99 protein-coding genes and 2 pseudogenes are annotated in these 107,119 nt (G+C 72.3%); 58 read left to right on the forward strand and 43 right to left on the reverse strand.

Features of this window, described 5'->3' with window-relative positions; genetic code table 11:
* The coding region (locus HUN59_RS19305; protein ID WP_217483604.1) for a hypothetical protein at positions 1–444 on the reverse strand (444 nt) is incomplete at its 3' end.
* A 159-nt stretch (positions 445–603) separates the two neighbouring features.
* Between HUN59_RS19305 and HUN59_RS19310 the strand changes: the two genes are divergently transcribed.
* On the forward strand, positions 604–879 hold the full coding sequence (locus HUN59_RS19310; protein WP_217483605.1) for a hypothetical protein: 276 nt from the start codon (positions 604–606) through the stop codon (positions 877–879).
* A 22-nt stretch (positions 880–901) separates the two neighbouring features.
* On the opposite strand, the gene HUN59_RS02035 is transcribed toward HUN59_RS19310, so the two are convergent.
* Together HUN59_RS02035 and HUN59_RS02040 are read right to left on the reverse strand one after the other, a co-directional pair.
* Positions 902–1,735 (reverse strand): ABC transporter permease, encoded by an 834-nt coding sequence (locus tag HUN59_RS02035; RefSeq protein ID WP_058743221.1) that lies wholly within the window; start codon positions 1,733–1,735, stop codon positions 902–904.
* Positions 1,732–2,733: an ATP-binding cassette domain-containing protein gene (locus tag HUN59_RS02040; protein WP_174777348.1), complete on the reverse strand. Its 1,002-nt coding sequence runs from the start codon at positions 2,731–2,733 to the stop codon at positions 1,732–1,734. The genes HUN59_RS02035 and HUN59_RS02040 overlap by 4 nt, the downstream gene beginning before the upstream one ends.
* Positions 2,734–2,899: 166 nt before the next feature.
* On the opposite strand from HUN59_RS02040, the gene HUN59_RS02045 reads away from it, so the two are divergent.
* The 6 genes from HUN59_RS02045 to glmM all read left to right on the forward strand — a co-directional run bounded on the left by HUN59_RS02045 (position 2,900) and on the right by glmM (position 10,494).
* Positions 2,900–3,817, forward strand: coding sequence for a tRNA pseudouridine synthase A (locus HUN59_RS02045; RefSeq protein WP_254629966.1), 918 nt, complete (start codon positions 2,900–2,902; stop codon positions 3,815–3,817).
* Entirely contained in the window at positions 3,814–4,560 is a 747-nt protein-coding gene (locus HUN59_RS02050) for an MBL fold metallo-hydrolase (protein WP_058743224.1), read from the forward strand. Before HUN59_RS02045 ends, HUN59_RS02050 begins: the two co-directional genes overlap by 4 nt.
* A gap of 118 nt (positions 4,561–4,678) precedes the next feature.
* Positions 4,679–7,780 (forward strand): ExeM/NucH family extracellular endonuclease, encoded by a 3,102-nt coding sequence (locus HUN59_RS02055; RefSeq protein WP_217483603.1) that lies wholly within the window; start codon positions 4,679–4,681, stop codon positions 7,778–7,780.
* A gap of 349 nt (positions 7,781–8,129) precedes the next feature.
* The gene (gene rplM / locus HUN59_RS02060) at positions 8,130–8,576 is read left to right on the forward strand and encodes a 50S ribosomal protein L13 (protein ID WP_058743226.1); all 447 of its coding nucleotides are present in this window, start codon (positions 8,130–8,132) and stop codon (positions 8,574–8,576) included.
* Between the two features lie 36 nt (positions 8,577–8,612).
* Positions 8,613–9,098, forward strand: coding sequence for a 30S ribosomal protein S9 (rpsI, locus tag HUN59_RS02065; RefSeq protein WP_058743227.1), 486 nt, complete (start codon positions 8,613–8,615; stop codon positions 9,096–9,098).
* A gap of 22 nt (positions 9,099–9,120) precedes the next feature.
* Complete coding sequence (gene glmM / locus HUN59_RS02070; RefSeq protein WP_174777349.1) at positions 9,121–10,494, forward strand: phosphoglucosamine mutase; 1,374 nt, start codon at positions 9,121–9,123, stop codon at positions 10,492–10,494.
* A 116-nt stretch (positions 10,495–10,610) separates the two neighbouring features.
* On the opposite strand, the gene coaA is transcribed toward glmM, so the two are convergent.
* Entirely contained in the window at positions 10,611–11,555 is a 945-nt protein-coding gene (gene coaA, locus HUN59_RS02075) for a type I pantothenate kinase (protein WP_174777351.1), read from the reverse strand.
* 125 nt (positions 11,556–11,680) lie between these two features.
* Positions 11,681–12,166, reverse strand: a complete 486-nt coding sequence (locus HUN59_RS02080; RefSeq protein WP_058743048.1) for a glutathione peroxidase — start codon at positions 12,164–12,166, stop codon at positions 11,681–11,683.
* 70 nt (positions 12,167–12,236) lie between these two features.
* Between HUN59_RS02080 and glmS the strand changes: the two genes are divergently transcribed.
* The 5 genes from glmS to tsaE are packed head-to-tail and all read left to right on the forward strand — an operon-like array spanning position 12,237 to position 17,292.
* A complete protein-coding gene (gene glmS / locus HUN59_RS02085; protein ID WP_174777352.1) occupies positions 12,237–14,084 on the forward strand; it encodes a glutamine--fructose-6-phosphate transaminase (isomerizing) in 1,848 nt (615 codons plus the stop codon).
* A 7-nt stretch (positions 14,085–14,091) separates the two neighbouring features.
* On the forward strand, positions 14,092–14,472 hold the full coding sequence (locus tag HUN59_RS02090) for a holo-ACP synthase (protein WP_058743050.1): 381 nt from the start codon (positions 14,092–14,094) through the stop codon (positions 14,470–14,472).
* On the forward strand, positions 14,469–15,572 hold the full coding sequence (alr, locus tag HUN59_RS02095; protein ID WP_174777353.1) for an alanine racemase: 1,104 nt from the start codon (positions 14,469–14,471) through the stop codon (positions 15,570–15,572). Before HUN59_RS02090 ends, alr (HUN59_RS02095) begins: the two co-directional genes overlap by 4 nt.
* Positions 15,569–16,768, forward strand: a complete 1,200-nt coding sequence (gene alr, locus HUN59_RS02100; RefSeq protein ID WP_174777354.1) for an alanine racemase — start codon at positions 15,569–15,571, stop codon at positions 16,766–16,768. The genes alr (HUN59_RS02095) and alr (HUN59_RS02100) overlap by 4 nt, the downstream gene beginning before the upstream one ends.
* Entirely contained in the window at positions 16,765–17,292 is a 528-nt protein-coding gene (gene tsaE, locus HUN59_RS02105) for a tRNA (adenosine(37)-N6)-threonylcarbamoyltransferase complex ATPase subunit type 1 TsaE (protein WP_254629967.1), read from the forward strand. The genes alr (HUN59_RS02100) and tsaE overlap by 4 nt, the downstream gene beginning before the upstream one ends.
* Before the next feature lie 263 nt (positions 17,293–17,555).
* Here tsaE and HUN59_RS02110 read toward each other — a convergent pair whose 3' ends face one another.
* Positions 17,556–18,305: a glycoside hydrolase family 16 protein gene (locus tag HUN59_RS02110; RefSeq protein ID WP_174777355.1), complete on the reverse strand. Its 750-nt coding sequence runs from the start codon at positions 18,303–18,305 to the stop codon at positions 17,556–17,558.
* A gap of 186 nt (positions 18,306–18,491) precedes the next feature.
* Here HUN59_RS02110 and tsaB point away from each other — a divergent pair, with 186 nt between their 5' ends.
* The 4 genes from tsaB to HUN59_RS02130 all read left to right on the forward strand — a co-directional run bounded on the left by tsaB (position 18,492) and on the right by HUN59_RS02130 (position 21,556).
* Positions 18,492–19,118, forward strand: coding sequence for a tRNA (adenosine(37)-N6)-threonylcarbamoyltransferase complex dimerization subunit type 1 TsaB (gene tsaB / locus HUN59_RS02115; RefSeq protein WP_174777356.1), 627 nt, complete (start codon positions 18,492–18,494; stop codon positions 19,116–19,118).
* On the forward strand, positions 19,115–19,663 hold the full coding sequence (rimI, locus tag HUN59_RS02120) for a ribosomal protein S18-alanine N-acetyltransferase (RefSeq protein ID WP_254629968.1): 549 nt from the start codon (positions 19,115–19,117) through the stop codon (positions 19,661–19,663). Before tsaB ends, rimI begins: the two co-directional genes overlap by 4 nt.
* A gap of 16 nt (positions 19,664–19,679) precedes the next feature.
* Positions 19,680–20,768, forward strand: a complete 1,089-nt coding sequence (gene tsaD, locus HUN59_RS02125) for a tRNA (adenosine(37)-N6)-threonylcarbamoyltransferase complex transferase subunit TsaD (RefSeq protein WP_441307034.1) — start codon at positions 19,680–19,682, stop codon at positions 20,766–20,768.
* Between the two features lie 116 nt (positions 20,769–20,884).
* Positions 20,885–21,556: a DUF4190 domain-containing protein gene (locus tag HUN59_RS02130; protein WP_174777357.1), complete on the forward strand. Its 672-nt coding sequence runs from the start codon at positions 20,885–20,887 to the stop codon at positions 21,554–21,556.
* Between the two features lie 68 nt (positions 21,557–21,624).
* On the opposite strand, the gene HUN59_RS02135 is transcribed toward HUN59_RS02130, so the two are convergent.
* Positions 21,625–22,827, reverse strand: a complete 1,203-nt coding sequence (locus HUN59_RS02135) for a class I SAM-dependent methyltransferase (RefSeq protein WP_141863119.1) — start codon at positions 22,825–22,827, stop codon at positions 21,625–21,627.
* A gap of 158 nt (positions 22,828–22,985) precedes the next feature.
* Here HUN59_RS02135 and groES point away from each other — a divergent pair, with 158 nt between their 5' ends.
* Positions 22,986–23,282 (forward strand): co-chaperone GroES, encoded by a 297-nt coding sequence (gene groES / locus HUN59_RS02140; protein ID WP_058743061.1) that lies wholly within the window; start codon positions 22,986–22,988, stop codon positions 23,280–23,282.
* Positions 23,283–23,452: 170 nt separating this feature from the next.
* Positions 23,453–24,415 carry an EamA family transporter RarD gene (gene rarD, locus HUN59_RS02145; protein WP_174777358.1) on the forward strand — a complete coding sequence of 321 codons (963 nt, stop codon included), beginning with the start codon at positions 23,453–23,455 and terminating at the stop codon, positions 24,413–24,415.
* A gap of 110 nt (positions 24,416–24,525) precedes the next feature.
* Here the strand turns inward: rarD and HUN59_RS02150 are convergent, their stop codons facing one another.
* The 3 genes from HUN59_RS02150 to guaB form a co-directional block, all read right to left on the reverse strand.
* On the reverse strand, positions 24,526–25,860 hold the full coding sequence (locus tag HUN59_RS02150) for an ABC transporter substrate-binding protein (protein ID WP_141863117.1): 1,335 nt from the start codon (positions 25,858–25,860) through the stop codon (positions 24,526–24,528).
* Positions 25,861–26,231: 371 nt separating this feature from the next.
* A complete protein-coding gene (locus HUN59_RS02155; protein WP_174777359.1) occupies positions 26,232–27,128 on the reverse strand; it encodes a hypothetical protein in 897 nt (298 codons plus the stop codon).
* Between the two features lie 216 nt (positions 27,129–27,344).
* Positions 27,345–28,847: an IMP dehydrogenase gene (gene guaB, locus HUN59_RS02160; protein ID WP_174777360.1), complete on the reverse strand. Its 1,503-nt coding sequence runs from the start codon at positions 28,845–28,847 to the stop codon at positions 27,345–27,347.
* A 330-nt stretch (positions 28,848–29,177) separates the two neighbouring features.
* Here guaB and HUN59_RS02165 point away from each other — a divergent pair, with 330 nt between their 5' ends.
* The 7 genes from HUN59_RS02165 (at position 29,178) to HUN59_RS02195 (ending at position 36,902) form a co-directional block, all read left to right on the forward strand.
* Positions 29,178–30,653: a branched-chain amino acid ABC transporter permease gene (locus HUN59_RS02165; RefSeq protein WP_254629969.1), complete on the forward strand. Its 1,476-nt coding sequence runs from the start codon at positions 29,178–29,180 to the stop codon at positions 30,651–30,653.
* Positions 30,654–30,665: 12 nt separating this feature from the next.
* Positions 30,666–31,652 (forward strand): branched-chain amino acid ABC transporter permease, encoded by a 987-nt coding sequence (locus HUN59_RS02170; RefSeq protein ID WP_058741288.1) that lies wholly within the window; start codon positions 30,666–30,668, stop codon positions 31,650–31,652.
* Between the two features lie 34 nt (positions 31,653–31,686).
* Positions 31,687–32,532, forward strand: a complete 846-nt coding sequence (locus tag HUN59_RS02175; RefSeq protein WP_254630034.1) for an ABC transporter ATP-binding protein — start codon at positions 31,687–31,689, stop codon at positions 32,530–32,532.
* Complete coding sequence (locus HUN59_RS02180) at positions 32,529–33,335, forward strand: ABC transporter ATP-binding protein (RefSeq protein ID WP_058741286.1); 807 nt, start codon at positions 32,529–32,531, stop codon at positions 33,333–33,335. Before HUN59_RS02175 ends, HUN59_RS02180 begins: the two co-directional genes overlap by 4 nt.
* Positions 33,336–33,525: 190 nt before the next feature.
* Positions 33,526–33,732 (forward strand): hypothetical protein, encoded by a 207-nt coding sequence (locus HUN59_RS02185; protein ID WP_174777362.1) that lies wholly within the window; start codon positions 33,526–33,528, stop codon positions 33,730–33,732.
* 9 nt (positions 33,733–33,741) lie between these two features.
* Positions 33,742–34,863 (forward strand): GuaB3 family IMP dehydrogenase-related protein, encoded by a 1,122-nt coding sequence (locus HUN59_RS02190; protein WP_058741284.1) that lies wholly within the window; start codon positions 33,742–33,744, stop codon positions 34,861–34,863.
* Positions 34,864–34,979: 116 nt separating this feature from the next.
* On the forward strand, positions 34,980–36,902 hold the full coding sequence (locus HUN59_RS02195; protein WP_217483606.1) for a glycerol-3-phosphate dehydrogenase/oxidase: 1,923 nt from the start codon (positions 34,980–34,982) through the stop codon (positions 36,900–36,902).
* Between the two features lie 55 nt (positions 36,903–36,957).
* Here HUN59_RS02195 and HUN59_RS02200 read toward each other — a convergent pair whose 3' ends face one another.
* Positions 36,958–37,464, reverse strand: a complete 507-nt coding sequence (locus tag HUN59_RS02200; protein ID WP_141863113.1) for a hypothetical protein — start codon at positions 37,462–37,464, stop codon at positions 36,958–36,960.
* Between the two features lie 73 nt (positions 37,465–37,537).
* Between HUN59_RS02200 and HUN59_RS02205 the strand changes: the two genes are divergently transcribed.
* Genes HUN59_RS02205 through guaA form a run of 5 tightly spaced genes read left to right on the forward strand, consistent with a single transcriptional unit; the run spans position 37,538 to position 42,387 of the window.
* A complete protein-coding gene (locus tag HUN59_RS02205; RefSeq protein WP_174777363.1) occupies positions 37,538–38,068 on the forward strand; it encodes a cation:proton antiporter regulatory subunit in 531 nt (176 codons plus the stop codon).
* A gap of 3 nt (positions 38,069–38,071) precedes the next feature.
* The gene (locus tag HUN59_RS02210; RefSeq protein ID WP_174777364.1) at positions 38,072–39,571 is read left to right on the forward strand and encodes a cation:proton antiporter; all 1,500 of its coding nucleotides are present in this window, start codon (positions 38,072–38,074) and stop codon (positions 39,569–39,571) included.
* 5 nt (positions 39,572–39,576) lie between these two features.
* Positions 39,577–40,353 carry an SURF1 family cytochrome oxidase biogenesis protein gene (locus HUN59_RS02215; RefSeq protein WP_058741279.1) on the forward strand — a complete coding sequence of 259 codons (777 nt, stop codon included), beginning with the start codon at positions 39,577–39,579 and terminating at the stop codon, positions 40,351–40,353.
* Between the two features lie 10 nt (positions 40,354–40,363).
* Positions 40,364–40,810 carry a DUF3817 domain-containing protein gene (locus HUN59_RS02220; RefSeq protein WP_022906980.1) on the forward strand — a complete coding sequence of 149 codons (447 nt, stop codon included), beginning with the start codon at positions 40,364–40,366 and terminating at the stop codon, positions 40,808–40,810.
* Positions 40,807–42,387, forward strand: a complete 1,581-nt coding sequence (gene guaA, locus HUN59_RS02225) for a glutamine-hydrolyzing GMP synthase (protein ID WP_174777365.1) — start codon at positions 40,807–40,809, stop codon at positions 42,385–42,387. Before HUN59_RS02220 ends, guaA begins: the two co-directional genes overlap by 4 nt.
* 265 nt (positions 42,388–42,652) lie before the next feature.
* On the opposite strand, the gene HUN59_RS02230 is transcribed toward guaA, so the two are convergent.
* Positions 42,653–43,528, reverse strand: coding sequence for a Bax inhibitor-1/YccA family protein (locus HUN59_RS02230; RefSeq protein ID WP_174777366.1), 876 nt, complete (start codon positions 43,526–43,528; stop codon positions 42,653–42,655).
* A 238-nt stretch (positions 43,529–43,766) separates the two neighbouring features.
* Between HUN59_RS02230 and HUN59_RS02235 the strand changes: the two genes are divergently transcribed.
* Entirely contained in the window at positions 43,767–44,780 is a 1,014-nt protein-coding gene (locus tag HUN59_RS02235) for a glycerophosphodiester phosphodiesterase family protein (protein WP_174777367.1), read from the forward strand.
* Here HUN59_RS02235 and HUN59_RS02240 read toward each other — a convergent pair.
* Positions 44,754–45,053 (reverse strand): hypothetical protein, encoded by a 300-nt coding sequence (locus tag HUN59_RS02240; RefSeq protein ID WP_174777368.1) that lies wholly within the window; start codon positions 45,051–45,053, stop codon positions 44,754–44,756. The genes HUN59_RS02235 and HUN59_RS02240 overlap by 27 nt on opposite strands.
* A gap of 163 nt (positions 45,054–45,216) precedes the next feature.
* Between HUN59_RS02240 and HUN59_RS02245 the strand changes: the two genes are divergently transcribed.
* Entirely contained in the window at positions 45,217–47,673 is a 2,457-nt protein-coding gene (locus HUN59_RS02245) for an ATP-dependent helicase (protein WP_114849386.1), read from the forward strand.
* An 81-nt stretch (positions 47,674–47,754) separates the two neighbouring features.
* Here the strand turns inward: HUN59_RS02245 and HUN59_RS02250 are convergent, their stop codons facing one another.
* The 12 genes from HUN59_RS02250 to HUN59_RS02305 all read right to left on the reverse strand — a co-directional run bounded on the left by HUN59_RS02250 (position 47,755) and on the right by HUN59_RS02305 (position 56,976).
* Positions 47,755–48,249: a GNAT family N-acetyltransferase gene (locus HUN59_RS02250; RefSeq protein ID WP_174777369.1), complete on the reverse strand. Its 495-nt coding sequence runs from the start codon at positions 48,247–48,249 to the stop codon at positions 47,755–47,757.
* A gap of 168 nt (positions 48,250–48,417) precedes the next feature.
* Positions 48,418–49,053, reverse strand: coding sequence for a pyridoxal 5'-phosphate synthase (locus HUN59_RS02255; protein ID WP_174777370.1), 636 nt, complete (start codon positions 49,051–49,053; stop codon positions 48,418–48,420).
* Between the two features lie 18 nt (positions 49,054–49,071).
* Complete coding sequence (locus HUN59_RS02260) at positions 49,072–49,725, reverse strand: NUDIX domain-containing protein (protein ID WP_174777371.1); 654 nt, start codon at positions 49,723–49,725, stop codon at positions 49,072–49,074.
* A complete protein-coding gene (locus tag HUN59_RS02265) occupies positions 49,722–51,323 on the reverse strand; it encodes a nicotinate phosphoribosyltransferase (protein WP_254629970.1) in 1,602 nt (533 codons plus the stop codon). The genes HUN59_RS02260 and HUN59_RS02265 overlap by 4 nt, the downstream gene beginning before the upstream one ends.
* The gene (locus tag HUN59_RS02270; protein WP_144803934.1) at positions 51,320–52,156 is read right to left on the reverse strand and encodes a phosphoribosyltransferase family protein; all 837 of its coding nucleotides are present in this window, start codon (positions 52,154–52,156) and stop codon (positions 51,320–51,322) included. The genes HUN59_RS02265 and HUN59_RS02270 overlap by 4 nt, the downstream gene beginning before the upstream one ends.
* Before the next feature lie 27 nt (positions 52,157–52,183).
* Entirely contained in the window at positions 52,184–53,080 is an 897-nt protein-coding gene (locus HUN59_RS02275; protein WP_174777372.1) for a YrhB domain-containing protein, read from the reverse strand.
* Positions 53,077–53,814, reverse strand: a complete 738-nt coding sequence (locus HUN59_RS02280; protein WP_174777373.1) for a hypothetical protein — start codon at positions 53,812–53,814, stop codon at positions 53,077–53,079. The genes HUN59_RS02275 and HUN59_RS02280 overlap by 4 nt, the downstream gene beginning before the upstream one ends.
* On the reverse strand, positions 53,811–54,215 hold the full coding sequence (locus tag HUN59_RS02285; RefSeq protein WP_174777374.1) for a hypothetical protein: 405 nt from the start codon (positions 54,213–54,215) through the stop codon (positions 53,811–53,813). The genes HUN59_RS02280 and HUN59_RS02285 overlap by 4 nt, the downstream gene beginning before the upstream one ends.
* Positions 54,208–54,738 (reverse strand): hypothetical protein, encoded by a 531-nt coding sequence (locus tag HUN59_RS02290; RefSeq protein ID WP_174777375.1) that lies wholly within the window; start codon positions 54,736–54,738, stop codon positions 54,208–54,210. Before HUN59_RS02290 ends, HUN59_RS02285 begins: the two co-directional genes overlap by 8 nt.
* Entirely contained in the window at positions 54,735–56,261 is a 1,527-nt protein-coding gene (locus HUN59_RS02295; protein ID WP_368076197.1) for a scabin-related ADP-ribosyltransferase, read from the reverse strand. Before HUN59_RS02295 ends, HUN59_RS02290 begins: the two co-directional genes overlap by 4 nt.
* A gap of 2 nt (positions 56,262–56,263) precedes the next feature.
* The gene (locus HUN59_RS02300; protein WP_174777377.1) at positions 56,264–56,593 is read right to left on the reverse strand and encodes a DUF6507 family protein; all 330 of its coding nucleotides are present in this window, start codon (positions 56,591–56,593) and stop codon (positions 56,264–56,266) included.
* A gap of 86 nt (positions 56,594–56,679) precedes the next feature.
* The gene (locus HUN59_RS02305) at positions 56,680–56,976 is read right to left on the reverse strand and encodes a WXG100 family type VII secretion target (RefSeq protein ID WP_174777378.1); all 297 of its coding nucleotides are present in this window, start codon (positions 56,974–56,976) and stop codon (positions 56,680–56,682) included.
* A gap of 107 nt (positions 56,977–57,083) precedes the next feature.
* Between HUN59_RS02305 and HUN59_RS02310 the strand changes: the two genes are divergently transcribed.
* Positions 57,084–61,499, forward strand: a complete 4,416-nt coding sequence (locus HUN59_RS02310) for an FtsK/SpoIIIE domain-containing protein (RefSeq protein WP_174777379.1) — start codon at positions 57,084–57,086, stop codon at positions 61,497–61,499.
* 44 nt (positions 61,500–61,543) lie between these two features.
* Here HUN59_RS02310 and HUN59_RS02315 read toward each other — a convergent pair whose 3' ends face one another.
* From HUN59_RS02315 to HUN59_RS02345, 7 genes are all read right to left on the reverse strand, one after another.
* Positions 61,544–62,089, reverse strand: coding sequence for an RNA 2'-phosphotransferase (locus HUN59_RS02315; RefSeq protein WP_217483607.1), 546 nt, complete (start codon positions 62,087–62,089; stop codon positions 61,544–61,546).
* Between the two features lie 46 nt (positions 62,090–62,135).
* On the reverse strand, positions 62,136–62,741 hold the full coding sequence (locus HUN59_RS02320) for an FHA domain-containing protein (protein ID WP_174777380.1): 606 nt from the start codon (positions 62,739–62,741) through the stop codon (positions 62,136–62,138).
* Positions 62,741–63,370, reverse strand: a complete 630-nt coding sequence (locus tag HUN59_RS02325) for a hypothetical protein (protein WP_174777381.1) — start codon at positions 63,368–63,370, stop codon at positions 62,741–62,743. The genes HUN59_RS02320 and HUN59_RS02325 overlap by 1 nt, the downstream gene beginning before the upstream one ends.
* Before the next feature lie 5 nt (positions 63,371–63,375).
* On the reverse strand, positions 63,376–64,215 hold the full coding sequence (locus tag HUN59_RS02330; protein ID WP_174777382.1) for an oxygenase MpaB family protein: 840 nt from the start codon (positions 64,213–64,215) through the stop codon (positions 63,376–63,378).
* Positions 64,212–64,604: a hypothetical protein gene (locus tag HUN59_RS02335; RefSeq protein WP_174777383.1), complete on the reverse strand. Its 393-nt coding sequence runs from the start codon at positions 64,602–64,604 to the stop codon at positions 64,212–64,214. Before HUN59_RS02335 ends, HUN59_RS02330 begins: the two co-directional genes overlap by 4 nt.
* Positions 64,605–64,648: 44 nt before the next feature.
* Positions 64,649–64,942, reverse strand: coding sequence for a hypothetical protein (locus HUN59_RS02340; RefSeq protein ID WP_058741266.1), 294 nt, complete (start codon positions 64,940–64,942; stop codon positions 64,649–64,651).
* A 236-nt stretch (positions 64,943–65,178) separates the two neighbouring features.
* Positions 65,179–66,810, reverse strand: coding sequence for a RecQ family ATP-dependent DNA helicase (locus HUN59_RS02345; RefSeq protein WP_174777384.1), 1,632 nt, complete (start codon positions 66,808–66,810; stop codon positions 65,179–65,181).
* Positions 66,811–67,009: 199 nt separating this feature from the next.
* On the opposite strand from HUN59_RS02345, the gene sucC reads away from it, so the two are divergent.
* The 8 genes from sucC to HUN59_RS02385 all read left to right on the forward strand — a co-directional run bounded on the left by sucC (position 67,010) and on the right by HUN59_RS02385 (position 78,433).
* Positions 67,010–68,179 carry an ADP-forming succinate--CoA ligase subunit beta gene (sucC, locus tag HUN59_RS02350; protein WP_174777385.1) on the forward strand — a complete coding sequence of 390 codons (1,170 nt, stop codon included), beginning with the start codon at positions 67,010–67,012 and terminating at the stop codon, positions 68,177–68,179.
* 14 nt (positions 68,180–68,193) lie between these two features.
* Positions 68,194–69,081 carry a succinate--CoA ligase subunit alpha gene (gene sucD / locus HUN59_RS02355; RefSeq protein ID WP_174777386.1) on the forward strand — a complete coding sequence of 296 codons (888 nt, stop codon included), beginning with the start codon at positions 68,194–68,196 and terminating at the stop codon, positions 69,079–69,081.
* Between the two features lie 205 nt (positions 69,082–69,286).
* Positions 69,287–71,305, forward strand: a complete 2,019-nt coding sequence (locus tag HUN59_RS02360; protein WP_174777387.1) for a cell division protein PerM — start codon at positions 69,287–69,289, stop codon at positions 71,303–71,305.
* A gap of 31 nt (positions 71,306–71,336) precedes the next feature.
* Positions 71,337–71,930 (forward strand): phosphoribosylglycinamide formyltransferase, encoded by a 594-nt coding sequence (purN, locus tag HUN59_RS02365; RefSeq protein ID WP_174777388.1) that lies wholly within the window; start codon positions 71,337–71,339, stop codon positions 71,928–71,930.
* Complete coding sequence (purH, locus tag HUN59_RS02370; protein WP_174777389.1) at positions 71,927–73,561, forward strand: bifunctional phosphoribosylaminoimidazolecarboxamide formyltransferase/IMP cyclohydrolase; 1,635 nt, start codon at positions 71,927–71,929, stop codon at positions 73,559–73,561. Before purN ends, purH begins: the two co-directional genes overlap by 4 nt.
* 648 nt (positions 73,562–74,209) lie before the next feature.
* A complete protein-coding gene (locus tag HUN59_RS02375; RefSeq protein WP_174777390.1) occupies positions 74,210–76,033 on the forward strand; it encodes an ABC transporter ATP-binding protein in 1,824 nt (607 codons plus the stop codon).
* Between the two features lie 131 nt (positions 76,034–76,164).
* Entirely contained in the window at positions 76,165–77,973 is a 1,809-nt protein-coding gene (locus tag HUN59_RS02380; protein ID WP_231050814.1) for an ABC transporter ATP-binding protein, read from the forward strand.
* A 37-nt stretch (positions 77,974–78,010) separates the two neighbouring features.
* Complete coding sequence (locus HUN59_RS02385; protein ID WP_174777392.1) at positions 78,011–78,433, forward strand: DUF805 domain-containing protein; 423 nt, start codon at positions 78,011–78,013, stop codon at positions 78,431–78,433.
* Between the two features lie 25 nt (positions 78,434–78,458).
* Here HUN59_RS02385 and HUN59_RS02390 read toward each other — a convergent pair whose 3' ends face one another.
* Together HUN59_RS02390 and HUN59_RS02395 are read right to left on the reverse strand one after the other, a co-directional pair.
* Positions 78,459–78,785 carry an MGMT family protein gene (locus tag HUN59_RS02390; RefSeq protein ID WP_174777393.1) on the reverse strand — a complete coding sequence of 109 codons (327 nt, stop codon included), beginning with the start codon at positions 78,783–78,785 and terminating at the stop codon, positions 78,459–78,461.
* Between the two features lie 22 nt (positions 78,786–78,807).
* A complete protein-coding gene (locus tag HUN59_RS02395; protein WP_058741256.1) occupies positions 78,808–79,263 on the reverse strand; it encodes a GNAT family N-acetyltransferase in 456 nt (151 codons plus the stop codon).
* 101 nt (positions 79,264–79,364) lie between these two features.
* Here HUN59_RS02395 and HUN59_RS19590 point away from each other — a divergent pair.
* Positions 79,365–79,505 (forward strand): annotated as a pseudogene (locus HUN59_RS19590) (ROK family transcriptional regulator); the annotation flags it as partial.
* A gap of 272 nt (positions 79,506–79,777) precedes the next feature.
* Positions 79,778–80,590, forward strand: a complete 813-nt coding sequence (locus HUN59_RS02400) for an ROK family protein (RefSeq protein WP_441307026.1) — start codon at positions 79,778–79,780, stop codon at positions 80,588–80,590.
* A 127-nt stretch (positions 80,591–80,717) separates the two neighbouring features.
* On the opposite strand, the gene HUN59_RS02405 is transcribed toward HUN59_RS02400, so the two are convergent.
* Positions 80,718–81,146: a hypothetical protein gene (locus HUN59_RS02405; RefSeq protein ID WP_058741254.1), complete on the reverse strand. Its 429-nt coding sequence runs from the start codon at positions 81,144–81,146 to the stop codon at positions 80,718–80,720.
* Positions 81,147–81,327: 181 nt separating this feature from the next.
* Between HUN59_RS02405 and HUN59_RS02410 the strand changes: the two genes are divergently transcribed.
* From HUN59_RS02410 to HUN59_RS02450, 9 genes are all read left to right on the forward strand, one after another.
* Positions 81,328–83,745 carry a lamin tail domain-containing protein gene (locus HUN59_RS02410; RefSeq protein ID WP_174777394.1) on the forward strand — a complete coding sequence of 806 codons (2,418 nt, stop codon included), beginning with the start codon at positions 81,328–81,330 and terminating at the stop codon, positions 83,743–83,745.
* An 84-nt stretch (positions 83,746–83,829) separates the two neighbouring features.
* Positions 83,830–84,672, forward strand: a complete 843-nt coding sequence (locus HUN59_RS02415) for a PhzF family phenazine biosynthesis protein (protein WP_174777395.1) — start codon at positions 83,830–83,832, stop codon at positions 84,670–84,672.
* A 287-nt stretch (positions 84,673–84,959) separates the two neighbouring features.
* The gene (locus HUN59_RS02420; RefSeq protein WP_058741251.1) at positions 84,960–86,321 is read left to right on the forward strand and encodes an extracellular solute-binding protein; all 1,362 of its coding nucleotides are present in this window, start codon (positions 84,960–84,962) and stop codon (positions 86,319–86,321) included.
* Positions 86,322–86,430: 109 nt separating this feature from the next.
* Positions 86,431–87,381, forward strand: coding sequence for a carbohydrate ABC transporter permease (locus HUN59_RS02425; protein WP_083519854.1), 951 nt, complete (start codon positions 86,431–86,433; stop codon positions 87,379–87,381).
* Between the two features lie 71 nt (positions 87,382–87,452).
* The gene (locus HUN59_RS02430) at positions 87,453–88,283 is read left to right on the forward strand and encodes a carbohydrate ABC transporter permease (RefSeq protein ID WP_373286859.1); all 831 of its coding nucleotides are present in this window, start codon (positions 87,453–87,455) and stop codon (positions 88,281–88,283) included.
* Positions 88,284–88,334: 51 nt separating this feature from the next.
* Positions 88,335–91,466 carry an alpha-mannosidase gene (locus HUN59_RS02435; RefSeq protein WP_174777397.1) on the forward strand — a complete coding sequence of 1,044 codons (3,132 nt, stop codon included), beginning with the start codon at positions 88,335–88,337 and terminating at the stop codon, positions 91,464–91,466.
* 332 nt (positions 91,467–91,798) lie between these two features.
* Positions 91,799–92,761 (forward strand): hypothetical protein, encoded by a 963-nt coding sequence (locus HUN59_RS02440; RefSeq protein ID WP_174777398.1) that lies wholly within the window; start codon positions 91,799–91,801, stop codon positions 92,759–92,761.
* A 70-nt stretch (positions 92,762–92,831) separates the two neighbouring features.
* The gene (locus HUN59_RS02445) at positions 92,832–93,572 is read left to right on the forward strand and encodes a histidine phosphatase family protein (RefSeq protein ID WP_174777399.1); all 741 of its coding nucleotides are present in this window, start codon (positions 92,832–92,834) and stop codon (positions 93,570–93,572) included.
* Positions 93,562–94,425: an NAD(P)H-hydrate dehydratase gene (locus tag HUN59_RS02450; protein ID WP_174777400.1), complete on the forward strand. Its 864-nt coding sequence runs from the start codon at positions 93,562–93,564 to the stop codon at positions 94,423–94,425. The genes HUN59_RS02445 and HUN59_RS02450 overlap by 11 nt, the downstream gene beginning before the upstream one ends.
* Before the next feature lie 172 nt (positions 94,426–94,597).
* On the opposite strand, the gene HUN59_RS02455 is transcribed toward HUN59_RS02450, so the two are convergent.
* Positions 94,598–95,035 carry a YdeI/OmpD-associated family protein gene (locus HUN59_RS02455; RefSeq protein WP_174777401.1) on the reverse strand — a complete coding sequence of 146 codons (438 nt, stop codon included), beginning with the start codon at positions 95,033–95,035 and terminating at the stop codon, positions 94,598–94,600.
* A gap of 236 nt (positions 95,036–95,271) precedes the next feature.
* On the opposite strand from HUN59_RS02455, the gene HUN59_RS02460 reads away from it, so the two are divergent.
* The 4 genes from HUN59_RS02460 to HUN59_RS02475 all read left to right on the forward strand — a co-directional run bounded on the left by HUN59_RS02460 (position 95,272) and on the right by HUN59_RS02475 (position 99,380).
* On the forward strand, positions 95,272–96,414 hold the full coding sequence (locus HUN59_RS02460; protein WP_174777402.1) for an ABC transporter substrate-binding protein: 1,143 nt from the start codon (positions 95,272–95,274) through the stop codon (positions 96,412–96,414).
* Positions 96,415–96,481: 67 nt separating this feature from the next.
* On the forward strand, positions 96,482–97,441 hold the full coding sequence (locus HUN59_RS02465) for an ABC transporter permease (RefSeq protein WP_174779341.1): 960 nt from the start codon (positions 96,482–96,484) through the stop codon (positions 97,439–97,441).
* Between the two features lie 32 nt (positions 97,442–97,473).
* Positions 97,474–98,313 carry an ABC transporter permease gene (locus HUN59_RS02470; RefSeq protein WP_254629971.1) on the forward strand — a complete coding sequence of 280 codons (840 nt, stop codon included), beginning with the start codon at positions 97,474–97,476 and terminating at the stop codon, positions 98,311–98,313.
* Positions 98,310–99,380 carry an ABC transporter ATP-binding protein gene (locus HUN59_RS02475; RefSeq protein WP_174777404.1) on the forward strand — a complete coding sequence of 357 codons (1,071 nt, stop codon included), beginning with the start codon at positions 98,310–98,312 and terminating at the stop codon, positions 99,378–99,380. Before HUN59_RS02470 ends, HUN59_RS02475 begins: the two co-directional genes overlap by 4 nt.
* Before the next feature lie 77 nt (positions 99,381–99,457).
* Here HUN59_RS02475 and HUN59_RS02480 read toward each other — a convergent pair whose 3' ends face one another.
* On the reverse strand, positions 99,458–99,937 hold the full coding sequence (locus HUN59_RS02480; protein WP_114849416.1) for an NUDIX hydrolase: 480 nt from the start codon (positions 99,935–99,937) through the stop codon (positions 99,458–99,460).
* Positions 99,938–99,995: 58 nt separating this feature from the next.
* On the opposite strand from HUN59_RS02480, the gene nagB reads away from it, so the two are divergent.
* Positions 99,996–100,781, forward strand: coding sequence for a glucosamine-6-phosphate deaminase (gene nagB, locus HUN59_RS02485; RefSeq protein WP_144803979.1), 786 nt, complete (start codon positions 99,996–99,998; stop codon positions 100,779–100,781).
* 120 nt (positions 100,782–100,901) lie between these two features.
* On the opposite strand, the gene HUN59_RS02490 is transcribed toward nagB, so the two are convergent.
* Complete coding sequence (locus HUN59_RS02490; RefSeq protein WP_174777405.1) at positions 100,902–102,071, reverse strand: MalY/PatB family protein; 1,170 nt, start codon at positions 102,069–102,071, stop codon at positions 100,902–100,904.
* Positions 102,072–102,099: 28 nt separating this feature from the next.
* On the reverse strand, positions 102,100–103,038 hold the full coding sequence (locus tag HUN59_RS02495) for an SDR family oxidoreductase (protein WP_174777406.1): 939 nt from the start codon (positions 103,036–103,038) through the stop codon (positions 102,100–102,102).
* Positions 103,039–103,162: 124 nt separating this feature from the next.
* On the opposite strand from HUN59_RS02495, the gene HUN59_RS02500 reads away from it, so the two are divergent.
* Entirely contained in the window at positions 103,163–103,993 is an 831-nt protein-coding gene (locus HUN59_RS02500) for a helix-turn-helix transcriptional regulator (RefSeq protein WP_174777407.1), read from the forward strand.
* A gap of 46 nt (positions 103,994–104,039) precedes the next feature.
* Here the strand turns inward: HUN59_RS02500 and nagA are convergent, their stop codons facing one another.
* The 4 genes and pseudogenes from nagA to HUN59_RS02520 form a co-directional block, all read right to left on the reverse strand.
* Positions 104,040–105,179, reverse strand: coding sequence for an N-acetylglucosamine-6-phosphate deacetylase (gene nagA / locus HUN59_RS02505; protein ID WP_174779342.1), 1,140 nt, complete (start codon positions 105,177–105,179; stop codon positions 104,040–104,042).
* 50 nt (positions 105,180–105,229) lie between these two features.
* On the reverse strand, positions 105,230–105,646 hold the full coding sequence (locus HUN59_RS02510) for a YrdB family protein (protein WP_144803986.1): 417 nt from the start codon (positions 105,644–105,646) through the stop codon (positions 105,230–105,232).
* Positions 105,647–105,652: 6 nt separating this feature from the next.
* A complete protein-coding gene (purU, locus tag HUN59_RS02515; RefSeq protein WP_174777408.1) occupies positions 105,653–106,543 on the reverse strand; it encodes a formyltetrahydrofolate deformylase in 891 nt (296 codons plus the stop codon).
* Between the two features lie 129 nt (positions 106,544–106,672).
* Positions 106,673–107,119: pseudogene (locus tag HUN59_RS02520) on the reverse strand (hypothetical protein); the annotation flags it as partial.

Below are 107,119 nucleotides of genomic sequence, written 5' to 3' on the forward strand. Positions count from 1 at the left end.
GTACGCGAAGACCCAGCTGATCGCCCACGCGACCACGATCACGAGCAGGGCGGTCCCGACGACCGGCATGTCGAGCCACGCGGACCGCAGGCGCAGCTGGACGAGGGCCCCGGTCCGCAGACGGCGTGCGACGTCGCGTTCGCCGGCCGGGAGGCGCGTGCCGGCCCCGTCGGACCGGCTCGCGTCCGCGGCGCGGTCGGGTCCACTTCCGCGGTCGCGTTCGGGTTCGTGCTCGCGTTCGCGTTCGCGCTCGCGCCCGCGTACACGTGCTCGTTCGCGTTCGTCGACGGCGGCGATGCGGGCCGCGCCGGCCATCAACCGCCAGTGCACCGCGCGCGTGCGGGGGTCCCGCAGCAGGTCCCACGCCGCGGTGTACGCCGCGGCCGCGCGGTCCGGGTCGCCCGCCCACCGCGCACACTCGGCGTCGATCGCGAGCGCGAGCACGAACCCGAACGCGACCGCGGAAGTGGACCCGACCGCGCCGCGGACGCGAGCCGGTCCGACGGGGCCGGCACGCGCCTCCCGGCCGGCGAACGCGACGTCGCACGCCGTCTGCGGACCGGGGCCCTCGTCCAGCTGCGCCTGCGGTCCGCGTGGCTCGACATGCCGGTCGTCGGGACCGCCCTGCTCGGCCTGGCGATCGCGCTGCTGCGGGACGGCCGCACGGCGGACGCGGCCCGCTGCTGGGCGGTCGCCACGCGGGTCGGCACCCGGCAGGACTACGCCGTCCTCGCGCACGCACGGGTCCGACCGCTCCTGGTGGCCGGTGTCGGCGAGCAGGCACTGGCGGACGCGGAGACGACCTCGTCCGGTTGGGGGCCGGACGAGGTCGTCGTGCGGACGCGGGCGCTCCTCGAGGAGCTCCGCGTCGAGCGGTGAGGCGCACCGCGCAGCGGGTGCGTCAGGCCTTCCGCATGTAGGCGCGGACCGTCAGCGGCGCGAACACCGCGACGATGACCGCGGCGCCGAGCAGGCTGAGCCACAGGTCGCCGCTGACGGTGCCGTGGTTCACCAGGTCGCGGACCGCCGTGATGAGGTGCGAGACCGGGTTGACCTCGGTGAACCACCGGAGCCACGCGGGCAGCGTGTTCGTCGGGACGAACGCGTTCGACAGGAACGTCAGCGGGAAGAGCACGAGGTTCGCGATGCCGGACACGCTCGACGCGGTGCGGGCGATGACGCCGAAGTACGCGAAGACCCAGCTGATCGCCCACGCGACCACGATCACGAGCAGGGCGGCGAGCAGCACCGCACCGAGGCCGCCGGCCGGGCGCAGGCCCATCACGATGCCGACCACGAAGGTGATCGTCGTGGCGATCGCGTACCGGACGGTGTCGGCGAGCAGGGCGCCGGCCAACGGGGCGATGCGGGCGATCGGCAGCGATCGGAAGCGGTCGAAGACGCCCTTGTCCATGTCCTCGCGGAGCTGGACACCGGTGACGACCGACGACGTGATCGCCGTCTGCACGAGGATGCCGGGGATGATCACGGGCAGGTAGCTGCCGACGTCGCCGGAGATCGCGCCGCCGAAGATGTACGTGAACATCACGGTGAAGACGATCGGCATGAGCGTCACGTCGAACAGCTGCTCGGGCGTCCGACGGATCTTGACGAGGCCGCGGTACGCCATCGTGAACGACTGGCGGACCGTGGCCGCGAGGCCGGAGCCGCCGACGCCCGGACGCGGGGTGACCCGGGGCGCGGCGGTGGTGGTGGGTTCGAGGACGGTGGTCATGCGAGGCTCCCTTCGAGCGCGCGCTCGGTCTCGGCCTGGTCGTCCGGGGACGACGGCGAACCGGTGATGGTGAGGAACACCTCGTCGAGCGTCGGCTTCTGCACGCTCATCTCGGCGAGGGAGACACCCGCGTCGCGGAACGACACGAGCAGGTCGGTGACGCGGTCGGGCGCCGTCATCGGTGCGGTCAGGCGCGCGCCCTCCGGGCTGACCACGGCTGGCGTGCCGAGCACTCGCTCGACGAGCGCGGCCGCCGTCGCGAGGGACCCCGGATCGGCGTCCGCCAGGCGCAGCTGCAGCGAGGCCGTGCCGACCGAGGACTTCAGGTCGTCGGCGGTGCCCTCGGCGACGACGCGGCCGTGGTCGATCACGGCGATGCGGTCGGCGAGCTGGTCGGCCTCGTCGAGGTACTGCGTCGTGAGCAGCACGGTCGACCCGGTCGCGACGAGCTCCCGGATCGTGTCCCACATCTGCGCGCGGGTCCGCGGGTCGAGCCCCGTGGTCGGCTCGTCGAGGAAGATCAGCGGCGGCTGCGCGATCAGGCTCGCCGCCAGGTCGAGGCGCCGACGCATGCCGCCGGAGAACGCCTTGAGGGGTCGGGAGGCCGCCTCGGTCAGGCCGAACCGCTCGAGCATCTCGGTCGCCTTGCGCTTCGCGTCGCCGCGGGACAGGCCGAGCAGCCGCGCGAAGATGACGAGGTTCTCGGTGGCGCTGAGGGTCTCGTCGACGCTCGCGTACTGCCCCGTCACGCCGATCAGGGAGCGGACGGCCTGCGGCTCGCGGCGGACGTCGTGGCCGAAGACGCGGGCCTCGCCGCCGTCCGGCTTCAGCAGGGTCGCGAGCATCGAGATGGTGGTCGTCTTGCCGGCGCCGTTCGGCCCGAGCACGCCGTAGACGGTCCCGGCCTCCACACGGAGGTCGACGCCGTCCACGGCGCGGTTCGACCCGAAGGTCTTGACGAGGCCGGTTGCCTCGACCGCGAGGGGGGTGGTGGTCATCGGGATGGTCCTTTCGTCGATGTCGAGGTCGATGGTGCCGAGGGGCGCTCACGCGCCACTGACGTGGCACTGACACGGGCTGACACGCGCTGACACCGGCTCGCGGTCGCGCGGCACGGCGACCGCCGGACGGGAGGCGCGCCTCGCCCCCGGTACGCTCGCTCGCGTGGACGAGACGGTCGGTTCGGCAGCGGTGCGGGTGCGCCTGGACGTCGCGTACGACGGAGCCGCGTTCTCGGGGTGGGCCCGGCAGCCGGGCCTGCGGACCGTGCAGGGGGCGCTCGAGGACGCACTCGCGACGGTGTTCACCCGGTGGGGCGCGCCGCCGCTCCTGACCGTCGCGGGACGCACCGACGCGGGGGTGCACGCGACCGGACAGGTCGCGCACCTGGACCTGTCGGCGGAACAGTGGGGGGCGCTGACCCGACCCCGCCGGTCGGCGCCGGACGGGCCGCCGCGGACGTCGCTCGACGGGCTCGTCAAGCGGCTGAACGGGCTCGCCGGGCGCACCGGGGACGTCGTGGTGACGCGGGCGTCGGTCGCGCCGGACGGGTTCGACGCCCGGTTCTCCCCGCTCTGGCGGCGCTACGAGTACCGGGTCGCGGACGCCGAGGTCGGTCGCGATCCGCGTCGTCGGGGGCACACGCTCTGGCACCCGACGCGGCTGGACCCGGTGGCGATGGAGCGCGGTGCGCTGACGCTGCTCGGCCTGCACGACTTCGCGACCTTCTGCAAGCCGCGCGAGGGCGCGACCACGATCCGGACGCTGCAGGAGTTCCGCTGGGACCGCGAGCCGGACGGCGTGCTGGTGGCGCGCCTCCAGGCCGACGCCTTCTGTCACTCCATGGTGCGCGCGATGGTCGGCGCGACCATCGCCGTGGGGGAGGGCCGCTTCGGCCCGGACCGGCTCGAGGAACTCCGGGTCGCCGAGCAGCGGACCAGCGCCTTCGCGGTCGCGCCCGCCGTCGGACTCACCCTGACCGAGGTCGGGTACCCGGCCGACGACGAACTCGCGGCCCGCGCGTCGCAGACGCGTGCGCGGCGGACGGACGACGAGCCGGACGCCGGTACCGTCGGGGCATGAGCTCCCGCGAACCCCGGTCCGTCGTCTCCGTCGCCCCCGGGGTCGTCTTCGTCGAGGGGCCGGTCTCGAACTGGGTCGTGCTCGCGGAGGAGGACGGCGTCGCCCTCATCGACGCGGGCTACCCGGCGGACAGCGACCTCGTGCTCGAGACCGTGCGCTGGGCCGGGCACGACCTCGCCGACCTGCGGCGTGTGTACGTCACCCACGGGCACGTCGACCACGTCGGTGGGATCCCGGGCATCCTCGAGCGGCACCCGCACGTGCAGGTCCTCGCGCACGCCGACGAGCTCGACAACGTCCGCGGACCCGAGCGGCAGCAGGTGACCCCGGCCGAGATCGGGGGACGGCTCGCCGCACCCCGGACGCTCCGCTGGCTCGCCCGCGCCCTGCGCTCCGACGCCCTCCGCCCCACGACCGTGCCGTCCGTCCGCGCCTTCACCGGGGCCGACTTCGCCGGGCGGGCGATCACGCCGCTGCCGGCCGACGGGCACACCGACGGGTCGACGGCCTACCTGCTGCCGGCGGCGGACGCGATCGTCACGGGCGACGCCGTCGTGTCGCACCACGACACGCAGCCCGCGTCGTGGTCGCCCCGGCCGCGGATGATCACGCCGTTCTTCACCGCCGACCAGGAGCGTGCGCTCGAGTCGGCGCGGGCGCTGCCGATGCCGGGCGTGCTGCTGCCGGGGCACGGGCCCGCGGTGCACCGGGTCGGGCGGGAGTGGGTGCCGGTCGCGCACTGACCGCGCGGCGGGGTGGCCCCCGGCGAGGGGTGGACCGGATCGTTCACCTGCCGGAAACCTGAGCGACCCGACAGGTGGCTAGCGTGCTGGGGTCCCCCTCCTCCTCCCGAAGGTCAGCATGCCCAAGACCCTGCGGCGCACCGTGTTGTGCGCCACCGTGGCGGCGACGCTCGTCGCCGCTCCCCTCGTGTCCGTCTCGACCGCACTGGCGAACCCCGCCGGCACCGGGCTGGTGATCGGCGAGGCGTACCTGAAGGGCGGCAGCGCGAACCAGCCCTTCACGAACAAGTTCGTCGAGCTCGAGAACCCCACCGACGCGGCCGTCAGCGTCGACGGCTGGTCGCTGCAGTACCGCTCCGCGACGAGCACAGCGGCACCGTCGGCGACGAACGTCGGCAAGCTGTCCGGCTCCGTCCCGGCGCACGGCTCGTACCTCGTGCAGATGGGGTCGAACGGCACCGTCGGCCAGGCGCTGCCGACCGCGGACGCCGTGACCGGCCTCAACCCGTCGGGCTCCTCCGGCACGCTCGTGCTCTCGGACGGCCAGACGCCGCTCGCGCTCCCCGCCGGCACGGTCGCCGCGGGGACGGCCGGCGTCGTCGACGTGCTCGGCTACGGCACCTCGAACACGTTCGAGACGGCTGCCGCGACCACGGGCACGGGCAACACCGTCCCCGACGCGCTGACCCGGACGGACGCCGCGGACACCGACGCGAACGCCCTGGACTTCTCGCTCACCGCGACGATCACCCCCCGGAACGCCGGCGGCCAGGGCGGCGGCACGACCCCGACCGACCCGGGCACCCCGACCGACCCCGGGACGCCGACGACACCGGCCGAGCAGGTCACCATCGCGCAGCTGCAGGGCACCGGCGCGTCCTCGCCCTTCGTCGGCAAGAGCGTCACCACCGACGGCGTCGTCACCGCCGTCTACGCGACCGGTGGTCTGAACGGCTACACGGTGCAGACCGCGGGGACCGGCGGTGCGCTGGACCTCGCCACCCACACCGCGTCGGACGCCGTCTTCGTGTTCTCCGCGTCGACCGTCGGCAGCGTCGCGATCGGTGACGCCGTGCGCCTCACCGGCACGGTCGCCGAGTACAACGGCCTCACCGAGCTCGAGGTGCCCTCGACCGCCGGCCTCACGAAGCTCCCCGCAGCCGGTGTCGTGCAGCCGATCCCGGCCACGCTGACGTTCCCCCGCACCGACGCGCAGCGCGAGTCGCTCGAGAGCATGCTCGTCGCACCGCAGGGTGACTACACCGTCGCCGACAACTACACGACGAACCAGTACGGCGAGGTCACGCTCGCCACCGGGACGAAGCGGCTCGTCCAGCCGACCGAGGTCGCCCGTCCGGGCAGTGCCGAGGCCGCCGCGGTCGCCGCCGACAACGCCGCCCGCAAGGTGGTCCTCGACGACGGCGCGAGCACGAACTTCCTCAGCGCCGCGAACCAGTCGGTGCCGGTGTCGTGGCTCACCCAGGGTCCGGTGACGGTCGGTGCCGCGACGACCTTCACGAAGCCGGTGGTGCTCGACTACCGGAACGACGCGTGGAAGTTCCAGCCGACCACGCCGATCACGGGCGCCACCCCCGCGGCGGACCTGCCGGCGACGTTCTCGAACGTCCGCACCGCGGCACCCGAGCAGGTCGGCGGCGACCTCAAGCTCGCCGGCTTCAACGTGCTCAACTACTTCCCGACGACCGGCGACCAGCTCACCGGGTGCACGTACTACACCGACCGTGACGGCGACCCCGTGACCGTCCGCGGCGGCTGCGACGCCCGTGGCGCTGCGAACGCCGACGACCTCGCCCGCCAGCAGGTCAAGATCGTCAAGGCGATCAACGGCCTGGGCGCCGACGTGGTGTCGCTCGAGGAGATCGAGAACTCGGCCCGCTTCGGGCAGGATCGCGACGCGGCCGTGGCGACGCTCGTCGCCGCGCTGAACGCCGCGACCGGTCAGGACACCTGGGCGTACGTGAAGTCGCCCGCGAAGGTGCCCGCGAGCGAGGACGTCATCCGTCTCGCGCTCATCTACAAGCAGGACCGCGTCGCGCCCGTCGGCGAGTCGACGATCCTGGACGACCCGGCCTTCGTCAACGCCCGCCAGCCCGTCGCCGACGCGTTCCGCCCGGTCGGCGGCACCGCGGACGACGACTTCCTGGTGATCGCGAACCACTTCAAGTCGAAGGGCTCCGGCACCGGGGCCGACGCCGACCAGGGCGACGGGCAGGGCGCGTCGAACCAGTCGCGCGTCCGGCAGGCCACGGCGCTCGCCGCGTTCTCGACCGCGGAGCAGGCGAAGTACGGCACGGACCGCGTGTTCATGCTCGGTGACTTCAACGCCTACAGCGAGGAGGACCCGATGGTCGTCCTGCGGGACGCCGGCTACACCGACCTCGGCCCGGCCGCGGACGCGTCGGAGTACTCCTACGTGTTCAGCGGCCTGAGCGGCTCGCTCGACCACGTGCTCGCGTCGCCCGCCGCGCTCGAGGACGTCACGGGCGTGGACATCTGGAACATCAACTCGGTCGAGTCGGTGGGCCTCGAGTACAGCCGCTACGACTACAACGTCACGGACCTGTACCGCGACGACGTGTACCGCGCGAGCGACCACGACCCGATCCTGGTCGGGTTCGACGTGGCCTCCGGCGACACCACCGAGCCCGGTGACGGGGACGGTGACGGCGGCACCCCCGGCAACGGGAACGGCGGCACCCCCGGCAACGGCAACGGCAACGGCAACGGGAACGGCGGCGGCAACGGCACCGGCAGCGGCGGCGGGATCGGCACCGGAACGCCCGTCGCCCCGGACGCCGACTCGCTGACGGACGGCAACCGCGGCGGCGTCACGGGCCCGGCCTCGGCCCGCGCCGGCGAGACCATCACGGTCGGCGTCGGGACCGCCCGCGCCGGTGAGCGCATCTCGGTCTGGCTGTACTCCGAACCCGTGCTCCTCGGCACCCCCGTGGTCGCCGCCGACGGCACCGTCCGGGTCACCGTGCCGGCCGGCACCACGACCGGGGCGCACCGCCTCGCCGTGACCGCCGCGGACGGTTCACTGGTCGGTTGGACGCCGATCCGCATCGACCCCGCCACGGGCGCACTCGCCTTCACCGGCACGGAGCTCTCCGGCGGGATCGCGGCAGCGCTGCTCCTGCTCGCCGCCGGCACCGGCGTGCTCGTCGCTCGCCGTCGTCGGACGGCACGCGCCGCCTGACACGTCGCGCTCGAGCCCCACAGGGACGTCCCCGCTGTCGACCGACAGCGGGGACGTCGTCCGTCGCGGGGGCGCGCACGGGTCCGCCCCGGATGCGGTGGGCAGCGCGGGTCACGACGCGACCGAGCGGCAGACGGGAGGCGCGTGGCGGGCCCGCCCCGTGCCTCCAGGCCGGCGCGTGGTTGCCGTGGTGAGCCGCGTCGGGTAGGCTCTCTCCTTGGTCTGTGCGCCCCGTGCGCCGGACAGTCAGATGAGCCCTCCACCGGGCAGTTCCGCGTGCATCGCACGAGGAACACCCACCGGAGCGGGATTCACGGACTCCTCACCTCGACACGAAAGCAGCACTCCTGTGACTCGTACGTTCTCCCCGAAGCCGGCAGACGTCCAGCACGACTGGATCGTCATCGACGCGACCGACGTCGTCCTCGGCCGCCTCGCCACCCACGCCGCGGCGCTCCTGCGCGGCAAGCACAAGGCCACCTTCGCCCAGCACATGGACATGGGTGACCACGTCATCATCATCAACGCGGACAAGGTCGCCCTCACCGGCTCCAAGCTCGCGAAGAAGGTCTACTACCGTCACTCGGGCTACCCGGGCGGCCTCACCGCGACCTCCTACCCGGAGATGCTCGAGAAGCACCCGACCCGCGCCGTCGAGAAGGCGATCCGCGGCATGCTGCCGAAGAACACCCTCGGCCGTGAGCAGCTCAAGAAGCTGAAGGTCTACGCCGGCCCGGAGCACCCGCACGCCGCGCAGCAGCCCAAGGCGTACACCTTCGACCAGGTCGCACAGTAGTTCCGGCCACGACGACTTCAAGGACTGATTCAACTCATGGCACAGATCGCTGACTCCCTCGACCAGACCCCGGAGAGCTTCACGACCGAGAGCGCGCCCGTCGCGTCCGAGGCCGCTCCCCGCCAGATCCTCAACGTCTCGGGCGGTGCCGTCGGGCGCCGCAAGGAGGCCATCGCACGCGTCCGCCTCGTCCCCGGTGGCGGCACCTTCACGGTGAACGGCCGCACGCTCGAGGACTACTTCCCGAACAAGCTGCACCAGCAGCTCATCAACGACCCGTTCAAGGTGCTCGAGCTCCTCGGCGCCTACGACGTCACCGCCCGCATCACCGGTGGTGGCCCCTCGGGCCAGGCCGGTGCGCTCCGCCTCGCCATCGCGCGTGCGCTGAACGAGATCGACCGCGAGAACAACCGCGCCACCCTCAAGAAGGCCGGCTTCCTCACCCGTGACGCCCGCGTCATCGAGCGCAAGAAGGCCGGTCTCAAGAAGGCCCGCAAGGCGTCGCAGTTCTCGAAGCGCTAGTCGCCTGGCGAACCCGATCGCAATGCCGCGTCTGTTCGGTACCGACGGTGTTCGTGGTCTCGCCAACGGCGAGCTGACGGCCGCGCTGGCTCTGGGTCTCGCCCAGGCCAGCGCGGCCGTGCTCACGCACGGACACCATGCGGACGCCCGCCGGGCGTCCGGTCGACCGCGCCCGCGCGCGGTCCTGGCGCGCGACCCGCGCGTCTCCGGCGAGTTCCTCGGTGCCGCGGTCGCGGCCGGGCTCGCCTCCGCCGGCGTCGACGTGCTCGACGCCGGGGTCATCCCCACCCCCGCGGCGGCCTTCCTGGTCGCCGACATCGACGCCGACTTCGGCGTGATGATCTCCGCGTCGCACAACCCGGCGCCGGACAACGGGATCAAGTTCTTCGCCACGGGCGGCCGGAAGCTCCCGGACGAGGTCGAGGACCGCATCGAGGCGGCCATGCACGACCAGTCCGCACCGACCCCGACCGGCGGCGACGTCGGCCGGATCACGCGCTTCGCCGACGCCGAGGACCGCTACGTCGTGCACCTGCTCGGCACGCTTCCGCACCGGCTCGACGGCATCCACGTCGTGCTCGACTGCGCGAACGGTGCCGCAGCCGGCGTCTCGCCCGAGGTGTTCGTCAACGCCGGTGCCCGGGTGACGCTCATCGGCGCCGACCCGGACGGCATGAACATCAACGACGGCGTGGGCTCGACGCACATCGACAACCTCGCCGCCGCGGTGCTCGAGGCCGGAGCGGACGTCGGCATCGCGCATGACGGCGACGCCGACCGGTGCCTCGCGGTCGACGCCGCCGGCAACGCGATCGACGGCGACCAGATCATGGCGATCCTCGCGCTGTCCCTGCAGGAGCGGGGGCTGCTGGCCTCCGACACGCTCGTGGCCACCGTCATGTCGAACCTCGGGCTCAAGCGGGCCATGGCGGACGCGGGCATCACGGTGCTCGAGACCGGCGTGGGTGACCGCTACGTGCTCGAGAAGATGACCGAGGGCGGGTTCTCGCTCGGCGGCGAGCAGTCCGGGCACATCATCTTCAGCGACCACGCGACCACCGGGGACGGCGTCCTGACGGGGCTGCACCTCGTCGCGGAGATGGCGCGCACGGGCAAGACCCTGCAGGAGCTCGCGTCGTGCATGACCGTGTTCCCGCAGGTGCTGCTCAACGTCCGCGGGGTCGACCGCCACGGGCTCGACGACCAGGGCGTGCAGGACGCGGTGACCGCCGCCTCTGCCGCGCTCGGGGACGCCGGACGCGTGTTGCTCCGTCCGTCGGGCACCGAGCCCGTCGTGCGCGTGATGGTCGAGGCCGCCTCGCAGGACGAGGCCCAGCGCGTCGCCGAGGAACTGGCGGCCGTCGTGTCCGACCGATTGGCGCTCGACGCCGCGTAGGGCGGGTCGAGCCACCTCCGTAGCTCCCGCGAAACGCAACGAGGGCGGTTCCTCGCAGCGGTACTCCGCTGCGAGGAACCGCCCTCGTTGCGTCTTGCGAGCGGGCGCCCGGCGGTTCAGATCTTGCGGAGCAACACCGACGACACCTCGTGGTTCGCGCCCTTGCGGAGCACCAGGGTCGCCCGGGAGCGGGTCGGCAGCACGTTCTCGAGCAGGTTCGGCTCGTTGATCGCCCGCCAGACGTCGGTCGCGGTGCGCACGGCGTCCTCGCGGGACAGCGAGGCGAACCGGTGGAAGAACGAGTCCGGGCTCGAGAACGCCTGCTCCTGCAGGGCCAGGAACCGGTCGACGTACCAGGACTCGATGTCCCGGGTCTTCGCGTCGACGTAGATCGTGAAGTCGAACAGGTCGGACAGGGCGAGCCGCCCGTGCACCGGCGGCGCGAGCACGTTCAGCCCCTCGACGATGAGGACGTCCGGCTGCCGCACCACGATCTCGGCGTCGGGCACGATGTCGTAGACCAGGTGCGAGTAGTACGGCGCCCGCACCTCGGCCGCGCCGCTCTTCACCTGGCTCACGAAGCGCAGCAGCGCCCGCCGGTCGTACGACTCCGGGAAGCCCTTGCGGTCCATGATCCCGCGGCGCTCGAGCTCGGCGTTCGGGTACAGGAACCCGTCCGTCGTCACGAGCTCGACGCGCGGGGTGTCCGGCCAGCGCTTCGTCAGCTCGCGCAGCAGGCGGGCGACGGTGGACTTGCCGACCGCGACGGACCCCGCGACCCCGATCACGAAGGGCGTGCGTCCGGCGCGTTCCCCCAGGAACCGGCTGGTCTCGGCGTGCAGGTTCCGTGCGCCGGCCGCGTAGAGCGTGAGCAGCCGGGACAGCGGCAGGTAGACCTCCTGCACCTCGCGGATGTCGAGCCGGTCCCCGAGGCCGCGCAGCTGCACGATCTCGGTCTCGGTGAGCGAGAGGTGCTCCTTCGGCGCGAGCTGCGACCACTCGTCGCGCGGGATCTCCACGAACGGGGTCGGGTGCGCGACGGTGGCTTCCGGGATCGGCATGGGCACGAGCGTACCGACGGGAGGCGCGGATCACGTCAGCCGACCGGCCCGCGTGATCCGTGCCTCCCGTCCGGTGTGGCGGTGCGCGTCCGGCGGTCGCGCGCCGGTCGGGCGGTCCGAGCCGGTCAGGCGGGCAGGGCCGCCTCGATGGCGGCGACGACCTCGGGGGCGTCCGGCTTCGTCGTGGGACGGAAGCGGGTGACCGTGCCGTCCGGCGCGACCAGGAACTTCTCGAAGTTCCAGCTGACCCGGCCGGCCTTGCCGGACGCGTCGGGGGTCTCCTTGAGCGCCTGGTAGAGCGGGTGTGCGCCCTTGCCGTTCACCTTGACCTTCTCGGACATCGGGAACGTGACGCCCCAGGTCGTGGAGCAGTACTCGTCGATCGCCTCGGACGAGCCGAGCTCCTGCAGGAACTGGTTGCTCGGGAAGCCGAGCACCGTGAAGCCGCGCGGCCCGTACTGCCGCTGCAGTGCCTCGAGCTGTTCGTACTGCGGTGCGAGCCCGCAGCGGGACGCGACGTTCACCACGAGCACGGCCTTGTCCGCGAACTGCCCGAACGTGGTCTGCTCACCGTGCAGCGTCGTGATCGCGATGTCGTCGAAACGTCCCATGGTCCAAACGGTATCCCCAGTCCTGCGAGCGTGCAGGGTTGCTCCCCAGGCAGACCGTAGGATCGGTCGCATGTGTGGAATCGTGGGCTACGTCGGCACCAAGAGCAGCCAGGAGGTCCTCCTCGGCGGTCTCCGTCGTCTCGAGTACCGCGGCTACGACTCGGCCGGGATCGCGGTCGTCGACGGGTCGCACGACCTGGCCTCCGCGAAGAAGGCCGGCAAGCTGCAGGCCCTCGTCGACGAGCTCGCCGAGCACCCGATCGCGGACGGCGGCACGGGCATCGGGCACACCCGCTGGGCGACGCACGGCGGCCCGACCGACGGCAACGCGCACCCGCACCTGGCGGACGGCGGCAAGCTCGCGCTCATCCACAACGGCATCATCGAGAACTTCGCCCCGCTGAAGGACGAGCTCCTGGCCGAGGGCGTCACGTTCACGAGCGAGACCGACACCGAGGTCGCCGCGCACCTGGTCGGCCGGGCGTACCGCGAGACCGGTGACCTGACCTCCGCCATGCAGCAGGTCGTGCAGCGGCTCGAGGGTGCGTTCACGCTCCTCGTCGTGCACGCCGACCAGCCCGGCGTCGTCGTCGGTGCCCGCCGGAACTCGCCGCTCGTGGTGGGGCTGGGCGACGGCGAGAACTTCATGGGCTCGGACGTCGCGGCGTTCGTCGCGTACACGCAGCGTGCCCTCGCGATCGGCCAGGACGAGATCGCCACGATCCGTCCGGAGGGCGTCGAGGTCGTGCACTTCGACGGCACCCCGGCCACCCCGGAGGAGTTCGAGGTCAGCTGGGACGCCTCGGCCGCCGACAAGGGCGGCTGGTCATCCTTCATGGCGAAGGAGATCAGCGAGGAGCCCGAGGCCGTCGCGAAGACGATCCTCGGCCGCGTGCACGACGGCGCGGTGACGCTCACCGACCTCGACCCGATCGCGGACCGCCTGGCCACCGTCGACCGCGTCATCGTCATCGCCTGCGGCACCGCCGCCTACGCCGGCATCCTCGGCAAGTACGCCATCGAGCAGTGGGCCCGCGTCCCGGTCGAGGTCGAGCTCGCCCACGAGTTCCGGTACCGCGACCCGGTCCTCGACGAGCGCACCCTCGTCGTCTCGATCAGCCAGTCCGGCGAGACCATGGACACGCTCATGGCCGTGAAGTACGCGCGGGAGCAGGGCGCGCAGGTCCTGTCGATCTGCAACACCCAGGGCGCCACCATCCCGCGCGAGTCCGACGCGGTGATCTACACGCACGCCGGGCCCGAGGTCGCAGTGGCCTCGACGAAGGCGTTCATCGCCCAGGGCGTCGCGCTCTACCTGCTCGGGCTGCACCTCGCGACCCTGCGCGGGACGCTGACGGCCGAGCAGATCGCGGAGCAGGTCGCCGAGCTCGAGGGGCTCGCGCCGAAGCTGCAGCAGACCATCGACGACGCCGCCGGGGTCAGCGAGCTGGCGAAGTGGATGGCGGACACCCGCAGCGTGCTGTTCCTCGGCCGGCACGTCGGCTACCCGATCGCGCTCGAGGGCGCGCTGAAGCTCAAGGAGCTCGCGTACATCCACGCCGAGGGCTTCGCCGCCGGCGAGCTCAAGCACGGTCCGATCGCCCTGATCGAGCCCGGTCAGATCGTCTTCGTCATCGTGCCGTCCCCCCGCGACCCGCGGTCCCTGCACCCGAAGGTCGTCTCGAACATCCAGGAGATCCGCGCCCGCGGCGCCCGGGTGATCGCGATCGCCGAGGAAGGCGACGCCGCCGTGCTCCCCTTCGCGGACGAGGTCCTGCGGATCCCGCTCGCGACGCCGCTCTTCGAGCCGCTCCTCGCCGTCGCGCCGCTGCACATGTTCGGCATGGAGCTCGCCGCGGCCAAGGGCCTCGACGTCGACCAGCCGCGCAACCTCGCGAAGTCGGTCACCGTCGAGTAGTCGCACGATGATCATCGGCATCGGGGTGGACGTCGTCGACCTGGACCGGTTCGAGCGGGTGCTCGACCGGACTCCGGCGATGCGCACGCGGCTGTTCACCCCGTCGGAGCTCCTGCGCGACGGCGAACCGCGGCCGAGTGCGTCGCTCGCGGCCCGGTTCGCCGCGAAGGAGGCGCTCATCAAGGCCTTCGGGTCGAGCGCCGGGCTCAGCTGGCAGGACCTCGAGGTCGTATCCGACGACCAGCGGAACCCGTCGCTGACGCTCCGGAGCGGGGCGCAGGACGTCGCCGACCGGCGCGGGGTGTCGAGCGTGCACCTGTCGCTGTCGCACGATGGTGGGATCGCCACGGCGTTCGTGGTCATCGAAGGGGCAGGGGACAGGGTGTGAGTGCGTTCACCGGCATCACGGTCGACCGGGAGGCCTTGATCGCCAACTACGCGACGGTCGCCGAACGGGTGGCCCCGTCCGGCGTCATCGCGGTCGTCAAGGCGAACGGCTACGGCCACGGCGCCGTCGACGCCGCCCGGGCCTTCGTGGACGCCGGCGCGGAGTGGCTCGGCGTCGCCGACCTCGACGAGGGCATCGCGCTCCGGCAGGCCGGCATCGACGAGGGAGTCCGGATCCTCGCGTGGCTGCACGCCCCGGACGAGGACTTCCGTCGCGCCGCCCGGTACGACGTCACGCCCGCGGTGTCGAGCGTCGACCAGCTCGCCGCGGCCGCCGACGCCGAGGTCCCGGTCGTGCACCTCTGCGTGGACACCGGCCTGAGCCGCAACGGCGCGGTGGAGTCCGAGTGGGCCGAGCTGTTCGCGACGGCCGGTCGGATCGCCCGCGGCGGTGGCCGGACGCGGATCGAGGGCCTCATGTCGCACCTGTCGAACGCGTCCCGCGCGGACGACCTCGACCAGGACGCCGCGTTCCAGCGCGCGCTCGACGGTCTCGCCGCGAACGGCGTCGTGCCGGATGTCGTGCACCTCGCCGCGAGCGCTGCGAGCATCGCGGTGCCGGAGACCCGACGGGACGCCGCACGGGTCGGGATCGCGCTGTACGGGCTGAGCCCCTTCGCCGACCGCTCGTCCGCCGACCTCGGGCTCCGGCCCGCGATGCGCGTGACGGCCGCGGTGCTCCGCACGGTGCCGGTGCGTGCGGGCGAGGGCGTCAGCTACGGCTACACCTGGCGTGCCGAGCACGACACCCGCCTGGCGGTGATCGGACTCGGGTACGCCGACGGCTTCGACCGGGCGTCCGGCGGACACGTCTCGGTGCGGATCGGCGACCGGCGGTTCCCGGTCGTCGGCCGGGTCGCGATGAACGCGATGCACATCGACGTCGGCGACGCGGACGTGCGGGTCGGCGACGAGGTCGTGCTCTGGGGCGACCCGGCCGACGGCGACCCCGCGATCGAGGAGTGGGCGGACGCGATCGGCACCATCAACTACGAGGTGGCCGCACGGGTCGGCCGCAGCGTGGAACGGAGGACGACGTGAACGCGCCGCTGCGCCGGGCCCGGATCGACCTCGACGCCTACCGGTCGAACCTCGACCTGGTCCGGGAGTGGATGGACCCGGTCGAGGTCATGGCGATCATGAAGGCCGACGCGTACGGCCACGGTCTCGAGCCGATCGCGCTCGCCGCGGTGGACGCCGGGGTCCGGTGGATCGGCGTGCTCACGGTCCCCGCTGCCCTGCGCCTGCGGGCGATCGGCGTCGGCGAGGACGTCCGGCTGTTCACGTGGCAGCACGACCCGGCACTCGACTTCCGCGACGCGATCGACTCCGCGGTGGACCTCGGCGTCTCGAACGCCGCCGAACTGCAGCGGGTCGTCGACGCGGTCGACCAGCGCCCCGCGCGCGTGCACCTCGGCGTCGACACCGGGCTGCACCGCGACGGCGCGACCGCGGAGACCTGGCCCGACCTCGTCGCGCTGGCGGTCGACGCGCAGCGTGCCGGACGCATCGAGGTCGTCGCTGCGTACACGCACCTCGCCGAGTCCTCGGACGACGACGACAGCGCCGCCGTCGCGTTGTTCGACGCCGCGGTCGAGCAGGCCGAGGACCTCGGGCTCGACGTCCCGATGGAGCACGTCGCCGCGTCGCTCGCCGGCCTCGAGCGCAAGGAGTTCCGGAAGGACATGGTCCGGATGGGGGCGAACCTGTTCGGCATGCCTGGAGCCGACGGCGTCTCCGCGGCGGACCTCGGGCTCGAGCCCGTGATGACCCTGACGGCCTCGGTCGCGAAGACCAAGCGGGTCCCGGTCGACACCGGGGTCTCCTACGACTACACGTACCGCACGACCAGCGAGACGACCCTCGCGCTCGTGCCCGTCGGCTACGCGGACGGTGTGCCGCGCCGGGCGCAGGGACGTGTCGAGGTGTCGATCGGCGGCCGTCGGTACCCCATCGCGGGCCGGGTCGCGATGGACCAGTTCCTGGTCGACGTCGGTGACGACGACGTCCGCGTCGGCGACCCCGTCGTGCTGTTCGGGACGGGCGAGCACGGTGAGATGACGGTCCTGGAGTTCGGTGCTGCGGTCGACTCCATCGGCGAGGAGGTCACGTGCCGCATCGGCGCCCGCGTGCCCCGCGAGTACGTCGGCCACGAGGTCGAGGGCCGCGTCGGCTCGTGGCTCCGCGGCGACCACCACCACCGCGGCGACCACCAGGCGCACGGGACGCACGCGTGACCGCCGCGCCGCGGGTGCTGCTCGACACGACGGTGTCGACGACCGACGAGATGTCCGCGCTCGGTGCCCGGCTCGCCGGGGTCCTGCGCGCGGGGGACCTCGTCGTCCTGACCGGGCCGCTCGGCGCCGGGAAGACCACGATGACGCGGGGCCTCGGCGCCGCGCTCGGAGCCCGGGGGCAGGTGTCGAGCCCGACGTTCGTGCTCGCCAGGACCCACCCGACGACGGCCGGCCCCGACCTGGTGCACGTCGACGCCTACCGGCTGTCCGACCCGGTCGAGCTCGACGACCTCGACCTCGACTGGGACGGTTCGATCGTCGTCGTCGAGTGGGGTCGCGGGTTCGTCGACGGGATCTCGGACGACGTGCTCGACGTCGAGATCGTCCGGGCGACCGGCGGCGACACCGCCGATCCAGAGCGCGCCGCGTCGGCGGCGCCGCTCGACCCGGACGACGTCCCCGACGAGCCGCGTCGGGTGATCGTCACCGCGACCGGCCCGCGCTGGGCCGACGTCACGCTCTGACCTCGCCGACCGAGCCGTCGAGCGGATCGAAGAAGAAGTCCGCGGAGGTCGGGTCGTCGATCGGCAGCCACCCGAGCCGGGCCTCGACCATCGCAGCGTGTTCCGCCGGCGGCGTGAGCCCCCTCCGACGCCACTGCCCCGGGTCCCCTCGAGCATCCACGACCACGGCCGCACCCCTCCTGCGGTGCTCCGGGACCGGCGTCCGCTGGAACATCACCGGCCAGCATCCTCGTCGCTGCGACGACGGGGTACAACCTCCGGGCTCAGGGCTTCCAGGAGGCGATCGTCACCCAGTCGATGTACAGGTGCCCCTTCTTCCCCCAGTTCCCGGTCTGGAACATGAAGCGGTGCGGGGTGGTCGCCACGTCGCGGGTCACGGTCTGCAGGACCCGGCCGTCCATCGAGTACGTCACCGATCGGCCCGGGATCCACTGCACCGAGTACGTGTGCCAGTCGCGCCACGACGCCTTGGTGGCGACGGCGATCGCCGACGCCTCCTTGCCGGGCGTCATCGAGTGGTGGAACGCGTACGGCACCTGGTCGAAGTTCCCCTCGGGGAAGTCCATCTCGCCGTCCGCCCACACGTTCGACTTCGGCCAGACGATGAACGCCGCCCCGTTCCCGTCGCCACCCGTCGCCCGCGCCCGCACGGTGAAGGTCCCACCGACGTAGTCCCAGGCGCCGCGCTGCGTCCCGAAGGTGCCGGCGGCACCGCGCTTCCCGTCCAGCGTGACGTCGAGCACCCCGTCGTGCGCGCTGACCTGCGAGCCGGACCAGTACTTGCCGTCGCCCATCCCGTCCGGGTAGGGCTGCCACGCGTTCGCGTACCGCTTCGCGAACGGACCGTTGGCGGCCGCCGGCGTGGTGAAGTCCTCGCGGAACGTCTGCGTGAACGTCCCGGTCGGCGTCGCCGGTGTCCCCGCCTGGGCGACGGACCCGGTCGTGAGCGGCGCGGCGACGAGGACCGCGGTGAGGAGGACCGTCGCGACGGACGCCCTGGTGGTGCGCTGCATGTGCTGCTCCCTCGGGCGCGGACCGTCCCTGGGTCCGCACCGCGCAGACCGACCCGAACGGCCTGCACCGTGGATTGTCGGCTTCCGAGCGTCGGCTGGGAGCGGTCGGGGATGCCCCAGTGCAGGGGCAGAACGCCCGCTGTCCGCACTTCGGGTGACCGGTCGCCGGACGCCTACGATGGACGGGTGCTCCTCGCCATCGACACGTCCGCCGGTACCTCCGTCGCCGTCGTCGACCCCGCCACCGGGCGCGCGGTCGCCGAGCGCAGCACCGACGACTCCCGTCGGCACGCCGAGGTGGTCGGCCCCTTCCTGGCCGAGGTCCTGACCGAGGCCGGCATCACCGGCGCCGACGTGACCGGCGTCGTCGCCGGCACGGGGCCCGGCCCCTTCACGGGCCTCCGCGTCGGCATCGCCGCCGCCCGCACCTTCGCCGCGGCACGCGGCGTCCCCGTCCTGCCCCTCGTCAGCCACGACGCCGTGGCCGCCGACCAGTCGGCCGACGGCCCGTTCGTCGTCCTCACGGACGCGCGCCGCCGCGAGGTCTACTGGAGCGCCTACGACGAGACCGGGACGCGGGTCGCGGGTCCTGGTCTCGCGAAGCCCGCGGACCTGGACGAGGCGATCCGTGCCTCCCGTCCGGACGCGGTGGGCTGGGACCGCGTGACGGTCGCGACCATCCCGGCCTGGAGGCTCGGGGCGCTCGCCGCGGACAAGCTCGCGTCCGGCGCGCCCTTCGCAGACGACACCGCGCTCTACCTGCGCGACCCCGACGTGACGATGCCGGGAGCGCCCAAGCGGGTAGTCCGGTGAGCGAGCTGCCCGACGGGCTGCGGTTGCGCCGGGCGGTCCCGCAGGACCTCGACGACGTGATGTGGCTCGAGCACGCCTCGTTCCCGACCGATGCCTGGTCGGCGGCGCAGATGGCCGGCGAGCTGTGGTCCCCGCACGGGTACTACGTCGTGCTCGAGACCACCGACAGCGGGGCGCCCACCGTCATCGGTTACGCGGGGCTGTCGTCGTTGGCGGGGAACCCCGTCGCGGACGTGCAGACCATCGCGGTCGCGGCCGAGCACCGGGGGAGGGGCCTCGGCAAGGTCCTCTTCACCGAACTGCTCGACGAAGCCCGCCGTCGCGACGTCCACGAGGTCTTCCTCGAGGTCCGCGCCGACAACCCGGTGGCACAGGCGATGTACACGGCCGCCGGCTTCGAGCAGATCGCCGTCCGTCCCCGCTACTACCAGCCGGACGGCGTCGACGCGTGGGTGATGCGGGCGACGATCCCGCAGCGCCCGGCGACGCCCGCCTCGACCGGCATCGGACCCATCGGACAGGAGACCCTCGGTGAGCGCGAATGAACCCCTGGTGCTCGGCATCGAGACGAGCTGCGCCACGGATGACGACACAGCACCGGGGTCGGGTCCCCTGGTGCTCGGCATCGAGACGAGCTGCGACGAGACCGGCGTGGGCATCGTCCGCGGGACCACCCTGCTCGCGAACGTCATCGCGTCGAGCATGGAGGAGCACGCCCGGTACGGCGGGGTCGTCCCGGAGGTCGCGGCCCGTGCGCACCTCGAGGCGATGACCCCGACCCTGCACGAGGCGCTCCGGCGCGCGGGCGTCACGCTCGACGAGCTCGACGCCGTCGCGGTCACCGCCGGCCCGGGCCTCGCGGGTGCCCTCATGGTCGGCGTCGGTGCGGCGAAGGCCCTCGCGGTCGCCACCGGCAAGCCGCTGTACGGCGTGAACCACCTCGTCGGGCACGTCGGCGCGGACGTGCTCCGGGCCGACGACTCCGCGATCGAGCTGCCGACCGTCGCGCTCCTGGTCTCCGGCGGGCACACGTCGCTGCTGCTCGTCCGCGACCTGGTCGGCGACGTCGAGCTGCTCGGCGAGACGATCGACGACGCCGCGGGCGAGGCGTTCGACAAGGTGGCACGGCTCCTCGGGCTGCCGTACCCCGGCGGCCCGCAGATCGACCGCGCCGCTGCCGACGGCGACCCGACGGCCATCCGGTTCCCCCGGGGCCTGACGCTGCCGAAGGACATGGCGGCGCACCGCTACGACTTCTCGTTCTCCGGGCTGAAGACCGCCGTCGCACGCTGGGTCGAGAAGTGCCGCGACGAGGGTCGCGAGGTGCCGGTCGCGGACGTCGCCGCGAGCTTCCGCGAGGCCGTGGTCGACGTGCTCCTGACGAAGGCGCTCGCCGCGTGCCGGGACACCGGCGTCGACCGACTGCTGCTCGGCGGTGGCGTCGTCGCGAACGCGCGGCTGCGGGCCGTCGCCCAGGAACGGTGCGCGGCCGCCGGGGTCGCGCTGCGCATCCCGCCGTTCGACCTGTGCACCGACAACGGCGCGATGATCGCGGCGGTCGGGGCGCGGCTCGTCGCCGAGGGGCACGCGCCGAGCGACCTCGGGTTCGCCGCGGACTCGACGCTGCCGGTGACGACCGTCCAGGTCTGACGCCCGTCCTGGTCCGACGGAGGGTCGGGCAGCCCGGGGCGCTGAACCCGCTGCGGGTCCTTGTGGGAGGATTCAGGTCGGGCGTCGACCGACCAGGCGCCGAGAGGGGTGGACCGGTGTCCGATCAGAACCAGTGGCCGAAGCCGGACGAGTCGTCGAACGCGTCGAACTCGACCGGGTCCTCGAACCCGACGTCGAGCGCGTCCGGGTCCCAGGCGCCGCAGTCCGCGCCCCGGTCGGCTCCGCAGTACCCGTACTCGGCACCCGGCCAGCAGCAGAACCCGTACGGCCAGCCGCAGCAGCAGTCGAACCCCTACGCGCAGCCGCAGCAGCAGTCGAACCCGTACCAGCAGCCGTCCGGTGCCCAGTACGGCCAGCAGCAGGGCGGCCAGTACGGTCAGCAGCCGAGCAACCCGTACGCCCAGCCGCAGCAGCAGTCGAACCCGTACGCGGCGTCCTACGCCTCCACCGGGTACCAGCCCTACGCGCAGCGCCCGAAGACGAACACCCTCGCGGTGCTCTCGATCGTGTTCGGTCTCGGGGCGATCCCGCTGTTCTTCATGGCGATCCTGCTCGGCCCCGCCGGCGCGATCCTCGGCCACATCGCCCTCGGCAAGATCAAGCAGAACGGTGAGGGCGGCCGTGCCCTCGCCCTGACCGGCATCATCGCCGGCTGGGTGATGACCGGATTCTGGATCCTGTGGATCATCGCGCTCGTGGTCTTCGCCGGCTTCAGCAGCTCGTACTCCGACCCCTACGGCTACGACTCCGGCGCCTTCGTCGGCTGACGAACCCGGACGACCACGGCGACGGGCCCCGCGCAACCACGCGGGGCCCGTCGTCGTCCGTGGCGGGCTCAGCCGGCCACGTCGACGAGCCGCTCGCACAGGATCGCCGTGTGTCGTCCCTCCAGGCGGGTGAGCACGAGCGTGACCGCGCGCCGGCCCCGCAGCCGCAGCCGCTTCCGGAACTGCGCCGGGTCGACGTCCACACCCCGCTTCTTGATCTCGACGGTGCCCACGTCCTCCGCCGCCAGGCGTGCCGCGAGCTGCTTCACGTCGAGCGGCATCGTGTCGAGCACCCGGAAGCCCTGCGCGAACGGCGTCGCCACCGCACGGTCCGAGGTCACGTACGCGATGCCCTCGGACAGCATCCGGCCGTCGAGCGACCGGGCGAGGTCCCCGATCAGCCGCGCGCGGATCACCGCGCCGTCCGGCTCGTACAGGTAGTCGCCGACGGGGCCGACCTCGACGTCCTCGGTGTCCCCGGGAGCGGTCAGCTCCGCGGTGCCGTGTGCGCCGATGACCGTCGCGGCACGTCGGATGCCTGGGCGGGCGAGGGGACCGGACCAGAGCACGAGCTCGACGACCTCGCGGTCGACGGAGACCCACTGCGCCTCGAGCGTGTCCGGGATGAGGTCGCGGTCGATGCCCGGCCCGAGCTTGACGCCCGTCGGGGTCGTCGTCGCGGCCGCGAAGACCGTGTCGAGCGACGGCGACCAGTCGTCCGGGTCCGCCAGCCGCCGGGTGTTCGCGTGCCCGGCGGTCCGACGGGCCGGGTCCATCCACACGCCGTCCACCCGACCGAGGTCGAACCCGGCCGCGTCGCCGAGCTCCACCCGGGCGTTCGGCCACGGCGCGAGGTTGTGCGTCGCGACGGCCGCCGTGACCTCGTCCCGGTCGACGGCGGTGACGTCGAGGTCGAGCGCGGCCATCGCCAGCGCATCGCCGCCGATCCCGCAGCCGAGGTCGGCGACCCGCGTGAGTCCGGCGCCGACGAAGCGTCCGGCGTGCAACGCGGCGACCTGCAGCCGGGTCGCCTGCTCGAGTCCGGCCTCGGTGAAGAGCATGCGCCCGGCGAAGTCGCCGAACTTGCCGCGGGCCCGCTGTCGGAGTCGCGCCTGGGTGAGCACGGCGGCGACGAGCCCCGGGTCGTGGCCCTCGGCGCGGAGCCGGGAGACGACGCGGACGATCTCGCCGCCGTCGGAGATGCCGGGGGTACGGTCGAGCAGGGCCATCCCCTCGGGGGTCAGCAGCTGTGCGAGATCGGCGGCGTCCACGCCTCGATCCTCCCAGGTCGCCGAGAGGGCCGGAGCCGCCTGGCACTCGGATTGACCGAGTGCCAGACTGTCCCTAGACTCGCGTTGGCACTCTCCTGTGCGTAGTGCCAACCGGTTCCCATCTGTACCGAGTCAGTACCGAGAAAGAAGAGGTCACCGTGGCCGTCACCATCAAGCCGCTCGAGGATCGCATCGTCATCCGCCAGGTCGAGGCGGAGCAGACCACTGCTTCCGGCCTGGTCATCCCGGACACCGCGAAGGAGAAGCCCCAGGAGGGCGAGGTCGTCGCCGTGGGCCCCGGTCGCATCGACGACAACGGCAACCGCGTGCCGCTCGACGTCGCCGTCGGCGACAAGGTCATCTACTCGAAGTACGGCGGCACCGAGGTCAAGTACTCGGGCGAGGACCTGCTGGTCCTCTCGGCTCGCGACGTCCTCGCGGTCATCGAGCGCTGACACCCAGCACCTGACGAACGCCCCGCACGGCTCCGGCCGGCGGGGCGTTCGTGCGTGCAGCACGCGTCCAGCGGGCGTGCAGCTCGCGTCCGACACACGTCCGGTGCGCCTTCCGGCCGGGAGGCACGGTGCCGGTCCGTCGCGTCGGTCCGGCTTCCTAGGATGGTTCCGTGAGTGAACCGACCCCGACGCGCCCCGCCCGCTCCGAGGCATCCGTCGGTGTCGTCCAGGCGATCGTTGCGTACGGGCTGTGGGGACTCATGCCGCTGCTCTTCGCGGCGATGGCCCCCGCCGGCGCGTTCGAGATCGTCGCGTGGCGGATCGTCTTCGGGCTGGTCTTCTGCGCCGTCGCGATCGCCGTCACCCGCTCGTGGCTCCGCACCCGCTCCCTGCTCGCCCAGCGCCGGGTGATGCTCGTGATGGGCCTCGCGGCCGTCCTCATCCTGGTCAACTGGACCGTGTACGTCGCCGCAACGACGACGGGCCACACGGTCGAGGCCGCCCTCGGGTACTTCATCAACCCGCTCGTGACGATCGCCCTCGGGATCGTGGTGCTCCGCGAACGGCTCCGTGCGGCGCAGTGGGCCGCGGTCGGCATCAGCATCGTGGCGGTCGTCGTCATCGCCGTCGGCTACGGCCAGGTCCCGTGGATCTCGCTGACACTGGCGTTCTCGTTCGGGTTGTACGGGCTGGTGAAGAAGCGCGTCGGCGGGACGGTCGACGCGCTGAGCGGGCTGACGATCGAGACGCTCTGGCTCCTGCCGATCGCCGTGGGCGCGCTCGTCGTGCTCGGGGTCACCGGCCTCGGCGGTGGGGTGACCTTCACGAGCGAGGGCTGGCCGCACGTCCTCGTCACGGTGCTGACCGGGCCCGCGACGGCCGTGCCGCTGCTGCTCTTCGCGTCCTCGGCGCGGCGGGTGAGCCTGTCCACGCTCGGGTTGACGCAGTACCTGGCGCCGGTGATGCAGCTGCTCGTCGGGGTCGTCGTGCAGCACGAGGCGATGCCGCCGGCGCGTTGGATCGGCTTCGGGATCGTGTGGGTGGCGCTCGTCGTGCTCACGGTCGACAGCTTCGCGGCGGCCCGGGCAGCCAGGCGCCGGACGCTCGTACCCACGGCGGCCGAGCCGGTCTGACGGGACCGACCCGTGCCTCCAGGCCGGCGCCGACCGTCTGCCGGAGTGGCGGGCGCACGCAACAGTCCCCCGCGGATGATCCGCGGGGGACTGTCGTCCTTGCAGGGGTGTTACTTCGAGACCGAGCCCTGGATGGCGCTCTGGTACACGGGCTTGTTGTCACCGTCGAACTTGTAGATGCCGATGTAGGCGCTCGACGGGTCGTTGTTCTCGTCGAACGGACCGATGCCGGACGGGCCGGTGTAATGGATGTCCTTGCCCTCGTCGAGCAGCTTCTTGCAGTCGGCGAAGGTGGTGCACTCGGTCCCGCCGTCGGCGCCGGACACCGCGGCCATGTTCTTCTGGATGGTGCCGGAGTCGGTGCCCTTGCCCTTCACCGCGGCGAGTGCGGCGAGCGTCGTGGCGTCGTAGGACTCGGCCGCGTACGAGTAGTCCGCGAGCGGCTTGCCGGCGGTCTTCTGGTAGTAGTCCGACAGGCGCTGCTTCAGCTCGTCCTTCGGGCTCGCGCCGGGGATGGTGCCCTGTGCGCCCTCGAGGGTGCCCTTGTCGAAGTCCTTCGAGTAGTCCGCGGTGTTGCCGTCGGACATGTAGATCTTCGCCATGTCCGCGTTCTGCGACTTGAGCTCGGGGATGATCGACTTCGTCTCGTCGAAGGCGAGCACGACGATCGCGTCCGGCTTCGTGGCGAGCGCCGCGGTGACCTCGGACGAGAACGTCGTCTGTCCGGGCGGGAACTCCTGCCCCTTGCCCTTGCCGCCGTAGACGACCTGGCCGCCGGAGGCCTCGATGGCCTTCTGGACGGTGTCGCGGAGACCCGTGCCGTACGTGTCGTTGAAGACCAGGAACGCGACCTTGGCGTTGCCGTCACCCGTGACGAGCTGGCCGAGCGCCGAACCCTGCACCGAGTCCGGCGGAGCGGTCCGGTAGTAGTACGACGAGTAGCCGGAGAGCGAGGTCGCCGTGTTCGCGGGCGAGATCTCCACGATGCAGTTGCTCGTCAGCTGGTCGATGACGTTGAGCGTGACGCTCGAGGACTCGGCGCCGATCGCGACCGGGACCTTGGCGTTCACGAGCTTCGTCGCCGCCGAGCTCGACACGGTCATGTCGTTGCTGTCGCCGGAGTCCGTCGCCGGGTCGATGCTGACGTCCTTGTCGAGCACGCCGCCCGCGGCGTTGATGTCCTCGACGGCCAGGCCCACACCGGACTCGGCCGGCGGGTTCAGGTACGACAGGGTGCCGGTGAGGGGCAGGATCGTGCCGATCTTGAGCGCGTCGGTGCCCGGGGTGTCGGGCGCCTTGCAGCTCGCGGCCGGGTCCTTCTTCGCGCCGCTCGCCGAGGCGGAGGAGTCGGTCCCGGCGCTGCCGGTGGTGGAACACGCGGCGAGGAGGAGCGCTGCCGCTCCCGCCACTGCCAGTGCCGTGGTGGCACGGGTGGTTCTGGTCATCCGTGGAGCCCTTTCTCTGCGCGTGAGGCGTCCGACATCGGGTCGAGTGCCGCACCTCCGCGTGGGTTGCCGAGAAAACTAGGGCCGATGTGTTTCGCGTGTGTGTCCGTCGACCTCCCCTGGACGTTTCGTTACAGACCCGTGACTCATCTGAGCGGCTGCACCGGAACCCCTGATGAGGAGTCCGTCCGGACGGTTCCGCACCGGTGGAGCGGTCCTTCCGGGACACTCGCTCGTCGTCGGGCCGGCGCCGGATGGTCGAGACGCACGCGTCCCGTCGAGACGCCTCCTTCCCGCCGCGACGCCGCCACGGGCGAGGGCGTCTCGAGCACCTGGGGGCGTCGCGTGGACGGCGGGGTGCCCCCGGAGCATCACCTGGGCCGCGCCACCCACCCGCGTCCGAGCGGCACGCCCGCTGCCAGGAGCACGTGGGCGAGGAGGATGGGGTCGCCTGCCTCGCGCATGCCCCACCGCGCGAAGCCGGACACCTGGGGGAGTCGTCGGAGCGCGTCCTCCCGTCGCTTCTCGGCCCACAGCACGTCCCGGTCGTCGTACTTGACGCGACCGTCGAACTCGCCGACGACCCCGACGTCCGGCCACCAGAAGTCGACCCGGAAACGTCCGGCGTCCGTCGCGAACTCCTGCTGCAGGATCGGCGGCGGGACACGGAGGTCCTGCATGGTGACGCGGCTGCTCGACTCACCAGGCGACTCCGACGCGTCGTCGGCCAGGTCCAGTGCAGATCTCGCCACGCGGTTGCCGCGCCGACCCGCGCGCTGGTCGAACGCTCGCTGCAGTGCCGAACGGTCCGTGTGCCCGGTGTGCAGGACGTGGTCGAGGACGACGACACCGTGCCGGAGCGGAACGGTGTGCGCGATGTCGGTCACGGTCCGCAGCAGGGACGTCACGGGCGTCCCCGAGAGCTCTGCGGTCTCGTCCGGGGCGATCTGACCCGCGTGCCGGACGACGCCGCGGCCGACGTGGGTCTTGGTGATGCCCGGGTCGATGACGTGCAGCCGCGAGTCCCACCGTCCGAGTTCCGGGAGCCCCCAGAGCGCCCCGGCGGACCGGTGGGATGCGACGACGCGGCGTTGCAGGCCAGCGATCCGGGAACGCACGACCAACTGCCGTCGCCCGAGCGCGTCCAGGGCTTCCCACTCCCGGCGCTCGACAGCTGCGCCGTGGAACAGACGGACCGGGTCTGCCAGGTCGGCGGGACGACGCACGACCACCGGTCGGCCGGGCCGGGAGGTGGGGATCGATGTCATGGCGACCACACTGACGCGACCACACGTCGGTCGGTGGCGGACGGGGCGGACCTGTGGAGTGCCTCCCGTCCGGGTGGGGCGGTGGAGGACGACGCGAGACGGCCTGATGACGACGAGACGCCCCCGAACGCGCGAGACGCCCCCGAAAACGGGGGCGTCTCGCGCGATCGAGGGCGTCTCGTGCAGAAGGGTCCACGAGCCGAGCCGGGCCGGGGGTCAGCCGCGGTAGTTCGGGGCCTCGACGACCATCTTGATGTCGTGGGGGTGCGACTCCTTGAGCCCCGCGGCCGTGATGCGGACGAACTTGCCGCGGGCCTTGAGCTCGGGGACGGTGCGACCGCCGACGTAGAACATCGACTGACGCAGGCCGCCGACGAGCTGGTAAACGGCGTTCGCCACGGAGCCGCGGTAGGGGACCTGGCCCTCGATGCCCTCGGGGATGAGCTTCTCGTCCGAGGGGACGTCGGCCTGGAAGTAGCGGTCCTTCGAGTACGACGTCTTCTCGCCGCGGGTCTGCAGGGCGCCGAGGGAGCCCATCCCGCGGTAGGCCTTGTACTGCTTGCCGCCGACGAACACCAGGTCACCGGGGGACTCGTCGGTGCCGGCGAGGAGCGAGCCGAGCATCACGGTGTCCGCACCCGCGACCAGGGCCTTGGCGATGTCGCCCGAGTACTGCAGGCCGCCGTCGGCGATGACCGGCACGCCGGCCTCTCGCGCGGCGAGCGACGCCTCGTACACGGCGGTGACCTGCGGCACGCCGACACCCGCGACGACGCGCGTGGTGCAGATCGAACCAGGGCCGACGCCGACCTTGACCGCGTCGACACCGGCGTCGATGAGCGCCTGCGCGCCCTGCCGCGTCGCGACGTTGCCACCGATCACGTCGATGCCGGCGAACGAGGCGTCCGCCTTCAGGCGACGGACCATGTCGAGGACGCCCTCGCTCTCGCCGTTCGCGGTGTCGACCACGAGCACGTCGACGCCCGCGTCGCGCAGGGCCTCGGCGCGCTGCCAGGCGTCACCGAAGAAGCCGATGGCCGCGCCCACCCGCAGGCGGCCCTCGTCGTCCTTCGTGGCGTCCGGGTACTTCTCGCTCTTGTCGAAGTCCTTGACGGTGATGAGGCCGCGGAGCTTGCCGTCGGCGTCCACCAGGGGGAGCTTCTCGATCTTGTGCTGCGCGAAGATCGCCACGGCGTCCTCGGGGTCGATGCCCTCGAGCGCGGTGACGAGCGGCGCCTTGGTCATGACGTCGCGGACGAGCGTGGTGGCCATCTCGAACGGGGCGACGAAGCGCATGTCCCGGTTCGTGATGATGCCGACGAGCGTGCCGTCCGACTCGACGACCGGCAGGCCGGAGACACGGAACTGGCCGCAGATCGCGTCGACGTCGGCGACGGTCGCGTCCGGGGTCGTGGTGACCGGGTTCGTGATCATGCCGGACTCGGAGCGCTTGACCTTGTCGATGTACGCCGCCTGGTCCTCGATCGACATGTTGCGGTGCAGGATGCCGATGCCGCCCTGACGAGCCATCGCGATCGCCATCCGGGCCTCGGTCACGGTGTCCATCGCGGCGGAGAGCAGCGGGACGTTGACCGAGATGCGCTTGGTGAGCCGGGACGTCGTGGACGCCTCGCTCGGGATGACGTCGGTGTGTCCCGGCAGGAGCATGACGTCGTCGTACGTGAGTCCGATGAATCCGAACGGATCCGGCTGGTCCATGGGTCCCCTTCGTGGGCGAGGTGAAGTGGTGGGCACCGGGGCGCGTCGTCGGGTTCCCGATGGGCCATGGTAACGCGCGCGGTACACGTGCCATTCCGAAGGCTCCGCCAGGCAGACCGCACAGACACGCCCGAGCCGAGCCGCGCCCGGCCGTGTCCGGGTGCGCGAGACGATTGCTGAGAATCCTGTACCGACCGGACGGGCGGATTGGTGCGGATCGACAGGGCATCGGTCACGAAAGCAGCACGATTTGTGCAGGAGACGTGACGGAAACACGGGGGACACAAAAAATCCCTAGGGTCCTCGACTATCCGAACGAGAGGCTCATCCGTGGGTTCCATCACTCCCCCGGGGTCAGCGCTCATGCGCCGGCTCCGCCGCGGGGCTCCAGGTCGCAGTCGCCTGGTCCTCGCCGCCGTGCTCTTCCTCGCCTTCCTCGCCACCTTCGCCGTCGACTGGGCAGTGTCGCCCGCGGCGGAGGCGGCGACGAGCACCACCAGCAGCACCAGCAGCGTCACCGCCGGCAGCGTCACCGCCAGCAGCAGCAGCCCGGCCAGCGCCCCAGCGAGCGCCCCGGCCAGCACCGGGCCCTGCACCGTGAGCCCCACCAACGGCTGCATCCGGGGCACCATCCTCGACTCCGAGCGGAAGCCCGCGAAGGGCATCGACGTCGACGTGTCCGGCCCCGGCGGCTTCGCGCAGACCGCGTCCACCGACGACACCGGCCGCTGGTCCGTGAGCGTAACGACGGCCGGTCAGTACACGGTGAGCGTCGACCAGGGATCGCTGCCGAAGGGCCAGTACCTGACGAACGCCGCGGACGCCGACCGCAAGGTCAACGCCACGCTGAACGCCAACGTCGGGCAGATCTTCCAGCTCTCCGACCAGCAGGGCGCGACGACCGACACCGACTCGTCGAGCCTGACGTTCGCCCGGGCCTGGCAGCAGCTCGCCTCCGGCATCCGGCTCGGCCTGCTCATCGCCCTCGCGTCGGTCGGCCTCTCGCTGATCTACGGCACGACCGGCCTGTCGAGCTTCTCGCACGGCGAGCAGGTGACCCTCGGCGGTCTGCTCGCCTACGTCTTCGCGAACCAGCTCGGGTGGAACATCTGGGTGACCGGGATCGTGGTCACGCTGCTCTGCGCGGCCACCGGCTACCTGCAGGACGCCGCGATCTGGAAGCCACTGCGCCGCAAGCGGATCAGCCTGACGCAGCTCATGATCGTGACGATCGGTCTGTCGATCGCCGCCCAGTACGCGTTCCAGTACTTCTTCGGTGCCTCGACGGTCCGCATCCAGCAGGGCAACCCGGAGACGGTCACGTTCGCCGGTCTCACCCTGACGGTGCAGTCCTACGTCGCGATGGCGATCGCGCTCGTCGTGCTCGTCGGCACCGGGCTCTTCCTCGCGAAGACCCGCTTCGGCCGGGCCACCCGCGCGGTCTCGGACAACCCCGCGCTCGCCGCGGCGTCCGGCATCGACGTCGACCGGGTGATCCGGTTCGTGTGGACGCTCGCCGCCGGCCTCGCGGGCCTTTCCGGCGTGATGCTCGGCCTCGTGCTGAACGGCGTGAACTGGCAGACCGGTCTCCAGCTGCTCCTGCTCATGTTCGCGTCGGTCACGCTCGGCGGCCTCGGCACCGCGTACGGCGCCCTCGTCGGCTCGATGATCATCGGCGTCGTCGTCGAGCTCACCAACCTCGTGCTCCCCGGCGACTTCAAGTACGCCACGGCGCTCGTCATCCTCATCCTCATCCTGCTGTTCCGGCCGCAGGGCATCTTCGGTCGCGCCGAGCGCATCGGCTAAGGGAGCTGCGACATGGACTACATCCTGAACCTGCTCAGCTCGCTGACGCAGGAGGCCCTCGCCCCCACCACGGCGGCGTTCGCCCTGGCCGCGATCGGGCTGAACGTGCACTTCGGCCTCACCGGCCTGATCAACATGGGCCAGGCGGCGTTCCTGCTGCTCGGCGCCTACGGCTTCGCGATCTCCATCACGAACGGCCTGCCCTTCGTCGTCGCCGTGCTGGTGGCGCTCGCCGTCGCGATCGTCTTCGCGGTGATCCTCGGCATCCCGACGCTGCGGTTGCGCGGCGACTACCTGGCGATCGTGACGATCTCCGGCGCCGAGATCATCCGCATGGTCGGCCGCTCGAGCCTGCTGACCAGCACGACCGGCGGCTCGAACGGCATCGCCGGCTCGGCGTACCGCGACCCGTTCAACGCGCTCAGCCCGCTGCCCGACGGCACCACGAGCATCCTGTGGTTCACGTACTCGAACAACGGCGTCAACGGCTGGTGGATCCGCATCGCGGCCTGGGGCCTCGTCGCCCTGTTCACCCTGGTGCTCTTCCTGCTCATGCGCAGCCCGTGGGGCCGTGTCGTGAAGGCCATCCGCGAGGACGAGGACGCCGTCCGCTCCCTCGGCAAGAACGTCTACTCGTACAAGATGCAGGCGCTCGTGTTCGGTGGCGCGCTCGGTGCGGTCGCCGGGGTGATCTACGTCCTGCCGAGTTCGGTGCAGCCGGACGCGATGGGCCGGTCGATGACCTTCTTCATCTGGACGGCGCTCATCCTCGGCGGTGCGGCGACGGTCTTCGGCCCGGTCCTCGGCGCCGTGCTCTTCTTCGTGGTCCGCCTGTTCATCCGGACCCTCGCGGGGGACTTCATCCCCGACTCGATCATGAACGCCCAGCAGGCCGAGCAGTTCTCCTACGTGCTCGTCGGCGTCGCGCTCATGCTCCTCATCGTGTTCCGTCCACAGGGACTCCTCGGCAACAAGAAGGAGCTGACGTTCAGTGTCTGAGCCGTACGCCCACAGCAAGACCGACCCGATCCTCATGGTCGACACGGTCACCCGCCACTTCGGGGGCATGACCGCGGTCGACGTCGACCACCTCGAGGTGCAGCGCGGCACCATCACGGCGCTGATCGGCCCGAACGGTGCCGGGAAGACGACCTTCTTCAACCTGCTCACCGGGTTCGACAAGCCGAGCCCGGGCGCCCGCACGACGTTCGACGGCACGACCCTGCAGAAGACCAGCGCGACCCACATCGCGAACAAGGGCATGGTCCGCACGTTCCAGCTGACGAAGGCGCTGAGCCGCCTCACCGTCATGCAGAACATGCTGCTCGGCGCCCGCGACCAGCCCGGCGAGAACTTCTTCGCCGCCCTCGTCAAGCCGCTCTGGTCGAAGCGCGAGCAGGAGATCACCGCCAAGGCCGAGGACCTGCTCGCCCGGTTCAAGCTGCTCGAGAAGAAGGACGACTACGCGGGGTCCCTCTCCGGCGGCCAGCGGAAGCTGCTCGAGATGGCCCGGGCGCTGATGTCCGACCCGACGATGATCATGCTCGACGAGCCGATGGCCGGCGTGAACCCGGCGCTGACCCAGTCGCTGCTCGGGCACATCAAGTCCCTGCGCGACGACGGCATGACCGTGCTGTTCGTGGAGCACGACATGCACATGGTCCGGCACATCTCGGACTGGGTCGTCGTGATGGCCGAGGGCAAGGTCGTCGCCGAGGGGCCGGCCGACACCGTGATGGACGACCGCGCGGTCATCGACGCGTACCTCGGTGCGCACCACGACACGGACCTGGGCGACGACGCGCTCCTCACCGAGGAGACCTACGAGGAACTCGCCGAAGAGGTCAAGGAAGAAGACGAGCAGGAGGCGACCCGATGACCGACGCAACGAACGCAGCCGACGCGAGCCGCGCCTCCAGTCCGTCTCCGGTGGCCACCCTGGACCGCGAGCCGGTCCTCAGCGCCAAGAACCTCGTCGCGGGCTACCTGCCCGGGGTCAACATCCTGAACGGCTGCGACCTGGACTGCTACCCGGGCGAGCTCATCGGCATCATCGGCCCGAACGGCGCCGGGAAGTCGACGCTCCTCAAGGCGCTGTTCGGCCTCGTGTCCATCCGCGAGGGCTCGGTCACGCTGCAGGGCGAGGACATCACGAACCTCCGGGCGAACAAGCTCGTGCAGGCCGGCGTCGGCTTCGTCCCGCAGACGAACAACGTCTTCCCCTCGCTCTCCATCGAGGAGAACCTGCAGATGGGCCTGTACCTGCGCCCGAAGAAGTTCGCGGAGCGGCTCGAGGTCATCTACGACCTGTTCCCCGTCCTCGGCCAGCGTCGTACGCAGCGGGCGGGCTCCCTGTCCGGTGGTGAGCGGCAGTCCGTCGCGATGGCGCGTGCCCTGATGATGGACCCGAAGGTGCTGCTGCTCGACGAGCCCTCCGCGGGACTGTCGCCGGTGCGCCAGGACGAGACCTTCATCCGCACCCGCAGGATCAACAAGGCCGGGGTGTCGATCATCATGGTCGAGCAGAACGCGCGACGCTGTCTGCAGATCTGCGATCGTGGGTACGTGCTCGACCAGGGGCGGAACGCGTACTCGGGCACCGGGCGGGAGCTCGCCGACGACCCGAAGGTCATCGAGCTCTACCTGGGGACGCTCGCCAAGGACGTCGACGAGGCGCGCTAGCGTCACGTCGACACACGGGTACCGCTGTGGGGGTGGTACCCGTCCCGGACGGGGTCGCGCTGGCTGCTGTCGCGCCGCGCGGCCCCGTTCCACGAACCGGTCCGGTCACACGCCGTCCCGCGCCGGGCGCGTGGTGCGGAACCGGCCTGGAGGCACGACCCGCCCCCGCCACTCGGCTAGCGTGACGCGGGTGCGCACCCCCGGCCCCCTCGTGCTCGACGCCCTCGTCTGGGTGGTCTTCGCCGCGCTCTTCGTCGGCGCCGCCCTGCTCGTGAAGGTCGCCGCGGTGCTCCTCGTCGTCCTCGCCGTGCTCGCGCTCCTGCTCGGGCTCGTCCTGCGGGTGCTGCGGAACCGGCGGGCCCGACGCACCCGCCCGCGGGACGGGACCGCCCGCTAGGCTTGCCCGGTGACTGAAGTCGAGATCGGTGCAGGCAAGCGCGGCCATCGGGCGTACGCGTTCGACGACATCGCGGTGGTCCCTTCGCGGCGCACCCGCGACCCGCACGACGTGAGCGTGCAGTGGTCGATCGACGCGTTCACGTTCGCGTCGCCGATCCTGTCCGCGCCGATGGACTCCGTGTCCTCGCCGGCGACGGTCATCCAGATGGGCAAGCTCGGGATCCTCGGCGTGCTCGACCTCGAGGGCCTCTGGACCCGCTACGAGGACCCGACGCCGTTCTACGAGGAGATCAAGACCCTCACCGACGGCAACGTCACCCGTCGCATGCAGGAGATCTACTCGGAGCCGGTCAAGGCCGAGCTGATCACCGCGCGCCTGGCCGAGATCCGCGCCGCCGGGGTCCCGGTCGCCGGGTCGCTCAGCCCGCAGCGCACGCAGGAGTTCTCGCAGACCGTCGTCGACGCCGGGGTCGACCTGTTCGTCATCCGCGGCACCACGGTCTCCGCCGAGCACGTCTCCCAGAACCAGGAGCCGCTCAACCTCAAGAAGTTCATCTACGAGCTCGACGTCCCGGTGATCGTCGGCGGTGCCTCGACGTACACGTCGGCGCTGCACCTCATGCGCACCGGCGCCGCGGGCGTCCTCGTCGGCTTCGGCGGCGGTGCGGCGTCGACCACCCGTGCGGCGCTCGGCATCCACGCGCCGATGGCCACCGCGGTCGCGGACGTCGCCGGTGCCCGTCGCGACTACATGGACGAGTCCGGCGGCCGGTACGTGCACGTCATCGCGGACGGCGGCCTCGACACCGCCGGCGACATCGTCAAGGCCATCGCGGTCGGCGCGGACGCGGTCATGCTCGGCACCGCCCTGGCCCGCGCGACCGAGGCCCCCGGTGGCGGCTTCCACTGGGGTGCCGAGGCGCACCACCCGGAGCTGCCCCGCGGCCGCCGGGTCGAGGTCGGCCAGATCGCTCCGCTCGAGAACGTCCTGAACGGCCCGACCCCGTCGTGGGACGGCCGCGCCAACCTGGTCGGCGCCCTGCGTCGATCGATGGCCACCACCGGATACTCCGACGTCAAGGAGTTCCAGCGAGTAGAAGTGGTCGTGGCGCCGTACCACCAGCAGTGACGGCGGTCCCCGTGCACCTGCGCGGGTGACGTCCCGGCGCCGACCGTGCCGGGCCTGGCCCGGCGCAGCACGCGCGCGGAGGCCGGCTCCGTGCGTGGACCCGCACGGAGGCGACGATGGCGAAGGCACCCACCAGCACGAGCACCGGCACCAGCACGGGCCCCGGACCGGACGGGCGGAACGCCGCTCCCGGGCGGGGCGTGCCGTCGAGCGGCGGCGTCGGGTTCGACCCGACCGCGAAGCTCGGGCCGGACGAACGCGCGGCGACGATCGAGGCGCTGAAGACCAAGGAGCTCGACGTCCTGGTCGTCGGCGGCGGCATCGTCGGTGGCGGCAGCGCGCTCGACGCCGTGACCCGCGGGCTGAGCGTCGGGATCGTCGAGGCCCGCGACTGGGGATCCGGCACGTCGAGCCGCTCGTCGAAGCTCGTGCACGGCGGCATCCGCTACCTCGAGCAGCTCAACTTCGCGCTCGTCCGCGAGGCCCTGATCGAGCGCGGCCTGCTCCTGCAGCGCATCGCCCCGCACCTGGTGAAGCCGGTCCGCTTCCTGTACCCGCTCAACCACCGCGTGTGGGAGCGCTTCTACATCGGCATCGGCATGGCGATGTACGACGTCTTCAGCTGGTCCGGCGGCCGTCCCCCGGGGGTCCCGCACCACCGGCACCTCAGCCGCAAGCAGGTCCTCCGGAACATGCCCGGCCTGAGGAAGGACGCCTTCATCGGCGGCATGACCTACTACGACGCGCAGGTCGACGACGCCCGCTACGTCGCGTCGCTCGTCCGGACCGCCGCCTCGTACGGGGCGCTCGCGGCCAGCCGGGTCCGGATCGAGGGGTTCATCAAGGTCGGGGAGCGGGTCGTCGGGGCGCACGCGCACGACATCCAGACGGGCGAGAAGTTCGACATCCGGGCGAAGCAGGTCGTCAACGCCACGGGCGTCTGGACCGACGACACCCAGGCGATGATCGGTACGCGCGGGCAGTTCAAGGTGCGGGCGTCGAAGGGCGTGCACCTGGTGATCCCGCGGGACCGCTTCCAGTCGAACACCGGCATGATCCTGCGCACCGAGAAGAGCGTGCTGTTCGTCATCCCGTGGGGCCGGCACTGGCTCGTCGGCACGACGGACACCGACTGGAACCTCGACAAGGCGCACCCCGCTGCCACCGCGGCGGACATCGACTACATCCTCGAGCACGTCAACAAGGTGCTCGCGGTCCCGCTCACCCGCGAGGACGTCGAGGGCGTCTACGCCGGGCTCCGGCCGCTCCTGGCGGGGGAGTCCGACCAGACCTCGCAGCTCAGCCGCGAGCACGTCGTCGCGCACACCGTCCCCGGGCTCGTCGTCGTGGCCGGCGGCAAGTGGACGACCTACCGCGTGATGGGCAAGGACGCCATCGACGAGGCCGTCGCCGCGCTGGACGGCAAGATCCCGGCGTCGACGACCGAGGACATCCCGCTCGTCGGTGCCGAGGGCTACCCGGCGGCCTGGAACCGCCGCGGTCGCACCGCCCGGTCGTACGGGCTGCACAAGGTGCGCATCGAGCACCTGCTCAACCGGTACGGCACGCTCGCGACCGAGGTCCTGGCGCTCGTGAAGCAGGACCCGTCCCTCGGCGAGCCGCTGCCCCAGGCCGACGACTACATCGGCGCCGAGGTGGTCTACGCGGCCTCGCACGAGGGTGCCCTGCACCTGGAGGACGTCCTCGCCCGCCGCACCCGCATCTCGATCGAGGCCTGGGACCGCGGCGAGTCGGCGGCGCCGGTCGCGGCGAAGCTCATGGCCGACGTCCTCGGCTGGGACCAGGAGACGACCGAGAACGAGGTCGCGAACTACCTGAAGCGCGTCGCCGCGGAGCGCGAGTCGCAGCTGCAGCCCGACGACGAGTCCGCGGACCGCGTGCGGCTCGAGGCGCCGGACATCGCGTTCGGGTTCGACGAGGACGACGTGGTCGTGGGCGGCGGCCGGTCGAGCGGCGCCGAGGGCGCGAAGGCGTCGGACGAGCAGGTCGTCGGCGAGAAGACGAGCGAACCCAAGTGAGCACGTGACGGACGGGAGGCACGTGGCGGGTCCGCCACGCGCCTCCCGCCCGTCGTCAGCCTGCGGTCCGCGACCGGCGCGCGGTCCGCACCGCCGTCGCGACGAGCACCACCGGGATGCCCGCCAGCGCGACCAGGCTGACGGTGAAGAGCACCTGCCCGGACCACGCGTGCACCGCGCCGGAGACCCCGAACGCGTCGGCGACGTCCATCCCCAGGAAGAACCCGCTCTGGAACACGGCCGCTGCACCGAACGCGAGCAGCGCGAGGTGGCAGACCGCGACGACCGGGAGCGGCATGCGCTGCCGGAGCCCCACGACCGCGACGCCGACCGCCATCGCAACCCCGGTGCCCGCGCTCACGAGCACGCCCACGACGTCCTGGGTCGTGCTGAGCCCGATCGCGTCGACGCCCGCGTAGATCGAGCGGAGCGACCGACCCGGGACGGCGGCGAGCGGATCGAGCACCAGGGCGTGCACCGCGAGCAGTGCCGCGTACCCGATCACGAGCACCATCCCGCCGACGGCCGTCACCCGCGTCCACGCCGTCCGAGTCCACCCCATCCCCGCACCCTACGGCCGGAATGCCGGGAACCAGCCGGTGGTTATCATCGGGGTACTCACCAAGGGAGCCATCATGGTCGACGTCCATCGCGTCAAACTCCCCGGAGTCGGCGTGCTGCACAGCTTCTACACCGACGACGGTGGCAAGTGCGGGGTCATCACGCACCGGTCGGGGCACTCCGACCTCATCTCGTTCGCCGACGTCTCGGACGGCGCGGACAAGTCCGAGAAGGTCTCGCTGCGCCTGAGCGAGGACGAGGCGCACACCCTCGCCGAACTGCTCGGCGGCACCCGCATCACCGAGGGCCTCGACAAGCTCGACGAGATCCCCGGCCTGTCCATCGACTGGTTCAGCGTGGACTACGACGACGCGATCGCCGGCAAGCCCCTCGGCGACCTGCACGACTCCGGCTTCATCGGCCTCACCGTCGTCGCGGTCGTCCGCGGTGACAGCGCGAACCCCGCGCCCTCCTCCGACTTCGCCGTGTTCCCCGGTGACACCATCGTCGTCGCGGGTGCTCCCGAGAAGGTCGCGAAGGCGTTCTCCTTCTACCGCAGCGGACAGCTGGCGGCCGCGGCCGCCGAGGCGCCGCCCGGGAGCTAGCCGGTGCGCCTGGGTGGTGAGCTGCTGACCATCGGCGGCCTGTTCATCATCGCCTACGTCCTCGGACGCCTGGGCAAGACCATCGGTCTGCCCGCCATCCCGATCTACATGGTCGTCGGGCTCATCGCGAGCCCGCACACCCCGTGGATCGGGCTGAGCGTCGAGTCCCACACGATCGAGCTGATCGCGACGTTCGGACTCGTGCTCCTGCTCTTCAACCTGGGGTTGGAGTTCGACCAGGAGGAGTTCTACGGCAACGCCGGGAAGCTCCTGGTCTCCGGTGGCACGTACGTCGCCATCAACATGGGCATCGGGTTCGCCTTCGGGTTCTCGCTCGGCTGGGGCACCCGAGAAGCCCTGATCATCGCGGGCATGACGGCGACGTCGTCGAGTGCGATCGTGACGAAGCTCCTCATCGAGCTGCGGCGCCTGGCGAACGACGAGACGCCGATGATCCTCGGCGTCACCGTGATCGAGGACGTCTTCATCGCCATCTACCTGGCGATCGTCTCCGTGGTGCTCTCCGGCGACACGAACGTCTGGGGCGTGGTCGGCAAGCTCGGCCTCGCGTTCGGGTTCCTCGTCGTGATGTTCACGCTCGCCCGGTTCGCCGGCAAGTGGGTGTCGAAGATCTTCGCCACCCGCGACGACGAGCTGTTCACCGTGCTGTTCTTCGGCCTCGCCGTGATGTTCGGCGGCATCGGCGACCTGCTCGGTGTGACGGACGCGATCGGTGCGTTCGTGATCGGCCTGCTCTGCGGCGCGACCCGCTACCGGGACCGCATCGAGCAGCTCGCCCTGCCGATGCGCGACGTGTTCGCGGCCTTCTTCTTCGTGAACTTCGGGCTCGGGCTCGACGTGTCCACCTTCGGTGAGGTGCTCTGGCCCGTCCTCGGAGCGATCGGCATGACGGTCGTGCTCAACGCGGTCGCGGGGCAGATCGTCGCCCGGATGAACGGGTTCAACGTCCAGCAGGGGATCAACACCGCGGTCATCCTGGTGAACCGTGGCGAGTTCGCGCTGATCCTCGCGACGCTCTCGGCTGCCGCCGGCCTGGAGGAACGGATCACCGCGTTCGCGGGCCTCTACGTCCTCGTCATGGCCGTCCTGGGACCGCTGCTCGCCGTGAACTCGGACCGGATCGGCCGCCTCGTGGTGCGCCCCGCCCGCGTGGCGCGGCTGCGCCAGCGCCTGCGCGCGCGGCTCGGCGGCTCCGGGGCCCGCGGGTCGGGTGCCGGGATCCCGGCGGGGCCGTCGCTCGACGCGGCGATCGACACCGCGGCCGAGGCCGGCGTCGCCGACCAGGACGCGGCCGCCGCCGCTCGTCGTGCCGAACGCGACCGGCAGTTCGCGGAGGAGTTCGCCCTCGTGGAGGCGGCTGGTAGGGAAGAGCGCGACAATGGAGCGTCCGACCCGGCCTCGAGCGACCCCGTCACGTCGCCGGTCGACGTCCCCGCCGAGCGCCCGAAGCGCCCGGCTCGCCAGCGTGACCCGGAGTACTGATACAGATGTGGGCCGTTGCCCGACGACCGAAGTGGATCGCGCTGCTCGTGCTGGCGCTCGTGCTCGCGGGGGTGTTCGCCGGGCTGGGCAAGTGGCAGCTCGAGCGGAGCATCGCGAACGGCACCCCGCTGCCGGAGACCACCGAGACGCAGAAGCCGTTGCAGGACGTGACCCAGCCGGGGCAGGCCGCGTCGGAGACGATCGCCGGGCAGAAGGTCAGCGTCACCGGTCGCTTCGTCGCCGGTGACACCACGCTGCTGACCGGCCGCTCCGGCGGCGGGACGTACCAGACGGTCGGCCACCTGGTGGACGCGGCGAGCGGCGCGAGCGTGCCCGTCGTGATCGGGTGGGCGGACGAGCGTCGCGCGGCCGAGGCCGGCGGGGAGCGCGTGGCCGACGGCGCCGAGCTCACGGTCGAGGGCCGCTACTACCCGGCCGAGTCGCCCGACCAGGACGCGTACACCAAGGGCGAGTTCTCGGCGGTGGCGCCGGCGCGGTTCGTGAACACGTGGAAGGCGTTCGACGACCGGATGTACATCGGCTACGTCGTCGCCGACGGCAGCACCGCGAAGGCGGCCGACCTCGGCACCATCGCCGACCGGGCCCCCACGCGCGAGGTCCAGTTCGACTGGCTCAACCTGTTCTACGCGATCGAGTGGGTCGTCTTCGCCGGCTTCGCCGTGTTCCTCTGGTACCGCTTCGTGAAGGACGCCTGGGAACGTGAGCAGGAGGACGCTCAGGACGCCGCAGCGGCCACCGAGCCCGCTCCGGCGCACCGGTAGGATCGAGGCCATGGCTCTGACCGTCCGAACCCGCGACATCCCGAAGATCCCGGGAGCCGTCAAGTGGTACCGCGTCTCGGCGTACATCACCGGTGTGCTGCTGCTGGCCCTCGTCATCGAGGTGATCATCAAGTACACGCCGCTGCAGCTCGAGATGCAGCTCGGCAACGGGCCGTTCTTCGTGCCGAACGGCACCGCCGGCGAAGCACCAGGCACGTTCAACCTGTCGATCGCGATCCTCATCGCGCACGGCTGGCTGTACGTCCTCTACCTGTTCACGGACTTCCGCCTCTGGAGCATCATGCGCTGGAAGCCGTCGCGCTTCCTGCTCATCGCCCTCGGCGGCATCATCCCGTTCATGTCCTTCGTGGTCGAGCACCGCATGCAGCAGAAGGCCATGGACACCTACCACGAGCTGACCGCTGCCCAGCAGCGTGAGAAGGAGGCCGCTCGGTGAGCGAGACCGACCAGCGACCCGTCCTCGTCGTCGACTTCGGTGCGCAGTACGCGCAGCTGATCGCCCGACGTGTGCGCGAGGCGAACGTCTACAGCGAGATCGTCCCCCACTCCATCACCGTGGACGAGGTCAAGGCGAAGGACCCGGCGGCCATCGTGCTCTCCGGCGGCCCCTCGTCCGTCTACGAAGCAGGTGCCCCGGCACTCGACGGCGAGATCCTGGAACTCGGTGTCCCCGTGCTCGGCATCTGCTACGGCTTCCAGGCCATGGCGAAGTCGCTCGGTGGCGAGGTCGCACAGACCGGCCAGCGCGAGTACGGCGCGACCGACGTCACCGTGACCGGGACCGACAGCGTCCTGCTCGGTGACCAGCCGGCGTCCCAGGTCACGTGGATGTCGCACGGCGACTCCGTGGCGAAGGCGCCGGATGGCTTCGAGGTCCTCGCGTCGAGCGCCTCGACCCCGGTCGCCGCCTTCGCGTCCGACGAGCGCAAGCTCTACGGCGTGCAGTGGCACCCCGAGGTCAAGCACTCCGCGTTCGGCCAGGCCGTCCTCGAGAACTTCCTGCACCGTGCCGCCGGACTCCCGGGCGACTGGAACTCGAACAACGTCATCGAGGAGCAGGTCGCCCGCATCCGGGAGCAGGTCGGCTCCGCACGGGTCATCGCCGGGCTCTCCGGCGGCGTCGACTCCGCCGTGGCCGCGGCCCTGGTGCACAAGGCCGTCGGCGACCAGCTCACGTGCGTCTTCGTCGACCACGGGCTCCTGCGCGCCGATGAGCGCAAGCAGGTGGAGGAGGACTACGTCGCCTCGACCGGTGTCCGGCTCGTCACGGTGGACGCGGAGCAGCAGTTCCTCGACGCCCTGGCCGGCGTGAGCGACCCGGAGCAGAAGCGCAAGATCATCGGCCGCGAGTTCATCCGCACGTTCGAGGCGGCCGCCGAGGCCCTCGTGCTCGAGGCGCGCGGAGACGACGAGGCCGGCGAGGTCAAGTTCCTCGTGCAGGGCACGCTCTACCCCGACGTCGTCGAGTCCGGCGGCGGTTCGGGCACGGCGAACATCAAGTCGCACCACAACGTCGGCGGGCTGCCGGAGGACATGACCTTCGAGCTCGTCGAGCCGCTGCGCACCCTGTTCAAGGACGAGGTCCGTGCGGTCGGTCGCGAGCTCGGGCTCCCCGAGGTGATCGTCGGCCGCCAGCCGTTCCCCGGTCCGGGGCTCGGCATCCGCATCGTGGGCGAGGTCACTGCGGAGCGGCTCGACCTGCTCCGTGCCGCGGACAAGATCGCGCGCGAGGAACTCACCGCGGCCGGCCTCGACGAGGAGATCTGGCAGTGCCCGGTCGTCCTGCTCGCCGACGTCCGCTCCGTGGGCGTCCAGGGCGACGGCCGTACCTACGGCCACCCGATCGTGCTCCGTCCGGTCTCGTCCGAGGACGCCATGACCGCGGACTGGACGCGCCTGCCGTACGACACCCTCGCGAAGATCTCGAACCGCATCACGAACGAGGTGCCCGACGTCAACCGGGTCGTGCTCGACGTCACGTCGAAGCCGCCGGGGACGATCGAGTGGGAGTAGTCGCTCCCTGACCTGCCGAGGGCCCGGTGCGCGCTGCGTGCCGGGCCCTCGTGCGTGCGGGTGGGGCGCCGACCGTGCCACTTCTGTCACGCTCGAGGCCCGCCGGCGACCGGAAGCGCACACAGGACGACACGCACGCGGCATGTCCTGCACGCTCGCGGCGCGCGCTGGGCCACCCGGTGCCCGCGCTGGCAGAATCCGCCCCTCGGGAACGCCGAAGGGCCCCGGCGGTGCCGGGGCCCTTCGGTCGTGGTCGAGCGGCGCGCTAGTTGCGCTGGCTGCTCGCGATGATGGCGAGGATGCGCAGGATCTCGAGGTACAGCCACACCAGGGTGACGATGAGCCCGAACGCCGCCGTCCACGCGTAGATCTTCGGGGCGCCGCGCTGGACGCCGGTCTTGATCTGGTCGAAGTCGAGGACCAGCGAGTACGCCGCCATGATCACCACGAAGATGCCGATCAGCACCCCGAGCGGGATGCCGAAGACCGTCACACCGAGGAGTCCGAACGCGGTGTTCGTCACACCGGTCCACATCAGGACGAGGTTCACGAGCGAGAACGCCATGTAGCCGACGATCGCGACGAGGAAGAAGCGCGTGGCCTTGGGCGTCGCACGGACCTTGCCGGACGTGAACAGCAGCAGCGTGACGGCGAAGACACCGAGGGTGCCGAAGACCGCCTGCGTCACGATGCCGTCGAACGCCGAGTTGTAGTAGCCGGAGATACCACCGACGAACAGCCCCTCGAAGAACGCGTACGTCAGGACCAGTCCCGGCGACGGCTTCTTCTTGAAGGTGTTCACGAGCGCGAGCACGAAGCCCACGACCGCGCCGACGATCCAGACGATCGGGGGCAGGTTCCACCCGGCGACCGCGCCGACGAGGAGCACGCCGAAGGCCAGGAGCGTCTTGACGATGGTGTCCTCGTACGACATCCGGTCCGTGTCGACGGTGTTCGCCGACGGGCGGTCGTACATGTACTGCAGCTGCTCGGGCGTCATGCCGCCCTGCTGCGGGTACTGCCCCTGCTTCGGGGTCTGTCCCCAGCCCGCCTGCTGCTGACCAGCGCCGCTGACGCCCCAGGCGCCACGCCCCTGGTCGTTGAAGGCGGGGGACTGGTCGAAACCGGGCTTGAAGGCCATGGTGTCCTCTTCCTTGGAGATTCGAGTCCTCTCAGCCTAGAGGCGCTGCGCCGCGGAAGGCTGAGGATTCGCGGCGAGCGGAAGCGGGTCCTGACGGGCCCGACACCCGAAGACTATGGGGGTGGTCTGCGAGCGCACCCCGAGCTGGCCGAACGATCGCCGATCACCTGCGACGGCTCGCAGCAGCGGCCGGTCGCGCGACACCGCCCGGTCACGGCGGGGCGGTACGGTTCGGCGCATGACCCGTGTGATCGCCCACCGCGGCGCCTCCGGCCACCGGCCCGAGCACTCCCGGAGCGCCTACGAGCTCGCCGTCGAGCTCGGTGCCGACGCCATCGAGCCGGACCTCGTGCCGACGCGGGACGGCGTGCTCGTCCTGCGCCACGAGAACGAGGTGTCCGGCACGACGGACGTCGCGGACCACCCCGAGTTCGCGCACCTGCGGACGACGAAGACCGTCGACGGCCAGGTGGTCACCGGGTGGTTCACCGAGGACTTCACGTGGGACGAGCTCCGCACGCTGCGGGTCCGCGAGCGCCTCCCGGCCCTGCGGCCCGCGTCCGCAGCGTACGACGGGCAGGAGGGCGTGCTCCGGCTCGAGGACCTGCTCGGCATCCTCGACGCGGCACCTCGGCCCGTCGGGCTCGTCGCCGAGGTGAAGCACGCCACCTTCTTCGATCAGGCCGGCTTCCCGATGGCGCAGCTGCTCGACGACGCACTCGGGGCCGCCGGCTGGCGCGGCGACGACCGCCTGACCGTCGAGTCGTTCGAGAAGACGGTGCTCCGGCAGCTCGGCGCGCGGGGGACGGGTGGCCGGCTCGTGTACCTCCAGGAGGCTCGTGGCAGCGCCGCGGACGAGGTCGCCGCCCACGGGTCGGCGGCTCCGTCGTGGGCGTCCGAGCGGACCGACGAGGCCCTGGCCGGCTTCGCCGCGGAGTTCCACGGGATCAGCGTCGACCTGAAGACCCTGATGGCGGGGACCGACACCGCGGCCGTGGACGACCCCCGACCGGTGCGGAGCGCGATCGTCGACCGGGCGCACGCGGCGGGGCTCGCGGTCTACACCTGGACCCTGCGGCCGGAGAACCGGTTCCTGCCGGCGCCGCTCCGCCGGGGCGGTGACGTCGCCGCACACGGGGACTGGGAGCGCTGGTTCACCTCGGTGCTGCGGACCGGCGTCGACGGTGTGTTCGCGGACCACCCTGACCTTGCGGCGCGGGCCCGGTCACTGGTCGGCGGCAGCGCGGACTGAGACGTCGGGGTCCCCCGCGGGCTCGACGTCGACCGGGTGCCCCGTACGCCGCGCGGCGATCGCGGCTGCAGCGCTCGCTGCGACCCCGACGACCGCGGCGAAGGCCGGGAGCGGAGCCCACAGCGGCGAGCCCCAGGACGCGCTCGGCACGACGATGCAGAGCGCCGCGAGGGCACCGGCGAGCACCGCGTGCGCGACGACGTGCACGCCACGGGGGAGCGCGTACCGGGTGATCGCCCAGCCGAGCAGCCACGTGCACAGACCATCCAGCACCAGCTCCGCTCGACGAGCGCCACGGCGTCCCAGGCGGTCCACGTCCTCATGCCCCACAGCCTGGACGCTCGAGGGACGCACCCGGGTCCCCGAGGACCGCGCTGTGTCCCCCGGTCCATCGACCGCTGCGGCTGTCGGAGGGCGCGCCTAGACTGACCCGGTCATGACGATCGTGCTCGAGCCCTTCGACCAGTCCCCCGAGCCGGGCGCGGGCAACCGCGCCGGCGGGTACGACGACCCCTTCACCGCGGGTCTCAACCCCCAGCAGAAGGAAGCCGTCGAGTACCGCGGCGAGTCCCTGCTCATCGTCGCGGGCGCCGGCTCCGGCAAGACGAGCGTGCTCACCCGCCGGATCGCCCTGCTGCTCGCCAACCGCGAGGCGTGGCCGTCGCAGATCCTCGCGATCACGTTCACGAACAAGGCCGCGGCCGAGATGCGCGAGCGCGTGCAGGCCCTCGTCGGGCAGGCTGCCGAGGGCATGTGGATCTCGACGTTCCACTCGGCGTGCGTGCGGATCCTCCGTCGCGAAGCGGAGCGGTTCGGGTTCCCGCAGTCGTTCACCATCTACGACTCCGCTGACTCCCGCGCGCTCCTCAAGCGGATCATCAAGGAGCTCGAGGCGGACTCGCTCGGGCTGACCGTCGGGGCTGCGGCGTCGAAGATCTCGAAGCTCAAGAACGAGCTGCAGGACATCGACACGTACGCGCGCAACATCAACGCGAACGACCCGCAAGAGGTCATGTTCACCGAGGTGTTCCGTCGGTACACGAACGAGCTGCGTCGGGCGAACGCGTTCGACTTCGACGACCTCATCGGGCAGACGGTGTTCCTGTTCCGGGCGTTCCCCGAGGTCGCCGCGCTGTACCAGCGACGCTTCCGGTTCGTGCTCGTCGACGAGTACCAGGACACGAACCACGCGCAGTACGCGCTCATCCGCGAGCTCACGCGTCCGGTGCCCGTCGAGCAGGTGGACAAGCTCGAGGACGCCGGCCAGCACGTCGAGCGCATGCGGGAGGCCGACGGGTCGATCGCCCCGGCGTCCCTGACGGTCGTCGGCGACTCGGACCAGTCGATCTACGCGTTCCGCGGGGCCGACATCCGCAACATCGTCGAGTTCGAGCGGGACTTCCCGAACTCGAAGGTCATCCTGCTCGAGCAGAACTACCGGTCGACGCAGACCATCCTCGACGCTGCGAACGCCGTCATCGCGAACAACTTCGACCGGCAGGCCAAGAACCTGTTCACCGACGTCGGCGCCGGCGACAAGATCATCGGGTTCACGGGCTACACCGGTCACGACGAGGCCCAGTTCGTCGCGGACGAGATCCAGCGGCTGCACGACGACGGGACGTCCTACCGCGACATGGCCGTCTTCTACCGCACGAACTCGCAGACCCGTGCGCTCGAGGAGATCTTCATCCGCGCGGCGATCCCGTACCGGGTGCTCGGCGGCACCAAGTTCTACGAGCGCGCCGAGATCAAGGACGCGATGGCGTACCTGATCACCGTCGCCAACCCGGCCGACCCGCTCTCGCTCCGCCGCATCCTCAACGTGCCGAAGCGTGGCATCGGTGCGGTGACCGAGACGGCGCTGCAGCGGTACGCCGACGAGCACGAGACGTCGATGCGCGACGCCCTGCGGCACGCGGACGAGCTCGGGTTCGGCCCGAAGGTGCGGACCGCGATCACGTCCTTCGCGGCGCTGCTGGACGACGTGGCCTCGCGCGCGGCGACGCAGCCGGTCGTGGACACCCTGACGCAGCTGCTCGACGGCTCCGGGCTGCTCGAGAACCTGCGGAAGTCGCCCGACGCCCAGGACGCCGCGCGCGCCGACAACATCGACGAGCTCGTGGCCGTGACGCGGGAGTTCCAGAAGAACAACCCCGAGGGCACGCTGTCCGACTTCCTGACCGAGGTGTCCCTCGTCGCGGCGGCGGACGAGCTCGACGACTCGTCGGGCACCGTGTCGCTCATGACGCTGCACACGGCGAAGGGCCTGGAGTACGACGCGGTGTTCCTCACCGGCGTCGAGGAAGACCTGCTCCCGCACCGGATGTCGGCGAACGAACCGGGTGGTCCGAGCGAGGAACGCCGACTGTTCTACGTCGGCATCACCCGGGCCAAGAAGTCCCTCTTCCTGTCCCTGGCGATGACCCGCGCGCAGTTCGGCGACGTCAACGTGGCGATGCCGTCCCGCTTCCTGCAGGAGATCCCCGAGGGGCTCATCGAGTGGAAGCAGTCGCCCGGCATGGCGAACAGCCGCGGTGGCACCGAGCCCCGGGCCCTCAACGCCCGGCGCGGCGGTGGGCTCGGCGGCGGTCCGTCCGGCGGGGGTGGCTACCGCGGTGGTGGCGGCTTCGGCGGCGGGTCGTACGACCGTGCGGCGGCTGCGGCGAAGACCCGTCCCAAGACGGAGTGGGCGAACCGAGTGTCCGGGCAGGTCCGGGACAACGGCGACATGGAGCTCGCCCCTGGCGACCGGATCTCGCACGTCGACTTCGGTCAGGGCACGGTGTCGGCGGTCACGGGCCAGGGCGCGAAGCGCATCGCGGAGATCGCGTTCGACTCCGCGGGGCGCAAGAAGCTCCTGATCAAGATCGCGCCCATCGAGAAGCTCTGACGCCGAGGCGCACCGCCCCGGGGAGCTCGACCCGAGGCGCTCGGTCCGGACGAAGCCAGCGCTGACCGCGCGGACCGCACGTCAGCGCACCATCCGGACCGCGTCCATGCCGCTCGGTCCGATCGGCACGTGCTTCGCGGCACCGTCCCGCTCAAAGCCGTTCCGGCGGTAGAAGGCCTCGGCGCGCGGGTTGCCCTCCGCGACCCAGAGGAACGCCGGCTCGGCACCGACCGCGGCGTCGAGCAACGCCTGCCCGGCGCCGGACGCGTGGTGGGCGGCGAGGACGTAGATCCCCTCGAGTTCCCGGTCCCGCACCGCGGGCTCCTCGCGCCCGGGGCCGGCGGACGCCCACCCGACGACGGCGCCGTCGCGCTCGGCGACCACGACGGTCAGGCCCGGCTCGACGACCAGTCCCTCCCACCGGGCTGCCCGGGCGTCGACGTCGAGCGCGGCCAGGTACGCCGCGGGCAGCAGGTGCGCGTACGCCTCCTGCCAGGCCCGCACGTGCACCTCGGCGATCGCCCGGGCGTCCCCCGGCTCGGCCGGTCGGACGGTCACTGCGCCTGCGTTCCCCATCCGCCGACGCTACCGCGCGCCGGCACCGCCGTGTCGAACCAGATTCCCGACGTCGAACCAGATGCCGGCCGTGGTTCGACGTCGGAAACGTGGTTCGGAGCCGGAGCCGGAGCCGGAGCCGGAGCCGGAGCCGGAGCCGGAGCCGGAGCCGGAACCCCGGCGCCTCCGCTACGGCTGCAGCCGCGCCGCGTCCCAGCCCTCGCCCGCGCGGACGTACTGCAGCCGCCGGTGCATCCGGTCGCGGCTGCCGTGCCAGAACTCCACGACCTCGGGCTCGAGCCGCCACGCGACCCACCCCTCCGGGCGCGGGACAGCGTCGTCGGTCTCGGACAGGAGCACGTTCGCGTCGTCGATCAGGTCCTGCAGGGTCCGGGGCTCGAGCACGGCGGACTGGTCGGCGATCGCGGTCGCGGCGCGGGACTTCGGCGAGCGGTCGGCGAACAGTGCGTCGGACTCGTCGTCGGAGAGTTGCACCGCCCGGCCCTCGAACCGGAGCTGCTGCATCGTCTCGCGCCAGTACACCTGGAGCGCGGCGTGCGGGTTCTCGGCGAGCTGCCGCCCCTTGGGGCTGAGCGTCGAGGTGCCGAACACGAGCCCGCGGTCCTCCAGCCGCTTCACGTCGACCGTGCGGGCGCTCACCCGGCCGTCCGCCCCCGCCGTCGCGAGGGTCATCGACATCGGCTCGGACACGTCGCGCGACGTGGCGTCGTCCAGCCACCGCCGGGCCAGGTCGATCGGGGACGACGGCGGCGCGTCGAACTCGGGCAGGTGCAGGGAGTCGTCACCGGACAGCGAAGCGGACATGGCACCAGCCAACCGCGCTCAGTCCGCCCACGTCCAGGTCGCCGGGGGACGCCCGCCCCGCGTGCCCGCCGTCGCCGCGGCGGTGGCCCGCACGAGCGCCGGGTTCGTCCGCAGGGAGCGGTTGAGGTTGCCGGCGTCTGGTGCGCTGCCGTGCAGCGCCGCGTGCAGCTGCGCCGCCGCGGACGTCGGGAACACCTCGCCGAGCAGGGCGCGCGTCAGCGGGACGTCGCGCCACAGCCGGGTCCGCACCTGGTCGACGGCCGTCCGGACGATCGCGTCGTGGTCGAACGGGAGGCGCGGGTCACCCTGGTCGGGTCGCCGCCAGACCGCGGGCGGTGCGTCCACCCCCGGGTCGACGACCGCCAGGAACGCGATGCTGATGGCGGTGTCCCGCGGGTCGCGGGACGGTCCGTCGAACGCACCGACCTGCGCGAGGTGCCGGACCGCAGCCGCGTCGATCCCGGTCTTGGTCCGCAGTGCGCGTCGCGCGCCGTCCACGAGGCGTTCCGCAGCGTCCAGGAGCACGCCGGGGAGTGCCTCCAGGCCGGCGAACGGGTCGTACGCCCGCCGCGCGGTGGCGACCCGCAGACCGTCCGCCGTCGTGAACGACACCGGGACGACGTCGATCGCGATGAGCGGTTGGTCGCGGGCCACCGTGGCGGCGTCGGTCACACCGTCGCCCGGCGGGCGGCCCGGGCCGCCCGCTCGGTGCGGAGCACCTGTCGGACGTCCGCGAAGGACTGGTGGACCTGGAAGCGGCCGTCGACCCAGACCGGCTGGAGGAGGCTCGTGGCCTCGTCCTCGGGCGTGGCCTGGTCGGTCTGGCGGATCTCGCCGTCCGCGTCGCGGTGCAGCGCGATGCGGCCCTTCGCGCTCTTCTTGCCGCTGCCGGTCTTCGGGTCCTTCTGGATGTCGACCGGCTGGCCGTCGACGAGCGCCCACGTCGCCTTCACCGCGCTGCCGAGGTTGTCGCGGGTCATGTACTGGTACGTGTACGAGCCGATGCCGAGCACGATGTTGTCGCTCGCGTAGCCCTTGGCGGCCAGGCGCTCGTAGATGCGGTGCGCACGGTCGAGCGTGATGCTGTCGCCGTAGATCACGCCGATGTGCTGGTCGAGGACCTTGTAACCCTCCGCGTTGACGGTGTGGCCGAACAGCTCGTCGAGGAGCTCGACGACGCCCTTCTCCTCGTGGGTGCGGCCGTCGCGGAGGAGCACGTCCCGCGGGACGCTGTGCACCGTGCCGGTGACGATGTCGACCGGGTCGCCCGAGTCCGGGCGGATGACGAGCTTGCCGTCGCGGGCCGTGATGCGGTCCTTGAGCTGCGGGAGCGTCTCGGTGATGACCTTGAACAGGTCGAAGCCGTCGCTCACCGCCGAGACGATGCCGGTCGGGTAGACGTCGAGGATCTGCTCGAAGGTCTCGAGCTCGCCGTCGGCACCCCGGACGCACATCACGCTGTGCTCGGTGGCGGGCACGCTCGCCGCGACCCAGCCGTTGTCGCCGGGGTAGTAGCGGTCGATGAAGTCGAGCGAGGGCATCGAGTCGGTGCCGAGGAACGAGAGCAGGTGCCCCGCGCCGCCGGCCGCCGCGGACTCGATGCTCGACTGCCCGCGGAACGAGAAGTCGTGCGCGGCGAAGTCGATGCTCGCCGGGTCGGCGCCGGTGCGCTCGGCCCACTCCTCCATGAGGTCGCGGTAGGCCAGGGCCTTCGTCGCGACGGTGGACGGGTGCCAGATCGAGGCGGACAGTGCGGTCTCGATGTAGTTCGGGAGCCAGAAGAACTCGTCGACGGTGTTCTCGACCGTCAGGGTGGCGACGCCGATCGGCGCGAGGGTGCCCTCGGGGAGGGCGCGGATCTCGAGCGGCAGGTAGCCGAGGCGGTGCAGGGCGCGGACGTGGTCGACCCCGATGTGGTTCGGGCCGAAGTAGCCCTGCAGTGCCTGCTCGAACAGGTCGGCGACGGTGTCCTCGTCCGCGGCGAAGAACGGTGCCCACGCCTCGACGAGGTACCGCTGCACGAACGCCTGCAGCCCGAAGACCACGGCGTGCGTCGACTCGGGCATGTGCGCGTTCGAGCGGTTCGTCCAGTTGATCAGGATCCGGGTCGTGCCCTGCGGGTAGACCTCCCGGTGCGAGTGCTTGTAGCCGTCGACGGCGAGCAGCGGGGCGATCGGGCTCGCGGTGGTGGCGCGGGGCTCGAGGCCCGTCGTCGTGGTGGTGCGGGGCTCGAGGCCCGTCGTCGTGGTGGTGCTGTCGGTGTTCGTCATCGGATCTCCTTCGTGAGGTACGGGCGGAGCGGGACGGTCCGCAGACCGGGAACGGTGTTCTGGGCCGGGTAGCTGTCGGTCGTGACGATCTCGCCGAAGTGCTCGGCGAGCTGCGGAGCCCGGCCGGAGAACACCCCGTGCGAGACCCAGAGGCCCAGGCGCTCCTTCGGCAGGCCGGTCGAGCCGGCGAGGCCCGTGAACGTGCCGCCGCCGTCGCAGATGTCGTCGACGACCAGGAACCGGCCGTCCGCCGGGAGTGGCTCGCACGTGAAGCCGTCGAGCTTGCCGGTGTCCGGGTTGCGGTGCTTCTCGGCGCGGTACAGCGGCAGCCCGCAGGACTCGGCGACCGCGGTGGCACGGGCGACCGCACCCTTGTCCGGGGCGATGATCCCCGTGTACGCGTCCCCTTCGACGTCGAGCACGGCATCGCGGACGACCTGCTCGCTCGTGACCACCGTGAGGTTGTCGACGAGGTCGACGATCACGGGGGAGTGCGGGTCGAAGGCGATCACCTGGTCGATGTGGAAGCCGTTGAGGACGTCCGCGTAGACCTTCGCGCCGAACGGGAGCCCACGGTCCTGGCGGGCGCCGGGCAGGTACGGGACGAGGGCGACGGACCTGCTGCCGCGCTGCCGGACCGCGTCCGCCCACATGCCGAGCATGACGAGGTCGTCGCCGCTGGTGCCGCGCAGGGTCGCGATCTCGGTGGCCGCCCCCGCGTCGGCGTCGTCCACGATCTTGACGTGGGCTTCACCGGCGGGGAACCGCATGGTGGAGAACGTCGGTGTCGTCGGTGTGCCCTGGGCGTCCCAGGTGCTGAGTTCGACTGCCATGACCCGACCGTACCACGGTATTTGTCGCTATGACAAGAAAGAGTCGACGATTCGCTGACCGGCCTCGGCGAGCTGGGCTTCGATGCTCGTCGCGGTGTGGAGCCGGAAGGACGGCGAGCCGTCCTTCGGCACCACGAACGGGCCGTTCCCGACGAGCCGGAGGAGGACGTCGCCGGTCTCGTACCAGGCTCGGCTGTCGAAGAGCACGATCCACCAGTCCTCGGTCTCGACGTGGGCACGGTCCCAGACGAGGTCCCGGACGTCGGCGTGCTCCGCGACGAACCGCTCCCGAGCATCCGCGAGCGTGAGGTCCGGGCGAGCCGTGACGGCCGTTCGCCCCGCAAGGGTGACTCGTGCAGCGCGGCGCCACCGAGGCGGCACGGCGTCGAGCGACGTGACGACGAGGACCTCGGGATGCGGACGAGGGCCGAGTTCGACTGCGGCACGCGTCACCCACGACTCCGGATCCGGATCGATGACGAGGGTCAGGCTGTGCGTCGACGGTGCCGCAGCGAAGAGCTCGAACGCGGCGTCCTGTGCGGACACCCGTACGACCGCCTCCGCCCAGATGCCACGCGACGCGGTCAGTGCCGACGCATGGATCGCGCTCGACGCGTACGGCAAGAGCTGCCGCTGACGTCCTGGCCGCTCCGTGACCGAGAGGCCCTCCGCGGAACCCGAGGCAGCGTCCACCTGGACCGCGTAGCGCCCGCTGCGCTCGTCTGCTGCCAGGTCCTTCCGGCGGACGACGCGGGTCGCGACGCCGCGGTCAGCAGGACGGTCGGAAGCGATCGCGTAGGCGAACACTGCTGAGCGGCCCCGGTCGAAGGGCAGCCGAACCGGCTGGCCTCGGTCGTCGACGGCGAGGTGCAACTCGTCCGGGACGGGCACCGCAGGCAGGACGCTCGAACGGCTCGTGGTCACGTCCACGGTCCTTCGCGGCGACGCTGCTCCGCGCTCGACCGTCGAGCCCAGCGGAGCTCCGCTCGAACCCAGCGTCGCCGGTACGCGGCGACGAGGTGGTCGGCACGCGGGTGGGAGGCGAGTGAGAGCACCTGGTCGAAGTAGTCACGTGCACCGTTCCGGAACCACGTCGCACCGGGACCCAGCTGTTCGACGAAGCGCCCGGTGTGCGGCCAGTGGAAGAGCTCGCCGTCGAACGACGGGTGGGCCGGGAACCGTGTGTGGACGAGCGAAGCCCGCTCGGTCAGCCGTTGCGTGTCGATGGGGTGGTCGAAGAGGCTGCCGTACGCCCAGCGTGGTTCCGGCGCCAGACCGCCCCGGAGGTCACCGCGACCGTCGAGGCGGTGGTCGAGAACGAAACGACGTCGACCACCGACGTGCTCGTCGATGTCCGGGTGGAGGACGTCGAGGATCAGTGCGAGGGCCGCCGCGGGGGCGACGTACGGAGCCATGTCCGTTCCGGCCCAGTCGCCGTCCTCGACTCCGTCCCGCTCGATGATGAGCCGCCCGTCCTCGGCGAACCGGCGGTCCCGGACCGGGCCGACCCAGATGAACGACGGCGGTCCGTCCAGGGCGACGTCGGCTCCTCCGGGGAACGGGCCGCCCGCCGCGGCGACCGCGACCTTCTGCGGGCCGGGCACGACGGCATGGGGCTGCCGCTGCTCCAGGGTCGTGTGCGAACTCCGGAGGGTCATGACCGCTCGCGGAGACTCGCGAACCACGCCTCGGTGGCTGTTCGCTGCTCGTCGACCGTCGCGAGGTCCTCGTCGTTCGGCGCGAGGGCGTCACGGGTCGGGAAGTCGGCAGGCAGACCGGATCGCACTCGGTACACCTGCGTTCCGGCGCTCATCTGTCGGCTCATCCGGCTCACGACGGCGTCTCTGCGAGCGCCCTCCACCGCGAGCAACCAGCCGGAGGCCTCCAGCGCTCGCCGGACACTCTCGAGCGCGGAGAACACGTCCGACCCGTGTCCTCGCCAGCGCTCGTCGCCCGAAGCGACGGTGATCACCTGGTCGGTCCCCGCTGTCTCGTGGGTCACGAAGGCCAGTCGGCGCTCACCCGACCCGATGAGCTCCCGCTCGAGCGTCTCACGCACGCGGTGTCGCCGGGACGAAGAGCGCAGCCGGCAGCAGCGCGGTGCCGAGGGGGTGCGGGTTCACCTCGAGCGCGATGCCGTTCGCGGCGACGTCCACGAGCGCAGACCCGCTCACCGTGCGGAAGTCCGCCTCGATGTCCGCGTGGTGGGGTGCGGAGGAGAAGGCCTGCAGGCGGCGGGGACGATCACCCTCGGCATCGAGCACGTAGAACCCGGCCGAGTCCGGACCGAAGACGTCGAACTCGAGCAGTCGGAAGGCCGCGACGAACTCGTCGGGGCGCACCTCGTCGCGGCTGAGTCCGGCGAGCAAGGTCACGAACTCGTCGTCGGCGACCTCGGCCATGCGAGCGACCGGGCTCTGGACGTAGTTGGGATTCGCGCGGAACGCACCGGCCGGCCGACCGTCCGGTCCACGCTCCCACGCACCGAGGATCGCGGTCGGTGGTACCTCGCCGGCGGGATCGTAGGCCGGGTCGATCTCGTAGATCCAACCGCTCACGGTCTGCCCGGTGCGGTTCGTCATGACGCTCCCTTCCCGATGAACTGGGCGAGTCTCGAGGGGTTCGGGATCCATTCACCCAGCTGCCCACCGGGGAGGACCGGATGTGCTCCGGTGACGTACTGGGGTTGCACCCCTCCTGGGAAGGCTATCTCCTGCTCGTGCGGGAACGGCGAGCGTGCCCCGAGCGTCGCGTTCACGTCGACACCGTGCCCAGGGTCCGCGATGGTGTAGCGGTAGTCCGTCGGCCACTGCTTGAAGAGCGACGGATCGGTCGTCGTGCTGACGTACTGCGACGGCGGGTTCCGGGCGGCGTACTCCCACAGGTCGACGTCGCCGTCCGGGCGGTGCGGGGTGAACCCGTGTTCGAAGATCTCCGAGGGGTCGCGGTTGTCCGACCGCCAGAGCGGACGTGTGCCCCCACGGACGCGGAGGCGGACAGCGTCACGGATCGCGATGTACGAGCGCCGACCGCGAGCAACGGCATCGGTCGCGCGGGCGACGACCACGCGCCCTGATGCGAGGACGCGCTCCCCGGCGCGAGCCATCCCCGCCATGCCGCGTGCGATGCCGCCCATGCCTCGGGCGTACTTGCCCACGCTCGCCAGGCGTCCGAGGGCACCGGCCGCGGGGACGCAGTCGATGAGGGCGAAGGCGAGGTCCCACCCGTCGGCCCTGCCCTGGCTCATCTTGTACAACGTGTCCGCGAGGACCACGAGCGCGATCGCGGCGATGACCAGTGTCCAGGGGCCGGGGATGATCATCGCGATGATCCCACCGACCGCGACGACGACCTTCGCGACCGACACGATCGTCTCCCACGCCTCGGACCCGAAGACCTGATCCCAGAAGGACTGCTTCCCCAGGCCCGCGTCGGCGGCCTCACCGATCTTCGTCGCGGTACGCCGCTCCCCGTCCTCCCAGTCACCCTTCGCGTCGGCGACGAGTCGTTTCGCGGCGTCGATGCGGGACTGCGCCGCGGCGATGTCGCCCTGCGCACTCGAGACGGAACCCTGCGCGACGGCGGTGTTGTCCGACGCGGCCCGCACCTGCGCCGGCGTCGGCACCTCCACCCCGGCAGGCACCTCCGACCCGGCCGGGTACTGGTCGGCAACCTGCGACAGGCTCCGGGCCGCGGTCTGGTAGTGCGACAGGGTCGACTGCGCGTCGCTCAACCGGCTCTGTGCGGCGGTGAGGTCCCCGGCGGCGTCCTTCGCGTCCGCGAGGGCACCATCAGCCCGGTACTGGGTGTCATCGACCACGTCCGCCCACCCCGACAACGCCGACGCTGCCAGCGCGTACGAGTCGACGAGCTTGGACAGGTCCGACGGGGTGTCCTGGATCGCGTCGACGAACACGTCGGCGGCTGCACCCTCCCAGTCGGTCAGCCACCCGGAGCCCTTCACCGAGTTCAGGCGAGTGGACGCGTCCGACGCGGCGTCGGAGATGCGCTGGTACTCCCGACCCATCATCCGGATCGTCGCCGGATCACCCTTGACCGGATCATCACCCTGATCGACGACATCCCAACCGGTGGGGCGTGCCACGGCTACTGCGCCCGAGCGGCAGCGGGACCGCCGCCGCCGTTCTCGTCGTTCACCTGCAGCGCGTGTGCGAGCTGCGCGTCGGTCTCGGTGTAGGTCTGCACCGAGGAGCCGAGCATGTCCGCCAGGGCCTTCGCGGACTCGCTGATCTTGTCGCGCTTGTCACCCCAGCGGTGGTCGAAGTCGTGCAGCGCGCTCTGCACCGTGCCCGACCCGATCTCGTCGTCGGATGCGTCGACACGCTTGTGTGCCTGCTCGAGCGTGCTGTGCACGGTCGTCAGGTCCTGCTGGAGCTCCCCGAGCCCCGTGAGGTCGACGAGCAGTCTGTCCGCCACGAAGTGTCCCCTCCCGGATCACGAACCACGAACCACGTCGACCCTGTGCCCCACGGGAACCGCGGGGCACAGGGTCGACGACGATGTCAGCCCTTGAGGCCGGAAGCGAGCGACTCGTCGGTGTCCGACAGGGTCTGCGACGCCTTGGAGAGGAACGAGGAGAGGCCGTCGAGACCCTGGATGGTCTGCGTGACGCCGCGGTTGAACTCGTCGTAGGACTCACCGAACGCGACGGACGACTTGTCCGTGACGTAGCCGTCCGAGATGAGCTGCTGGATCTTGCGCTGGAGGGCCGACAGACGGTCCTCGATGTCGGCCTGGCCGGCCTTGAGGTCCGAGGCCGCGGCCTCGAGGTCTGCGTACGAGACGTTGATGTTCGCCACGGTGTGACTCCCTTTCCCCGGAGTTTCGAGATGACCCCCCAACGGGGCGCACGAGAGGGGACATTACCATCGTGACACCAGGTGTAGTCAACGCTACGGGGGAAGACATGGCCTTCACGTTCACGATGGTCGACCGGGAGAGCGGCCAGACCGCGAACGTCTACGTCGACGGCGACGACACGCGACCGGTCGGCGACGTCGTGGCCGAGGCCGAACGGCTCATCGCGACCGACGTCACGACCTCCGGCCGCACCCCGACGTACTTCGTCGGCGAGCGGCCGCTCGACCTGCGCGCCCCGGTCGCCGAGTCGGGCGTCCGGTCGGGCGTCGTCGTGTCCCGCAGCACCGAGCAGGTCCCGCCGGCACCCCTCCGACCGCTCACCGACGCCGAGGTCAGGATCGTGTCCGGACTGCACGCCGGGACCGCCGTGCGCGTCTCGAACGGCACCGTGGTCGTCGGGACCCACCCGTCCGCGCACGTCCGCGTCCCGGTCGGCGCGACCGGTGCCGCCGTCGCCGAGGCCGACGGCACCGCCGCCGTCCCCGCCGTGGCGCTCCTGGTGACCGTGGCGGCCGACGGTGTCCGGGTCCGCCCGGCGAACGGGTTCGCGGGGGCCCTGCTCGACGGCGTCCCCGTGACCGAGGACGTCGCGTGGCCGGAGTCCGCGCTGCTGTCGGTCGGCAGCGTGCTCCTCGGCGTCGCCCGACCGGCGGACCGCGGCGCGCACCTGTCGCTCTCCGACGACGGCTCGGCGCTCGAGTACAACCGCCCGCCCCGGCTCCTTCCCCCGGACGAGCACACCCGCTACCAGCTGCCGGCACCGCCGACCGAGCCGCCGGCCCGGGCGCTGCCGATCCTGATGGCGCTCGCCCCGATGGGCATGGCGGTCATGTTCGTGTCCACCACGGGCCGCTGGATCTACCTGCTCATCGCGCTGCTCTCGCCGATCCTGATGATCATCACGGGGCTGCAGGGCCGTCGGCAGGGGAAGAAGACGTACCGGCAGCGCGTCGCGGAGTACGAGGACACCAAGGCGAGGATCGAGGCGGACGCGACCGAGAGCCTCCAGTCCGAACGCGCGCGCTGGATCGCGAGCGCCCCCGACCCGGCCGTGGTCTACGACACCGCGATCACGCCGCTGCCCCGTCTGTGGGAGCGGCGGCGCACCGACCCCGACCACCTGCTGGTGCGCGTCGGGACCGCGACCCAGCGGTCCGAGGTGACCATCGAGGACCCGGAGCAGCTCTCCCACAAGCGGACCGTCGCCTGGGACGCGGCCGACGTGCCGGTCCGGATCCGGCTCGCCGAACGGGGCGTGATCGGCATCGCCGGACCCGACGACGACGCCCGTCGTCTCGCGAACTGGGTCGTCGCGCAGCTGGCGACCCTGCAGAGTCCGAAGGACGTCTCCTTCACGCTCCTGACGGACAGCACCCGCACGGCGCTGTGGGAGTGGATGTCGTGGCTGCCGCACGTGCGCCGCACCGGCGCCGACCAGCCCATGACGAGCATCGCGACCGACGCCGCGTCGACCGCACGCGCGATCGCCGAGCTCGTCGCCCTGATCGAGGCGCGGAAGGAGGCCGGCATCGGGAAGAAGACCCCGCCGGCCGACGAGGTGGTCGTCGTGATGGACGGGGCGCGTCGCCTCCGCGCGATGCCGTCGCTCGTGCAGGTGCTCAAGGAGGGGCCGGCCGTCGGCGTGTTCAGCGTGTGCCTCGACCTGGACGAACGACTGCTGCCCGAGGAGTGCGACGCCGTCGTGGTCGTACACGACGACCGGCTCCGGGTCACCCAGCAGCGCACCGAGCGCATCGACGACGCCCGACCCGACCTGGTCGACCAGGACTGGCTCGAGTGGGTCGCCCGCTCGCTCTCCCCGATCGTCGACGCGAGCCCGGACGTCGAGGACGGCGCCATCCCGTCGTCCTCGCGGCTGCTCGACGTGCTCGGGCTCGAGCCGCCGACGTCCGACGCCGTGCAGGCGCGGTGGCTCCTCGGCGGCCGCAGCACGACCGCCGTCGTGGGGGAGTCGATCGACGGCGCGTTCGCGATCGACCTGCGGAACGACGGGCCGCACGGACTGGTCGCCGGGACCACCGGGTCCGGCAAGTCCGAGCTGCTGCAGACCATCGTCGCGTCGCTCGCCGTGGCGAACCGGCCGGACGAGATGAACTTCGTGCTCGTCGACTACAAGGGCGGCGCCGCGTTCAAGGACTGCGTGGACCTGCCGCACACCGTCGGCATGGTCACGGACCTCGACACGCACCAGGTGGAGCGGGCGCTCGAGTCGCTCGGCGCCGAGCTGCGGACGCGGGAGCACGCGCTCGCGGAGGTCGGGGCCAAGGACCTCGAGGACTACCAGGACCTGCAGGCCAAGCGCGCGGGTACCGACCAGGCGGTGCCGAGCATGCCGCGGCTGCTCATCGTCATCGACGAGTTCGCCTCGCTCGCCCGGGAGCTGCCGGACTTCGTGAAGGGTCTGGTGAACATCGCCCAGCGCGGCCGGTCGCTCGGCATCCACCTGATCCTCGCGACCCAGCGCCCCGGCGGCGTCGTGTCCCCGGAGATCCGCGCGAACACCAACCTGCGCATCGCCCTGCGGGTCACCGACCAGTCGGAGAGCCAGGACGTCATCGGCGCGAACGACGCCGCCCGGATCGCGAAGGCGACGCCGGGTCGCGCGTACGTGCGGCTCGGCGCCGCCTCGCTGCTGCCCTTCCAGTCCGGTCGCGTGGGCGGCCGGCGGCCCGGCAGCGACAGCCTGGAGGCACGCCCCGCGTTGGTCCGGGAGCTCACCTTCTCGTCGCTCAGCCAGCCGGCGCCGCGTCCGGCCGCCGTCGAGGTCGCCGCGACCGACGTGGAGGTCACCGACCTGAGCGTCCTCGTCGGCACCATCCGCGAGGCGACGCGTGCGATCGGCACACCCCCGCAGCGGAAGCCCTGGCTGCCCCCGCTCCCCGGCGTCGTCGGTCTGGACGACGTCGAGGCCGTCGGGACCGACGACCTCGGGCCGCTCGCCGTGGCCTGGGGCATCGAGGACCACCCGGCGGACCAGCGCCAGCGGCCCGCGGTGTTCGACCTGGACGAGGACGGGCACCTGTTCGTCATCGGGTCGCCGCGCTCCGGCCGCAGCCAGACCCTCCGGACGCTGGCCGGCGCGATGGCACTGCGACTCGGCGTCGGGGACGTCCACATGTACGGCATCGACTGCGGCAACGGGGCGCTGCTCGCGCTCGCCGGGCTCCCGCACTGCGGGGCCGTCGTGCAGCGGCACGAGCCCGAGCGGGTGTCGCGGCTGCTCGGCATCCTGCTCCGCACGGTGCAGGAGCGGCAGGCTGCGTTCGCCGCCGGCGGGTACTCCTCGATCGCCGAGCAGCGGTCCGACGAGCACACCACCCCGCTGCCGCACGTCGTCGTGTTCCTGGACCAGTGGGAGAGCTTCACGGCGACGCTGGGCGACGCCGAGAACGGGGCGCTGCACGACGCCGTCCAGACCCTGCTGCGCGAGGGCGTCGGGGTCGGCGTGCACCTCTTGGTGTCGGGTGACCGGACCCTGACCTCTGGGCGGATGTCGAGCCAGGTCGAGCGGAAGCTGCTCCTCGCGCTCGCCGACCGCGGGGACTACAACTACGAGGGCATCAACGGGAAGAAACTGCCGGAGGAGATCCCACCGGGCCGCGGCTTCCGGAACGCGACCGCGACCGAGACCCAGGTCGCGGTGCTGCCGGGCGGCCTCGGCGGACGCGACCAGGCCGCGGCGCTCCGCGACGTCGGTGCCGAGGTGCGGCGCCACGTGCAGCCGGGCACGCCGAAGCCGTTCCGGATCGACGTGCTGCCGCGGTCGATCACGCTCGACGACGCGTTGCAGCACCTGCCCGAGGAGCACGCCGTGCCCGGTCGGGTCGCGCTCGGCGTCGGCGGGGACGAGCTCACGCTGTTCACGCACGACTTCGTGCAGGACACCCCCGTCTTCATCGTCGGCGGCAGCGCGCGGTCGGGCAAGAGCTCGGCGCTCCTGGCGATGGCGCAGCACGTGCTCGCCTCGGGCGGAGCGGTCGTCGCGGTCACGCCGCGGGACTCCGCGCTGCGCGGACTCGACGGCACCGCGGGCGTCTCACTCGTGACGGACGCGGGTATCGGCGCCGAGGGGCTGTCGGCGCTCGTCGACGCGACCGCGGACCGGTTCACGCTCCTGCTCGTGGACGACGCCGAGGCGCTCAAGGAGAGCCCCGCGGAGCCGGTCTTCCGGGCCGTGATGGACTCCGACCGCGGGCGCTCGGTGGGCCTGGTGATCGCCGGCGACGTCGAGGGCGTGGCGAGCGGGTTCCGCGGGTGGCAGGTCGACGCGAAGAAGGCGCGGCGGGGGATGCTGCTCGCGCCGCTCAGCACCGTCGACGGGGACCTGATCGGCACGAAGCTCTCGAAGAGCCTCGTGACGCAGGACCGCGTGGTCGGTCGGGCGCTGCTGAACGACGCCGACCAGGTGCTGCGGCTCGTGCAGGTGCCGGGTCGGGCCTGACCGGCCCGCGCCGGTCGGCCCGTGCCTGGCCGGCGGGTGCCGGCTCAGGCGCCGACGGCCTCGATGAACGTCGGGGGCACGGCCAGGGCGAGGGTCACGCGGTCGTGGCCCTCGGCGAACTCGACCCCGGCGGCATGCGCCGCTGCGGCGTCGATCCGCAGCAGCACCGGGTGCGGGTCCTTCCGACGCCCGGCCTGCAGCGCGAGCTCCTGATCGGTGGTGAGGTGCGCGTACTGCCGCCCCATCGGCAGCAGGCCGTCCCGGAGGATCGCGGTCGCGGCGTCGGTCGAGGTCGCGTGCCACAGCACCGGCTGCGGGGTGATCGACGGCTTGACGATCCGCTCGTCGGTGGAGTGTCCGTACTGCGCGCGGATCCGGTCGCCCTCGATCACGAAGCGCTGCTTGTCCGACTCCGCGACGACCCGGCGGACGTCGTCACCCGTGACCTCGACCCTGGCGGCCTGGAGTCCGCGCACCAGGTCGTCGAGCGGCACGCTGCCGTCGGACCCGAGCGCGAGGCCGTAGGCCTCGGGCTCGTGCCGGAGGGCGTGCGACATCGCCTTGCTGATCACTGTGTCTCGTCGTGCCACCGGATCAGTCTTCCTCGGATTCCTGTTCGGCGAGCCAGGTGGTACTTCAGCCCCGCAGCGCCTCGTCCACCAGCCCCACCACCGGCTCCGCCCGCAGCGTGTGCCCGCCGAACACCACGGTGTCCCCCGGCGCGACGACCGTCCGCTGCGCCGGGGCCAGCACGGTCGTCGGGACCCCGGGGCGGCGGAGCTCGACGCCGTTCGCCGACCCCGCGTCGAGCACCCAGAAGGACCCCTCGGCGCCGAACCCGAACTCCAGGTGCGTCCGGCTCAGCAGCCGCTCGGGGTCCGCGAGGGCGATGACGTGGTCGTGTCCGCCGTCGGGGTGCGCGCTCGCGGGGTCGCGGCCGATCAGCCCCGTCCCGGACACCGTCACGCGCTGTTCGTCGTCGAGCACGAGGACCGCGCCGGCCCGCTGCCGCGCGGGACCGGCGTCACGCCCGGCGGCGGCACCGCCGAGGGGGCGCTCCGGCAGGCGTGCGACGGTCGCCCGGACACGGTCGGCGGAGGCCCGCGGCGCCGGCGGGGGTGTGAGCACGGCACGGGCGAGTTCGCCGCGGTCGGCCATCCGGGCGAGGTCGGCGTCGGTGACGTGCTCGACGACCGGCTCGGCGGGACGCCGGCGCCGGCGGCGGAACGGCCAGATCCGCATCAGACGGCTCCGTCGCCGTCGCCGGGGCCAGGGTCGCCGACGGTCGCGGAGTCCAGGAGCTCGAACGTGTCGGTCACGGTCTCGAACAGCTCCAGGAGCGGCTCGGCCAGGTCGGTCGCGGGCGAGGACACGCTCACGAGCGCCACCTGACCGTCCGCGGGCACGAAGGTCTGCATGAGCACGACGTCGAACGAGCCGCGGTCGTCCGGCGCCTGCACGGTCGAGACACCCCACACGCGCGGGACCCGACCGACCCGGGGGACGTCGTGCACGTCGACGTGCATGCCGTCGTCGGCACCGCCGAGTGCCGCCACGTGGTCGGTCAGGCTGCCGAGCGGGTCCTCGGACCCCGCGGGTGCGGGGAGCACGCTGACGGTGAGTGCCCCGGAGACGATGCCGTCCTCGCTCGGCTCGGCGAAGGCCGCGCAGTACCGTGCACCGCTGTCCCACGCCGACCGGGCGAAGCGGCGGAGCACCCGGACGATCTCGGTCCGGTGGTCCCACAGGTCGCGGTGCTCGACGATCCGCTCCTGCACGAGGGCGCTGATCCGGTCGTCGCGGCGGTCCGGTTCGACGGGCAGCTCGAACCAGGACCGGGGGACCGTGATGGCGAAGTGGTCGGCCGGCATGCCCGCTACCGTACCGCGCGGTACCGGGCGGCCGTCCGGTGCATCGCCCGCAGCAGCAGGGGCCCCGGGAGCCGCAGGAGCGCCGCCGGCACCGCGCGGCGGACACCTCGGACGAGCCGGACGGCCCGTCGGAAGCGCCGCTGTTCGCGCGGTCCCCAGGGGAACCCGTACGCAGTGCGCAGGGCTCCGGGCAGCATCCCGACCGTGACGATCCGGACGAGCGGCATCGCGGCCCGCACCCACGCGGGGGCGAAGCGCGGGTGGAGCAGGTCCCGGACGATCCCCCTGGCGTCGTCGGTGACGGTGAGCGTCGGCAGCGTCGCGGCCCAGTACCGGTCGAAGTCGGCGACGTCGCGGAACCAGTCCGCGGCTGGCACCCGCAACGCGGTCGCGATCGGCGCGTAGGCCGCGAGCACGTCCTCGGCCCGGTCCGGACCGAGCGGGTCGCCGAACAGTTCGTGGGCGCGGCGGGCGGAGTCGAAGAGGGTCGCCGCGACCCACAGCTGCCGCTCGACGTCGTCCGCGCCGGCGACGGGCCGGTGCGCGTGCTCGACGAAGGCGGTCGCCACGGCGGCGTCGGCGTCTGTGCCGATCACGACGGCGTATACGAACATCAGGGTGTGGGCGAGCCGCTGCTGCGGTCGCCGCGCGAAGTCGGAGTGCCGTCGGACCCCCGCCGCGACGACCGGGTCCGCGATCTGCAGCAGGATGGCGCGGCCGCCGGCCGCGACGGGCGTGCTGTCGGCCAGCCAGTCCCGTAGGGCACGGTCCGCGACCCGGCCGGTTGTCGGACGGGAGGCACGCCACCGGTCGTGCGCCGTGCCTCCAGGCCGTCGACCGGTCACGTCGCGGACCCGCTCCCGCGCGCCCGCAGTACCGGGACCACGTCCAGGAGGACGGCGGCGACGAGACCGACGCCACCGGCGATCGCTGCTGCGGTGACGCGGCCGGCGACGGTGTCGCCGGTGCCGGAAGCGGACACGGTGGCGGCGAGCGTGGTTCCTGCGAGCACGCCGGCGACGAGCCAGATGGCGGGGAGCGGCCAGGCGCGGGTCGGGCAACCGGTCACGACGGCGATCACGATCCCGGCGACGGCGAGCGCCACCCACGTGGCCGGGCCGTCACCGCGGACGAGCGTGTGCGCGCCGGCGGCCACCAGCAGGAGCGCGGCGAGGGCGAGCAGCCTCGCGACCGCAGGGACGCGGCGGACGGCGCCACGGACACGACGGAGCACGGGCGGCAACCTACCGTCCCGTGCTCCGTCGGTGCCGTGCTGCGTCAGAGCGGCTTCGTGCCGAGGTCGCCGCCGAGGTCCGGACGGTCCTCGTCCTCGTCGTGCTCCCAGAGGTCCGGGGAGCCCTCGCGCGGGGCGCCGCCGGTGGGGCCGTCGTCCGAGCCGTCGCCGACCTGCGGCTCGACGGTCTCGCCCGCGACCGCGTCGTTCGTGACGGTCTCCAGGGACTCCTCGGACTCGTCGACCTCGTACGGCCCGACGTGCTCGCGGTCCACGTCGTCGGCGCGGCGCTCCTGGGCGTCGAAGTCGTCGACGGGGCTGATGCCGGGGTCGCTCATGGTGGCTCCTTGTCGTTCGCCCGATCGGGCGCGTTCGGTGGTCCTCCGGTGTACGCCGGGCGCCTGACGGGGCGTCCGGGATGCGCACTCCCGGCCCGGCTTCGCGTCGCGTTCACCCGGCGGACACCTGCGGGACACGGACGCGGGGCACACTCGCCGTGCTCGGGGGAGTGGAGCGCGGTCGCCGACGGGTGGTCGAGCGACCGCGCCTTCCCCCTGTGCTCGGTGTCCCGGGTTCAGACCCGCTCGAGCAGGTGCCGCTCCTCGACGTCGGCCAGGGCCAGCGTCTTGTACCCGGCCGACTCGAAGAAGACGGTCACCCGGTCGTCCTCGGTGCTCATCACGGTGCCGTGGCCCCACTGCGCGTGCTCGACCGCCGACTCCGGCGGCCAGACGTCGTCGTGCGCACCTTCGGCGCCGTGCGCCCCCTGCTCGTAGGCGCTGCCCGACGTGCAGGTGTCGCAGTTCCCGCACGGCTCGGCGAGCTCGCCGCCGAAGTAGCCGAGCAGGAACTGGCGGCGGCAGCCGGTGGTCTCGGCGAACCGCCGCATCATCGCGATCCGGGACTGCTCGACCTGCTCGCGCTCCTCGGCGCGGGTGGTCGCACGCTTCGCGGCCTCGGCGGCGGAGTGCGGCGCGTCCGCGGCGCGGGTGATCCCGTCGGCGCCGTCGTCGAGCACGCCGGCCTCGACGAGGGTGTTCACCGCACGGCCCGCGGTCCGGGTCGACAGGCCGGACGCGTCGGCGAGGGCCGACCGGGCGATCGACCCGTCCGCGGGGACCGCGTCGAACACGGCGCGGAGCGACGCGGGCTTCGGGGTGCCGGTCGCGAAGAACCGGCGGAGGCCCAGGTCCTCGGCGCGGTAGTGCAGGGTCGCCGTCGCCGGGGCGCCGTCCCGTCCCGCACGGCCGATCTCCTGGTAGTGCGCGTCCACGGACTCGGCGACGTCGGCGTGCAGCACGAACCGGACGTCCGGCTTGTCGATGCCCATGCCGAAGGCGCTCGTCGCGACGACCACGTCGACCTCGCCGTCGTGGAAGGCGTGCAGGACGGCGTCACGGTCCTGGACGCGCATGCCCGCGTGGTACGGCCGGGCGTCCTTGCCGCGGGCACGGAGGGCGTCGGCGTACTCGTCGGTCTCCTTCCGGGTCGCGACGTAGACGATGCCGGTGCCGGTCGCCGCGGCGGCCTGCTCGACCACGGCCGCGCGCTTCTCGTCGGCGTCGGCGTAGCGCTCGACCTCGATGCGGATGCCCGGGCGGTCGAACCCGGCGGACAGCACGAGCGGGTCGCGCATGCCGAGGCGCGCGACGACGTCCTCGCGGACCGGGGCCGAGCCCGTCGCGGTGAGGGCGAGGACCGGCGGACGGCCGAGGCGCTCCGCAGCCTCGCCGAGGGCCAGGTACGCGGGGCGGAAGTCGTGTCCCCACGAGGACACGCAGTGCGCCTCGTCGACGGCGAGCAGGGAGACGCCCGCCGCGGCCAGTCGCTCGACGACGTCGTCCTTCGCGAGCTGCTCCGGCGCGAGGAACACGTAGCGGACGTCCCCGGCGGCGATGGCGTCCCACGCGTCCTCGACCTCGGCGGCCCGCTTGGTCGCGTTCACGGCCACGGCACGCGGGGCGTCCGGGTGCCGCTGCAGACCGACGACCTGGTCCTCCTGCAGCGCCACGAGCGGCGAGACCACGACCACGAGCCCGTCGAGCGCGAGCCCGGCGACCTGGTAGATCGCGGACTTCCCCGAGCCGGTCGGCATGAGGGCGAGGGCGTCGCGGCCGGCCAGGACGGCGTCGATGACCGTGGCCTGGGCGTCGCGGAGGTCCCAGCCGAAGACGTCGGCGGCGCGGGTACGGAGTGCGGTGTCCATCGGGCCCACCGTGCCCGGGTGCGGCTGGAGGTCCTCCCCGCGTGGCGCGTCGCGGCCATCCGGATCCGCGCACCGGGCGTCCACGCTGCGGCAGTAGGGTGGTCGCGGCCGTTGTCTCGACATCGAGCGACCCTCGACGTTGAGTGCGCGACCCGATGACCGATGCCGATCGCACGAACCGTGCGGGAAGAAGAACAGCGTGGATCTTTTCGAGTACCAGGCCAGGGACCTCTTCGAGTCCTACGGCGTCCCTGTGCTGCAGGGCATCATCGCCGACACCCCTGAGGAGGCGAAGGCAGCGGCCGAGAAGATCGGCGGCGTGGTCGTCGTCAAGGCCCAGGTGAAGGTCGGCGGCCGCGGCAAGGCCGGCGGCGTCAAGGTCGCGAAGACCCCGGACGAGGCGTACGAGCACGCGCAGGCGATCCTCGGCCTCGACATCAAGGGCCACACCGTCCAGCGCGTGATGGTCGCCCAGGGCGCCGACATCGCCGAGGAGTTCTACTTCTCGGTGCTGCTCGACCGGGCGAACCGCTCGTACCTGTCCCTCGTCAGCGTCGAGGGCGGCATGGAGATCGAGCAGCTCGCGGTCGAGAAGCCCGAGGCGCTCGCCCGCGTCGAGGTGAACCCGCTGACCGGGATCAACAAGGAAGCCGCGCTCGACATCGCCCGCCAGGCGAACTTCCCGGCGGAGCTGCGGGACCAGGTCGCCGACGTCTTCGTGCAGCTCTACGACGTCTTCGCCGGCGAGGACGCCACCCTGGTCGAGGTCAACCCCCTCGTCCGCACGGGCGACGGCCAGATCCTGGCGCTCGACGGCAAGGTCTCGCTCGACGAGAACGCCGACTTCCGGCACCAGGAGCACGCGCAGCTCGAGGACACCGCGAGCGAGGACCCGCTCGAGGCCAAGGCGAAGGCCCACGGCCTGAACTACGTCAAGCTCGACGGCCAGGTCGGCGTGATCGGCAACGGCGCGGGGCTCGTCATGTCGACGCTCGACGTCGTCGCCTACGCCGGTGAGCGCCACGGCGGCGTGAAGCCCGCCAACTTCCTCGACATCGGCGGCGGCGCCTCGGCCGAGGTCATGGCGAACGGCCTCGACGTCATCCTCGGCGACCCGCAGGTCAAGAGCGTGTTCGTGAACGTCTTCGGCGGCATCACCGCCTGCGACGCCGTCGCGAACGGCATCGTCGCCGCGCTCGGCATCCTCGGCGACGCGGCCACCAAGCCGCTCGTCGTGCGCCTGGACGGCAACAACGTGGACGAGGGCCGTCGGATCCTGGCGGAGGCCGCGCACCCGCTGGTCACCGTCGCCGCGACCATGGACGATGCGGCCGAGCAGGCCGCCGAGCTCGCCGCGGCCGCGGCGTAAGGAGCACCAGAGCAATGTCGATCTTCCTCAACAAGGACTCGAAGGTCATCGTCCAGGGCATCACCGGCGGTGAGGGCACGAAGCACACCGCGCTCATGCTCAAGGCCGGTACGAACGTCGTCGGCGGCGTGAACGCCCGCAAGGCCGGCACGACCGTCACGCACGGCGACGTCGAGCTGCCCGTGTTCGGCTCGGTGCGCGAGGCCATCGACACCACCGGTGCCGACGTCTCGATCGTGTTCGTCCCCCCGGCGTTCGCGAAGGACGCCGTGATGGAGGCCATCGACGCCGAGATCCCCCTCGTCGTCGTCATCACCGAGGGCATCCCGGTGCAGGACTCCGCCGAGTTCTGGGCGCACGCGAAGGCCCTCGGCGGGAAGACCCGCATCATCGGCCCGAACTGCCCCGGCATCATCACGCCCGGGGAGTCGCTCGTCGGCATCACCCCGGCGACGATCACCGGCAAGGGCCCGATCGGCCTCGTGTCGAAGTCCGGCACCCTGACCTACCAGATGATGTACGAGCTGCGTGACCTGGGCTTCTCGACCGCCATCGGCATCGGCGGCGACCCGGTCATCGGGACGACGCACATCGACGCGCTCGCCGCGTTCGAGGCCGATCCGGAGACCACCGCGATCGTGATGATCGGCGAGATCGGCGGCGACGCCGAGGAGCGCGCGGCCGACTACATCAAGGCGCACGTCACGAAGCCGGTCGTCGGCTACGTCGCGGGCTTCACCGCGCCCGAGGGCAAGACGATGGGACACGCGGGCGCCATCGTGTCCGGTTCCGCGGGCACGGCCGAGGCGAAGAAGCAGGCCCTCGAGGCCGCGGGCGTGAAGGTCGGCAAGACGCCGTCCGAGACGGCCGCGCTGCTGCGCGAGGTGGTCGCCGCCTCGTAGGCGGTCCGGTCACCCGACCCCACGACGCAACGGGAGGCACGGTGCGGGCCCGCACGCCTCCCTCGCAGGCTCGGTCGGCGCGCCCCGCGCAACGCTTCGCGTTGCCGCTGAGCGGGGCGCGCCCGTCCGTCCGTGGTCGCGTGGATGTCCACGGGTGCCGCGCGGCTCGCCCGCGCCGGCCCGGGCGGCACGTACCCTGGCCCGGATGAACCGCCTGGGAACCGCACTGCTGGCCGCCGTCGAGGCGATCGTGACGGTCGGCGTGGGCATCGGCATCGCGCTCGTCCCGCTGACGCTCCTCTGGGGATTCGAGTACGGCCTGCAGGTCGACTGGGACGTCTTCTGGAAGGCGACCGGCAGCGTCTGGCTCGTCGGCCACGGTGTCGACGTGACCTTCCGGCTCGGTTCCGCGGTGGCCGGCGCGTCCGGGGTGGACGGCGCCGCCGCCCCCATCCACGTGACCCTCGCGGCGCTCGGGTTCGCGGTCGTGACCGCCTGGCTCGGCGGTCGGGCCGGACGACGGTTCGCCGAGACCGAGCACCGGACGACGGGCCTGCTCGTCGGCACCGGGGTCGTCGCGGCCCTCGGCCTCGCGGTCGCACTGTCCTCACGGTCGGCGGCCACCGACCCCACCGTCTGGCAGGCCGTCGTGCTGCCCGCGCTGTGGTTCGCCGTCCCCGCGCTCGTGACGTCCGAGGTCTGCCGCGTGCGCCGCGGGCTGCCGGCGGACCCCCTGGCCCGTCGGGTGCTCGTGCTCGTCGAGCGGATCCCCGGGCGGTGGCGCACGCTCGCCGGGTTCGGGCTCCGCGCGGGCACGGCCGCCACCGCCGTGGTCGTCGCCGTCGCGGCGCTCCTGGTCGGGCTGGTCCTGCTCGCCTCGTTCGCCGACGTCATCGCCCTGTACGAGCGCTCGCACGCGGGGGTCGTCGGCGGCATCGCGCTGACCGTCGGGCAGCTCGCCTTCGTGCCCGACCTGGTCGGCTGGGCCACCGCGTGGCTCGTCGGACCCGGCTTCGCGATCGGCACCGGCTCGAGCGTCTCGCCGATCGGCACCGTGCTCGGCCCGATCCCGGGCCTGCCCGTGTTCGGCGCGCTCCCCGCGGCCGGCCACACCTTCGGTCTGCTCTGGGTGCTCGTGCCCGTCGTGGCCGGGTTCGTCGTCGGCGGTCTGCTCCGGCCGCGGCTCGTGCGGGCGCTCGGCGCCGACGACTCCGCGCTGCACCGGGCGCTCGCCGGGGTGGCGACCGGCGTGGTCGCCGGGGTGCTGACCGGCGTGGCCACCGGGCTGACCGCCGGGTCGTTCGGGCCCGGTCGTCTCGCACAGGCCGGTCCGGACGGACTCGTCGTCGGGTTGTTCGCGGCCCTCGAGGTCGGCGTGCCCGCGGTCGTCGCGCTCGCGATCGGCAGCGACCTCGTCCGGCTGCCCGAGCGCGGCTGGGGCCGGGAGCGCTGGCACGAGGCGGACGACGACGTCCCGGCGGACGAGACCGCTGCCGACGCCGCTGACGATGCGCGGGCCGGATCGCTCCTCGCGGCCCTCGACGACGCCGGCGCGGGACGGTCCACGCAGTCGCACCGGTTCGTGGTGCACGAGGCGCACGACGCCGCCACCCGTGCCGCGGCGGACGACCACCCGACCGAGCCTATCCACGACGAACCGGCACCGGCGGACGAGCCGACGCCTTCGCCGGCACCGGCCCCGTCTCCGTCACGGGAGCCGTCGCCGGAGCCCGAGCCGGAGTCCGACGCGGTGCCGCTCCCGGCCTGGGCGCGCACGGACGCCGTCGCGGCGGAGCGCATCGAGCCCGCTCCGTCGTCGCACGGGGCGACCGCGCCGTCCCGCGGCGGTGTGAGCAGCCTGCGCGACCGACTCCGGGGCGCCGCCGACGGCGTCCGGAGCCGTGCCGGGGACCTGCGCGACCGCGTCACGGGTTCGGACGCCGACCGCCCCGGGGGCCCCGCGGACGAACCGCTCCCGCACGCGCCGGGCACCGAGCAGCAGCCCGCGTTCCCGTGGAGCACCGAGGAGTTCGTCGCCGGCCGGCACGACGACACCGGCACCGACCTGACCGACACCGACCTGACCGACACCGACGTGGACGGCACGGGATCCGAGGGCACCGCGGAGCCGGCGCGGACGGCCCGCCCTCCGCGCTGGGACACGACCGACCAGATCGCCGAGGACGAGCTGCCCTGGTGGCGCCGTCCGAAGCACGACGCGTAGTCCGCCGCGCACCGCCGCTAGGCTGGTCCCCGTGCTCGAACTGGTCGTCCTGATCTCCGGTACCGGGTCGAACCTGCGGGCACTGCTCCAGGCGACCACCGATGCCGAGTACCCCGCACGCGTCGTCGCGATCGGGGCCGACCGCGACGCCGAGGGCCTGGGGCTCGGCGAGGAGTTCGGCATCCCGACCTTCACGGTCCCGTTCTCCCGCTTCGCCACGCGCGAGGACTGGGGCGCCGAACTCGCCGCCCAGATCCGCCCGTGGTCGCCCGACCTGCTCGTGCTGTCCGGCCTCATGCGCCTGCTCCCGTACCAGGTCGTGTCGGAGTTCGCCCCCGCGATCATCAACACCCACCCGGCGTACCTGCCCGAGTTCCCCGGCGCGCACGGCGTCCGGGACGCGCTCGCGGCCGGGGTCGACCAGACCGGCGCGAGCGTGATCCAGGTCGACGACGGCGTCGACACCGGGCCGATCCTCGCCCAGGAGCGCATCCCGGTGCTGCCGGGCGACACCGAGTCGACGCTGCACGACCGCATCAAGCCGGTCGAACGCCGACTCCTCATCCAGACGATCCTCGACATCGCCAACGGCACCACCGACCTGAAGGGCACCCCGAGCGCATGAGCGTGCACGCCGCCGATCCCAGCCTCTACCGCCACCGCGACGTCGTCCCCGTGCGGCGCGCGCTGATCTCGGTGAGCGACAAGAGCGGCCTGCTCGAGCTCGCCGGGGCCCTCGCCGACGCCGGTGTGGAGCTCGTCTCGACGGGCAGCACCGCGCAGACGATCCGCGACGCCGGGTACGCCGTGACCGACGTGTCGAGCGTCACCGGGTTCCCGGAGTCGCTCGACGGCCGCGTCAAGACCCTGCACCCGGCCGTGCACGCGGGACTCCTCGCCGACCTGCGCCTGGCGTCGCACGAGCGGCAGCTCGGGGACCTCGGCATCGCGCCGTTCGAGCTCGTCGTGGTGAACCTGTACCCGTTCGTCGAGACGGTGGCCTCGGGCGCCGACGCGGCCACGGTCGTCGAGAACGTCGACATCGGCGGCCCCGCGATGGTCCGGGCGTCCGCGAAGAACCACCCGAACGTGGCGATCGTCGTCTCGCCGTCCTCGTACGCCGAGGTCGTCGAGGCCGTCCGCGCCGGGGGGACGACGCTCGAGCTCCGGAAGCGCCTCGCCGCGCAGGCCTTCGCCCACACCGCCGCGTACGACACCGCCGTGGCGTCGTACTTCGCGACCGACGTGGTCGAGCAGGCCGCGGCACCGACGGTCGACGGCGACGTCGCGACCCCGGGCGCGTTCGACGACGAGCTCCGGCTGCAGGCCGAGCTCCGTGCGACCCTCCGCTACGGCGAGAACGCCCACCAGGCGGCCGCGCTGTACACGACCGCCGACGGCACGGGCATCGCCCAGGCGACCCAGCTGCACGGCAAGGAGATGTCGTACAACAACTACGTCGACGCCGACGCCGCCGTCCGGGCCGCGTACGACTTCGACACCCCCGCCGTCGCGATCATCAAGCACGCGAACCCGTGCGGCATCGCGATCGCCCCGGCCGACGCCCTCGACCCGATCGCCTCGGCGCACGCGGCGGCCCACGCCTGCGACCCGCTGTCGGCGTTCGGTGGAGTCATCGCGGCGAACCGCCCGGTGACGAAGCAGATGGCCGAGACGGTCAAGGACATCTTCACCGAGGTCGTCGTGGCCCCCGGCTTCGACCCCGAGGCCCTCGAGATCCTGTCGCAGAAGAAGAACATCCGCCTGCTCACGCTGCCGACGGACTTCGCGCTCGCCGAGCACGAGGTGAAGCAGATCTCCGGCGGCTTCCTCGTGCAGGACGCCGACCGCTTCACCGGCTTCGACCAGTCCACGTGGGACCTCGTCGCGGGGGAGCCGGCGGACGACGCGACCCTCGCCGACCTGGCCTTCGCGTGGAAGGCCAGCCGTGCGGTGAAGTCGAACGGGATCCTGCTCGCCGACCGCGGCGCGAGCGTCGGCGTCGGCATGGGCCAGGTCAACCGGGTCGACTCCTGCCACCTGGCCGTCACGCGCGCTGGCGAGCGGGCCGCGGGGAGCGTCGCCGCGTCCGACGCCTTCTTCCCGTTCGCCGACGGCCTGCAGGTGCTGCTCGACGCCGGGGTCCGCGCGGTCGCCCAGCCGGGCGGCAGCGTCCGCGACGCCGAGGTGATCGCGGCGGCGCAGGCGGCCGGCGTGACCATGTACTTCACGGGCGAGCGCCACTTCTTCCACTGACCGACGCCGACCGGCGCTGACCGACGCTGACCGACGCCGACCGACGCCGACCGGCGATGATCGACCCGCTCGGACGGAATCGACACCGCGTCCAACAACAGGAATCTTCCTCGGATCCGTTGCGCAACACGTCCGCCCGGGAATAGTCTGCAAGGCTCCGCAACAGGTGCTGACGATCCCCGACGGATCGGCGGCAGCGCGGACACAACGGTGACGAAGACGACGACTGGAGTGACGATGGACACGACGACCGGCACAGTGGCGACGGCTGCCCGGACGGGTCTCGTGTCCCTCGTGGGGACCACTCCCGCTCCGCGACCCCGGTACCGCGCGCACATGCCGCGACGGACCCCGGCCGCGGCCGCCGTCTAGCCAGGCCCCTCCCACGGCCCCGTGCCCGACGACCGCCGTCGGCGAGCACGGACCACCCGCTGAGAACCCGGGGGACCACTACGTCCCCCGGCGCCCTCCGGCCCGGTCGACGTCACGCGACGTGACGGCGACGGCGCGCGACCACGCGCCCGGCCGACGACCACCACGCAACGCCCACCGTGCCTCCCGGCCGGACCGCCACCCACCGACGTGACCAGTCGGCGGCAGCGGCGACCAGACCGGGCGGACGCGGCACGACGCACGAGGACGCAACCCATGTCCAAGACGCCAGACCAGGCGCGCCCGTCCACCGACCGTCCCTCCACGCTGCGCGCGCTCGCGCGCATCTGGCCCTACGTCCGACCGCACAGCGGTCGCCTGCTCGGCGGCATGGCCGTCGCGATGGGCGCCTCGCTCGTGGCCCTCGCCATCCCCTACGTCCTGCAGGGGCTCGTCGACGGCCCGCTCTCGAGCGGCGACCGGAACCTCATCCTGCCCGCCGGGCTCGCCGTCCTGGCGCTCGGCGTGCTCGAGGCGTTCTTCATCGCCGCCCGTCGGCGGATGGTGATGCGTCCCTCGACGCGGATCGAGTCGAGCATGCGCAACGCGCTGTACAACAAGCTGCAGGACCTGCCGGTCGCGTTCCACGACCGCTGGGAGTCCGGGCAGCTGCTGTCCCGCTCGGTGTCCGACCTGTCGCTCATCCGACGCTGGCTGGCATTCGGCGTGGTGCTGCTCGTCGTGAACAGCGTCACGATCGTGGTGGGCTTCGTCGTGCTGTTCAGCTTCGGCTGGCTGCTCGGCCTGGTCTTCCTCGTCGCGTGCGTGCCGATCTGGGTCACCGCGATCCTGTTCGAGCGCCGCTACTCGATCATCACGCGCCGCTCCCAGGACCAGGTCGGCGACCTCGCGACGAGCGTCGAGCAGTCGGTGCACGGCATCCGCGTGCTCAAGGCGTTCGGCCGGGGCCGGTCGAAGCTCGACGAGTTCACCGAGCAGGCCGAGGCGCTGCGCGGCACCGAGATCGAGAAGTCCCGGGCGATCGCGGGCCTGTGGCTCTGGCTGCTCCTCGTGCCGGACGTCGCCTTCGCGCTCTGCCTGCTCGCCGGCATCTGGCTCGCGTCGCAGGGCGAGCTCACCGTGGGGCAACTGTTCGCGTTCTTCGCGACCGCGACCGTGCTGCGGTTCCCGATCGAATCGATCGGCTTCCTGCTCTCGATGACGTTCGACACCCGCACGGCGGTCGACCGGTACTTCGAGGTGATGGACTCCGAGAACACGATCCAGGACCCGGAGCACCCGCGGACGGTCGCCGAGCCGCACGGGGCGCTGTCGTTCAACGACGTGCACTTCCGGTACCAGGACTCGCCGGCGCAGTTCCCGGACCTGGTGAACGGCGTCCAGCTGGAGCTCCAGCCGGGCGAGACCATGGCGCTCGTCGGCCTGACCGGGTGCGGCAAGACCACGCTCCTGTCGCTCGTGCCGCGGCTCTACGACGTGACCGGCGGCTCGATCACGATCGACGGCGTCGACATCCGCGACCTCACCAGGGAGGAACTCCGGCGGCACGTCGGCGTCGCGTTCGAGGACGCCACGCTCTTCTCGACGAGCGTGCGGGACAACGTCCTGCTCGGTCGCCCGGACCTGTCCGGCGACGAGGCGGAGCGGATCATGCGCGAGGCGCTCGAGATCGCGCAGGCGTCCTTCGTCGACGAGCTCCCGGAGGGCGTCGACACCCGCGTCGGGGAAGAGGGCCTGTCGCTCTCCGGCGGTCAGCGGCAGCGTCTGGCGCTGGCCCGGGCGATCGCGGCGCGGCCGTCGGTGCTCGTGCTCGACGACCCGTTGTCGGCGCTCGACGTCGACACCGAGGCGCGGGTCGAGGCCGGGCTCCGCCGGGTCCTCGCGGACACCACGTCGCTCATCGTCGCCCACCGCCCGTCCACCGTGACCCTCGCCGACCGCGTGGCCCTCATGGAGAACGGCCGGATCACCGCCGTCGGCACCCACTCGGAGCTGATGGCCACCAACGAGCACTACCGCTACGTCATCTCCTCGCTCGACGAGGACGATGCGCCCGCCCGAGAGGAGGCGATGGCATGAGCCAGCAGACGGATCCCACGCAGGGTGCGACCCCGCAGGTGGTCGACCCCCAGCCGGGAGGCACGGTGCCGGTCGCGCACGCCGGCACCGGCACGCAGGCGGCCGAGGCAGCAGCCCCCGTCACCGCGTCGATCACGGTGCACGGGGTGCGCGGCGAGGAGCGCAACGACTTCACGAAGGCGGAGAGCGCGCGGCTGCGCCGACGCTCGCTCGCGCTCCTCGGGTCGCTCGCGGCGCCCCTGAAGGCACGGCTCTGGGGCATCGCGGTCGTCGTGGTCGTCTCGACGGCGGGGCAGGTGGCCGGCCCGGCGCTCGTCGCGTGGGGCATCGACAACGCCCTGCCCGCCGTGCTCGACCGGTCCGACTGGACCCCGGCGTTCGTGGTGGTCGCGCTGTACGTGACGATCGCGGTCGTCGGTGCGGTGCTGACCGCCTGGTACACCGTGCTCGCGGCGCGGATCAGCCAGGCGATCCTGCTCGACCTGCGGAAGCGCGTGTTCCTGCACACGCAGCGGCTCTCGCTCGAGTTCCACGAGACGTACACGTCCGGCCGGATCATCTCCCGCCAGACGAGCGACCTCGACTCGATCCGCGAGCTGCTCGACTCCGGGCTGAACCAGCTCATCCAGGGCGTGCTGTACATGGTGTTCACGGCGATCGCGCTCGTCGTGCTCGACCCGACGTCCGGGATCGTGCTCGCCGTGTCGCTCGTGCCGCTGTGGTTCCTGACCCGGTGGTTCCAGAAGCGGTCGCAGACGCTGTTCCGGGCCACCCGCACGACCTCGGCGCGGGTCATCGTGCACTTCGTCGAGACGATGACCGGCATCCGGGCCGTCCAGGCGTTCCGGAAGGAGTCGCGGAACAAGGACGAGTACGGCGGCTACGTCGAGACGTACCGCCAGGCGAACTCGAAGGTGTTCAACCTGTTCGGGACGTTCGACCCCGGACTGGTGCTCATCGGCAACGCGTGCCTCGCGGCGGTCGTCATCGTCGGCGGCTACCGGGTCGTCGGCGGGTCGCTCGAGATCGGGGCGCTGCTCGCCGTCGCGCTCTACGCCAAGCGGTTCTTCGACCCCGCCGAAGAGCTCGCGATGTTCTACAACGGGTACCAGTCGGCCTCGGCGGCGATGGAGAAGATCTCCGGCGTCCTCGAGGAGCAGCCGTCCGTGCCGGACCCGGTGAAGCCGACGAAGCTGCCGGACGCCTCGGGGCGGATGGACTTCGACGGCGTCGAGTTCGCGTACAACGCCGACAAGGTCGTGCTGCCCGAGTTCACGCTGCACATCCCGGCGGGGCAGACCATCGCGCTCGTCGGGTCCACCGGTGCCGGGAAGTCGACGCTCGCCAAGCTGATGGCGCGGTTCTACGACCCGTCCGCCGGGGCGGTGCGGCTCGACGGCGTCGACCTGCGCGACCTCGACCCGAAGGACATGCGCCGCGCGATCGTCATGGTCACGCAGGAGGCCTACCTGTTCTCCGGCTCGGTGGCGGACAACATCGCGCTCGGCAAGCCCGGTGCGACCCGTGCCGAGGTGGAGCGGGCGGCGAAGGCCGTCGGCGCGCACGAGTTCGTGATGGCGCTGCCGGACGGGTACGACACCGACGTGAACAAGCGCGGCGGCCGGGTGTCGGCCGGGCAGCGCCAGCTGCTCTCGTTCGCCCGGGCGTTCATCGCCGACCCGAAGGTGCTCATCCTCGACGAGGCCACCGCGTCGCTCGACATCCCGTCCGAGCGGCTCGTGCAGGAGGGGCTTGAGACGCTGCTCGCCGACCGGACCGCGGTGATCATCGCGCACCGGCTGTCGACCGTGGCGATCGCGCACCGGGTGCTCGTGATGGAGCACGGCCGGATCGTCGAGGACGGCACCCCGGCGGACCTCATCGCGGGGACCGGCCGGTTCGCCCAGCTGCACGCGGCCTGGCGCGACTCGCTCGTGTGACGCCCGTCGGGCTGCACGCACGTGGTTGTCTTGGGACATGAGCAACGACAGCGTGCAGCCCGGCGGCGTCGCCCTGCGCGACCCCTTCTACGGGGCACCCTTCACCGAGGCGGTCCGGCGGTTCTGGCGGAAGTACACCGTGTTCACCGGCCGGGCGTCCCGCTCGGAGTTCTGGTGGTGGTGGGTCACGTCGTTCGTGGTCGGCCTGGTGCTGCAGCTCGTGCCGCAGGCGTTCACCCCGGGCTCCCCGGTGCTCGAGAACCCGGTCGGCTCGTACCTGTTCGTGCTGTGGGGGCTCGTCACGCTGATCGGCTCGCTCGCCCTCGGCGCCCGGCGCCTGCACGACGCGAACCTGTCCGGCTTCTGGCAGTTCCTGCACGTCGTCGTCGGGATCGGCTCGCTCGTGCTGCTCGTCATGTTCCTCCTGCCCAGGAACCCGAAGGGCGAGCGTTTCCACTGACCCCGTTGCCGGCGGGCGGCGCCGTTCAGAACGGGTCGTCCGCGTCCGTGGTCGGCGACCAGCGCGCACGACGCATGTCGATCCTCCAGGCCGAGGCGCCCTGCACGAGCGGCGTCCCCTCCGCCCGGTAGTGCTCGAGCGCGCGGGCTTCGTGCCGGACCGGCGGCAGTCCACCGGACCGCACCACGCGCCACCACGGCAGGTCAGAGCCCTCGTGCGCCATCACCTTGCCGACCGCACGCGACGCACGCGACCCCAGGGCGGCGGCGACGTCGCCGTACGTCATCACGTGCGCTGGTGGGATCAACCGGACCACCTCGGCGACGGCGGCACCGAAGTCCGACTCGTCCACACCGGCCCCCTGGCTGGCGGGACTACAGGGACAGTGCGGCGAAGTGGTCGCCGTACTGCGTCTCGCGCACGACCGAGAAGCCCAGGGCGCGGAAGAACGCCTCCGGACCGACCTCGCCACCGGGCTCGTACACGACGGTCAGGCGCCCGAACCCGCGGCTCCGCGCCTCGTCCGCCAGGCCGTGCACGGCGAAGCGCCCGACACCGCGGCCCTGGGCGTCCCCGGCGACGTGCACGCGCCAGATCGCGCTCCGGAGCTCTTCGTCCGCGTTGTCCTCGTCGAAGGTGCCGACGATCACGCCGACGACCCGGTCCCCGTCGAGCACGACGCGGGTCCAGGCCGAGCTGGGCTTCACGTCGGACTCCGCGACCGCGTAGGTCTGCGGCTGCACGAACTCCTCCTGCCCCGGCTTGAGCGTCAGGGAGTTCGCTGCGGCGGCGGTGGACGCGGAGAGTTCTTCGAGGCGCAGGTCGGACATGGGGTCAGGCTAGCGGTGCTCCCCGACCGGGGGCCAGGACGGTGACACGACCGTTGCACGTCCGTTGCAGCGCCGTCCGGACCGCGCGGTATGGTCGCGGGATGGTGGAGCACCGGCGTGGGGCGAACCTGCCGTCGATCGGCGGGTTCAACCGCACCGTCGTGCTCGACGCGGTCCGCCGGTCGCCGGACGGCCTGAGCCGCGTGGAGCTCGCCGCCCGCACGGGCCTGAGCGCGCAGACGGTCTCGAACGTCACCCGGTTCCTCATCGAGGCGGGGATGATCGTCGAGTCGGGCACGGTCGTCGCCGGGCGCGGGAAGCCGCGGACGATCCTGCGGCTCGAGGCCTCGAGCCGGTACGCCGTCGGGGTGCACGTCGACCCCGCGGTGGTCACGTACGTGCTGCTCGACCTGGCCGGCACGGTGCTCGCCGAGACGACGACCTCGACGCCGTCCGCACCATCGCGACCGCCATCGACGGCCTGGTCGCGGGTGCGGGCATCGCGGTCGAGGCGGTGCTCGGCGTCGGCATCGCGAGCCCGGGCCCCATCGACGTGGACGCGGGCGTCGTGCTCGACCCGCCCTTCCTGCCCCGGTGGCGCGACGTCCCGCTGCGCGACGCGCTCGCCGAGGCCACCGGGTTCCCGGTGCTCCTCGAGAAGGACGTCACCGCCGCGGTCGTCGGCGAGATGTTCCTGGCGGGGGAGTCGTCCGCCCGGAACTTCGCGTTCGTGTACTTCGGCACGGGGTTCGGCGTCGGACTCGTCGTCGACCACGAACCGGTGCGCGGGGTCGGCTCGAACGCCGGGGACGCCGGGCACATCATGGTCGACCAGGGCGGCCTCGCGGGCACCCCGGACGGATCGGGCGCCCGGGGTGAGGTCGGTGCCGCCGTCGCCCCCGACCGGCTCGTGGAGGTCGCTCGCTCACGGGGGTTGGCACTCGGCGATCCCGCACGCGAGGACGACGCCGCCGCCGTCCAACGGGCGTGGGCCGCGCTCGGCGAGGCGATCGACGCCGACGACCCGGTCGCGGTGACGCTCGCGGCCGAGGCCGGCACCGTGATGGGGAACGCCGTCGTGCTCATCGTGAACCTGCTCGACATCGACCGTGTCGTGTTCGGCGGTCCGTTCTGGTCGCGGATCGCACCCGTCGCCCTGCCGGCCGCCCGGCAGGCGGTCGTCGGGTCGCCGCTGCTGGTGCCGAAGCACCCGGTGGTGGTGCAGGACAGCGGTCGGGGCGCGGACGTGGCGGCCGTCGGCGCGGCCTGCCTGGTCCTCGACGCGGCACTGTCACCGCGCGCGAGCGCGCTGCTGATCCGGCGCTGACGCCTGAACCGGCGCTGACGCCTGGTCGGCGCTGACACATGGTCGGCGCTGACGCCTGGTCGGCGCTGACGCGGACGGGAGGCACGGTGCCGGTCCGGCGCGCGCCTTCCGCTGGTCAGGGTGTGGGTCAGGCGGCGCCGAGCACCTTCCGCCAGGTCGCGGTCAGGGTGTCGTACTCGTCGTCCGACAGGAGGTCGCGCACCCCGGTGGCGAGGACCGCCGACCGGACGGCCTCCTCGGCCCCGGCGCGGTCGCGGAGGTGCGCGTCGGAGTGCTTCACCGCTCGTCCGGCCGCCTGCGCGGCCTCGATCTCGTCGACCCGGCCGGCGGCACCGGCGGCGTCGAGCGCGTGCTGCCACGCGGCGAGCAGGTCGGCGTTCGTCACCATGCGGCCGTCTGCCCCGCCCTGGATCGCGAGCGACGCGCTCGCCTCCGGCACGACGATCTGCTCGTCGGCCTTCCAGGCGACGTCGAGGGCCTCGGCCTCCTCGGCGGTGATGCGTCCTGCGCGGTCGATCATCGACTGCAGTGCGGTGTTGGTGGTGTCGTCCGTCACGGTTCCCTCTCCGACCGAGCGCGCTCGCGGGGTCCGCTCCATCCTGTCGGCGTCCCCTGAGAAGCGGCACCGGTCACCGCCCGGGGCGCGACACCTGTCGTTCACCTGGTCGCCACCGGACGGACGCCGGGATGCTGAACAGTCGTGCAGGTCCCCCCGACCTCCCTGAGAAGGACCCTGCATGCGCACCCCTGCCCTGCGGCTCGGCGCCGGCCTCGCGACGGGCATCGCCCTCGCCGCCGGAGTGCTGACCGCGACCCCCGCCGCCGCCGCGGTCGGTGACGACGACCCCACCGTCGGCGCCCGCGTCACCACCGGGCCCGCCGCCGGACTCGCGATCAACGAGGTGGAGTCGAACGCCGACGACACGGACTGGGTCGAGCTGGTGAACACCTCGTCCGCCACGATCGACCTGAGCGGCTGGCGCTTCCTCGACTCCGACTCGTCGCACGCCGCGTACGTGCTGCCGCAGGGGTCGACGGTCGCCGCCGGCGGGTACCTCGTCGTCGACCAGGAGACCACGACCCGCCCCGGCTTCGACTTCGGGCTCGGCGGTGCCGACGCGATCCGGCTCTACGACACCGCCGGTGCGCTGACGCTGCGGTACGCGTGGAGCACGCACGCGGCCGTCACGTACGGCAGCTGCCCGGACGGCTCCGGCACGCTCGTCGACACGACCGCGTCGACCAAGGGGAAGCCGAACGACTGCTCGTCGCCGGTCCGCATCAACGAGGTCGAGTCGCAGGACGGCACCCCGGGCGACTGGGTCGAGCTGACGAACGTCGGGACGACCACGGTCGACCTCGGCGGGTACGTGCTCCGGGACAGCGAGGACGACCACGCGTGGACGATCCCGGCGGGCACCACCGTCGCGCCGGGTGGCTTCACGGTGCTCGACGAGGCCCGGTTCGGCTTCGGGCTCGGCAAGGCGGACGCCGTCCGGCTGTCCGACCCCCGGGGCGTCCTGGTGGACTCGTACTCGTGGACGGCGCACGCCGCGACGACGTACGGACGGAACCCGGACGGGACCGGTGCCTTCGCCGAGACCGCCGAGTCGACGAAGGGCGCGGCGAACCGCTTCGCGGGGTCCGTGACCGCCGAGGCGTGGCCCGGCGGCCCGGACGAGACCGTCCTGGACGCCGAGGACACCTTCGCCGGAGACCTGAGCGGCCTCGACTGGGCGCCCTCCGCCACCTCGGCGGACGGTCAGCTGTGGGCCGTGCAGAACGGTGACGGCCTGCTCTACCACCTGGCCCCGGACGGTCGGGGCGGCTGGGCGCCGACGAACGCCGCGGGCGTCGACCTGCGGTACGCAGACGGCACGGGAACGCCCGACGCCGAGGGCATCACCGTCACGGCCGACGACCCCGGCGCGGTCTACGTGTCGACCGAGCGCGACAACGACGTGTCGAAGGTGAGCCGCCCCGCGGTCCTGCGCTTCGCGACCGCCGACGGCTCCGAGTCGGTGCTGCGCGCGACGGACGAGTGGAACCTCGCCGCGGACTTCCCTGGTCTCGGCGCGAACGCCGGGCTCGAGGGCGTGACCTGGGTGCCGGACGCGTGGCTGACGTCCCACGGGTTCGTCGACCAGCACACCGGTGCGGCCTACGCGCCCACCGCGTACCCGGGGCACGGCGACGGACTCTTCCTGATCGGGGTCGAGGGCACCGCGAGCGTGTACGCCTACGCGCTGATGGACGACGGGTCGTTCCAGCGCGTCGCCGAGATCGCGACGCCGTTCTCCCTCGTCGCCGACGTGCAGTTCGACCCGACGCTCGACGCGCTCTGGGTCGTCTGCGACGAGGCCTGCTCCGGGCGCACCGCGCTGTTCGACGTGCAGGACGGGGCGTTCACGCTCGCGACGCTGTACGAGGCGCCGGCGAACGCCGACCGAGGGCTCGCCAACGAGGGCTTTGCGATCTCGGGGCGGTGCGTGGACCACGCCCGAGCCACGTTCTACGCCGACGACAACGACACCGACGGATTCTCGCTGCGGACCGGGACGTACCCGTGCGACGCGTCGACGGAGCCGGGTGACGGCGGGACGCCCGCGCCTGGTGACGGCGGCACGCCCGCTCCGGGTGACGGCGGCACGCCTTCGCCGGGAGCGGGTGGCGGAACCCCCACGCCGACCCCGACCGCCTCTGGCCCGACCACCCCGACCACCCCGACGGCCCCGGTCGCGCCGGACGCCTCATCGCTGACGGAGGGGAACCGCGGCTCGGTGTCGGCGCCGTCGGTGGTCCGAGCCGGATCCTCGGTGACGATCTCCGTCGGGGCGCAGTACGCCGGTGAGCGTGTCGCGGTCTGGCTGTTCTCCGAGCCTCGACTCCTCGGGACGCCGGTCGTCGCCGCGGACGGCACCGTGACGGTGGTCGTCCCCGCCGACGTCCCGGCCGGGCAGCACCGCATCGTGGTCACGGCGTCCGACGGCACGGTGCTCGGCTGGACGGCCGTGACGATCGACCCGGCGACGGGTGCGCTCGCCCTCACCGGCGCCGAGCTGGGCGGAGGGATCGCTGCGGCGCTCCTGCTCCTGGCGGCCGGGACCGGTGTCCTCGTGGCCGGGCGTCGCCGGTCGGTCGTCGCGCAGGCCTGACCCGCTCCACCGCTCGCCGACGCCCCCGTCGTCCTTCCGGACGGCGGGGGCGTCCGTGTCCGGGTCGCGCGGTAGCGTCGGGGGATGCGCACCGAGGTCCTCCGCTACACCGCCTTCGCCGCCGAGCCCGGGGGCGGCAACCCCGCGGGGATCGTGCTCGACGCCGAGGAGATGACCGACGACGAGATGCTCGCCGTCGCGCAGCGGGTGGGGTACCCCGAGACCGCCTTCGTGGTCGCGCGGACCCCGGACGGCGCCCGCGTGCGCTACTTCTCGCCGGCCGCCGAGGTCCCCTTCTGCGGGCACGCCACCGTCGCCACCGCCGTCGTGCTCGCCGAGCGCGACGGGACCGGAGCCCGGGTGTTCTCCACCGCTGCCGGGGACGTCGCGGTCGACGCCACGACCGCACCCGACGGCAGCGTGCAGGTCGCGATGACGAGCGTCGAACCCGACACCCGGCCGATCGACCCCGTGCGGTGGGAGCGGCTCGCCGCCGTGCTCGGACTCGTCGACGGTGACGTCGCCGAGGGCTTCCCCGTGCTCGAGGCCTTCGCCGGCAACTGGCACCCGGTCGTCGTCCTGGCCGACGAGGACCTGTTCCACCAGTTCCGGTTCGACCCCGCGGCGCTCGCCGCCCTGAAGCACGAGTACGGGTGGGCGGGCACCGTGACCGTCCTGCACCGCACCGGCCCGCTCGCGTTCGAGGCACGCAACCTGTTCCCCGCCGGCCGCATCACCGAGGACCCGGCGACCGGTTCCGCGGCGGCGTCCACGGGCGCCTACCTGCGTGCGATCGGCGCGGTGTCGCCCGGGAGCCGCGTCGTGATCCGGCAGGGTCGACACGTCGGGCGTCCGAGCGTGCTGCTCGTCGACGTGCCCGAGTTCGGCGGCATCACGGTGATCGGCGGCGCCACGCCCATCGCCTGACCCGGGTCCGGCTGCACGTTCCTTCCCATCGCAGGCGCAATGGGAGGCACTTCCGCGCGTAGGAGGTCGTTCCACCCGCCCTCCGACGCGCGGATCGCCCTCCGACGCGCGGATCGCCCTCCGACGCGCGGATCGGCCTCCCACGCGCGGATCGGCCTCCACCTCGCGCGCGCCCGCGCCGTGACCGAGCCGTGACGAAAAGTGCTTGACACGATTAAGTCCACACGCTGTACTAATCCTGCGCGCGGGTGACGGAGCCCGCGGACATCCCGTGCAAAGGAGCACCGATGAAACGCCGCACCCGAATCATCGCCGGCCTCGCAGCCGTGGCAGTCGCCGCGGTCGGGCTGGCGGGCTGTTCCAGCTCGGGCTCTGCCTCGAGCGACACCATCAAGATCGCGTACCAGAAGTTCGGTGCCTTCCAGCAGCTCGATGCGCAGATGAAGGAGGTCAAGACCGAGTACGAGAAGGCGAACCCGGGCAAGAAGGTCACCCTCGTCCCGATCCAGGCCCAGGGCAACGACTACTACACGAAGCTCGCGCTCATGAACAAGGCGCCCGCGACGGCCCCGGACGTCATGTACGAGGACACCTTCCTCATCAAGTCCGACGCCGAGGCCGGCTACCTGCTGCCCCTCGACGACTACGTGGCGAAGTGGAAGGACTGGGACCAGTTCTACGACAACGCCAAGCAGGCCGGCCAGGGCGACGACGGCAAGATCTACGGCGTCTCGATGGGCACCGACACCCGGGCGCTCTGGTACAACAAGGACATCTTCAAGAAGGTCGGCCTGCCCGTCCCGTGGGAGCCCAAGACCTGGGACGACGTGCTCGCCGCCGCGAAGACGATCAAGGAGAAGGACTCGGGCGTCATCCCGTTCAACATCTACTCCGGCAAGGCGCAGGGCGAAGCGTCCACCATGCAGGGCTTCGAGATGCTCCTGTACGGCGCGGAGGGCGACGGCAACACCCTCTACAAGGACAAGAAGTGGGTCGTCGGCTCGAAGCAGTTCGAGGACTCCCTGAAGTTCGTGAAGGACGTCTACCAGGGCGGCCTCGGCCCGACCCCGCAGCAGGCGCTCGACACCAACGTCGGCACGACGATCGCGCAGACGTGGCTGCCGCAGGGCAAGCTCGCGATCGACCTCGACGGCTCGTGGCAGTCCGGCACGTGGCTCGAGTCCGGCACCGCTCCGTGGAAGGAGTGGAACGACGTGATGGGTCAGGCGGCCTTCCCGACGCAGAACGGCCAGGAGCCCGGCTACAACTCGATGTCCGGTGGCTGGACGCTCGCGGTCGGCAAGAACTCCAAGAACCCGAAGGCGGCGTTCGACTTCATCTCGACCTTCCTGAGCAAGGACGGCTCGCTGAAGTACGACACCGAGAACAGCCAGATCGCGGTCCGCAAGGACGTCGCCGAGGACCCGGAGTACACCGGCGCCAACCCGACGTTCAAGTTCTTCTCGGGGCTGGTTCAGCACACCAACTTCCGTCCCGCGACGAGCGACTACTCGCAGGTCTCGAACGCCATCCAGGTCGCGATGGAGTCCGTCATGACCGGGCAGCAGACACCCGCCGAAGCCGCCAAGGCCTACGACCAGTCGGTCGAACAGGTGGTCGGCCAGAAGAACACCGTCGACGTCGGATAGTCAGCCGGCCACACGGCGGACTGGAGGCGCGGTGCCACACCGCCCCGCGCCTCCAGTCCGTCCCTCCCCACCTTCGGAACCCTCTGGCGCACCCGAAAGGCAACCACCCGTGTCCAGCACCCCCCTCGCGCCGACGCTGTCGGCGCCCGGTGCGCCGAAGCGCACCGATCCGCCGACGCCGCGTCGACGGCGCTCCCTGCGGAAGGCGACCCGAGCGGTCCCGCTCCTGCCGGCCGTCGTCCTGCTCGTCATCTTCCTGCTCGGCCCCGTCATCTCGTCGTTCTACGGGTCCTTCACCAACTCCGCGCTGACCGGCGCGAGTGCCGCGAACCAGCAGTTCGTCGGGCTGAAGAACTACGTCGAGCTCTTCCAGGACCCGGACTTCCCGAAGTCCGTCGTCCTGACGATCGTGTTCCTGCTCGCCTCGGCGGTCGTGGGCCAGAACGTCCTCGGGCTCGGCCTGGCGCTCCTCATGCGCAGCGCGAACAAGGTGGTCCGCGCGATCGTCGGCACGTTCGTCGTCGCGGCGTGGGTCCTGCCGGAGATCGTCGCCTCGTTCGCGGCGTACGCGTTCTTCAACGACACCGGCACGCTCAACACGTTCCTGGCCTCGATCGGGATCAGCGGGCCGAACTGGCTCTACACGTACCCGATGCTCGCCGTGATCCTCGCGAACATCTGGCGCGGCACCGCGTTCTCGATGCTCGTCTACTCCGCCGCCGTGCAGGAGGTGCCCGAGGAGATCACCGAGTCCGCCGAGATGGACGGCGCGGCCGGCTGGCAGCGACTCGTCTACATCACGCTGCCGGTCATCCGCCGGTCGATCTCGACGAACCTCATGCTCACGACGCTGCAGACGCTGTCGGTCTTCACGCTCATCTTCGTGATGACGGGCGGCGGCCCCGGCACGAACTCGTCGACGCTGCCGATCCTGGCGTACCAGGAGGCGTTCAAGTTCTCGCAGCTCGGTTTCGGGACCGCGATCGCGACGATCCTGCTCGTGGTCGGCGCGGTCTTCTCGATCATCTACATCAAGGCCCTCAAGCCGGAGGTGGACTGACCATGGCGCTCACCGCCGACCGTCCCGTGTCCAACGTCACCCGCTCGGTGACGGCCCCCGGTGCGCTGCACATGACCTCGCCGCGCGGCCGCACCATGCGCTGGGTGTCGAACGTCGTGCTGCTCGTCATCGCGGTCTGCTTCGCGGTGCCGCTGCTGTGGCTCGTGCTCGCCTCGTTCGACACGCAGGCGTCGCTGTCCGTGAAGCTCCCGACGCAGTTCACGCTCGACAACTTCACGAAGGTGCTCACGCCCGAGCTGTCGTTCATCCCGCTCGGCAACAGCCTGCTGCTCTCCGGTGGGACCGCGGTCGTCACGGTCGTCGTCGCGATCCTCGCCGCGTACCCGCTGTCCCGCTACAAGATGCGGGTCAACAAGCCGTTCCTGTACAGCATCCTGTTCGGCACCGGCCTGCCCATCACCGCGATGATGGTGCCGGTCTACGCGCTGTTCGTGTCGCTGAACCTGATCGACAACGTGTGGGGCTGCATCTTCTTCCTCGCCGCCACGAGCCTGCCGATGGCGATCTGGATGGCGAAGAACTTCATGGACTCGGTGCCGATCTCCCTCGAGGAGGCCGCCTGGACCGACGGCGCCTCGATGTTCACCACGCTGTGGCGGATCGTCATCCCGCTCATGCGCCCGGGCATCGCCGTCGTGTTCATCTTCGTGTTCATCCAGGCGTGGGGGAACTTCTTCGTCCCGTTCGTCCTGCTGCTCTCGCCCGACAAGGTGCCCGCCGCGGTGAGCATCTTCAACTTCTTCGGGCAGAACGGAGCCGTCGCGTACGGGCAGCTCGCCGCGTTCTCGATCGTCTACTCCGTGCCCGTCATCGCCCTCTACGTCCTCGTCTCGCGCGGCCTCGGCGGGGCGAACGCCCTCGCCGGCGGCATCAAGGGCTGACGCCCGTCCGCACTGCTGGCCCCGCGCCACTGCTGGAAAGGAACCACCTCCATGCACCACGACGAACCGCTCGTCGAAGCTCGCATCGCCCGCCTCGTCCGGGACCGCATCGACCCCGCGGTGCTCCGCCGCTCGGCCCCGGTCACGATCGAGGCCTGGCAGGTGCCGGACGAGCCCGTGCCCTTCGCCGAGGCCGTCGCCGCCGAGTACACGCCCTTCCACGTCGGTGACGCCTGGGGCGGCCGGCCGTGGGGGACGACCTGGTTCCGGGTCCGCGGCACCGTCCCGTCGGACTTCGGGGTCGAACCGGGCACCACGGTCGAGCTCCGCGTCGACCTCGGCTTCTCGAAGCGCCAGCCGGGCTTCCAGGCCGAGGGCCTCGCGTGGCGACCGGACGGCACGACGATCAAGGGCATCGAGCCGCTGAACGACACCCTGCCGGTCGAGCCCGGCCCGGACGGTTCGTTCGAGCTGTACGTCGAAGCCGCCGCGAACCCGGACATCGGCGGCGACGACTTCCAGGGCGCGACCCCGCTCGGATCGCGGTCGACGGCCGGAACGGAACCGATCTACCGCCTGCGGGCACTCGAGCTCGTCGAACGCGACGACACCGTGTGGGAGCTGCAGCAGGACTTCTGGGTCCTCCGGGGCCTGATGACCGAACTGCCCACGGACGGCACCCGCGGCGCGGACGTCCTGCGCGGACTCGAACGCGCGGCGGACACCCTCGACCCCGACGACGTCGCCGGCACCGCAGCCGCCACCCGCGAGGTCCTCGCACCCCTCCTGGCCGTCGGCGCCGCGGGATCGGCCGGGCGCGCGATCGCCGTCGGGCACGCGCACATCGACTCCGCCTGGCTCTGGCCGGTGCGCGAGACGATCCGGAAGTGCGCGCGCACCTTCTCGAACGTGCTCGACCTGATGGACCGCGACCCGGACTTCACGTTCGCGTGCTCCTCGGCGCAGCAGTACGCCTGGATCCGCGACGGCTACCCGTCGATCTGGGAGCGCATCAAGCAGCGCGTCGCCGAGGGCCGGTGGATCCCGGTCGGCGGCATGTGGGTCGAGTCGGACACGAACCTTCCCGGCGGCGAGGCCCTCGCCCGGCAGTTCGTCGCCGGCAAGCGCCTGTTCCTCGAGGAGTTCGGCGTCGACACCCCCGAGGCCTGGCTGCCCGACTCGTTCGGCTACTCGGGCGCGCTGCCGCAGATCGTCCGCGCCGCCGGCTCGAAGTGGTTCGTCACGCAGAAGCCCTCGTGGAACGAGACGAACGTCATCCCCCACACCTCGTTCCACTGGGAGGGCATCGACGGCTCGCGCGTCCTGACGCACCTGCCCCCGGCCGACACCTACAACTCGGACGTCTCGCCCGAGGACCTGCACCGCGGGGAGCGCCAGAACAAGGAGCGCGGCGTCGCGAACACCTCGATGCTCCTCTACGGCTTCGGCGACGGCGGCGGTGGTCCCACGCGCGAGATGGTCGCCGCGGCCCGCCGGCAGCACGACCTGGACGGCTCGCCCCGCGTCGACCTCGGCACCCCGGCGCAGGTGTTCGAGGAGCTCGAGCGCGTGCTGCCGGAGCCCGCGGTGTGGTCGGGCGAGATGTACCTCGAGTTCCACCGCGGCACGTACACGTCGCAGATCCGCACGAAGCAGGGCAACCGCCGCTCCGAGCACCTGCTGCGCGAGGCCGAGCTCTGGGCCGCGACCGCCGCGGTCCGGCACGGCGCCGAGTACCCGTACGACGAGCTCGAGTCGGTCTGGCACACCGTGCTCCTGCAGCAGTTCCACGACATCCTGCCTGGTTCCTCGATCGCCTGGGTCTACGAGAACGCCGAGGCCGAGTACGCCCGGGTCGCCGAGGTGCTCGAGGAGCTCATCGGCACGGCGACGACCGCGCTCGCGAGCGGCGGGGCGACGGCGCTCGCCGGGGTCGGCGCAGCGCGGGCAGGTGCGGGCGTGGGCGCGCTGCTCGACGCTCCCACCGAGGCCGGAACGGCCGGCGGCGCCGCAGGCCGGGGAGCCTCCGGTGGCGGCGCTGACGGTGTCGTGCGCTTCAACGCCTCGCCCGTCACCGCGGGTGGGGTGACCGCCCTGGGTGGTTCCCCGTCGTCCGCGGCGGAGGCCGTGCCTCCCGTCCGGAGCGGTGACCGTTTCGTCTTCGAGACCGGCGTCGTCACGGCGACCATCGACGCAGACGGCCACGTCGTCTCGCACGTCGAGCGTGCGACCGGACGCGACGCCGTCGCGCCGGGCGCCGTCGCCGCGCAGTACACGGTGTTCCGGGACACCCCGAACCAGTGGGAGGCGTGGGACATCGACCGCGCCTACCAGCGGAACGGGACGGTCCTGTCCGCGACGGGCGTCGAGGTCGACGGGACCACACTCGTGGTGACGCGGCCGTTCGGCTCGTCGTCGGTCACCACCCGCTACTCGGCGGTGGCGGGCCAGCCCGAGCTGCACATCGAGACCGAGGTCGAGTGGCACGAGCGGCAGAAGCTCCTCAAGCTCGCGTTCCCGCTCGACGTGCGCGCGGCCTCGGCGTCGAGCGAGATCCAGTTCGGGCACATCGACCGGCCGACGCACCAGAACACGTCGTGGGACATGGCGCGCTTCGAGACGTCGGCGCACCGGTGGGTGCACGTCGCGGAGCCGGGCTTCGGCGTCGCGGTCGCCAACGACTCGACGTACGGACACGACATCACCCGCTCCACCCGTGCCGACGGCGGCACCACGACGCTCGTGCGCGAGTCCCTGCTCCGCGCGCCGACCTTCCCGGACCCGCACGCCGACCAGGGACACCACGTGTTCCGCACGGTGCTGCGCGTCGGGGCCTCGGTGCTCGACGCGGCGGACTCCGGCTACCGGCTCAACCTGCCGGTGCGGTCGGTGCCGGGGTCGGCGACCGTCGACCCGCTCGTGACGGTGTCGTCGCCGCAGGTGTTCGTCGAGGCGGTCAAGCTCGCCGAGGACCGCTCCGGGGACGTCGTCGTGCGGCTGTACGAGGCGACCGGCGGACGCGCTGCGGACGTCGGGGTGTCGTTCGGCTTCGACGTCGACGCCGTCGAGGCGGTGGACCTGCTCGAGCGGCCGCTCGGGTCGGGGACGTGGGAGGCGGGGGAGCCCGTCGTGCTCACGCTGCGCCCGTTCGAGATCGTCACGCTGCGGGTGCGGCGGGGCTGATCGGCGGGTCGGCCGCGCAGGACCGCGGCGCCGGGCGGGGTCGGGTGCCCCCGCCCGGCGCCGTGTTGCGTGGGGGTGGTCCCGATCCTGATCCGCGCGTCCGCCGATCCGCGCGTCCGCCGATCCGCGCTTAGGATGCCGATCCGCTCGTCGGGTGCCGATCCGCGCGAGGGAGGTCAGGAGTTCCTGCCTCCCTTGCGCGGATCGGCATCCCAGGTCGTCTGCGATGGGCTCGAACGTCACTCCTCCACACGGGCAACGGCCTGGAGGCGCGTCCACAGCCCGCCCCGTCGCTCACCGACGAGCGTCGTCAGACCGCGATCGTGGTCGGTATGGAGACACCACTCGCGATCTTCCGGGCGAGCCCGCTGCAGGACGCCGGGCGGTCCGGAGCCACGTTGCGGCGCCGGGCCGCCTCCCACGGCCCTGACCGTCTCGTCCGCGTCGGACCGAACGCGTTCGTCCGTGGTGCGGACTGGGACGCCGCCGGTCCGCGCCGGCGGTACGTCACCCGCGTCTTCGCCCGCCTGGGACGACGGAGCGTCGCCGCTGTCGGCTCCCATGCCTCGGCGGTCGCGGTGCACGGACTGCCCCTGCCGGGCCCGTGGCCGGACGACGTGCACCTCACCGTCCCGAAGTCGCACTACCGGAGCGGCACCCGAGGGCTGGTCCTGCACACCAGACCGGTCTCGTCCGCGCACCTCGTCGAGCACGGCGGCGTGCGCTTCACCTCCGTCGCGAGGACCGTGGCGGACATCGCCCTGCTCGGCGACGTCCGGACGGCGGTGGTGGTCGCCGACGCTGCACTGCGCGCCGGAGTCGAGCGGGCGAGCATCGTGCAGGCGCTCGGGGGCACTGCGAAGGACCGGGGTCGTGCCGTCGCCACTCGTGCCGTCGAGCTCGCCGACCCGCGGTCGGGTTCGGCCGCCGAGTCACTGGCACGGGTCGTGTTCCGCGAGATGGGCCTGCCGAAGCCGGTGCTCCAGCAACCCTTCGTCGTCGGAGGGCGCCGGTACGAGGTCGACTTCTGGTTCCCCGAGCAGGGCGTCATCGTCGAGGTGGACGGCCGAGCGAAGTACACGCAGGAGCGGTTCCTCGCGGGCCGGACCGCCGACCAGGTGTTCATCGACGAGAAGCGCCGACACGAGGCACTGGTGACGGTGCCGGGTGTCCGACGCATCGTCCGGATCGAGTGGCGCGACCTGTGGGACCTCGACGCGCTGACGAGACGGTTCCGTGCAGCGGGCCTCCCCTGCGCGGTCCGGCCGGTGCGCAGCGCACGAGGTGTCGCCTGACGCAGCATCGGTGGGCGGAGTGAGCCCGGAGCGGTGAGGGAGCACAGCGGCGCCTGGCTAGCGTGACGCCATGGCTGTCAGGGAGATCTGGCTCGTGCGCCACGGGGAGTCGGAGGCGAACGTCGCCGCCGCCCGCGCCGAGGCCGACGGAGCAGACGTGATCGACGCGGGGCACCGGGACGCCGACGTCCCGCTGAGTCCGCTGGGGCGGGAGCAGTCGCGTGCTCTCGGGCGCGAACTCGCGGACCGCGGCGTCGACGACGTCCCGGTACGCCTCTGGGTCTCGCCGTACCTGCGCGCTCAGCAGACGATCGACCTCGCACTCCGGGCCGGCGGGTTGGACGAACCCGGACGGCGGGTCGACGAGCGGCTCCGGGACCGAGAGCTCGGCGTGCTCGACCTGCTCACCGCGCAGGGCGTCCGCAACCGCTACCCGGACGAGGAACGCCGTCGCCAGTGGCTCGGCAAGTACTACCACCGCCCGTCCGGGGGCGAGTCGTGGATCGACGTCATGCTGCGCCTCCGCTCGCTGCTGCACGACGTCGACCGGCTCGACGAACCCGAACGACTGCTCGTCGCCGCGCACGACGCCGTCGTCATGCTCACCGTGGCCGTCTGTCTCGACCTGGACGAACCCGCGCTGATGTCGTTCGCGGCCGAGCACACGGTGGCGAACGCCTCGCTCACACGACTCCGGCGGGACGCCCCCGGGGCCCCGTGGACGCTCGAGGAGTTCTCGGCCGTCGGGCACCTCGACGACGACGAGGTCACCGAGCACAGCGGGCGGAAGGACGACACCCGTGTCTCCTGAGCCGATCACCCCCAACGCCCTGCGGGACTGGCCGCTGCCGGAGCCCGGTGCGGGCAAGTACGGCCGTGGCCAGGTCCTGGTCATCGGTGGCGCGGCTCGGACCCCCGGGGCAGCGATGCTCTCGGCGCTCGCCGCGCTGCGTGTCGGAGCGGGACGGCTCACCCTGGCGGTGGCGACGAGCGTGGCCGCCGAGGTGTCCGTCGCGGTCCCGGAGTCCGGGGTGCAACCACTCGACGAGGACGACGCCGGCCACATCGCCGTCGGAGCGCTGACCGCCGCCGAGGACGATGCCGGCAGCGCGGACGCGGTCCTGGTCGGCCCGGGGCTCGACGAACCGGACGGAGCCCGCGACCTCGTCGGGCGGATCGCCGCCACGGTGGGGCCCGAGACGAAGGTCGTGCTCGACGCCTTCGCGCTCGGTGTCGCAGCGGACGTCGCCGACCAGCTCGAGCCACTGCGCGGCCGCCTCGTGATGACGCCGAACAGCGGCGAGGCCGAGCACCTCCTCGGCCGGGCGTGCGGGGACGACGACGCCGCGGACGCCCGTGCGATCGCCGAGCGGTTCGGGGCCGTCGTCGCGCTGTCCGACGTGATCGCGGCACCGGACGGCCGGGTCTGGGCGAAGGGCACCGGCGCAGGCGGCCTCGGCACGAGCGGCAGCGGCGACGTGTTGTCGGGCGTGGTGGTCGGTCTGCTGGCTCGTGGGGCGGAACCCGAGCAGGCAGCGGCATGGGCGTCGTACGTGCACGCAGCTGCCGGTGACCGTCTCGCCGTGCAGGTCGGGCCGCTCGGCTACCTGGCGAGCGAGCTGCTCACCGAGATCCCGCGCGTGCTGGTCGAACTCGGCGGCTGACCCGTCAGAACCGCCGGGCGTTCGAGCCCATCGCACGTGACATCGGAGGACGTTCCGCGTACAGGGGGCAGGAACGAACGACACCCTACGAGCGATTCGGTCTCCTACGCGCGGATCGGCCGACCTCGCGCGGATCGGTGCGGCAGCCCGGCGACCACGCACCCGACCCCGCTCAGCCGCGCAGGGACTCGACGGCCTTGTCGATGCGGCGCTGGCGGGTCTCGGGGGCCTTCGCCTGCACGACCGGGTCGACGAGCGCGCGCTGCCGTGAGTTCGACAGGGTCTCGAAGGCGGCACGAACGCCGGCGTCGTCGAACGCCGAGGCCAGGTCGTCCGGCACCTCGACCGAGCGCGGGAGCGTGTCGACCTCGAGCGTGACCTCGACGGTGTCCCCCGCGGCGACCCCCGCGGCGGTGCGGTGCTCGGCCGACAGCGGGACGAGCGACTGGCCGCCCATCACCCCGATCGTCGACCGGTAGGTGTAGCCCCCGTCGATCGTGACCACCACGGCCGGTCGACCCCCGGCACCGAGTGCCGCGACGACCTCCGGCGGGACGGGCAACCCGGTGGCGCTCTTCCGCGCCTGCAGGACCGTCGTCGTGAACTGCATCCGTGCCTCCAGACCGAGGACGCGCCATCGGCGCGGGCGCCACCGGAGCGAACAAGGGAACGAGCGAACAAGCGAAACCGTACAGCCGCACCCGCTGTTCCGCCACCGTTCACCACCGCAGCACTGCTCGGAAACCGGCCCCGTCCACGATCGTCCAGAACGCGGCGCCGCCCCCACCGGCCCGCCCGAACCGCACCCGCAGCACCCCACCCCACAGCACCCGAAAGGCGCACCCCGTGCAGCACACCCGCACCCTGGCCGGCCTCGCCCTGGCCGCCGCCGCAGTCGTCACCCTCGCCGGCTGCTCGGCGACGAGCAGCGCGTCGACGTCGAGCGACACCGACTGGAAGACCGCGACGAGCGCCCAGTCCGCCGGCGGCATGGACGCCCTCGTCAAGGCCGCGAAGGCCGAGGGCAAGCTCAACGTCATCGCCCTCCCGCCGACCTGGGCGAACTACGGCAAGATCATCGACGGCTTCGAGAAGAAGTACCCCGGCATCACGATCAACTCGGCGAACCCCAACGGGTCGAGCGCCGACGAGATCGCCGCCGTGAAGTCGCAGAAGGGCCAGTCCACCGCCCCCGACGTGCTCGACCTCGGCAACGCGGTGATGCAGCAGAACCTCGGGCTGCTCACCGACTACAAGGTCGCGAACTGGTCGGACATCCCCGACACCCTCAAGGACAAGGACGGCAAGTGGACCCGTGACTACACGGGCCTGATGTCGATCGGCTACGACTCCTCGAAGATCAAGGAGGCGCCGAAGGACCTGAACGACCTGCTCGGCAGCGAGTACAAGGGGAAGGTCTCGATCGCGGGGGACCCCACGCAGGCGAACCAGGCCGCCTCCGCGGTCTACCTCGCAGCGCTCGAGAACGGCGGCTCCGCGGACGACATCACCAAGGGCGTCGAGTTCTTCGGCAAGCTCAAGCAGGCCGGCAACTTCCAGAACGTGCTGCCCTCGCAGGCGACGGTGGCCTCGGGTGAGACCCCGGTCGTCGTCCAGTGGTCGTACAACAACCTCGCGTGGGGCCCGGCGGCCGGTGCATCGGGGAACAAGAACTGGAAGACGGTCGTCCCCGAGGGTCAGGCCCTCGGCTCGTACTACTCGCAGGCGATCAACAAGGACGCCCCGCACCCGGCGGCCGCGCGCCTCTGGCAGGAGTACATCGCCAGCCCCGAGGCACAGAACCTGTACCTGCAGGCCGGTGCCTTCCCGTCGACCCTCGCCGCCATGGAGCAGTCCGGCAAGGTCGACAAGGACGCCCTCGAGCAGGCCGGCGGCATGCCGAAGGACTACGTCGAGCTGACGGACGCGCAGGTCACCGAGGCCGCGAAGGTCCTGGCGGCCAAGTGGTCCGCCACGATGGGGTCCTAGTCCCGTGACCACGGCACCAGCGGCGGGAGCGCGCAGCACCGGGACGCCCGGCCCGGGACCGGGGACGGTGGGCACGGCCCCCGTCACCGCGGGCCCGGCCGCCACGAGCACCGCCCCCGCCGCCGGTGCCGACGTCGGAACCCGCAGGACCACGACGACCGCGGCGGGCCTCCGCGCCCGCCGCGGCCCCGGCCTCGCCTGGCTCGGGCTCACCCCCTTCGCCGTCTACGTCCTGCTGTTCCTCGCCGTGCCGGCCGTCATCGCGGTCAGCAGCGGGTTCTTCACGGGCGACGGCGCGTTCACGCTCGCGAACCTCGCCGCGTTCGCGGACCCGTCCGTCCTCCGTGCCTTCGGCGGCTCGTTCGGCCTGTCCGCCGTCTCCGCGGTGCTCGGTGCCGTGATCGGGGCCCTCGTCTGCTGGGCGCTCGCCGCGCTCCGACCGGACGGCCTGGTCCGCTCGATGATCGACGCCGCCGCGAGTGTCCTCGCCCAGTTCGGCGGCGTGATGCTCGCGTTCGCCTTCATCGCCACGATCGGCGTCCAGGGCATGGTCACCACGTGGTTGGTGTCCGCGACGGGCGTCGACCTCAACGCGAACGGCGCGTTCCTGTACACGGTCCCCGGACTCGTCCTGCCGTACGTCTACTTCCAGGTGCCCCTCATGGTCCTCACGTTCATGCCCGCCCTCGAGGGCGTCAAGACCCAGTGGGGCGAGGCCGCCGCCACGCTGGGTGCCTCCCGCGCCACGTACTGGCGTCGCATCGCCCTGCCCGTGCTCGCGCCGGCCTTCTGGGGGTCGCTGCTGCTCCTGTTCGCGAACGCGTTCTCGTCGTTCGCGACCGCCGCGGCGCTCATCTCGCAGGGCGGCATCGTCCCGCTGACGATCCGCGCGCAGCTCACGAGCGAGACGATCATCGGCCTGCAGAACGTCGCCGGGGTGCTGGCGCTCGGCATGGTGGTCGTGATGGCGGTCGTGATGGGCGCCTACTCGCTGCTCCAGCGACGGGCTGCGCGGTGGCAGCGGTGACCGCCGTCGGCACGCGTCCGTCCCGTGGTCGGGTGAGCCGGCCGGGAGGCACGCCCCGAGTCCGCCGCTTCGGCGTCGCCCCGTCACGGGTCGCCGCCGCGATCGTGCTCGGCGTGGTCGGCCTCGTGTTCGCCGTCCCGCTCCTCGCGCTCCTGCAGTTCACGTTCCGGCAGGGCACCGACGGGTCGCTGACGCTCGCGCACTACGCCGCGGTCCTCGACCCGGCGAACGCGGGCACCTACCAGCCGGTGTTCGACGGCCTGTCCGCGTCCCTGCTGATCGCCGTCATCACGGTGGCGATCGTGCTGTTCGTCCTCCTGCCCGCGCAGGTCGTCACGGCGCTGCGCTACCCGCGGCTGCGGCGGGTGCTCGAGTTCGTCTGCCTCGTCCCGATCACGGTGCCCCTGGTCGTGCTCGTCGTCGGGTTCATCCCCGTGTACCAGGTGGTCGCGCAGCTCCTCGGCTCGGACGCGTGGACGCTGTCCTTCGCGATCGGGATCGTGGCCCTGCCCTTCGCGTTCCGCCCGGTCGCGACCGCGCTGACCGCCGTCGACGTCACCACCCTGTCCGAGGCGGCCCGCTCACTCGGTGCCTCGTGGTGGACCGTGACGTGGCGGATCCTGCTGCCGAACCTCCGCCGCGGCATCACGGCCGCGTGCTTCCTCACGATCACCGTCGTCCTCGGCGAGTACACGCTCGCCTCGTTCCTGTCCCGGACGACCTTCCAGACCGCGCTCGTGCTCGTCCAGCAGACCGACCCGTACGTCGCCGCGGTGTTCTCGCTCGCCGCACTGCTGTTCGGGTTCGTGCTGCTCGTCCTCATCGGCCGCGTCGGGACGTCCCGCCGGTCCCGCTCCAAGGAGTCAGCATGACCGTCACCGCGCCCGCCGCCCCGTCGTCCCTCGTCACCGAGGGCGCGACCGTAGAGCTCGAGGCCGTCGAGAAGCACTACGGCACGCACCGCGCCCTCGCCGGGCTGTCCCTCCGCATCGAGCCGGGGGAGTTCGTCTCGCTCCTCGGCCCGTCCGGCTGCGGCAAGACCACGGCGCTCCGGGCCCTCGCCGGGCTCGAGGCGATCGACGCCGGCGCGATCCGCATCGACGGCGTCGACGTCGCGCAGACCCCGGTGAACCAGCGCGACATCGGGATGGTGTTCCAGCAGTACTCGCTGTTCCCGCACATGACCGTGCGCCAGAACGTCGCGTTCGGCCTCGAGATGCGGAAGGTCCCCGCTGCCGAGCGTCGCGCCCAGGTCGTCGACGCGCTCGACATGGTGCACCTCGGCGAGTTCGCGGACCGGTACCCGCACCAGCTCTCCGGCGGTCAGCAGCAGCGCGTCGCCCTGGCCCGGGCGCTCGTCACCCGCCCCCGGGTCCTGCTGCTCGACGAGCCGCTCTCCGCCCTCGACGCCAAGGTCCGGGTGTCCCTGCGCGACGAGATCCGCCGCATCCAGAGCGACCTCGGCATCACGACCGTGTTCGTCACCCACGACCAGGAGGAGGCGCTCGCCGTCTCCGACCGGATCGCGGTGATGCACGCCGGGGACGTCGAGCAGGTCGGGACGCCGGAGGAGCTCTACCGCACCCCGACCTCGGCGTTCACGGCGGACTTCGTCGGGCAGTCGAACCGGCTCCGCGGGGACCTGCGCGGCGGCGACGTGTTCGTGTACGGCTTCCGGGTGCCGGCGCTCGACACCGGGGCGGCGGACGGCCCGGTGCTCGCGTACGTCCGGCCGGAGGACGTCGCCTTCGCGTCCGACGGGGTCACCGGCACCGTCGTCGCGTCGAGCTTCCTCGGGTCGATCCGGCGCACCACGGTCCGGCTCGACGACGACACCGTCGTGACCGTCCAGCACGAGGTCGGCGACCGCCGCACCGCCGGGGAGGCCGTCGCGCTCCGGCTGCTTGGCGCCCCGGTCGCGACCGCCCCGATCGCGTAGCCCTCGGGGCCCGACCCGCGCCGTCGTCTCCGGGAGGCGCGTGGCGGGCCCGCACCGTGCCTCCCGTCCGGTGCGCGTCAGCGCTCGAAGCGCGCCGCCTGCTCGCCGGACAGCGCCGCGGCGACCCGCGCCCGCATGTCCGCGCTCATCGCGGGCAGCGCGTCGAGCGGTGCCCAGAACGCCTCGGTGTTCTCGCCGTCGGCCGGGGCCGGCGTGCCGGACACGTACCGGCACGTGAAGACCAGGTCGAGGTACTGCGCACGGTCCCCGTTCGGGTACGTCATCTCGGGCAGGACCTGCACCCACGCCAGGCGTTCGGCGACCGCGACGACGTCGGCCTCCTCGAGGACCTCGCGCTCGGCCGCCACCGCGGGTTCCTCGCCCGGGTCGACGATCCCGGTGACCGGTGTGTACGCCCCGGTGTCGGCACGTCGGACGACCAGGAGTTCGCGGTCGGCGCCTTCGCCGCGGGTGACCACGGCGGTCACGCCGGTCAGCCAGAGCAGGTCGGTGCCGATCTTCTCGCGCAGGGACAGGACGTACTCGGGGGTGGGCATGCCCCCACGCTACCGACGAACCCTGTCGCGAACTGGTCATGACCAGTAGGGTGGGCGCGTGGAGATCATCATCCTGTCCTCGCCGGCCGAGGTCGGTCGCGTCGCCGCCGCCAAGATCGCCTCGGTCGTCGCCGAGAAGCCGTCGGCCGTCGTCGGGCTCGCCACCGGGTCGAGCCCCCAGGGGATCTACGCCGACCTGCGCCGTCGCGTGCAGGCCGGGCAGGTCTCGTTCGCCCAGGCCCGCGGGTTCGCCCTCGACGAGTACGTCGGCATCCCGCTCGACCACCCCGAGTCGTACGCGTCCGTGATCGCCCGCGACGTCGTCGAGCCCCTCGGCTTCGACCCCGCGCGCGTCCGCGTGCCCGACGGCCGGGCCACCGACCTGGCGTTCGCGGCCAAGGAGTACGACGCCGCCATCCGTGCCGCCGGCGGGGTCGACGTGCAGATCCTGGGCATCGGTGCGAACGGGCACATCGGGTTCAACGAGCCGACGTCGTCGTTCGCGTCCCGCACCCGCATCAAGACGCTCGCGCCGTCCACGCGCGAGGCGAACGCCCGGTTCTTCGACTCGCTCGACGACGTCCCCACGCACTGCATGACGCAGGGGCTCGGCACCATCCTCGAGGCACGTGAGCTCGTGCTCGTCGCACAGGGGGCGGCGAAGGCGGACGCGGTCGCCGCGGCGGTCGAGGGGCCGCTGTCGTCGTTCGTGCCGGGGTCGGCGCTGCAGCTGCACGAGCACGCCACCGTGGTGGTCGACGAGGAAGCGGCGGCCGGCCTGCAGCTCGCCGACTACTACCGGTACACGTACGACCACAAGCCGGAGTGGCAGCGGTTCGAGTGACGCCCCGGCCCCGGCCCGGGCCCGCAAAACGCAACGTCGGCGGTTCCTCGCAGCGGTATGTCGCTGCGAGGAACCGCTTCCGTTGCGTCTTGCGGAGGCTGAGCGCCCGGCGAGCAGGGATCAGCGGGCGGCGGACAGGCGTGCGAGGCCCTCGCGCAGCGTCTCCTCGGAGCAGCCGAAGTTGAGCCGGGCGTGCCCGGTGCCCTGGCGTCCGAAGTCCCGCCCGTTCGACAGCGCCACCTTCGCCCTCTCGACCAGGAGCCGAGCGGGCTCGTCGCCCCACGGCAGCGCCCGCAGGTCGAGCCACGCCAGGTAGGACGCCTGCGGCTGCCGGTACCCGGCTCCGGGCAGCGCCGTCCCGAGCTCCTCGGCCAGGACCCGTCGGTTCGCGGCGAGCTCGGCCAGCAGCGACGCCAGCCAGGGTTCACCGTCGCGGAACGCCGCCACGCTCGCGGTGTAGCCGAGGATGCCCGTCCGCTCGACGACCTCGACCGGCAGGCCGTCGAACCACCCGCGGGCACGGTCCGATGCGCCGACCATGAGCGCGCACTTCGTCCCGGCGAGGTTCCAGGCCTTGCTCGCGCTCGTCAGGGCGACCCCGTGCTCGACCGCCTCGGGCCCGCAGGTCAGGAAGGGCGTGAACACCGCGTCGGCGTGGGTGAGCGGCGCGTGGATCTCGTCGGACACCACCACGGCGTCCCACTCCGCCGCGAGCCGGGCCAGCGCGACGAGCGACTCCCGGGGGTACACGAGGCCGAGGGGGTTGTGCGGGTTGCACAGCAGGACCGTCCGGGCGCCGGCCGCGAGCGCCGCGGCGATGCCGTCCAGGTCCATCCGCCAGCCGGCCGTCGTGTCGTACGGGTCCGGGTCGCCGGTCGGCGGGAGCAGCGGCACCTCGGTGACGGTGCCGCCGGCCTCGCGCACGTAGTCCCAGAACGGCGGGTAGACGGGCGGCATCACGACGACCTGGTCACCGGGGGCGATGACCCTGCGGAGCACCTCGACCGCCGCGACCGAGACGTCCGTCGTCGTGCGGACGAGGTCCGGGTCGACCTCCCACCCCCACCGGCGGTCGGCGAAGTCGGCGAACACCTCGGGGAGCACCCGCGTGTGCCCGACGTACCCGGTGTCCCCGGTCGTGACGGCCCGCACGAGGGCGTCCCGGATCGGCTCGGCGGGCATCGAGTCCATCTCGGCGACGAACATCGGCAGCACGTCGGCGGGGTACGCGGTGTACTTCTCGCTCGTGCGGTCGCGGCGGGCATCGAACGGCGAGACCATGACGCTCATGTGCCCAGCCTGGCACCGCGGGCACCGGTCAGGCGAACGTCGCGCCGGTCAGTTCCTCGGACAGGTCCCACAGCCGCGCCGCGTCCGCCTCGCTCCGCAGCGGTCGCCAGAGCGCGTGCCGGCCCGGGGCGCCGCCGACGTTCCCGGGGCCGAGCGGGCCGTGGAGCGCGCCGTCGCGGCCGGCCGGGTCGGTCGCCGCGAGCAGTGCCGGCAGACCCGCCGTGTGCGCGGTCCCGACCAGGAGGCCCCGCGCCGACAGCCACCGGATCGCCCGGACCGACGCGGTGTCCCCGGAACGGCCGAGCTCCGGACGGGCGGCGAGCAGGCTCGTCGGCGCGACGCCGGGGTGCGCGAGGGTGCTCGTCACACCCCAGCCGTGCCGACGGCTGCGTCGGGCGAGTTCGAGCCCGAAGAGCCCGAAGGCGACCTTCGACTGCTGGTAGGCCCGCATGCCGTGGTAGCTGCGCTCCCAGTTCGGGTCGTCCCAGTGCACCGAGCCGCTCCGCGCCGCGGCGCTGATCTGGGAGACGACGTGGCCGCGCGCCGCGCGCAGCAGGGGGAGGAGCCCGGCGACCAGGGCGACGTGCCCGAGGTGGTTCGTGCCGAACTGCAGCTCGAAGCCGTCCTGCGTGGTCTGCCGCTCGGGCGGGGTCATCACGCCCGCGTTGCCGATGAGCAGGTCGACGGGGGTCGCCGCGTCCACCATCGAGCGGGCGAAGGTGCGCACGGAGACGAGCGACGACAGGTCGAGCGTCCCGAGGGTCACCGACGCGCCGGGGTGCTCGCGGAGCACCTGGGCCCGCGCGGCCTCGCCCTTGGCGGTGTTCCGGACCGGCAGGACGACCGCCGCACCTGCTCCGGCGAGGGCGGTGGCGATGCCCAGGCCGATCCCGTCGCTGGCACCGGTCACCACGGCGGTCTGCCCGTCCAGGCGGGGGAGGGAGATCTCGATCGGTCGTCTCGGCACGGTGTGCTCCTCGTCGTCGGCACCCGGTCGTCCCGGGTCGTCCCCAGCGTGCCGCGGCGCCGATCGTCGAACCAGGACCTCTCGGACCGTGGCTCCGGCGTCCGTGTCCCGCGATGATGGGCACGTGATCGATCGACCGGGACTGGGCGCCTTCCTCCGCCGTCGCCGAGCGGCCCTGCAGCCCGCCGACGTCGGCCTGCCACCGGGCCAGCGTCGTCGGACCGACGGCCTGCGGCGCGAGGAGGTCGCGACGCTCTGCCACATGTCGGCCGACTACTACGCCCGGCTCGAGCGGGGCACCGGGCCGCACCCGTCCGAGCAGATGGTCGCCGCGATCGCGCAGGGACTGCACCTGAGCCGGGCCGAGCGGGACCACGTGTTCCGCCTGGCCGGGCACCGGCCGCCGGACCAGGGCGCCGGGACGGACCACGTCGGCCCGGGCATGATGCGGATCTTCGACCGGCTCGTCGACACCCCGGCCGAGGTCGTGTCGGAGCTCGGCGAGACCCTGCTGCAGACACCCCTGGCGGCGGCGCTGTTCGGGGACGCGCGCGAGCGGCAGGGTCGCGCTCGGTCGATCGGGTGGCGGTGGTTCACCGACCCGGAGGCGCGGGCGCTGTTCCCCGTGGAGGACCGGGACGCCACGGGGCGGCTCTACGTCTCGTCACTCCGCGAGATCGCTGCGCGTCGGGGCCCCGGGTCGACCGCGGCCGGGTTGGCCACGGCGCTGCTCGAGCGTTCGGAGGAGTTCCGGGTGCTCTGGGACGAGCAGGAGGTCGGGCTCGTCCCGGGTTCGGTGAAGCGCTACGACCACCCCGACGTGGGGCGGCTCGAGCTGCAGTGCCAGATGCTGCTCGACCCGGAGCAGGCCCACGTTCTGCTCGTCTACACGGCGGAACCGGGGACGGTGAGCCACGAGCGGCTCCGCCTGCTGTCCGTCCTCGCACCCGCCTGAACAGGCACCGCCCGCTCGTCATCGCCGTGTCGTCAGCGCCGTGTGGTCAGGGCAGGTGCTCCCCGGCGCCCCACACCCGCTGTACGTGCAGCTCGGGCGACAGCGCCACGAGGTCGGCCGCGTACCCGGGCGCGATCCGACCCAGCCGGTCGCCGAGCCCGAGCGCGGCGGCGGGGACGGCGGTGAGCGCTCCGACGGCCTGCGGCAGCGACGCCCCCGCTTCCGCCACGGCGAGCCGCAGCGCCCGGTCCTGGGTCAGCGTGGACCCGGCGATCGTGTCCGTGCCGGCGACCCGTGCGACGCCGTCCTCCACGTCCACGGCGAGTGACCCGAGCGCGTACGAGCCGTCCGGCGACCCGGCCGCGGCCATGGCGTCGGTGATGAGCGCGACCCGTCCGGGTGCCCCGCGGAGCAGGACCTTGGCGACGGCGGGGTGCACGTGCACGCCGTCGAGGATGAGCTCGAGCGTCACCCGGTCGTCCTCGAGCGCCGCGGCGATCGGGCCCGGTGCCCGGTGGTGCAGCCCCGGCATGGCGTTGCACGCGTGGGTGAGCAGCGTGGCGCCGGCGTCGAACGCGGCACGGGCCTGGTCGTACGAGCAGACGGTGTGCCCGACGGCGACGACCACCCCGGCGTCGACGAACCGACGGACGGCGTCGATCGCCCCCGGCAGCTCCGGCGCGATCGTGACCTGACGGAGGACCCCGGCGCCGGCGTCGAGCAGGGCGTCGACGACGTCGGGCGTGGGGTCGACCAGGAACGACTCGTTGTGCGCGCCCTTGTTGTGCGGCGACAGGAACGGTCCCTCGAGGTGCGCCCCGAGGACGAGCGGGTCGGTCGCGGCGACGGCGCGGATGCGCTCGAGGGACGCCACGAGCGCGGGCAGCGGGTTCGCGACGAGGGACAGCACCGAGCGGGTCGTGCCGTGTGCGCGGTGCACGGCGAGCGCGGCGTCGAACGCGTCGTCCTCGTAGGCGGCGCCGGCACCCCCGTGGCCGTGGAGGTCGACGAACCCGGGCGTCAGGACGGCGTCACCGAGGTCGAGCACCTCCGTCGCCTCGGGTGCCCCGGTGCCGGAGCCGACCGCCTCGATGACGGCACCGGCGAGCAGGACCCAGCCGTCCGCCGAGGACCCGGCCGCGTCGACGACGTGTGCGGCGCGGACCAGGGTGCGCCGTGCCTCCAGGCCGGAGCCCGGGACGGAACCCGACCCGGAACCCGAGCCCGACACGTCGCTCACGCCGTCTCCCGACGGAACGCGACCACCCCGGACAGCGCGGCCACCACGATGAAGACCAGCCCGACCACCGGGTGCCCGAGCGACACCCACGCCGCACCGGCTGCGATGACGAGCGCGACCTCGACGATCACCTTGCCGACCACGTCGGTGTCGATCGGCGACCGCGGCGACCGGAACAGGAACCACACGACCGCGGCGAACAGCGGCGCCCCGACCATGAACAGCACGCCCGGGAACGGGAACGGCCACGCCAGGTAGCCCCAGTACGCGAGCGACGCCAGGCCGAACGCGCACACGACCACCCGCAGCACGGTCCACGCGGACACGGGCCGGGCCGGGCGACGGGGCGCGGTCGGCTCGGTGGGCGGCGGGACCTCGCCCCAGTCGACCGGGCTCTGCGGTGCGTTCGTCATGTGGTCCTACTTGAAGATGATCGTGCGGGCGCCGTCGAGGAGCACGCGGTCCTCGGCGATCCAGCGCACCGCCTGGGTGAGCGTGCGGGACTCCTCGTCCTGACCGATGGACACGAGCTCGGACGGGTCCTTGGTGTGGTCGACCCGGACCACGTTCTGCTCGATGATCGGGCCTTCGTCGAGGTCGCTCGTCACGAAGTGGGCCGTCGCACCGATGAGCTTGACGCCGCGGGCGTGCGCCTGCCGGTAGGGATTGGCGCCCTTGAAGCCGGGCAGGAACGAGTGGTGGATGTTGACCGCTCGGCCCTGCAGCGCCGCGCAGAGCTCCGGCGACAGGATCTGCATGTAGCGGGCCAGGACGACGAGCTCGATGTCGTGCTCGTCGACGGCGTCGAGGATGCGCTGCTCCATCGCCTGCTTCGAGGCCGCGTCGGTGACGGGCCGGTGCTCGAACGGGACGGAGTAGAACGACGCCAGGCCGGCGAGCTCCGGGTGGTTCGACAGGACGAGCGGGACCTCGATCGGGAGCTGCCCGCCGCGCTGCCGGTAGAGCAGGTCGTTCAGGCAGTGCCCGGCCTTCGACACGAGCACGAGCGTGCGCATCGGCCGGCCGACGACGTCGAGCTGGACGCGGGCGTCGTAGCGTTCGACCACGGGGGCGAGCGCCTGCTCGAAGGCCGCCCGGTCGACGGGGGCCATGACCTGCAGGCGCATGAAGAACGTGTTCGTGTCGGCGCTCGAGAACTGCTGCGACTCGGTGATGTTGCCGTTCGCCGCCACGACGGCTCCGGACACGGCGTGCACGATCCCGGGACGGTCGTCGCAGACGAGCGTGAGGGTCCAGTGCGTCGGGGTCTGGTGCGCGGGGGTCTCGTGCGCGGGGGTCGGGTCGGTCACCGGAACAGGCTACCGGCCGGGGCGGGCACGTTCCGGCGGGGATCGGACGCCGGTTCGGGACATCACGGCCGCCGGGCAGCCGCCGCCGACTGACGGGAGGCCCGTGGTCCGCCCGCCCCGCCGCCCCCGTCAGCGCGTGGTCGCCCGGGCGAGCGCCCGGTCGGCGAGCGTCAGCACGCTGAGGAGCACGCCGACCCCGAGCATCACCCACGCCAGCACGTGCAGGTCCGGCGTGGTGGGCGCCTGCCCGAACACGCCGCCGATCAGCGAGGACGCCGCGATCGCGCCGATGTAGATGCTGGTCCGCGACAGCCCGGCGGCCGTCCCGATGTACTCCGACGGCACGACCTTGTACAGCGCCGCCTGGTTCGACACGGACGCCAGGGCCTGCGGCACCCCGAACAGCGCCGGCACCACGAGCAGCAGCACGAGGGGCGACCCGGCGTGCAGGAGCAACAGGAGCCCCGCACCGAGCAGCGGGGTGAGCGCCGCGACGACGAGGGGCCCGCGGATCGCGGTCCTGCGGGCGACGAGGAACGACACGACCCCGGCGACGACCGCGGCGGGCAGCTGCAG

It is taken from the genome of Curtobacterium sp. Csp2 (assembly GCF_013347165.1).

What these genes read in the sequence shown, in the direction of transcription:
- HUN59_RS19310 (WP_217483605.1), top strand. Translation starts at nt 604, where the DNA reads ATGCCGGTCGTCGGGACCGCCCTGCTCGGCCTGGCGATCGCGCTGCTG.
- HUN59_RS02035 (WP_058743221.1), bottom strand. Translation starts at nt 1,735, where the DNA reads ATGACCACCGTCCTCGAACCCACCACCACCGCCGCGCCCCGGGTCACC.
- HUN59_RS02040 (WP_174777348.1), bottom strand. Translation starts at nt 2,733, where the DNA reads ATGACCACCACCCCCCTCGCGGTCGAGGCAACCGGCCTCGTCAAGACC.
- HUN59_RS02050 (WP_058743224.1), top strand. Translation starts at nt 3,814, where the DNA reads ATGAGCTCCCGCGAACCCCGGTCCGTCGTCTCCGTCGCCCCCGGGGTC.
- HUN59_RS02055 (WP_217483603.1), top strand. Translation starts at nt 4,679, where the DNA reads ATGCCCAAGACCCTGCGGCGCACCGTGTTGTGCGCCACCGTGGCGGCG.
- rpsI (WP_058743227.1), top strand. Translation starts at nt 8,613, where the DNA reads ATGGCACAGATCGCTGACTCCCTCGACCAGACCCCGGAGAGCTTCACG.
- glmM (WP_174777349.1), top strand. Translation starts at nt 9,121, where the DNA reads ATGCCGCGTCTGTTCGGTACCGACGGTGTTCGTGGTCTCGCCAACGGC.
- coaA (WP_174777351.1), bottom strand. Translation starts at nt 11,555, where the DNA reads ATGCCGATCCCGGAAGCCACCGTCGCGCACCCGACCCCGTTCGTGGAG.
- HUN59_RS02080 (WP_058743048.1), bottom strand. Translation starts at nt 12,166, where the DNA reads ATGGGACGTTTCGACGACATCGCGATCACGACGCTGCACGGTGAGCAG.
- glmS (WP_174777352.1), top strand. Translation starts at nt 12,237, where the DNA reads ATGTGTGGAATCGTGGGCTACGTCGGCACCAAGAGCAGCCAGGAGGTC.
- HUN59_RS02090 (WP_058743050.1), top strand. Translation starts at nt 14,092, where the DNA reads ATGATCATCGGCATCGGGGTGGACGTCGTCGACCTGGACCGGTTCGAG.
- HUN59_RS02110 (WP_174777355.1), bottom strand. Translation starts at nt 18,305, where the DNA reads ATGCAGCGCACCACCAGGGCGTCCGTCGCGACGGTCCTCCTCACCGCG.
- HUN59_RS02150 (WP_141863117.1), bottom strand. Translation starts at nt 25,860, where the DNA reads ATGACCAGAACCACCCGTGCCACCACGGCACTGGCAGTGGCGGGAGCG.
- HUN59_RS02155 (WP_174777359.1), bottom strand. Translation starts at nt 27,128, where the DNA reads ATGACATCGATCCCCACCTCCCGGCCCGGCCGACCGGTGGTCGTGCGT.
- guaB (WP_174777360.1), bottom strand. Translation starts at nt 28,847, where the DNA reads ATGGACCAGCCGGATCCGTTCGGATTCATCGGACTCACGTACGACGAC.
- HUN59_RS02170 (WP_058741288.1), top strand. Translation starts at nt 30,666, where the DNA reads ATGGACTACATCCTGAACCTGCTCAGCTCGCTGACGCAGGAGGCCCTC.
- HUN59_RS02175 (WP_254630034.1), top strand. Translation starts at nt 31,687, where the DNA reads ATGGTCGACACGGTCACCCGCCACTTCGGGGGCATGACCGCGGTCGAC.
- HUN59_RS02180 (WP_058741286.1), top strand. Translation starts at nt 32,529, where the DNA reads ATGACCGACGCAACGAACGCAGCCGACGCGAGCCGCGCCTCCAGTCCG.
- HUN59_RS02195 (WP_217483606.1), top strand. Translation starts at nt 34,980, where the DNA reads ATGGCGAAGGCACCCACCAGCACGAGCACCGGCACCAGCACGGGCCCC.
- HUN59_RS02200 (WP_141863113.1), bottom strand. Translation starts at nt 37,464, where the DNA reads ATGGGGTGGACTCGGACGGCGTGGACGCGGGTGACGGCCGTCGGCGGG.
- HUN59_RS02205 (WP_174777363.1), top strand. Translation starts at nt 37,538, where the DNA reads ATGGTCGACGTCCATCGCGTCAAACTCCCCGGAGTCGGCGTGCTGCAC.
- HUN59_RS02215 (WP_058741279.1), top strand. Translation starts at nt 39,577, where the DNA reads ATGTGGGCCGTTGCCCGACGACCGAAGTGGATCGCGCTGCTCGTGCTG.
- HUN59_RS02220 (WP_022906980.1), top strand. Translation starts at nt 40,364, where the DNA reads ATGGCTCTGACCGTCCGAACCCGCGACATCCCGAAGATCCCGGGAGCC.
- HUN59_RS02230 (WP_174777366.1), bottom strand. Translation starts at nt 43,528, where the DNA reads ATGGCCTTCAAGCCCGGTTTCGACCAGTCCCCCGCCTTCAACGACCAG.
- HUN59_RS02235 (WP_174777367.1), top strand. Translation starts at nt 43,767, where the DNA reads ATGACCCGTGTGATCGCCCACCGCGGCGCCTCCGGCCACCGGCCCGAG.
- HUN59_RS02245 (WP_114849386.1), top strand. Translation starts at nt 45,217, where the DNA reads ATGACGATCGTGCTCGAGCCCTTCGACCAGTCCCCCGAGCCGGGCGCG.
- HUN59_RS02250 (WP_174777369.1), bottom strand. Translation starts at nt 48,249, where the DNA reads ATGGGGAACGCAGGCGCAGTGACCGTCCGACCGGCCGAGCCGGGGGAC.
- HUN59_RS02255 (WP_174777370.1), bottom strand. Translation starts at nt 49,053, where the DNA reads ATGTCCGCTTCGCTGTCCGGTGACGACTCCCTGCACCTGCCCGAGTTC.
- HUN59_RS02265 (WP_254629970.1), bottom strand. Translation starts at nt 51,323, where the DNA reads ATGACGAACACCGACAGCACCACCACGACGACGGGCCTCGAGCCCCGC.
- HUN59_RS02270 (WP_144803934.1), bottom strand. Translation starts at nt 52,156, where the DNA reads ATGGCAGTCGAACTCAGCACCTGGGACGCCCAGGGCACACCGACGACA.
- HUN59_RS02280 (WP_174777373.1), bottom strand. Translation starts at nt 53,814, where the DNA reads ATGACCCTCCGGAGTTCGCACACGACCCTGGAGCAGCGGCAGCCCCAT.
- HUN59_RS02290 (WP_174777375.1), bottom strand. Translation starts at nt 54,738, where the DNA reads ATGACGAACCGCACCGGGCAGACCGTGAGCGGTTGGATCTACGAGATC.
- HUN59_RS02310 (WP_174777379.1), top strand. Translation starts at nt 57,084, where the DNA reads ATGGCCTTCACGTTCACGATGGTCGACCGGGAGAGCGGCCAGACCGCG.
- HUN59_RS02320 (WP_174777380.1), bottom strand. Translation starts at nt 62,741, where the DNA reads ATGCGGATCTGGCCGTTCCGCCGCCGGCGCCGGCGTCCCGCCGAGCCG.
- HUN59_RS02325 (WP_174777381.1), bottom strand. Translation starts at nt 63,370, where the DNA reads ATGCCGGCCGACCACTTCGCCATCACGGTCCCCCGGTCCTGGTTCGAG.
- HUN59_RS02340 (WP_058741266.1), bottom strand. Translation starts at nt 64,942, where the DNA reads ATGAGCGACCCCGGCATCAGCCCCGTCGACGACTTCGACGCCCAGGAG.
- HUN59_RS02345 (WP_174777384.1), bottom strand. Translation starts at nt 66,810, where the DNA reads ATGGACACCGCACTCCGTACCCGCGCCGCCGACGTCTTCGGCTGGGAC.
- sucD (WP_174777386.1), top strand. Translation starts at nt 68,194, where the DNA reads ATGTCGATCTTCCTCAACAAGGACTCGAAGGTCATCGTCCAGGGCATC.
- HUN59_RS02360 (WP_174777387.1), top strand. Translation starts at nt 69,287, where the DNA reads ATGAACCGCCTGGGAACCGCACTGCTGGCCGCCGTCGAGGCGATCGTG.
- purH (WP_174777389.1), top strand. Translation starts at nt 71,927, where the DNA reads ATGAGCGTGCACGCCGCCGATCCCAGCCTCTACCGCCACCGCGACGTC.
- HUN59_RS02375 (WP_174777390.1), top strand. Translation starts at nt 74,210, where the DNA reads ATGTCCAAGACGCCAGACCAGGCGCGCCCGTCCACCGACCGTCCCTCC.
- HUN59_RS02385 (WP_174777392.1), top strand. Translation starts at nt 78,011, where the DNA reads ATGAGCAACGACAGCGTGCAGCCCGGCGGCGTCGCCCTGCGCGACCCC.
- HUN59_RS02395 (WP_058741256.1), bottom strand. Translation starts at nt 79,263, where the DNA reads ATGTCCGACCTGCGCCTCGAAGAACTCTCCGCGTCCACCGCCGCCGCA.
- HUN59_RS02410 (WP_174777394.1), top strand. Translation starts at nt 81,328, where the DNA reads ATGCGCACCCCTGCCCTGCGGCTCGGCGCCGGCCTCGCGACGGGCATC.
- HUN59_RS02415 (WP_174777395.1), top strand. Translation starts at nt 83,830, where the DNA reads ATGCGCACCGAGGTCCTCCGCTACACCGCCTTCGCCGCCGAGCCCGGG.
- HUN59_RS02420 (WP_058741251.1), top strand. Translation starts at nt 84,960, where the DNA reads ATGAAACGCCGCACCCGAATCATCGCCGGCCTCGCAGCCGTGGCAGTC.
- HUN59_RS02430 (WP_373286859.1), top strand. Translation starts at nt 87,453, where the DNA reads ATGACCTCGCCGCGCGGCCGCACCATGCGCTGGGTGTCGAACGTCGTG.
- HUN59_RS02435 (WP_174777397.1), top strand. Translation starts at nt 88,335, where the DNA reads ATGCACCACGACGAACCGCTCGTCGAAGCTCGCATCGCCCGCCTCGTC.
- HUN59_RS02440 (WP_174777398.1), top strand. Translation starts at nt 91,799, where the DNA reads ATGGAGACACCACTCGCGATCTTCCGGGCGAGCCCGCTGCAGGACGCC.
- HUN59_RS02445 (WP_174777399.1), top strand. Translation starts at nt 92,832, where the DNA reads ATGGCTGTCAGGGAGATCTGGCTCGTGCGCCACGGGGAGTCGGAGGCG.
- HUN59_RS02455 (WP_174777401.1), bottom strand. Translation starts at nt 95,035, where the DNA reads ATGCAGTTCACGACGACGGTCCTGCAGGCGCGGAAGAGCGCCACCGGG.
- HUN59_RS02475 (WP_174777404.1), top strand. Translation starts at nt 98,310, where the DNA reads ATGACCGTCACCGCGCCCGCCGCCCCGTCGTCCCTCGTCACCGAGGGC.
- HUN59_RS02480 (WP_114849416.1), bottom strand. Translation starts at nt 99,937, where the DNA reads ATGCCCACCCCCGAGTACGTCCTGTCCCTGCGCGAGAAGATCGGCACC.
- HUN59_RS02490 (WP_174777405.1), bottom strand. Translation starts at nt 102,071, where the DNA reads ATGAGCGTCATGGTCTCGCCGTTCGATGCCCGCCGCGACCGCACGAGC.
- HUN59_RS02510 (WP_144803986.1), bottom strand. Translation starts at nt 105,646, where the DNA reads ATGACGAACGCACCGCAGAGCCCGGTCGACTGGGGCGAGGTCCCGCCG.